We start from the raw sequence: 115,343 nt of genomic DNA, 5'->3' as shown, positions 1-115,343 counted from the left end.
GCGACATTATTTCGTCAATTCTGTATAAAAAATAGGATTTCTTCATAAAATAAGTCTTTGCCATACGAGTTTTTCAGTTATTGAGACTGACTGCCGGGCAATCGGGTATATGCTTATGACAGCTTTTTTTGCTGGATGGTTCAAATTTGAAAAGGAGATGATAGTTTTGGAATATCAGCTGACCTTACGCCTGGCCAATGAAAAAGAAGGGTACGCTTGGCTGTTTGAAAGCCCGGAGGACACGATGCCCTTGTTTGATGACGTCGTCGAAACGTTCCAGCACTATGAAGCGGACGACATGGAACGCTTTATCCTCGAAAAAAAGAAAGAGATTGGCGAAACAGGTTCCAGCCACACTGCGCAAATCGATGTAACAAAAGTCGACCAGCATGCGATCATCCGCTCCGCTTCCTACAAGGAAATGTGGTACGACGGCAAGTATTTTGATGACATTTTGGAGGTATTGACCGATAAACTGGGGCCGCCTGAAAATGAACAGTTTGAAGAGTGAGTTCTCTTTCAGAGCTTGCTTTTTTGTGTTGGATGGTTGAAACCCGGTATGGATCGTGAACACCCGGGTTGGCTGGGCGAACACCCGGGTATACCGAGAAAACACCCGGGTTGAAACACCGAACACCCGGGTTAAACCGTAAACACAACCACCACTCACTCACTCTCCTGCGCTTCAACAACCTGCTCAACCTTCTCCTCCAGCCTTTCGCCCCCTTCAACCATCATCGCCACAATCAAATCCGGATTTACTAAGCTGTACCCGACAAACCAGGCATTTGGCTCACCTCTTTCATCCACAGTTCCACTTTTGCCGGCAAGTTCTGTGCCAAGTTCTTGGCCAGCGTCACTTAAGCTAATCCGAAGAAGCTCTGCGTTTTCGGCGCTAAGCACGTTTTCATTCCATATTTGCTGATCTTCGTCGTCCAGAAGCAAAGTTGGCTTATAGAGCGTGCCGTTTGTCAAAAGGGGGCTGTACAAGCTAGCCAGGTGGACAATATTCATCTGCATTTGTCCTTGTCCGGAAGCTGTTCCGGCGAGCTGGCCTTCCGAGCCGAATGCATCGTCCTGGGAAATGCGTGACGCCGTCAAGCTAATTGGAAAATCAATCGCATCGCCAAAGCCGAAGTTTTCCAAGCCGAGCTGGAAGTCATCGTTTTGCATATTGAGCGCCTGCTGCGCAAAATAAATTTCGTCGGAATAGACGAGCGCTTTGTTGAGATCGACGGGATTTGGCACGTCATCCCGTGAACGCGTCACCCGGTAGTCGCCCCAAGAGGCAAAGCGTTGCCACGAATCACCGGTAATATCCAAGCTTTCAGCCGGATCGAGCGTGCCGCTTTCCAATCCGATTGCCGCAGTAATTGGCTGGATGACAGGACCTGGAGTATAGACGGCCGCAAAGCGATTGAAGAATGGCTGCAGCGGATCGTTAGTAAGTTCTTGGAATCGGCTGTTGGTAATATTCGGTACAAATTCATTCGGATCAAATCCTGGCGAACTGACAAGCGCTAGTGTTTCACCGGTATTGGGATCAATGGCGGCACTGGTTCCCCCTTCTTCTCCCATCACGCCGTATAGCGATTGCTGCAGTTCGGCATCGACGGTCAAAGCGACTGTTTCACCGGAAACAGGTTCATTTTCCACGGATGTGATGACGGCATTTTCCTGCTGCTTTTGCAAAATAATGCGGCCGCCTGCCTCCCCGCGCAGCCGCTCCTGCAGAATTTCTTCCAAGCCTTGCCGCCCGACCATCGTTTCGGCCGTGTAGCCCTGACCGCTCCACGCTTCCAGCTGCTCGGCGGTAATTGGCCCCATATAGCCGGTGATGTGCGACAATGCCCGGCCGTACGGATAATTGCGGATGTCCACTTCTGTACGCGTTGTGCCGGTAATCGTAAACAGCTCGTCCAATGTCGATTGGTCTGCTTTGATCTGTGCAATTGGCACGAGATAATGCGGCTGCACCCATGACTGGTTGAGCTTGTCATCAATGGCTTGTTCGCTCATGCCTAACAGTTCTGCCAGCTGCTGCTTTTTGGATCTATCAAAGTTTTCCGGGATGACGCTGACCTCGTAGCCCGTGTTATTGGAAGCGATCGCGTTGCCGTTGCGGTCCACAATCTCTCCGCGCGGCCCTTGGGTTATTTCAGTGACTACTTGGTCCCCGGCTTCCAGATTGGGCAAAATAAAAGACGGATCCCATTCAACAAACCAGTCTTCCACTTCTCCGTGCACTTCATAAAGCAGCGTCAATGTCTTTTCAAATTCCACCGGTCCAACGATGGTGTCGAACTTGATTTGAATCGGAAAATCCGCTGGCTGTTCTGGAGTCCACTCATTTTCCTCTGCCGGTGTATAGGAGACTTCCAAGTTGTCGATTCCCAAGCGTTCGTGAAGCTCTTGCTGCCAAGTGACAAAACTTGCCTCTCCGTAAACCGATTGCGTCCCTTGATTTAAGTATTGGAGGTGCATCGTTGAAAAATCCCCACTTTTCCACAGCTCAATAAATTCCGCAACCCGCGTTTCCGGCGATGCGACCGCTTCAGCTGTTTCTTCCGGCGGCTGTTCTGGAGTTGGTTCTGTTTCTTCGTCTTGGCACGCCGTTACAACGAAAATCAATAGAAAGAAGAGAATTGGCATTACTAGCTTCTTCATCAAATGACCTCCACTCTTTTCATTACTTTTATTATCGCCGGAACGAACAGGAATATAAAGACTGAATTTTCTGCACTCAATATAAAACTATTCTAAAGTCTTGCCTTGAAAATTTCCATAAAAAAAGCCAGGCAACTTTCACCCGGCTAACTGATCGATTATTTTTTTTGTTTTTCTTTGATTTTATTGGCAACGTCGTCTTTCATGACCATCGCTTTGTCTTTGTAAGTGTTTGCTTTTTCTTTGTAGTCGTCTTTGTTTTCTTCCCAATGCGCCTTGCCTTTTTCGATCGACTTGTCTTTCAATTGGTTCAGTTTGTCTAGAAATGCCATCTGAATCATCCTTTCGTTCTCCCCGCCATAACGGTCAGGGTAACTGCTTTAAGCATAACGTGTTTCTGCTTGCATGTCTAAAGATAGACCAAACGGATGACTTTTCGGGTTTAGGTGAAATAGCGCTTACTCTGGCTGGCGCGCGGTCTGGATACCCGCACAAAATCCACTTACAAATAACAAAAAAGGTCCACCGTGCAAAAACTGCGCGGTGGGCCTTTTCGTTTTACACAGCCACTTCCACTGAAAACTGACTATGGTACAGATCGGCGTAAAAGCCATTTTTGTCAAGAAGCTCTTGGTGTGTGCCTTGTTCGATGACTTTTCCTTGGTCCATGACGAGGATCAAATCCGCGTCTTTAATGGTCGACAAGCGGTGTGCAATCACAAAGCTTGTGCGGCCTTCCATGAGTTGATTCATCGCCCGCTGGATAAAGATTTCGGTTCTCGTGTCGACACTCGAAGTGGCTTCATCCAGGATCATAATCGGCGGATCGGCGAGAATGGCACGGGCAATGGTCAATAACTGCTTTTGCCCTTGTGAAATATTCGATACTTCCTGGTTCAGAATGGTATCGTAGCCGTCCGGCAAGGTCCGGATAAAGTGGTCGGCGTGCGCCGCTTCTGCTGCAGCCAGAATTTCTTCTTCTGTCGCTCCGGTTTTTCCGTAAGCAATGTTGTCACGAATTGTGCCGTTGAACAGCCACGTATCCTGCAGCACCATACCGAAGTTTTGGCGCAGTTCATGTCTCGACATTTCACGCGAATCAAGCCCGTCGACTGTGATGCGTCCACCGTTCAATTCGTAAAAACGCATTAATAGATTAATCAACGTTGTTTTTCCGGCACCGGTTGGCCCAACGATTGCGACCGTCTGTCCTGGTCGGACGTCGATGTTCATTTTCTCGATTAATAAGTTGGTGCCGTAGCCAAAGTCAACGTCTTCAAAAGCCACGGCGCCTTTTGCACGAGCCAGAACAGAAGTCGTCACTTCTTCCACTTCTTCCTTCTCGTCCAGCAGTTCAAAAACCCGTTCGGCGGCAGCAACTGTTGATTGAATGATGTTGGCGATATTCGCTGTCTGAGTAATCGGTTGCGTAAACTGTTTGGAGTACGTGATGAATGCCTGAATGTCACCAATAGAGATGGCGCGCTGCGTTACCAGGATCCCGCCGACAACACTGATCAGTACATAGCTCAAGTTGCCGATTAAGGTCATCATTGGCATGATGATCCCGGAGATAAACTGCGCTTTGCGCCCGGCATTGTAAAGTTCTTCATTGACTTCATCAAATTGTTCGTTGGATTTTGCTTCGTGTCCGAACGCTTTAACGACCTGGTGGCCCGTGTACATTTCCTCCACGTGCCCGTTCAAGCGGCCCAGATTTTTTTGCTGGCTGCTGAAGTATTTCTGAGATCTTTTTAAAATCGGTCCGATGACGAATAAAGATAGCGGCAAAGAGACCACCGCGATTAAAGTCAACAACGGGCTGATTGTCAACATCATCACCAGAATGCCAACGATGGTCACTATCGAGGTGATAAATTGCGTTAAACTTTGCTGCAGCGTACTGCCGATCGTATCGATGTCGTTGGTCATGCGGCTTAAGGTTTCACCGTTTGGCCGGCCATCAAAATACTCCAGCGGCAATTTCTCCAATTTTTTGTTGACGTCTTGGCGCAGGTCATAAACCGTATCCTGTGCCACTGTCGACATCATGTACTGCTGGATATAGCTGAACAAACTGCTGAACAGGTACAGTCCGGCAAGAATTGCGAGGATTTGGCCGATGACACCAAAGTCGATGCCGCCGCCTGGGACGCCTTGCAACTGGCCATATGCGCCTTCGAACAATTCCGTGATTGCCATCCCCATGATTTTTGGTCCCACAATCGTAAACACCGTACTGAGAATTGCGACCAGGAAAACGGCTGCCAGTTTTTTGCGCCGTGGTTTTAAATAAGAAACAAGACGGCGAAATGTCCCTTTGAAGTCTTTGGCTTTTTCCGCCGGCATATTTGCTCCGCCGTGTGGAGGTCCCATTCTGCTCATGCGATTTCCTCCTCTGACAGCTGAGATAGGGCAATTTCGCGGTATACTTCATTGGATTCGAGCAGCTCTTTGTGCGTGCCCATTCCAACCACTTTGCCTTTTTCCAAGACGATGATGCGGTCTGCGTCGACCACCGTGCTGACGCGCTGTGCGACCAGCAGCACTGTGGCATTTTTTGTTTCGTCTTTCAATGCTCTGCGCAGCTTGGCGTCGGTTTTAAAATCGAGCGCCGAAAAGCTGTCGTCGAAAATATACAAATCCGGCTTGCGAATCAATGCACGGGCAATCGACAGGCGCTGCTTTTGCCCGCCTGAAAGATTCGAGCCGCCCTGCTCAATTTCAGCCGCGTAGCCGCCTTCAATTTGATTGATAAATTCTGTGGCTTGCGCAATGTTTGCCGCATGGTCCATTTCCTGCTGATTGGCGTCTTGTTTGCCAAAGCGGATGTTGTCTGCAATGGTCCCAGTGAACAAGATCGATTTCTGGGGCACAAAGCCGATTTTCGACCGAACTTCTTGCTGGGAGGCCTCGCGGATATCGACGCCGTTAACGCGGATGGTTCCGCTCTTCACATCATAGAAGCGCGGCACCAAGTTAACGAGCGTTGACTTGCCGGAACCTGTTCCGCCGATCAACGCGGTAATTTCACCCGGTTTGGCGGTAAAGCTAATGTTCGACAGTGCCGGTTCTTCCGCTCCTGGATAATAGAAGGAAACGTCATCGAACTCCAGCGTGCCACGTGCGCGATCCGCTTTTGCGGTGCCGTTGTCTGTGAATGCCGGTTTCATTTCCAGCACTTCATTGATGCGTCTGGCCGATACCGCTGCACGCGGAACCATGACAAACATGAAGGATGCCATAACCAAGGCAAACATGATCATCATGACGTATTGGATAAAGGCCATCAAATCCCCGATTTGCATCGCGCCATTGCTGATGCGAATGCCCCCGAACCAAATGACCGCGACAACGGTCATGTTCATGACCAGCATCATAACAGGCATCAAGAAAGCCATGACTTTATTGACTTTGATCGACACATCCGCCAGGTCACGATTGGCTTTTTGCATACGTGCTTTTTCCTGTGATTCGCGGTTAAAGGCACGAATAACCCGTATGCCTGTCAAGTTTTCCCGCACGACCAAGTTCAGTCCATCCAGCCGTTCCTGGACTTCCTGGAACAAGGGCATGCCGTATTTTAAAATCAAGAGAATCGATACGGCCAATACCGGCATGGCACCAATAATGACCAGGGACAATTGGGCGTCTTTGGAGACCGCCATAATAATCCCACCGACCAGCATGATCGGTGCGCTGATGACCATGCGCAGCATCATGATGACTACTTGCTGTACTTGGGTAATATCGTTTGTGGTACGCGTAATTAACGACGCCGTTCCGACTTCATCAAATTCCTGCAATGAAAATTGGCCAACGTGCTTAAAGACCTTTTGACGCAAGTCACGCCCCAGCCCCATCGCCGCCTTGGCTGAATAATAACTGGCAAAGACAGCCGCAATGGCGCCAATTGCCGATACCAGCAGCATCCAGCCGCCGATTCGCCAAATATATGGGATGTTGCCTTTGACGACGCCATTGTCGATAATGTCGGCCATCAGTGTCGGCAAAAACAGCTCAGCCATCGATTGGCCGAAAACCAAGGCAAAAACAGCCAGAACAACCCATTTATAGGGATTCAAGTTTTTCAAAATTTTGATCATTTTGAAGCCACCTCAAGTTCTACTTCAGTTAAATAAGACGAAATTTTTTCGTGCGCATACAGCAGCTCATGCATTTGCTCATGCGTCAACTGTTCGCTTGCCCCTTTGAACACTTGATGCAGCCCGTCTTCTTGATGGTGCAGCTCTTCCACCAATGCCTTGCCTTTTTCGCTCAGTGCCAGCAAAGTCTCACGGCGATTGTCTTCTACCTGCCGTCGATCGAGATAGCCTTCTTTCACCAGCCCATCCACTGCCTGGCTTAATGTACTTTTCGGTAAAAATGTCTTTTCTCCAATGGTTTTCTGTGTCATTTCCGTGCAGCTAATAATCGTCATCAAAATCGAATATTGCGGAATTGACAGCCCTTTTTCTACTGCTGATTTTTGGATAAAACGGACCATATTTTTCTGTACCGCGGCAAACGACCGTATCAATTGCATGTACGTTTCCACTTCTTTCTTATCCTTCATCTGCTCCACCATCTTTCAATTCTGAACCGTTCCAAATGGAACAATCCATTGCGATGCCTTTAAGCTACTCTCATTGCCGCAGTTCGTCAACTTTTGCGCACTGGATTTTCGGTCAACAAAAACACCTCCGCCAATGGATTGGCGGAGGTGTGAATGGGTTATGAGCATTTTTTAATAATGGATTCTGCACAGTGCGACTTGCAGCAGTCAATCAGCTGTGCCAACAACTTTCGGTTTTGCATAAAATTCTTTGGATTTTTCCAGACAGTGCTGAACACTTGGGCAACAAGTTGCTCACAAACGGTTGGATCTGAATCGGCTTGGCGCGCAATATTCCATATGATTCGGTGGTAGCGATCGTACAAATCGGATAGCGCTTGCTCTTCCCGATTCAGAATTCCAGTTAATAATTTCTCGTCTATGGTCAATTTGTCACCCCCTCTTGTTCAATAGCCTTTGAAGCATGGTCCTAAACCCAGTTATCTCGAAATAAAGGTAATAATTTAAAATAAATAAAAAAACACCAGAAAAACTTTACCGAAGTAGAGCTTCCTAGTGCCATTGTCCTGTTTTCATTGATACAAAATATTTTCAAGTGCTTTGTCGAGTGTTGGATAGGTGAATTTGAATCCTGCTTGTTGAAGGCGCTCCGGTAAAATCCACCGGCTTTTCAGAATCAGTTCCGTTTCCGTTCCGATAACCACCGCTCCCATGCTTAGCATCCACTTGGTTGCCGGCAAACCGATTTTCCGGTCCATGGCAATCCGCAGTTGCTTCATCAGTTCCCGGTTGGTGACAGGTTCAGGGGCTGTCGTATTGATGACGCCGCTCATATTGTCATGGTCTCGGATAAACTGGATAATGCGGTAAACATCTTCCAAATGAATCCAGCTGAACATTTGCTTGCCGTTGCCTTGCTTGCCGCCGAGTCCGAAGCGCACCATGTTTTCATAAGGGTTCATGACGCCGCCGTCTTTGCCGAGGACGATTGACAAACGCAATGCCGCTTGGCGTGTTTGCGGCAGCTTAAATGTGAAGAAAGCTTGCTCCCATGCTTTACCGACTTCTACCGAAAATCCATTGCCGAATTCTCCGTTTGCTTCGGTCATCGGCCGGTCTTCAGCATGCCGGTAAATGGTCGATGTGCTGGAATTGATCCACAGTGGCGGCGGGTTGTCACAAGCAAGGATGGCTGTGCCGAGTGCTTCGGTCGTTTCGACCCGCGAATCAAAAATCTCCCGCTTGTTGGCTTCAGTATACCGGCAATTCACCGATTTCCCTGCCAGGTTGACCAGCATTTCGGCACCTTCCAATGCTTTGACGATTCCGGTATGATTGGTCCAATTTAAATGATCCGGCTGCCGTGAAATGATAATCACCCGGTACCCTTGGTCTGTAAATTTACGTTCCAAATACTGTCCGACAAAGCCCGTGCCTCCAGCTAATACGATCTTCTTCATCCCATCACCTATTTTCTGTAAGTTGTTCTTCTGCTATTTGACGCTTTCTCCGATAAAAAGATGCAGCTCATCCATATTTTTTCTGGTGCTCTTTTTTGCGCTTCAAGTAATCTTCGTCTTCCCGGATTTCATCCCAGCGTTTTTTGAAGATTGCTGCCGACTCAGCTTTCACCGGATCGATTTCCCGCTCTTTGATGGTGCGGTCTTCGTTGTATTTGCGTCCGCCTTTGTAATTGGTGTAGCGGCGTGCCCGTGTATAACCCATCTGAATAAATTTGCGTGCCATGTCCATTCCAACAAAATCATCTTGCTTGCGGTATTCTTCGAACATCTCCGAAATTTTGTCACATGATTCCTGCGCAATTTCCGGCGTCTTGAAACGCCAATGCGGCAAAATCTCACCTTTATACGGTTCTACCATCAAGACACCTTGCTCTCCTTTTCCAACTCGGTAAAGTTCAGGCTGCTTGCGCAAATCTAAGTTTTCATAATCCAGTTCGTAATCAAATGCCATGCCAATCGACTCCTTTTTGCTTTATGCTCTGTTTTATTTATACCCTCCATTGGGAGTTGTAAATCCACATAGGAATGATTGTTTGACCACAAAAAGACCAGAGAAAGTCGAGCGTTTCTCTGGTCTTTTTGCAGGCGATTGTTATTATTCAGCAAACGATGCTTTAGAAATTTTGTAGACCCGCGCTTCGTATGGAAGCAATTGCGCAGTATCAATATTTGTGTAGTTTGCCAAAAGCAATGTGGAGTCTTCCGGGTCGATGCCGCAAAGACAAGCGTGCTGGCCAAGATTCGTGACAATAAGAACTTTGTCATCGCCGTATTCACGCGTATAGGCGAACACTGCATCGTGCCCAAGCTCCAGCAACTTATATTCCCCGTAAACGAAGACGTCCATATTCTTCCGGAGCCAAATCATCTGTTTATAGAAAGACAACACCGAATGCGGATCGTTTTCCTGTGCTTCGACATTTAGCCACTGGTAATTCGGATTGACGTTAATCCACGGCAGAGCGGTTGAGAAGCCGGCGTGAAGGCTGTTGTTCCATTGCATTGGCGTCCGTGAATGGTCGCGGCTTGTTGCACGAAGCAAGGTCATAATGGCGTCGTGTTCCATGCCCGTTTCTTTTTTATGGAAGTATAAGTTGTGTGTGTGGACATCATCAAAATGGTCGAGTTCTTCAAACGGTGCGTTTGACATGCCAATTTCCTGTCCTTGGTAAATGAACGGCGTGCCTTGCATAAAGAAATACATGCAAGCGAGAGCTGTGGCACTTTCACGCCAGTATTCCTGGTCATCTCCCCAAGTTGAAACGACACGCGGCTTGTCATGATTTTCAATGAACAGGGCATTCCAGCCGACGCCATTCACTTTTTCCTGCCACTTACTGAGCACTTTTTTCAGTTCCGGTGCATTCACGCCATTTTGCACTTCGACGTTCCACAAGTCAATGTCTTCAAACTGGAAGATCATATTGAACTTGCCGTTCTCGGTGCTGACCCAATCGTGGATTTCGTCTGCTGAAACGCCGTTAGCTTCCCCGACTGTCATAATGTCGTGCTTGCCAAAGGTTTCATCATACAACTCCTGAAGAAGCGGCTGAATGCCTTCAACATTCATCATTTTTTCCCAGGAAGGCACAAACAAATGGCCTTCAGTATTTTCTGCGTTCGAGTAATCTTTTTTAATATGGCTGATGGCGTCGACGCGGAATCCATCGATGCCTTTGGCAACCCACCAATTAACCATTTTATAGAGTTCACTGCGGACTTCCGAGTTTTCCCAGTTTAAATCTGGCTGTTTTTTCGAGAAAATGTGCAGGTAATACTGCCCGGTCTTTTCATCATAGTCCCAAGCCGGTCCACCAAAAATACTTTCCCAATTCAATGGTTCATCGCGCCAGACGTACCAGTCACGCTTCGGATTATCGCGTGATGAACGTGATTCCAAGAACCAGGGATGCTCATCGCTCGTATGGTTAATCACCAAGTCAATGATCATCTTCATCCCGCGTGCATGTACTTCTGCCATCAAACGTTCGAAATCCTCCATTGTGCCAAAATCTTCTAATATGGCCTGATAGTCGCTAATATCGTAGCCATTGTCGTCGTTTGGCGATTTGTACATGGGGCAAACCCAAATCACATCGATGCCTAAATCTTTCAGATAATCCAATTTGCTTGTAATCCCGTTGATGTCGCCAAGGCCATTTCCGTCAGAATCCATGAAACTGCGCGGATAAACCTGATAGACTACTGCTTCTTTCCACCATTTTTTATCCATAACTAATCCCTCTCAAAGACGGCGGCAAGATCCTCGTTCAATCAATCGTGAAGCGACTACGACTTGTTTCGGAGGCGTCGACTCGTCTGTTATTTTCTCTAGTACCAATTCTGCTGCGTGCAGACCCAGATCATAAATCGAAATATCCACAGTGCTTAGCGGCGGCTTTAAATGCCGTGAAATTGCATGGTTATTAAAACCAACGATGGAGACGTCCTCCGGGACACTTATTTCCAGATCCTCGAGATAACCGATCACTTCATACGCCACCATGTCATCGTGTGTAACAATGGCTGTAGGCGGTGTTTCCAGTGCCATCAGCTGGCGAATTGCCTCGCGTTCGCCGCCGCCCATCAATTCCTGGTTTACTGTGTAGGCCTCGTCAAATGGAATGCCGTGTTGAACAAGGGCTTGCTTATAGCCTTCCAGCCGGTCAAGCGAAACGACGAAATCTGCCGCTCCGCCGACAAACGCGATGTTCCTGTGGCCGAGCCCGACCAAGTATTCCACCGTCCCTTTGGCGTTATTGATGTTGTCGTTGTCGACATACGATACCGAACATGGATCTGTGAAGGGACGGCCAACTACTGAATAGGGCAAGCCGCTTTCAGCCAAATATTTCATGACTGGGTCGCCTATTTTTGAATACAATAGAACAATGCCATCCACCCGCCTGCCTTGCACCATTTCAACAACTTCCCGATAAATTTCTTCTTGCGTAGCACCTGTGGACAAATACAAGCCATACTGGCTGCCATGCGCCCGAGTGGAAATCCCTCTCAGCACTTCCGGGAAAAAGGGATTTTGAAATGCCAAAGTCGCTGAATTTTCCATAATGACACCGAGTGTCTGGCTCTTTTTCGCGACCAGGTTGCGGGCTTGGAAGTTCGGAAAATAGCCCAGCCCTTCCATTACTTCCCGCACTTTCACTTTTGTCTTGCTGCTGATCCGCGGATTGTCGGCTATGACCCTGGACACAGTAGCTGGAGACACGCCAGCCTGTTTCGCAACGTCTTTGATCGTGACTGCCATCTTTACCGCCTCCTTATTTTACTGCTCCATCTGATACCCCTTTAATAATTTCACGCTGTGCGAAGAAATAGAAAACGATGACTGGAACAATGGCAAGCGTCAATCCTGCAAGCGCCAAATGCCATTGTTTTGTGTATTCGCCAAAGAAGAAGAACATCTTCAACGGAATGGTTTCGCTGCCTGGTGTATTGATGACGAGAGATGGCAATAAGTAATCATTCCATATCCAAATGATGTTTAAGATTGCCACTGTCACCGTAATCGGCTTCAACACTGGAAAGATGATATGCCAAAATACTTGCCAGCGGTTTGCTCCATCAATTGTCGCTGCTTCATCAAGCGAACGCGGGATGTTATTCAAAGCACCATGATACAGGAAAATCGACAGGCTTGCGCCAAATCCGAGATACATAAAAATTAATCCGCCTCGATTCAGCATTTCAAACTGACCGAATACGGTTACCAGCGGAATCATAACCGACTGGAACGGAATCAGCATCGCTGCGACAAACGTGAAAAACAGCACCGTACTGAGCTTGCTTTTAGCTCGTGATAACGCATACGCTGCCATGGCCGAAAAGAAAATGATCAAAACCACACTGACAATGGTAATCAAAAGCGAGTTGAAAAGCGTGCGCATGAAATCAAGTTCCTCAAAAGCGGTGATGTAGTTATCAAAACTCCATGCTTCTGGAAGGCTAATCGTGTCCATAAAAATTTCTTTTTTGGACTTGAAGGAATTAACGAACATCAAGTAAAACGGAACCAGCCACAATAACGCCAGCAGCACTCCGAGAACTTCCAATTTAATATCCCACTTTTTTTTCATTACATTTCAACCTCCTTGCGTTTGTTAAAATACACTTGCACAAGGGCAATGATGGCAACAATGACAAAGAAAATAACGGCCTTCGCTTGTGCATAGGCAAAGTCATTTTGCGTGAATGCTGTCTTAAAAATTTCCATTGCCACCATTTCAGTTGAATTGAATGGCCCTCCGCCTGTCAGCGACAAGTTTTGGTCATACAACTTAAACGAGTTCGACAAGGTCAGGAACATGCTGACTGTAAATGCCGGAGCCACAAGCGGAAATACAATGTAGCGAAAGCGCTGGAATGTGGATGCGCCATCGATTTCGGAAGCCTCCAACAGCTCTTTCGGCATTCCTTCCAAATAAGCGATATAGATGACCATTATGTAGCCTGCCATCTGCCAACTCATCAAAATGACCAATCCCCAAAATCCCGTGTCTGTCGTGGACAGCCACCCTTGCAAACTTTCCATTCCGATAATTTCGCCAATGCTCGCAAAAACTTTGATAAAAATAAACTGCCAGATAAACCCGAGAATCAATCCGCCAATCAAGTTTGGCATAAAGAACGTCGTGCGCAGCAATTTGCTTGAACGTACGCGCCCTGTAACAAGCAACGCCAGCGACAATCCGATGATGTTGATGAGGATCACCGACACAATCGAGAATTTCGTAGTGAACCAAAGCGAATCCAAGAACCGTTCGTCCTGGAACAAGTTAATGTAATTTTGGAACCCGACAAATTCGCCCGTATTAATTCCGTTCCAAGTCGTAAATGAATAATAAACTCCAAGAAGCATTGGAACAATGACAACCAGCGTAAGCGCCAGCAAAACCGGGGCCAGAAACAACCAGTAGGATAAATCTTTTGTACGCATAGAGGCACCTTTCCTTCCTTAAACCACAGCGCGTTCGCCCTGGTAATAAAACAAAGTAGCACAGAGGCTACTTTGTTTAACACTCAAATGATGAAGATTGATTGGATTTTTTTATTCAGCTCGCTCTGATTCCCAAGCTTTTTTAGCTGAATCGATAACTTCGTCCCAGCTGGCTTCGTCGCTTAAGTATTTCTGAATATTAGCCCCAAGTTCGTCTTCTCCCCAGCCAGTCGGATAGCCCATGAAGACCCAGCCAATTGTGTTGCCTGACTCGGATGCGTCATAGATTGCTTTCGACATTGGATCTGTAATTTTAGAAGTGTCATAGCCCTCATATGCCGGGATAAATTTAAAGTCTTCTACTACAGCTGTTTTTCCTGCATCAGAAGTGTAGAGCCAGTCCAAAAATGCTTTTGATTCTTCAATGACTTTTTCGTCAGCTTTTTTGTTCACGCCCCAATACATTGGTACGCCAACCGGTAGACCAGCGTTATCCAATCCTTCAACCGGGATTGGCATCATGCCAACGCCACTGTCTGCCAGTTCTGGGTCAATGCCGGCAATAGAACCGTAAGCCCAGTTTCCTTGCTGGATAATTGCAACGCGTTCCAGGGAGAATAACTCTTCTACTTGTTGAGAGTAGTCTAGGCTTACTGTCGGCTGTTTCGAATATTCGTTTTGCAAGTCAACAATTTTCTTAAAGCCGTCAGCGTATTTGAAATCAACTGCCTTCGCATCAAATGCTGTTAATACATTGTTATCAAATTCAGGTGCTAAGAATGTGTTTGACAAATGAAGGCCGGTCACCCATGTTTCTTTTCCTGGGAAAGCAAAGACCGATTCAAGGCCAAGCTCTTCTTTTTGTGAATCCAGCGTCTTCACAGCTTCTTCAAGTGCTGCAAAGTCAGTGATGGATGCAGGATCAATTCCAGCTTCTTCGAACAAACGGGTATTATAGATAAATCCGTACCCTTCTTGGTTATATGGAAGACCAAGCACTTCAGATTCGACGGTCACGCCATCAAGTGTCCCTTCAAGTGCAGAACCAGCCGCTTCTGTATCTGCAAGGTCTGATAAGTTATCTTTCCAGTCTGCAACATCCTGCGGTCCACCGATGTTAAAAATTGCCGGCTCATTGCCGGAAGCAAAGCGTGAACGAAGGGCAGCGCCATAATCTTCCCCGCCGCCAACAGTCGTGATTTCAATGTTGACGTCTGGATTTTCTTCTTCATAAAGTGCAACAACATCTTCAAACTGGTCTTTAAACTCCACTTTAAATTGGAAAATATCAACCGTTGTCTGTTCCCCGTCAGATCCTGAAGCATTTTCTTCTCCATCGCTATTGCATCCTGCTAAAACTGCCGCTGACAACATCAATGACGCCACAAGCCCTTTGCTAACCTTCAATTCCTTCATCCCAAAATCCCCCTTTAGATTTTTGTGAAATCGTTTGCACAAACCTAGAAATAAAAAGCGGAAACGAAATTGATAACGCTTCCAACAATTAATTATTAGTATCATACCATCGTGAAAACGTTTGCACAAGATGGAATTTAAAAATTAATTTAGTTTTTTTATCTTCCTTAAAATTTCTATCAAACTAGAAAAACAGGAGCAGCTGCCTTGCCGCTCCTGCCTTGAATTTTAATGTTCCAGCACCAGCAAAGCTGCACCTAAAATACCGGCATCATTTTCAAAACGTGCCACTTCCACTGCTAAGGGATTTAACAACATCGGTTCAAGATGCTGTTGGAGCGACCCCATCCACCGGTCGGCTGCTTCTGAAACCCCGCCGCCGATGATGACCATATCCATATCGAATGCTGCTTGAAGACTGCTGATGACAAGAGCCAGATCTTCCGTAAACTCTTCCACCACTTGCTTCGCTTTTGGATCTGTCCGGGCATTTTCAAAAAGTTCAGGCGGTGTGATGGCAAGACCTGCTTCACGAATACGCCGGCGCAGCGCTGTTCCGGACACATACATTTCACTGCAGCCCAACCTTCCACATGCGCATTTGACGCCGTTTGGGTAAAGGATCATATGCCCCAGTTCTGCAGCTCCTCCATGAGGGCCGCCACTTAACAATTTGCCGTCCCACAGCACTCCCCCACCAAGGCCGGTACCGAGCGTTAATACAACGACGCGATCAAGCCCTTTTGCAGCGCCGAACTTTGCTTCTGCCAGCGCCACAGCGTTTGCGTCGTTTTCTACTTCAACGCGTTTCCCGGTCGCTTTCTCTAACCATTCCTTCACAGGTGTATTGGTCCAGCCTGGCAAAGTTTCCGCCGCATAAATAACTTTTCCTTGCTTTGGATCAACAAAACCGTGCGTGCCAACGCCAATTGCGCTGACTTCCGGCTGCACAGCCAGAACGCGCAGGATATTCTCTTCCAGATAAGGATACAGCGGAATTTGGGTTGGAATTTGTTCTTCGTATAAAATTTGGCCATGTTCGTTAATCACGCCCATTCGGACCTTGGTGCCCCCAATGTCGACTCCTAATACTTTTGCCATAGCTCCTCCTAGTGGTATTCGTATTTTTTATTGCTGGTAAAAAACAATTGCTTCGTATGGCCGCAGCAAAACTTCACTGTCTATGTTCTCTTCCGCGTAATTGCCAATCAAAACTTCACCTGCGGGCCGAGCAGCCGATCTTACATTTGACGAAAAGTTGCAGTAAATGGTCAGTTTTTCATCATTCCATGTACGAGTGTAGGCGAAGATGTCAATGTCTTCACGGTACAGCAGTTTAAAATTTCCGTGTGTAATGATGTCCATTTCTTTGCGCAAACCGATAAGTTTTTTGTAATACTGGTAAACCGAATCCGGATCCGTATGCTGCAAAGCATTGATTTCCGTGTAATTCGGATTGACTTTCAGCCATGGTGTTCCAGTTGTAAAGCCACCATTGGATTCTGCAGACCAATGCATCGGCGTTCGTGCATTGTCCCGGCTTTTCACATGAATTTTCTGCATGATGTTCTGGTGTGAAACACCGGCTTCGCGTTTTTCTTTATACATATTCAAGGTTTCGATGTCTTTGTAATCGTCGATCGATTCAAACTGCACATTGGTCATTCCAAGTTCTTCACCCTGGTAGATGTAAGGCGTTCCTTGCATAAAATGCAAACACGCAGCAAGCATCTTCGCTGATTCAACACGCCATTTGGTGTCTTCGCCAAAACGAGATACGATGCGCGGCTGGTCGTGGTTATTCCAATACAAGCTGTTCCAGCCTTCGGCGTGGAGGCCGTGCTGCCATTTTTCCATATTTTCTTTCAGGTCAATCAGAGATAACGCTTTCAAATCCCATTTTTCGCCTGATGCCTGATCAAGCCCCATATGCTCAAACGTGAAAATCATATTCAATTCCTGATTTTTTGCAGCGGTATAGTCACGCGCTTCTTTAGGCGTTGTGCCCGGCGCCTCTCCGACTGTAACAATATTGTATTTCGACAGCACTTGTTGATTCATTTCTTTCAAGTATGCATGAACATTGGGTCCGTTTAGAAACTGATGGCTGCCATCGCCGCCAGGTGCATCGTGCATATTCTGGACTTTTGAAATCATATTGATGACATCCATCCGGAAACCATCTACCCCTTTATCAAGCCACCAGCGCATCATTTCATAAACTGTCTTTCGCAAGTCTGGATTGTCCCAATTTAAATCTGGTTGTTTTTTAGAAAACAAATGCAAGTAATATTGGCCGCGTTCTTTTTGGTATTCCCAAACAGATCCGCTGAAAAATGAACGCCAGTTCGTCGGTTCATCGCGCCATATGTAAAATTCCGGATGGTTCCGGAACCACTCATGCTCATCAGATGTATGGTTGACTACAAGGTCCATAACGAGTTTCATGCCGCGAGCATGGACTTCTGACAACAGCTCGTCAAAATCAGCCATTGTGCCAAATTCTTTCATGATTTGATAGTAATCACGGATGTCGTAGCCGTTATCATCATTTGGCGAATCGTAGACCGGTGACAGCCAGAGGATGTCCACACCTAGATCGTGCACGTAATTAAGCTTTTGAATAATGCCGCGAATGTCACCGATGCCATCACCGTCTGAATCCATAAAACTTCGTGGATAAATTTGGTATACGCTCGACTTTTTCCACCATTCGTCCATAAATCCCCCTCTTTTCCTTTTAGTGAATATTATTCTAACATCATACATGAATTTACTGAGTTGCCAACTAATTACCCCAAATATATTTTTTAATAATTTCAATTTCGGTGGTTGTTTAAAAAATTTCATAAAAAAAACCACCGTGATTTCCCGGCAGTAATTGAACACGCAGCGATTTCTCGATGCGTAAATAGCTATTAACTTAAAATTTTACGGCAATATATTGGGTTGAGACAACAACATCGTCTTCAACCAAAACATAAGGGTGGGTTTCCAACAACATCTTTTTAATAGGAGCCGGCAATGCTCTATTGGCATAGGCACAGATCAATGGAAATTGCAGTTCCTTCACTGCCACATCAATAATCTTTTCAAAATCTTCTATCAGATGAATTGGATCTGTCGTTGTTGCCCATTCCACATGCGCCCAAGATCGGAAAGTCGCTTGTTTTTCTAAATATGGCTCAACCGTTTTTTCAAAATAGGCTTGAATTGCAGGAGGATGGTAACTGCCGCTTGAATAGTAAAAATCAAAGCTTTTCACAAAATGGATAAATTCCATTTGCATTTCTGTCAGCTGAACCTCCAGCTCTGCTTTGATTTTTGGAGACAGACGTGGATTTTCAATGAGAATCACGTAATCTCCTGATTCCACACCATGTTTGGCATAAGTAACAACATTATTGATGTATTTTTGGGTTTCTTCGTACGAATACAGCACATGGGCATCGCGCTGTTCATCAAAAATTTTAAGCATTTTTTTGTTCAATTCATCATCCCTTTAACAAATTAGTAATTCCGTTCACGGTTTTTCTAGATTAAGTATACACGGAATGGGAACATTTGTCCCTGTCTGTACAATACTTTGCTGTATAATAAATAAACTACACCAACAATTAGACCTGCACTTCCTACTTTATAGTAGGCTGTTCTTATGAAAATTTAGTTGAAAAGAGGTATTCGATGATTAGCCAATTGAGTAAAATTTATCCTTCGCTCCAAGTGTATACGCAAGGTGCCTCTGCCGCCGATCCGGATTACAAATGGTTTTCTGCAGCTGATGGCGTCATTATCGGCATTCATGAAACAGAACTGGCCCAAAAAGACCTGTCGCTATTGGCGGCTTTTCTCACACCCTACAACCCTAAGTTTCCGGTTCACACCGTTGAAGAAAAAAGATGGATGGCGATCATAAATTCAACGGCACCAGAAGAGTCGCTCGAATTTCCATTGGACGCTTTATACCGCTTTGTCCATTTTTCAATCCAGGAAAAACAAATTAGCCCAGTTGCTTTTAAACATGCCGTAAATGATTTTTCGGCCCAACAAGTTTCGATCCTATGGGAAAATGACCACGAAGGCATCTTGATTGAGCATTTGGCAAAAGAAGATGGAGCTATCTCTTACGAGGAAATCATTGATATTTTGATGAGCGACTTGTATGTCAAAATCCGATTTTTTGTCGGCCCTTTCCGAAGCAGCCTGACTGATGCCGCTGCACATTACCTGTCTGTGATTGAGGCTGCAAAAACAATGGTCTTTTATTCTAATAAAACAGTGGCCAGCTATACAGACGCTGTTCCTTATTTGCTAATCGATCAGGTTGAAAAGCCTTTGCTAAGTGACATCAAACAGTCTATCCTGCAGGCTTATCAGGACGACGACGAAACGGTTAAGATGCTCCAGGTTTTTGTCCGCAATAATTTAAATATTTCTGAAACGTCGAAGGCTTTGCATATGCACCGCAACAGCCTGCAATACCGCCTTGACCGGTTTCATGAAAATACCGGCATCGATGTCAGGAAGTTTGATCATGCGATGGCTGTTTACTTGGCGATTTTAATCGAAAAGTAAATGTGCACAAAAAAGCGCTTTCATTTTTAGGCAGTTTTGACATTCTCTTAAGTTCATCAGTCAGTTATGATGGTTCCAATGACATTATATTATTGGGGGAAAGCAAATGACTGGCTTATCATTAGTAAATATTAAAAAAGAATATGAAAAAGGTGTGGTGTCTGTACAAGACTTCAACCTTGAAATTCGCGACAAAGAATTTTTAGTGCTCGTTGGCCCTTCAGGCTGCGGGAAATCAACTACGCTTCGCATGATCGCTGGACTGGAAGATATTACAGATGGCGATTTATATATAGGGGACAGAAGAGTCAACGACGTTTCACCAAAAGACCGCGACATCGCAATGGTGTTCCAAAACTATGCACTGTACCCGCACATGACGGTTTATGAAAACATGGCGTTCAGTTTAAAACTGCGCAAAATGAAAAAAGACGAAATTAAAGCCCGCGTGGATAATGCGTCAAAAATCCTTGGCTTGGACGATTATTTAAACCGGAAACCGAAAGCGCTATCAGGTGGTCAGCGGCAGCGTGTTGCTCTAGGCCGTGCCATCGTCCGCGATGCAAAAGTTTTCTTAATGGATGAGCCTTTATCAAACTTGGATGCTAAATTGCGTGTGCAAATGCGTGCAGAAATCCAGAAATTGCACCGCCGCTTGCAGACAACGACGGTCTACGTTACACATGACCAGACAGAAGCGATGACCATGGCAACACGCTTAGTTGTTATGAAGGATGGGTTCATCCAACAAGTGGGTACACCAAAAGAAGTATATGATTTACCGGAAAACATGTTTGTAGGCGGATTTATTGGATCGCCATCCATGAACTTCCTACGTGGAAAATTAGTAGGGGAACATTTTGTTATGGGCGACAACAATATTCGCATTCCTGAAGGCAAGTTGAAGATGCTTAAAGAACAAGGTTATGAAACAAGAGATCTTGTCCTTGGCATCCGTCCTGAGGATATTCACGATGAGCCGCTATTCCTTGAGCATTCGCCACATACCAAAATTAAAGCATACATCGAAGTTGCGGAATTGATGGGTTCTGAAATCGTCCTTTACTCTCAAGTCAACGAACAGGATTTCGTTGCGCGCGTCGATTCACGTTTTAATGTTGAAGCAGGCACAACCATCGACATGGCGTTCGATATGAACAAAGCACATTTCTTCGACAGCGAGTCCGAGCTGCGCATTCGCTAAGTCAGCTGTATTCTTTTCATATGGGTTTTCAAGCTGCCGGTCCCCTTCCGGCAGCTTTTTAATTTAAGCAGCTGAATTCAACAAAAAACTGCCTCGCAATTTTGCGCTGGCAGTTTTTGTTTAAAAGTTTTTGATTCCTGCGATGATTTGCTTTAAGGCATCGATGGATTTGAGTGCATCGGTTTCGCAATCCAGACGGTGATTAATATCCGGCAATAAGATTGCCTCCAAATTCGGATTTGTTTTCAGCAATTCAAATGCTCCTGACGAGTAGTAGCGGTCTTTATCGCCCATATAACATAATGCTCGATTCTTACTGTTGACCATGGTGTTGAGGACTTCTTCCCGGTTTAATAGGGGCGTTACCCATACGGCTTTTGCTTCGCTGAACTCCGGACGCTTCATTTCGGCGCCCATCGCAATCGTCCCCAGTGATTTGCCGACCAGGTAAAACTCCTGATAGCTGCTTCCTTTCAGCACATCGCTGATAACTAAACGCACGTCATGGAGAATCGCTTCATCCAGTTCGCCCATGGTGAATCCATCATAGGCTTTGTCCGTGTATTGATAATTAATCCTTAGCACCTCATAGTTTTGGTTCAAGAAAATTTCTTCAGCGAAATGAAAAAGTGGACTTTTGGTTGTGTACCCTGCCCCTGGCAGAAAAATGGCCAGTTTTTTTGTGTAATCTTCTGTCAGCACAACTGTGTAAGGAACTTCGATTCCTTTGTAGCCGGTGACTTTGCTGTTTATTGTTTTCATCACATTCACTCCCGTCTCTCTCTATTATAAAGAATATTCCATAAACTTACTAAGTATTTTTCAAATCGGCTGTGATACAATCAATTTACTAGTATTTTGCAGGGAGGCTGACAAATGAAAACCGAAAAAGAGAAGATGATCGCTGGTGAAATGTACGATCCGCAGGATTCTGAGCTTCGCCAAAACCGTATGAATGCACGCCGCCTTAGCCGCCTTTTTAATGAAACGACGGAAATGGATGGCCAGGATCGCACCGATCTGTTGAAGAAATTATTCGGTTCGACTGGTGAAATCCTCCATGCCGAACCGACGATCCGCTGCGATTATGGGTTCAATATGCACGTTGGCGAAAACTTCTACGCCAATTTCGACTGCGTATTTCTGGATGTATGCGAAATCCGCATCGGCGACAATTGCATGATTGCACCAGGCGTCCATATTTATACCGCTACTCATCCACTTGAACCAGCTGCGCGGAATTCCGGCAAAGAGTTTGGCAAGCCGGTCACAATCGGCCACAACGTCTGGATTGGCGGCCGTGCGGTTATCAACCCCGGCGTCACAATTGGCGACAATGCCATCGTTGCTTCCGGCGCCGTTGTCACCAAAGACGTACCCGCCAACACCATCGTCGGTGGCAATCCCGCAAAAGCGATTGGGCATATCAAAGAATAATCAGCAATGCGCTTTGGCGTGTTGTTTTTTTATGTATGGATTACAATACAAATACTCTTCTATCGCTTAGGATATGGCGGCACTAAAACTCTCAATATGAGCTGTCCAATTTTTATGTTTAAAGGATCTCTGTACCAATAAGCAAACTGCCATGCTAATACTCACGCAGCACAACGAATTTTTAAGCTACTTTTTTAACTTACAAAGTTAAAACTTTGCAATGTCTGCAATAATGTTTTGCAACTTTCCAATCGATTCCACAGGATTGTCTCCATACTCCAAACTGTGATTCAATCCGGGATACAAGTTTGCTGTCAGATTCGGATTAGCTGCTAGTTTACTGTAGTTCTCTTCGGAGTAGTAACGATCCCGATCGCCGACAAAACATAAAGCTGGATGAGGGGTGCTCACCATGGTTTCCAAAACTTTTAGTTGATCAATCAATGGTGTCAGCCAAATTACTTTAGCGTTTTTAAATCTTGGTTTCTCTACTTCCAAGCTCATTGCAATGGTTCCAAGTGATTTCCCAACTATGTAGTATTCATCATACGCGTGATTTGAAAAAAACTGGTCCAAAACAGCCGTTACATCTACTTTTACCGCTTTGTTCAATTCTGCACCTGTAAATTCATCATATTCTTCGTCTATATAGCGATAGTCCACCCGCAATACATCGTATCCTCTAGTTAAATAAACTTCTTCTGCGAAATGAAACAATGGAGCTGTTGCATTGTAGCCAGCGCCAGGAAGAAATATTGCTAGTATTTTTGGTTTTTCATCATTTTGAATAAAGGTGTATGGAATGGTTAACTCCTTGTAGCCTTTGACATTCCCTCTAATTAGCTTCATTTCTTTCACTCCCCTCTATTATTATACAAAAACACCCAAGTACAACGTGATTTTTTATATTAAGTTTGTATATTTATTCAAGGGTATTTGTAAATTCATTTTACAAATACCCTTGAATAACGGATTGGTAAAACCTCATCGCTCAGCCAAATCAACAGCCTCCCACAAGTGGAGGCTTTCAGCTATATTTACAATTCCACTTGCATCCCTTCCCCGCTAGCCGCTACTTTCCTATAGACACCTTTGGCAACGGCTAAGTCAAAATAGGCAGCGCCCACGCATTTAAAGAACGTAATTTCGGATTCTGCTTCACGGCCGGCTTTGTCTCCGGCAACAAGTTGTCCAAGTTCGGCATGCAGCTGATCGAACGACCAGTCTCCGCTTTCTGCGCTATGAATCAGTTCGCCCGCTTCGCCTTTAACGCCCACAATGTCATCTGCTACAATTTTGTCGGCGCGCAGTATGGTCGTTTCATCCATTTCACGCATGCTTGGCAAATAGGAGCCGACACCGTTAATATGCGTCCCTGGATTTAAATCTTCTCCATTAAAGACTGGCTCATTCGATCGCGTCGCACAGCAAATGATATCGGTCTGCTGTACCGCTGATGAGACGATAGTTTCAACAGTATAGGGAGTTTCGATGCCGAATGCCATGAGGCTTTTGCCAAAGCGCTCTGCTTTTTCCGGTGTCCGGTTGACCAGGATGATCCGTTCAATCGGCCGCACTGCCAGTACCCCTAGCACTTGCTCAAATGCCATTGCGCCGGTGCCGATGACAGTCAGTACGCGGCTTTTCTTGCGCGCCAGCAGATCGGTAGCGATGGCGCTGAGCGCACCGGTGCGCAAGCGGGTTAAATAGGAAGCCGCCATCATCGCGACATGCTCTCCATTGTCGCCATCGGATAATAAGATGACGCCTTGCGTAGTCGGCTTGCCCTTTGCCGGATTTTCCGGAAAGATGGTGACAACTTTGACGCCTGAGATTTCATTTGCCATGTCGGCACTTGGCATGTAAAGTGCCGAGGCCTTTCGTTCCGGAAAATCTAGAACGGTGCGATGTGGATTGTTAATGTGTCCTTGTTGCTTGGCCCGCAGCATTTCAGTGACGTCACGGATAGCGTCGTCTATATGGTATGTTTGCTGAATCTGCTGTTCGTTGATGATAAGCATAGCGTTCCTCCTAAAAAAAGCTGCTGCAATGTTTTTCAATTTTCCTTACTAATCAGCTTAGCCAGTTTGCAATATTCCGTCAATATGTCATAGAACGTTTTGTTTTTCGCTTCAACTGCGTTATGATGGGGCAGAACAGAGGAATCTTTTATCCAGTTTCCTAGTCAAAAAAACATTATTAATTCAACTTAACCGAGTAAGATGCACGTTTTACTAGTATCACAAAAACAAATTAAGGGGAGTCTATTTATGCATCCGGTCAAAGATCCGCAAGTAGATAAATTCATCGAAGGTTTGGAAAATCCGACACAAGATATTGTCAAAGAGCTGCGTACGCTGGTGTTTGAGGCATACCCGGAAATGGACGAGGGCTTTAAATGGGCCAATCCAAGCTATGCTAAGGAAGGGCTCGTATGCTATATGCAAACTGCCAAAGGCCACGTGAATTTCGGCTTTTACCGCGGCACAGAGCTTCGCGATGAGTCCAACTTGCTGGAAGGCGACGGCAAAAAAATGCGTCATGTGCGACTGAACCGGACCGATGAAATCCGGACCGACGAACTGAAGCTGCTGATTTGGGATGCCGTGGAATTGAATAGAAAATAAGGAAAGACTGCATAGTTAAAAAGAGAGCTGTCTTAAGCAAAAAAAACGAGGCGCAATTGGCCTCGTTTTTCTATTTCACTGCTTCAAAAGTAATGATGGCGTCTGCATTTTTGGGGTACTCGCCAAATTGATAGCCTGTTGAAATGCTGATCTTGCTGAAACCAATCTTTTCAAGGATAGTCTTGAATTCCTCGACGCCGTACCAGCGCATTGGGTAGCGCTCGAGTTCGGTCTCAAGCAGCTGCCCTTCGCGCCAGCGCTCATAGCGGCCCTGTGAAACAAAATATTGCCGGATCCAGTCCACTTCAACTTTTTTGCTTTCGACGGTCAATGTGTCGCCATTGATGGCTTGCCACGTCCGCGTCGACGTTTTTTCGAGCTCAATGTTAGCTGGCACATGCAAATCAACAATCAATCGGCCGCCAGTCTCCAGGTGACGATGGAAATTTTGCAAAGCCTGAAGGGATTTTTCGCGTTCATGGAGCAAAAGAAAAGTTCCTGTCGGGATAACGATCGCTTCGTATTTTTTCTCGATCGAGAACGATTCCATTTTGGCGTTAAACAATTTGGGTGCCAGTCCCCGCTCTTTGCAGTTGGCTCGACAAACTTTGAGCATTTCATCAGACATGTCAAAGCCGTCGACTTCAAATCCTTTTTCCAGCAACGGCACGAGCAAACGCCCCGTTCCCGTCGCTGGCTCCAAAATGCGTCCTTTGCACGAAGCCAAGCGCTCCAGGTAGTATTCAATGTCCCCAAATGAACTGCCGATCGGTTTATCGAGATCGTATACTTCTGATGACAAACTGCTGTAGTACCCTAACAATTCTTCACCCCATCCGCTTTATGAAATCATCGTCAAGTTTACAATTACTGCGGTAATGTTTGGCACAGCGACCAATACTGCATTTTTCATTTTTGCAACGCGCTGTTGTTTTTCACGGCGTTTTTCTGAACTTGTCGTTCTCGTCGACTTGTTCTTGCCTGTCCCCAGTGCCAATACGCCCCAAATCAACGCGATGCCGGCAGCAAAGCCGCTAATCACGAAAACCAGTGACCAGTCGTTCGTCAAATAAGCAACCAACACACCTGCTAAGGCGATGAGGACTCCAATTAAAAAGTATTTCATTCTATTATTCTCTCCTTTAGGTGCTGTGAATAGCTAAAATTTCCTTGCACGTTAATATTATCAAATGTCGCGCCTTAGAGGTAGGTAGTAAGAGTGATTTTTGATTTTATAATTTTCGGTTGCGTTTCAAGGCAATGATATTCAAGAAGATGAAAACCGCCGCAAACGCAGCAAGCGCCAGCAGATTGCCAGAAACATCCGATAACCCTTCGCCCCTGTACATGATGGCTTTCAAGGCATCGGCTGCGTAATACAGCGGCATGATGCGGCTGACATTTTGAAGCCAGTCGGCCATGCCTTCAAGCGGAATGATGCCGGCAAAAAAGATTTGTGGAACGACGATGATGGGGATAAACTGCACCATTTGAAATTCAGAAGATGCGAATGTCGACAGCAAAATGCCGAGCGACAGGGCCACCAAAGCCAGCATCAGGTTGACGATAATGACGTGCCAAACTTGCCCGACCATCACCATGTCCAATACTTGAATCGAGTAGAACACGACGATGGTCGTCTGGATGATGGCAAAAATCCCAAAGCCAGTCAAATAAGCCAATACGATTTCCCAGCGCCGGATCGGTGTTGCCAGCAACCGCTCCAGCGTTCCCGATACCCGCTCTTTCAATAACCCAATTCCAGAAATCAAAAAGACGAAAAAGAAGACGAAAAAGCCAACCAGGATCGGACCGAGAACATCAAAAAATTCCGTTTCCGCATCTCCATAAATGTATTCTGCATCGATGCTCGCGGGCGCACCGGCTCCCCCTTGCATGGCTGCTGCCTGCGTAATTTGCATCAATAACGCTCGGGATGTGCTCGGATCATTGTTTTCCAGAGTAAGTTGGAAACCGCCTTCATTTACTTCCAATAAACCATCCAACTCATCAGCAATGACGGTTTGGTTGTCGGCCTCATCGTAAGAAACCACATCAATCGACGCATTTTCCAACGCAGCAACGAGCGGTTCATTGCCTCCGACAACGCCGAGCTGCGGATTTTCATTGTCACCGTTAAAAAAGAAATACATCAAGGTTAAAACAATGAGTGGTGCGAAAAACAGCAATGCCATTGTCCGTTTGTCCCGAAGCAGCTGCAGCATGATGCGTTTAATCAATGCCAACACTCTCATCGCGCATCCCTCCCTGCCTGCAAAAAGACGCCTTCTAAATCAGCCGCACCGTAAGCCAGCTTTAATTCGTCCGGAGTTCCGGCTGCCAGGATTCCGCCTTCACGCACCATGGCGATGCGGTCGCATTTTTCTGCTTCGTCCATGACATGGGTCGTGACGATGATGGTCTTGCCCTGTTCCCTTTTTAACAGCATCAACTCGCTCCAGATCGAAAGCCGAAGTTCCGGATCAATGCCGACAGTCGGTTCATCGAGAATCAGGATTTTCGGATCATGGACCAGCGCGATGGCCAGCGACAAGCGACGCTTCATGCCGCCTGAATAAGCTGACACTTTCTTGCCCAGCTCATCGGTTAGCTGGACCAGATCAGCAGCATAGGCGATCCGTTCTTTCAGAACCATTTTTTTCATTTTGTAGAGCGAAGCGAAAAAGCTTAAATTTTCCTTGCCGGTCAATTCCGGATACAGCGCGTCCGATTGCGCCATGTAGCCTATGTTTTGGAGCAGCTCTAAATTCGGTACACGTTTGCCAAGCACTTCTACCGTGCCGCCGCTCGGTGAATCGATTCCGACAATCATTTTAACCAAAGTTGTTTTCCCTGAACCCGATGGTCCAATCAATCCGAAAATCTCACCTTTCGCAACTTGCAGATCCACTTCATGGAGCACGGTTGTCTTGCTGTAAACTTTGCTGAGCTTGTTGATGGAGATGCTGTTGTCCATTTGCATTCCCTCCAGTCGAATAAAAGCCTGCTGTTACTTTGTATTCTACGCTCATTTTTAAAAAAGCAAAGCAGCGTGTGAGCTGCTTTGCTTAGTTTTTTATTTTTACGGGCGCTTACGCTTTTCTTATTTTCCAGCGCTTGTCGGGGCTAAACGGCTGCTTACGCTTTTCTTACTTCCATTCAGAAGCCAGCATGCCGTAAACAACGTGATCGACATATCGGTCATACAGCCATTCGGCTTGGCGGATGGTGCCTTCTTCGGTGTAGCCGAGGCGTTCCGGGATGCTGCGGCTTTTATGGTTTTCGACTGCTGCACGGATTTCGACTTTATTGAGCTGAAGATCAGTCAAGGCATAGTCGGTCAAGGCTTTTGCAACGCGAGTCATGATGCCGTTGCCCTGATACTCCTGGCCAAGCCAGTAGCCGATATAAGCTGTTTTGTTGGCATGGTTGATATTATTGAAACCGCCAATCCCAACAATTTCTCCTTTGTAGAGAATAACTGCACCAAGGCTTTTGCCTTCAACAAAATTGCTGCTGCCGGATTTAATAAAGTCTTGAGTGTCTTTTAATTCGGTAGTAAAATCCAGCCATGGCAACCACTCTTTCAAATACTCTCTGGATGAATCGGTCAGTTCAAAAATTCGTTCAGCGTCGCGCATTTCCTGAATTTTGAGTGATAAATCTTCGTCAATCTTATGTATGAACATGAAAATGCCTCCTTTGGTTTGTAGACATATCGTAGCATAACTATCAGAATTTTCCATTCATAAATTTTTGCTTTAATTGTACATTGGACGAATATTCAGTGGCCAAAACGTGTAAAATAGAACTATAACAAATGCGTGGACCCCTTCCAAAAAGGAGTGTGGCGTGTGTGGAAGCTGCCGTGATGAATCCCGTAATTCCATTGTACGTGTGGATGCTGCTGTTTTTGATATTTCTAGTCATTGCGTTTATTGGTTTAGTGATTTACGCCAGTCAGCAGAGGCTCCCCCGCTACATGTTGCCTCCGAAGAATAAACAATTGCAATTGCTGAAAGAACAGTATGCCAAAGGTGAAATCAGCGAAGAAGAGTTTCGTAACCGCATGAAGAGTTTGAAAAAACGACAAAAATTTTAGCAAAGAGAGGAAGTCGAAACCAATGGGCGAATTTTTTACACCCGGCAACCCGGCACTTGGCATTACCATAGCTGTTGGTTTTATCGTTCTGCTGGCTGGAATCGGAACCATCCTGTGGTTCACATTGATCAAAGCTCGCAACAACGCAGCACGCACCGAACCGGGCGCACCTAACAAAGCTTCGGAAGCATTGCGCCAGCGCTACGTTAGCGGTGAGATCAGCAAAGAAGAATATGATGCGCAGCTGCGCCAATTGAAAGCCCCGCCGGAAAACTAACTGTGCAGTTTTTGTCGAGTTTCTTTATTCCCATTTATTTCACAATCTGAGGGGAAACGGAGTAGAAGAACCACAAAATCTGAAACTGGAGGTTTTATTGATGGCACATGAACAACATGCAGAACTGATTAAAACTTTGCACGATTGCGCAGCAGCGTGCAACCACTGTTTTGATGCGTGTTTACAGGAAGATGATGTGAAAATGATGGTGCCTTGCATTCGACTTGACCGTGAGTGCGCAGATATCTGTGCGTATCTCGAGCATGCAATTACCCGCAACTCGCCATTTGTCGCCGAGCTGGCGCAAGCATGCGCGACTATTTGTGAGGCGTGCGCTGCAGAATGTTCAAAACACGATCACGAACACTGCCAAAAATGTGCAGAAGCCTGCGCAAAATGTGCAGAAGCTTGCCGCAACGTTGCTTAAATTTGTCTATTAAAAGCCCGGCTGCTTGGAAATTTCCAAGCAGCCGGGCTTTTGTATTGGCAGGGTTTCCGCTTTATCGCCATAATGGAAACAAAGGAGTGGATTCGGATGGCACGAACAGTATTGGTAATAGGCGCAGGAATCGGCGGATTGACAGCGGGCTCACTGCTCGCAAAAGCAGGATGGCCAGTAACGCTGCTGGAAGCTTCCTCGGAACTCGGCGGCTGCGCTGGCAAATTCAAGCGCAATAAGTATTTATTTCCGGCTGGCGCAACACTCGGCATGGGCCTTGAACCTGGAGGCATTCACGACCGCGTTTTTCGCTTTCTTGGCGCACCAATGACCATCGAACCGCTCGAACAGGTAATGGAAATGGTCCATCCGGAAACAACGTTTGTGTTCCATAAAGACCGCGCACGCCACGTTGACGGCATCGCCTCGCATTTCCCCGACCACAGCGACAAGATCCGTGCTTTCTACAAAGAAATCCACCGCACCGCTTCCATCGTACGGACCTTGATGGACCCGCTTCCTTCCCTGCCCCCTGCCACGGCAACCGAGTGGGCGTTTCTGACAAAATCCGTACGCCCCAAGCACGTCAAGCTCCTGCCATTCTTTAACCAAACCTTGGGACAGCGGTTGAAGAAACACGACTTGCACGAGTTAAAAGAGTTTCGCCATATGCTGGACGGCCTGCTGATTGACAGCATGCAAACGGGCAGTGAAGACGTGGCGTATTTATTGGCTGCGGTGGCACTTGATATTTACCACGAAGGAGCCTACTACGTGCCGGGCGGTTTATACCGTTTTGCTGAATTGATGGGCGACAGCTTGAAAGATAATGGCGGGGTACTGAAAAAGCGGCGTACCCTCGAAAAGCTGGAGCGGCAAGGCGATTTATGGATTGCCACCGATCATCGCGGCAATACCTATGAAGCGACAGATGTCATCCTGAACGTTCCGATCCAGCAATTACCGAAAATTTTGGCGCCGGAGCTGGTGACAAAACTGAAAGTTTCTTTGCGTGATGGGATTGCTGGGGAAACTTGGACGACGCTGACGCTGTATTTAGCAGTAGATTCGAGCAAACTCCATGAACCGCTGCCGCCATTCCGTCAAATCTCAACAGGTGATGGCCTTTCAGAAGGCGGCCATTTTTTCATGTCCTCTTCTGTTGCAGGCGACGACTTGCGCGCACCGGATGGCTTCCAAACCGTAACGATCTCCACACATTCACGCCTCCAGGAATGGGACAACCAGGAAAAGTACGAAAACACACGGGAGGTTTTAACAGAGCGCATGCTCCAGGCCATCCAAAAGGTCGTCCCTGAGTTCCGCGACGCCATTGTCCACATGGAAAGCGGCGCGCCAAGAGCCTGGGATCATTATGCAGGGCGGACCAATGGCCTGGTTGGCGGCTTTCCTCAAACTTTGGACGCCGCCCTGTTCAATTCCATTTCGCATCGTTCCGGCTTGCCAAACCTTTACGTCTGCGGCGATCACGTTTTCCCCGGCGGTGGGACAATTGGAGCCGCAACGAGCGGCATCCACGCGGCACGGTCCGTGTCGGGCGAACGATTGATTTAGAGGTTGGGCTTCCGAGCAATGCAGTCGCTCAGGGAAAGTTTGCGGTCGCTCCGAAGTTTTCTCCACCACTCAGAATAGAATGCCTAAAGAAACACGGCGAAAAAACCGCTGCAGATTTTTCTGCAGCGGTTTTCTAATGGACCCATTTATAGCCGATGCCCCATACGGTCTGGAAATGTTTGTCGATGGGAAAGCCGGCTTGGCGGATCTTCTCGCGAATGTTGCGGACATGTGAGTCGACAGTACGGCCTTCTGTCTCCGAGTCAAACCCCCACACTAATTCCAACAGCCGGTCGCGCTCGAATACTTTATTCGGATTCTTCATCAAGAGGCCGAGCATCGAAAATTCTTTTGGCGTCAAACGGATGGGTTGGTGGTGATAGCTCAACTCAAAACGGTCTTCTTCCCATACCAGCCCCTGCACTTCGATGCGTTTTGCTGGAAGGCTGCGGCGCAGCAAGGCTTCCATTCGCGCCAGCAACTCTTCTTCACCGAACGGCTTGGTCATGTAATCATCCGCACCAAGGCGCAGACCTTTGACAATGTCTTCTTGCTGCTCACGCGCCGTCAGCATGATGATGGGTACATTGGAAGATTTGCGGATTTCGCGGCATACTTGCCAGCCGTCCATATCGGGCATCATAATATCCAGCAGTACCAGATCAAACTCTTCATTGTTCAATAAATCCAACGCTTGCCTGCCGCTGCCTGCTTTTGTGCAGGCATAATCATGCGGCTGCAAATACAGCGCCACCAGGTCCAGCATTCGTTTTTCATCATCCACCAACAAAACCTTATGAATGGTTTCCACCCCTTTTCAATCGTACGGTGACGGTCGTCCCTTTTCCAAATTGGCTGTCAATGTGGATCTTGCCACCATGCGACTCAACGATTTCCTTGGCAATGGCCAATCCGAGTCCAGAACCGCCCCGTTCGCGCGACCTTGATTTCTCCACGCGGTATAAACGGTCAAAGACGAAAGGCAGTTCCTCTTCCGGAATCCCCTGTCCTTCATCACGAATTTGAATCGCAATGCCCTCCAACTCCTCCTGGCATTCCACCATTACACGATTGCCGGCTGACGAATGCTTGCGGGCATTGTCGAGAATGTTCAGCAGCACTTGCTGAATACGCTCCGGATCGATGGAAATTTTCACATCTTTGCTGCAGCTGATTGACAGTACAATTTGTTCTTCTTCAAAAGCCGGCCTAACGAGAACCGCGACAGACTCCAACAAATCAGCGATGAAAACTTCCCGTCGTTCGATCGTGAATTGGTTGCGGTCCAGCTTCGCCAAGTCAAACAAATTCCCAACCAACAGCGTTAAATGAGCCGCTTCTTCACGAATAATGCCCATATATTCCTCACGGTCCCGCTCTGTTGTCTCCGGCCGCTCCAAAATATCGGCATAGCCTTTAATGTAAGTCAACGGCGTCCGCAATTCGTGCGAAATGCTCGACAGGAACTCATTGCGCTCATTTTTCAGGCGGTCAAGATCGGTCGACAGCTTGGTGATGGCATTGGCCAATTCTCCCAGCTCGTCATTTCGTTCATTCGTCAAATCGACCTGGTTGTTGCCATGGCTCAATTGTTCAGTCGCTTCTTTCATGCGAATCAGCGGCAAGGTGATAATCCGCGACAGCAGCAGGATCGTGACAATGGTCAAAAGAACGGTGATGATGCCGACCAGAAGAAATTGATTTTTCAAGTGGTCAACGATCCTTTCAATATTGTCAGTCGGCGCAAACATAAAGACGTGGCCTTCATGCACTCCGTCAATCGTAATCGGGCTGTCGGTCGCAATATAGCGCTGGTCCTGCCAATTTTCTTCAATTATTTCTCCGTCTATAGGCACGGCTGCAAAATCAGTGTGGCCCAGTACTTCCAGCATTTCCGGTTCCAACGCATCGGAATTGACCAGAATCTCACCCGCCTCGTCCGTAATCACGACAATAAAATCAGAAGCTGATTCCATCATGCCGACATGTTCCAAGGTCATCTCTTCGAAACTGTCTTCCAGCACATCGCTGTGCGTTTCGCCCCGCGCCAATAAATTTTCCATCACTTCATCGACGCGTTCATTAACCAAGGTGAAATAAAGCGTTGAAAACAGGAACGCTTCAATAATTAAGATAAAAACAAAAAACAACAAGCCGATTTTCAAGGATAATTTATTGAACATAGGGACCTCCGCTGTTACTCTACTTGGCCTGCATACAAGATTCGATTCCACGTGCCCCCGCCATCTTCTGAAAAGAAAGCATGGCCCGCCGCTGTATACATAGCCAATTGTTCTGTGTTGGACGGATTTTGTGCGATGTACAGAATGACGTCTTCCGGCAGATCAGGCAATTCATGCGCCTGCTGTTCACCGTTTTCCCAAGTATACTCGATAAGCTCTGCCTCCGTGCCGTAAGTTGCATAGTACAGCGCATCTTCACTGAAGAACACAGCTGTTCCGTAAATCTCATTCTCTGTCAGCAGCGTAAAGCTGTCACCCCCATCTTCCGACAAGAAAATTCCTGCGGTTGTCGCTGCTGCAATCAATTGCGAATCGCTTGGATGCATGGCAAAAGAAGAAACTTCGCCTTCCAGTCCACTGCCATCCACTTGCTGCCACTGCTCCCCTTCATCTTCACTGCGGAAATAGCCGAGGCCCATTTGCGAATTTTCCTGCGGGTTCATCACAAACAGGTGGTGGCTTCGGTAGCCGGCCGCCATGCCGTGAAAATCAGTTTCGCCTTCAAAGCCCAGATGGTCGAGCGAACGTCCGCCGTCCATGCTGCGCTGGATGCCGATTGGATTTTGCATCATCGAGCCGGGTCCCGGGTGGCCAGATGTGTAGAATCCGTCATCGACTGCATTAAATCCCATGTAGTCATGCAAATGATCGCTTGTTTCCAGCCATTCTCCGTCGCGGTTAATCTTCAGGCCGTGATGTGAGGCAAAATAAAGCCCTTCCTCACTTTCGATAAAGCCCATTCCGTGGACATGGTCCATGCGCCCATCGAACGCTATTTCAAATTCTTCATTGGTTTCATTCGTTTCGTCCGTTTCTGTGCCAGCTGCGGGTTCTGTGTTTTGCGGTTCCGGTTCTGCCGTTTCTCCGCACCCTGCCATCAATAAGCCCGCCATCAACGGAGCCACTATCCATTTGCTGTTCATGTTTTTTCCTCCTGTCGTTCCATTAGGTTTTATTGTACAAGAAAAGTTTTGATTTTTTGTGCAGATTCTGCACAGCAATTGCACACTCTTTGGGTACAGTATAGAAACTATAGCAACGAAAGAGGGATTCTCATGACGAAAAACAAAATTCTGCTGTTGGCAATGTCTGCGCTGAGCGCCATCACATTAGCAGCCTGCAGAGATACAGAAGAAGATGGAATGAATCCGGCTGATCCTGACAATCAGGTTGAGATGAGTGAAGAGATGGACGAAAATATGGATGAGGATATGAACCATGGCGGCATGGATCACTCGAGCTCTGGCGAAGTGCCGGAAGGATTGGCCGAAGCTGAAAATCCAGCATTTGAAGTTGGCAGCCAAGCCATCATGAGCGCAGATCACATGCCGGGTATGGACGGCGCGGAAGCGACCATTGTTGGCGCCTACGACACGACTGTTTATGCATTGAGCTTTACGCCAACTACGGGCGGTGAACCGGTTGAAAACCACAAATGGGTCATTCACGAAGAGCTGGAAGATGCCGGCGACATGCCGCTTTCAGCTGGTGACGAAGCCGTGATCGCTACCGATCATATGGAAGGCATGGAAGGTGCCACGGCAACCATCGATTCCGCTGAAGAAACGACTGTCTACATGGTCGACTTTACAACAACTGATACGGATGAAGAAGTCACCAACCATAAATGGGTAACCGAAAGCGAGTTATCCGCCGAATAAAGATCGCCTCCCCTATGCTTCTTGCACTGGGGAGGCTTTTTGTTTGCGAAGAGGAGCAACCACTTCAGCTTTTTTGTGTTTACGGACGCTCCATCCTGATTGCACAAAACAAGCACGACAGACGACCGTTGCCGCGCGCTAAAATCTCCCGATGACTTTATTCCTATGTACATATTTTCCAAACGATCAAGTTCAAAACCCAAAAAGCAAATGGATCGAGCCCAGAAACCACCACCCAGCTTATGGTATTATTACAAAAAGCAGATTGATAGTAAGGAGCTCTCCCATGATTCAATTCCGCAAAGCTGATATCCAAAAACGATCGATTCCAACGAAGAACGTCATGAATTTAAAGATGAAGATGATCGCGTTGATTGGACTGCTGATCCTGGCAATTGTTTTGGTGATCGGTATTTTTCTTGATTATTTCATTACCGAGACGCTGGAGGCACAGCTTGGTGAACAAGCACTGAGCGTGGCGGAAAGTGTGGCGCTCAATCCGGACATTGCGCAGGCCTTTGAAACAGCGGATCCAGCGGCGATTATTCAGCCTCTCGTTTCTCCGATTCAACAGTCTACAAGTGCCGAGTTTATCGTTGTCGGCAATGCCGAGGAAATCCGCTATTCGCATCCAAATCCCGAACAAATCGGCAAAAAGATGGTCGGTGAGGACAATGAACGTGCACTTCTGTTTGGCGATTCTTACGTCTCTGAAGCTACTGGCTCGCTCGGCAATTCGCTGCGTGCGAAAGTACCGATTTATTCAGGAACTGATGTTATTGGCGTCGTGTCGGTCGGGTTTCTCGCTACTGATATCCAGACGCTTATCGGAGATTATAATCATGAGCTGTGGCTGATGCTGGTGATTATCACGGTTGTCGCAATCCTGGTTGCTATCGCCATTGCCACGTATATTAAACGGAAATTGCATGGCCTTGAACCCGAAGAAATCTCGCGTTTGCTGTTTCAAAAAGAAACAATCTTGCAGTCGACCCACGAAGGCATTATCGCGGTCGACGACGCCGGAAAGATTACCCTGCTCAACCATATGGCCCAGCAATTGCTGTTTGGTGCTGAACAGGATACTGGCCAATTGATCGGCCAGCCGATTCGGCAAGTGCTTCCCAGCTCCGATTTGCCGGACATTCTGGAAAGCCGCCAGAGCCGCTTTGATCAGGAAGAGCTTTACGGCAGCCATGCCGTCTACGTCAACTCCGGACCCATTTTTTACGAAACTACATTGGTTGGCGCCGTTTCAACGTTCCGCAATAAAACCGAAATCGACACGCTGACAAAAGAGCTGTCGCATGTAAAGCAATATGCCAACGCGCTGCGTGCACAGACGCATGAGTTTTCAAACAAGCTATACACCATTTCGGGACTGGTTTACTTGAATAAAAAACAGGAAGTGCTTGATTTTATTCGCATGGAACATGATATTCAACAGGAATGGATTCAGCAGGTTATTGATAAAGTGACCGATCCATTGATCAGCGGCATTTTGATTGGCAAACTCAACCAGGCGAGCGAACAGCAGGTCCAGCTGATGATCGATCCGGACAGCCGATTGGAAACGCCATTGTCGGACTTGCAAAGCCGTGCTTTGCTGGCGGCCATCGGAAACTTGATTGACAACGCGCTTGATGCTGTCAAAAGTTATCCGGCACATCAGCGGCAAATTACACTTTACTTTACCGATGTCGGCGACGATGTGTTGTTTGAAATTGACGATTCGGGACCGGGAATTCCAGCTGGACACGAACAGCATTTATTTGAAAGAGGCTTTACGTCGAAAACAGGGGCAGACCGCGGCTATGGCTTAAGCACAACAAGACAGCTTATCGTCCAAGCTGGCGGCGAACTGCATCTAGAGGAAAGTGAACTGGGCGGCGCTTGTTTTGTCGTTTCATTACCCAAAAAGGAGAATATCTTATGAAACAAGAGCTTCATGTATTGATTATTGAAGATGATTTTCGGGTCGCCGAGATCAACCGCCAGCTGGTGGAACAAATAGACGGTTTTCATGTAGAGGGTGTCGCAAAAACAGGCGATGAAGCGATGGCTTTGCTTACCAATAGCCATCGAGTGCCGGATTTGATTTTGCTGGATGTTTTTATTCCTGACCGCAAAGGGCTTGAATTGCTGCGCGAAATCCGTAGCAGTTTTCCACATGTCGATATTGTCATGCTGTCCGCAGCCAAAGAAGCAGCAACCATTGAAGAAGCATTGCGCCACGGCGTTTTTGATTATCTTGTCAAACCGGTGGATTTTGCCCGCTTCGAACAGGCATTGCTGCGGTTCCGTGAGCAAAAGCTCGTCTTTTCTGCACGGCAGGAGTTGGAACAAGCGGATATCGACGGGTTGATTGGCATTGACTCTCCCCTTTCCTCTGGCGAAACACTGGACGGCGAATTGCCTAAAGGCATTGACCAGCTGACCTTGATTGGCATTATCGAAACACTGCAAGGCTCAGCTCGAGAAGGCATCAATGCCATGGAAGCCGGCAAAGCAGTTGGCGTCAGCCGTTCTACTGCGCGCCGCTATTTGGAGCACTTGGTGTCGATTGGCGAAGCAAAAGCGCAATTAAACTATGGTGAAATCGGCCGTCCTGAAAGACGCTACATTCCGTGGACAAAATGAACAAAACTACCTTAAAGTTCTTTAGTTCACTTAATTGAATAATCTTATTTTTCAAATCCCTCTGTGCTAAGTTTAGAGCTATAACTTAGAAGCAGAGGGATTTTCGATGGATGCATTTTATGTATGCGTTTACAATTCTTCCTTCAATCAACTTTCTACTCTGGGGAGGAACTCTTATGTTAAGCATTATTGGACTATTAACCATTGTCATCATTGTCGCATTGCTCATCAGCAATAAAATCACCCCGATTGTCGCGCTCGTTTTGGTGCCGATTGTTGCAGCTTTCGCGGCAGGGTTCAGCTTTGCCGAAATTGGCGACTTTTTCAACAGCGGAATTGACTCCGTGATGAGCGTCGTGATTATGTTTATCTTCGCCATCTTGTTTTTTGGCATTATGCAGGACGTTGGATTGTTCGATCCATTAATCAGTAAAATGATTGCGGTGTCGCGCGGAAACGTTATCGCCGTAGCAGTCGGAACGGTATTGATTGCAGCCGTTGCGCAGCTTGACGGTTCAGGAGCTTCTACTTTCCTCATTACGATTCCGGCGTTATTGCCTTTGTATAAACGCTTGAAAATGAATCCTTACCTCTTGTTATTATTGGTCGGAACATCCGCCAGCATTATGAATATGCTGCCATGGGGTGGCCCGCTTGGCCGTACCGCAGCAGTTCTTGGGATGGACGTCACCGAATTGTGGCGCCCATTAATCAAAGTCCAGGTTATCGGCATCGTCCTACTGGTTGGGCTGGCCATCTTATTGGCCATTCGCGAAAAACGATTGATCGCCAAACGCGGTAATTTTAATGAAGAGATTTATGAAGATGCGCAGCCGCTTGTTCAGGGTGCTCAAGACGAAGCTTCATTGAAAGCGGCATCATTGCGCCGCCCTAAATTGCTTTGGGCCAATACGATTCTGGCACTGGCAGTTATCGGCGTTCTCGTATGGGGCGTCATTCCGGCTGGCTTTGCCTTTATGATTGGTGTCAGCATTGCATTGCCATTGAATTATCCGAATATGAAAGACCAGATGGACCGCATCAAAGATCATGCACCAAGTGCTTTATTGATGGCCGCCATTATTTTGGCCGCCGGGTCTTTTCTTGGCATTTTGAACGGCACGTTGATGCTCGACTCGATTGCCAACGACTTGGTCAAAATTCTGCCAGCGTTTGTTCTTCCTTATCTGCATATCATCATCGGCTTTTTCGGAGTACCGTTTGATTTGCTGCTTAGTACAGATGCTTACTATTTCGCGCTCCTGCCAATTGTTGAACAGGTAGTTGCGGAAGCTGGCGTGTCCTCCATCTCTGTTGCATACGCCATGATCATCGGCAATATTATCGGGACGTTTGTCAGCCCGTTTTCCCCCGCCCTTTGGTTGGCGCTTGGCTTGGCTGGTCTTGAAATGGGCCGCCACATCCGCTATTCGCTTCCTATTATGTGGGCATTCAGCATTGTGTTGCTGGCAATTTCAATTTTGATTGGCGTTGTGTAAGAAATAGCTATCGAGCCAGCCACGGTTTACGCCGCGGCTGGCTTTTTTGCGAAGATTTATTGAATTTTCGAACGTCCTAGGTGAAGTATTTTATACAATATGCACGCTTTTCTTGATTTATGCACGCTTGTTGAAAAATATGCACGTTCAAAAAAGTTTATGCACGCTCACTAAAAATTACGCACGCTCAAACCAATTTATGCACGTTCAGCCCAAAATGCACAAAAAAAGCACGGCAGAAAATCGCTGCCGTGCGTTAAAAACGTTAAGACAATAATGAAATTCGCTCACTGTATTTATCGATCAACTTCGCATTATGTGCATCCGCACCATCGATATTGCCGCTCAAGAAAATGGGCGGCGCGAAGCCTGCATCGGCCATCCTCTTGATAGCTTCCGCGAAAATGGCATTTAAAATTGTTGCCCCGACAACAGTGGACGTCGGACCGAATGGAACTTCGACGCTTTCATACGACAAGATGGCATCGCCTGACACTGAATGGTTGTCGATGACCAAGTCTACCGAGTTGAACAAGTGCTTGCCGCTTTTGTGGCGTGAAGACTGGCTCCCCGAATACTCAAGCGACGTGATGCCAATAACAAATGCCCCTTGTTCACGGGCTGCCAGTGCAACGTCCACCGGCACCGGGTTGCGGCCGGAAGTGGAGATGACAAAGACCACGTCGTCAGCACCGAAATCCTGTTCCTGCAAAAAGTTTGCCGCGTAGTCATTTTTTCGCTCCAGCTGAGAAGACTGGACGGCACCTTCATGGAGCATTAACGGCTCCACAAAAATGGGCTTGATTGGCACCAATCCGCCGGCACGGTAAAACACTTCTTCCGTCAAAATATGCGAATGGCCGCATCCGAATAGTTGGATGATGCCACCCGCCTGGATTGCATCCGCCACTTTTTCAGCGGCCGCAAGCATCGCCTGCTTTTCTTGTTTCTCGACAAGCTGCAGTCGTTCCTGTGCTTGTTTAAAATAGTTGCTTAACATTGATGGCTCAACTCCAAATTTCTTACGCTTTTCCAAGTCCTTCAGCCACAATCAATTCTTCGACTTTGGCCATAAGGGATTCTTCGTCGCTGCCGTCAGCTGTGATTTTGATGGTATTGCCTTTTGAAACGCCAAGTGACATGACGCCCATAATGGATTTCAAGTTGACTTCTCTTTCTTTGTACAGCATTTTAACATCGGCAGAAAACGGTGACACTGCCGCGACTAGTTTTGATGCGGGACGTGCGTGAAGCCCTTCTTCGCTGGTAATGGTGTAGTTTTTTTCAATCATGTCCATTTCTCCTTTGGGGTTATCTCTGAATATCGGTCGTGAATTTATAACGGTCGGCCCGGTACGTGCTGCGAACCACTTCGAATGGCAACTCACCCTCCAGGTAGCTGATGCGTTCGATCATCAGGATCGCTGCCGGTTGTTTGATGTGCAGCAAGTCGGCATCCTCTTTTTTCACCAGCCCTGCTTCCATCCGCTGGGTGGCACGGCTGATTTTCAGCTGCTGGTTATTTTCTATTATCGCATACAGTGATCCTTGAAACGAATCTTCGGTCAGATTTGGAAATCGTTTGACCGGCAGATAGGTCCGCTCAATCGCCATCGGCTTTTCATCCGCAAACCGAATGCGTTCGACAAAATAAACTTGGTCGCCATGGAGCAGCTTCAAGTCTTCTGCAACGTCGGATTCCGGCTCCATGATGTCAAAACCGATCAGCTGGCTGCTCGGCACCATGCCGCGCGACATCATGTCTTCCGTAAAGCTCGTCAAGCCATTGAGCGGCTGTTCGACTTTGGGAGAAGCCACAAATGTGCCGCGTCCTTTTTCCCGGTATAACAGGCCGTCATTGACCAAATTGGTGATGGACTGGCGCACCGTCATCCGGCTGACGCCAAAGCGCTCGGTCAATTCGCGTTCTGAGGGAATCGCTGCACCGATTGGAAAGTCGCCTTGCTGAATCTGCTGTTTCAGCTGTTCTTCTATTTGAATGTAAATGGGAATCGGCGATTGTTTGTCCAGCACAGCATTCACTCCTCTTCTGCCGCTGCCAGGCTATAGGCATCCTGATCTACAATCAGTGTAACATGATTGTGTTTCCATAAAAATGAAGCTGGAAAATCTTCGCTGACACGTCCGTCCAGAAATCGCTTTACAGCTTGTGCTTTCTTTTTGCCGGAAGCCAATACAAGGATCCTTTCACTTTTCAAAATCGATTGAATCCCCATCGTGACGGCGTGTGTCGGTACGCCATCGCGGTCACTGAAAAACCGTGCATTGCTGTTCCGCGTCGACGCTTCAAGCTGCACGCAATGGGTCAAACTCGTTTCTGGCGTTCCAGGTTCGTTAAAGCCAATATGGCCATTCGTTCCCATGCCGAGAATCTGCAGATGCGGCGGCCCAATTTCATCAATCAATGCTTCGTAACGCTGGCATTCCACTTCCACTGGCACGGCTTTGCCGTTTGGAATATGGGTGTTCTCCAAAGGAATATCAATATGCAGAAACAGTTTTTCATTCATAAAATGGCGGTAGCTGTTCGGGTGGTCGCCCGACAGTCCGCGGTATTCATCCAGGTTAAGGGTTTGGATATGCTGGTAGGAGATCTTTCGTTCGCTGACTCCTTGAATCAGTTGTTGGTAAAGGCCAAGCGGTGTCGATCCGGTTGCGAGCCCCAGAACCGAATGGCTGTTGTTCAGGATCTGCTGTTCCACCAATTGCGCCGCGCTGCTGCTCATCTCTTCGTAGTTTTCGACTCGTATCAGTTTCATTACAGTCACTCCTTCGTATAGGCAATTGTTCCTCTGCACAGGGTCAGTTGAACATTATAATTTTCATCAAGAATTACCACATCGGCGTCTGCACCAGCCTGTAGCTTGCCTTTATTGGCAAGACCTAGCTCGGTTGCCGCATTGGCAGAAGTCATAGCCACCAGCTCGTTCAAACTGCAGTCCGTGATCGATTGGATATTCCGAAGGGCTGCATCCATTGTCAGAACGCTGCCCGCTAAAGTTCCGTCGGCGAGGCGAGCGTCTTTTTTGGTAACTTGTACATCCTGGCCGCCTAAATCATAAACTCCGGGCGGCAGTCCTTTTGCGCGCATCGCATCCGTAATGAGCATCAGCCGTTCTGCGCCTTTTTGCTGAAAAGCCAGTTCGACTGCAACCGGATGGCTGTGAATAAAATCAGCAATGATTTCTACCATTAGCCCCTCTTCCATTAAAGCCGCACCTACCACGCCAGGATCCCGATGATGGAACGGACTCATTTGATTATAAAGGTGAGTCACATGGCTGGCGCCTGAACGAACGGCCGTCTGTACTTCTTCTAGCGTGGCATCTGAATGGCCAATCGATGCAATCACACCATCATCTGTCAGCCTTTTAATAAACACCATTCCGTTTTTTGTTTCTGGTGCAAGAGTGACTAAGCGGATCTGGTTGCCGCTGAGCTTTTGCCATTTACGGAATAATGGGTAAGAGGCTTCTGTAATGTATTCAATTGGCTGCGCCCCTGCACGTTTAGCTGAAAGAAATGGACCTTCCAGGTGAACACCAAGCATTTCAGCCTGCCCATCTTGCGCCTGAAATTTTTGGATATTCTGCAGGGCTGTTGAAATGGCGTTGTCGGATTGCGTCATGGTGGTCGCCAAAAAGCTGGTCGTGCCTTCTTTCGGCAAAGCACCGGCTAAGCCGGCCAGTGCTTCCGGTGTTGCATCCATGGCATCGTGTCCGGCAGCACCGTGAATATGGAGATCAATAAACCCAGGAAACGCCGTCCATTTTTTGCCGGCTGCTTCTATGTGAATGTCCGCCTGCATCTCAATCTTTTTAGCAGTTTGAATTATTTTTCCATCCTCCATCAAGATGTCCCCGATAAAAACTTTTTCTACCGCATCTGCTATTGTGACGCCGGAAATTAGTATGCTTTTCGTCATTTTAACCACTCCTTGCGAAAAACCAGGAAGATCACAATGGATGTCCCTGGCTCTTCGGCTTTAATTATTCGACTTTCAGGATAGATGCATTTCCTTGTTCCTGGAAACCGTCTTTCATGATCGTCACTTTTTGTTCGGTTAAGTTGGTGAAAATAACCGGTGTGGCAATAGAAGGAGCATTAGCGTTTAGGAAATCCAAATCAAGTTTCAGCAAGGCGTCTCCACGTTGCACCAATTGTCCCTGCTCCACTAATGTCTCAAAACCTTCACCTTTCAGTTTGACGGTATCCAACCCGACATGAATCAGAATTTCAATTCCTGTATCTGTCTCGATGCCGATAGCGTGCTTGGTTGGGAATACGCTGACAATACGGCCATCAACCGGTGAATGAAGGATATTCCCAGATGGAATGATGGCAAAACCAGGTCCCATCATGCCTTTTGCAAATACTTCATCCGGCACTTCTGATAACGGAATCATTTTCCCTTGAATCGGCATTTCAAAATCCTTAGCAATAATTTCTTTCATGGCCGGTTCTTCGCTGGCAGTTTCTTCAACAGCGGCAGTTTCCATTCCAGTTGCAGGTGCCGGATTGCCGTTTGCTACACGCGGCTTCATGGCATCTCCCAGAAACTCAACAGCTGTTCCGATAACCACTTGCACATTGGTTTTATTTATTTTCATAACACCCATTGCCCCGTGGCGCTTGAGGGCTTTTTCATCTACAAGCTCTGAATCTTTGACTGTCATGCGCAAACGCGTCGTGCAATATTCGACAGCCACAATATTTCCTGGGCCGCCCAATGCTTCAATCGTATTATATGCTCTGACATCAACAGCGTTGCTGCCTGAGCCCGCATTTTCTGCACCTTCTTCATCTTCGTCTTCACGTCCAGGTGTTTTCAAGTCCAGCTTAACGATGAGGAAGTAGAAGATTACAAAGTAGATAACTCCAACAACCAGTCCCATCACCAACAAGATCAGCGGATTGGTAGCCAGTCCATAGTTCAGGACGTAGTCAATGGCACCAGCAGAAAAGCCGAAACCATGATGCACATCTAAAGCATAAGCGACCATCATCGAAGCACCGGTCAATAATGCGTGTACAACATACAAAACAGGCGACAAGAACATGAATGTAAACTCAATCGGTTCTGTAATTCCTGTCAAAAATGAGGTGAATCCGATACTGAAGAGCATTCCGCCAACAAGGGCTTTGCGCTCTTTTTTAGCTGCGGCATACATGGCAAGACATGCTGCTGGCAAACCGAACATCATGATCGGGAAGAAACCGGACAGGAAGGGTCCTGCCGTTGGATCGCCTCTCAAGAAGCGGTTAATCTCTCCACGTACCACCTCTCCACTCGCATCAGTGAAAGTACCAAAATCAAACCATACAACAGTATTAATAACATGGTGAAGGCCAGTCGGCAACAATAAACGGTTCAGGAAACCGTAGGCACCGACGCCAAACATCCCCGCATTCAAAATCCAGTCACCGGCACTGTCAATGCCTTCTTGGATTGGCGGCCATGCATAACCCAACACCCCAGCCAAAATCGTCATGACGGCCGCGGTAATAATCGGTACAAATCGCCTGCCGCCGAAAAAGGCTAGCCATTGCGGAAATTTAACATTATAAAATTTATTGTATAAAAGACCTGCGACAATACCGGATACAATACCGGCAAATACGCCCATGTTGATCGATTCATTGATTGTAACAATAGCCGAAGTCAATACGAGATAAGCAATGGCACCAGCTAACGCCGCTCCCCCGCTGCCATCATGAGCAAGTCCCATCGCAATCCCAATGGCAAAGATAATTGCCAAGTTGTCGATGATACCTGCACCTGCTGCCGACATGAACGGAATGCCAAGCAAATCATCCTGTCCAAAACGCAGCAACAAAGCCGCAGCTGGCAACGTAGCAATTGGGAACATCAACGATTTCCCTATTTTTTGCAGAAAACCAAACATAAAACTTCCACCCCTTTATGTATTCTTAATTTTCACTATATCTGCTATCGGTATAGTTGTCTATACCAATTTAGCAAATAATAAAAATAAAGTAAGCGGTTACTTTATTTCTTAAGAGTTTCAAGGAATAAAGTCGTTTGAAAAGCAAAAACTGAAAGCTTTTAGGCTCCCAGTTTTCATAAAATGCTCTTTCTGCTCAAATCCAATTTATCTGGAATTTCACTCCACCTTTGATATATGGCAGCAATTCCAAGTCTTCATTGATAACTTTACCAATGACATTCACTTTTTCGTCTGCAGCCAGATCTTTTTTAGTAATCTGTAACTCACCCTGATAGCGGCCATAGCGCTTGTTATCAATCGTGATACTGCCGGTGTACCGGGGAATGGTATTGTTCGGCTCCAATAAATGGGTACCAATCAAGCCGTATTGGCGCGACTCGATGGAACGGATGCAGTCACGGGCAGCGTCCCATCGATTGGTTTGGATGTCCAAAGGCGCCACCTCCACCAGTGGTTCTGCCCGCAATGGAATTGTTCCTTTGTGAAACTCGGAAAATTGGTATAGGCTCTCATCGCTAAGTGTAATATCGCCAATCAGAATTTTATCTACGGCTCCATCTGCCTTCAAGTGCAGGTATGCTTTAAATGGACTCACATCCCGGTGTTCTTCGAGCGTTGGCAGGCCGCAGTGAAGAGGTCCGCGAAGAAGACCATCTCCTGGAATAAAAGCCATGACCATTAGTCCTTCGCTTTTCAGCCACAGATTGGTTTTCACAAACTCGATGGAATCCAAACCGGTTTCCGGCCGTGGATAGAAGTTATGCCACATTTCGACAGCATTCGGTTGCAAACCTGCGCGAGTCAAAGCAGCCAGTCCAGCTTTCGTCAATGTACTGGCATTCAAAGCGACTTTCATCTTTTGAGACAGTGCGGCAATTACATTATCGTCCACTCCGTAATCAATCCGTAATCCCGTCACTCCCCATTCCAGCAAGCCTTCTGCATTGTCCCAGCCAAAGCCTAGATGAGCCAACGACTGCGGCGCGATGTCCGCCATCAGTTCCATATCAAATTGCAGTGCCCACCGCCCCAATTGCTGCAGCCGTTCCTTATAGAGAAGTGGATCGTCTTCAGGAATATGCAGCGAAGTGAAAATGGAAGTAAACCCGAGCTTACTAACCCTTTCTATATAAGGCGATAGCCCTTGAAACGAATCGTCTCCCAAATAAACTGAAATTCCACGCATTCTGTCAGCTCCCTTTCCAGTGTATCTCGTCCTTTTCATGCAAAAGAAAAAAGGGAGATTTCTCTCCCTCTTCCTCAAATTCCTTCTGCCATCTCTTCTTTGAATCCAAATAAATAAGTGAAAATGAATCCGAAAATATAGGCTACGACTAAGCCAACAAAGTACCAGAGGTATTGGCTTTCAGCAATCAATGGAATCAATGAAATTCCTGATACCCCGATTCCAAGTGCTGCCGTGTGCATCACTGCCTGGAATGCGCCGCCAAAGGCAGCACCCATGCAAGCCGTAATGAATGGCCGGCCAAGCGGCAAAGTTACGCCGTAAAGCAGCGGCTCACCGATGCCAAGAAAACCAACTGGCAGTGCTCCTTTGATAATATTTCTTAGACGCTGATTTCTTGTTTTAACGTATACGGCAATTGTAGCACCAACTTGTCCCGCTCCAGCCATCGCCAAAATTGGCAGCAAGGCTGTAGCGCCAACAGTGTTCATTAGCTCCAAGTGGATTGGCGTCAATCCATGATGCAGGCCCAGCATTACAAGTGGTAAGAAGAAACCAGCCAGGACGCCGCCTGCCAATACGCCGCCAACATCAAGTACAGAGGTTAGAACAGTCATAATAGCATCAGATAAGAGGCCTGCGACCGGTACTACCGCATAAAGTGAGAAGAATCCAACAACCAATAGTGTGATGAGGGGTGTAAACAAAATATCGACTGAGCTGTGCATCACTTTGCGAACATTTTTTTCAACAAAAGTCATTAGCCAAGCTGCGAATATAACCCCGAATAATCCGCCTCTGCCGACAACCAGCGGCTCTCCGTAAATGACGATGTCCGCCAACATCGGATTGAACAGGATTCCTCCTGCAATCGCACCAAGTACCGGTGTTCCGCCAAATTCCTTCGCTGTGTTCCATCCGACCAGAATAGCCAAATAGGCAAATACGGTGCTTCCAAGCAGCAATAATATTTGCATCCATGTTTCAGTCGCGTCCACTCCGGCATTTTTCGCAAAGTTGGCTGCTCCATTGATGATTCCTGAAGCTACCAGACCTGGAATCAGTGGAATGAAGATGTTACCAACACGGCGCAGGAAAAGTTTGAATGGTGTTTTGTTCTTTTCTTTCAGCTTGGCTTTTTTCAAAGCGGCTTTTTCCGTGAAATCCATATCGTCTTCATCGACGTCCGCCATTTCACCGATTGCCAATCCGGTTTCACTGCTCATTTCAGCAGCAACTTTATTGACTGTACCCGGACCTACGACAATCTGGAGTGTATCGTCCTCGATGACACCCATTACGCCATCCACACGCTTCAGCTCATTTAAATCCACTTTGCTGTCATCTTTGATCGACAAACGCAATCGTGTCATACAATGCGCTACTTGATTAACATTCTCTTTTCCCCCGATTTTTGCGAGAATGTCATGCGCCATCTGCTGTTCTTTTTTCATATTACCCCTCCGCTCCCCCGAGTGTTATAAAGCTTTTCGTACAAAGCCGCCAGCTGTTTCCAGTTTGGCGATAGCTTGTTCTTTCGTGCAATCCAGCAAACTCATGACAATTGCCGTTTTTACGTGGCCATTTGCTCCTTCGTAATAACGCTGAGCAGTTTCGTAATCAACTTGAGCGGCATCCATAATGATTCGCTTGGAGCGTTCCACCAGTTTTTCATTAGTCGCTTGGACATCTACCATCAAATTGCCGTAGACTTTGCCAACGCCGATCATCGCAGCTGTCGAAATCATATTCAGTACAAGCTTTTGGGCGGTTCCCGCTTTCAGACGAGTTGAACCGGTCAATACTTCAGCTCCCGTTTCAATCTCAATCGCTGTATCGGCATAGTTGCTGATTTCGGCTGTTTTGTTACACGAAAGTGCAACGGTCGCTGCGCCGATCTGCTTGGCGCATTGAAGCGCCCCAATGACGTATGGTGTACGGCCGCTAGCTGCAATGCCGACGACGGTATCATTCGCCGTTAAAGAAATCGCTTTCAAATCATCCATGCCAAATTGCGCTTTGTCTTCGACGCCTTCAATCGCAGTCTTGATCGCTTCTGCACCCCCGGCAATAATCCCGACTACTTGTTCAGGCGAGACGCCGAAAGTTGGAACACATTCAACTGCATCGAGAATTCCTAAGCGTCCGCTGGTTCCGGCGCCGATATAAATCAATCTGCCGCCAGCCTCAAAGGAAGCAATGGTTTTTTGCACCGCTCGCTCGATGTTTCCCAATTCGTTTTCAATCGCTTTTGGAACGATGCGATCTTCTCGGTTCATGGTTTCCAATATTTCCAGCACTGACATTTCATCCATCTTCATGGTGTTGGTGTTGCGCTTTTCTGTGGATAAATTTTCTAGCATCGGATCACCTCTTTACATTTATTTCTTGATTTCATTTTATCCTTAAGAAATTTAAAGTCAATATAAATTGATATAATAATGAATTTAAATTTCATTAAATCGAGTAAAAAAAGAGCCGAACCATCAGCTCTTTATCTTCTTAAGCTTTCCATTTCACTGCGGGCATCATAGTATTGCTGCAAAACCTTTTCGCCAACATGATGGAAAATGCTCATATATAAGGTATCGATTACGGTCAGTTGCGTCATCCGCGAAGGAATGCTGCCAATACGAAAATCCTGCTCCACATTCGGTGTACACAAGCGAATGTCCGCTTCTTTGTACAAGGGTGATTTGCTGAGCGTCGTAATGGCGATGGCAGTCGCCCCTTTTTTCTGCGCAAACCGCGTAAGTTCTAAGACATCCTTTGTTTTTCCGGACGTGCTGATTGCCACAAACACATCGTTTTCCGTCAGATGTGGAATCACTGACAGCATGTAATGAAAATCGAGAGAAGTGATCGAATGATAGCCGAGTTTCGTAAATTTATACTGAGCATCGACAGCCGCAGTGGATGAACCGCCAACACCGAAGAAAACGATTTTTCCGGCATGCTGAATCGCTTCAACCGCCTTCGCTAATTCTTTTCGGTCCATCGAGTCCGCACACGATTCAATCGCGGATTTGTTGACATGGATCACTTTATGAAAAAGATCGTATGGAGAGTCTTTTTTGTTCAATACCGAAAAATCAGTGAGGTTGGTATCCGTTAAGGTTAAGTCTTTCATAAGTGCAAGTTTGAAAGATTTAAAGCTGCCGATGCCAATCGATTTGCAAAAGCGGATAATGGTCGCTTCGCTGACTCCTGATTTTTTCGACAGTTCTTTCGTGGTCATGTGTGGGATGGCTTCCGGATTTTCAAAAACGTACTCGCCGATCCGCCTCTCTGCCTCTGATAACTGCGGCAGCACTTCTTTTATTTTTTGCATCAAAGAAGTCATCTTTGAACCCCCTGTGATTCTGTTTCTGATGTTAACTGATTACATGTCTCCAAGCTGAAAGTGGTGCGTAATACTTACTGTTTCTTTCAACTTATTTATGTAAGCTGAACCTTTTATTCACTTTGGCCATAGCTTAGTTCGGAGCTAAAGAACATAAGTGCAACTTCTCTAGCATACACGAAAGTCCAGTATAAAATGAGTGATTTCAGTTGAATTCAAGCATTAACATTTTCTATTTCAGACTCAATCGCTCAATAACATTCGCCAGCAGCAAGGTGCGCTCGACCAGCGAAGAAACCACCAAATACTCGGTTTCCTGATGGGCGTTGCCGCCGACTGGACCCAATCCATCAATCGATGGAATGCCGATATGTGATGTTAAATTAGCATCTGATCCGCCCCCACTCTTTTCATGAGACAGAGTAATGCCAAGTTTTGCACCTTCTTCGGCGATCACGTCGATTAATTTCTGTGCAGATTTTGTCAATACCCACGCCGGCCGGGTGATATGGCCAGTCAATTCCACGGTCGTCCCCGGTGTTTCGGTGCAGCTGCAAATTTCCTTAATGGCACGGTCCAAACGTTCGCCATCTTCCGGTGTTTCAATCCGCAAGTCAATCCCGGCTTCCGCAAAAGGCGCAATCGTATTGACGGACGTTCCGCCTTTGATCAAACCAACGTTTACGGTGATCCCTTTGTCAGGTTCGCTCAAGGCATGCAGCTTAAGGATTTTCCGAGCCAGTTCTTCAATGGCGCTTGCACCATTTTCCGGTTCGATGCCGGCATGCGCGGACTTCCCATAAACTTTCAGGAAATACTTGCCCCCGCCTTTGCGTTCACTAACGAGCTGCCCGTTCTGTGCTGGCTCCAGTACAAGCGCATATTTTTTATCGGCTGCAACTTTTTCAATAAGGCTGCGCGAAGCGATGGAGCCGATTTCTTCGTCTGTATTCAAGATCAGGACCACGTTTTTATAAGCCTCGCTGCCGCTTGCTACCAACGCCTTGATGGCGAACAAAGCTGTGGCGTGGCTGGCTTTCATATCGATGACACCCGGTCCATGGGCTAAATCCTCCGAAATATGGAAAGGCCGTACTTCTGCTGTTCCTTCTGGAAATACGGTATCAAGATGTGCTAGAAGAACGATTTCCGGCATTTTTGCTTCTGGGTGTCGAATAACCAGGTTGTTTCCAAATACTTGTTGTTCGTGTACTTCGATTTTAAATCCAATCAACTTGTATTCCTCAGCCAAAACATTTCCTACTCTGTCGATGCCATTTTTAAAATAAGAACCGCTGTCGATATTGACCAGGTTCTCTATCAATTCCAACATCGGCTGCTGATTTGCTTGAATAAACTCTCTCATATTCGCTGTCCCCCATGGCTTTTCTTTATTCTATCAAAAAAAGCCCTTGGCACCTCAAACAAATTGGGGTGCCAAGGGCTTAAGATATTACTGATCTGAAACGGTAACCATGCCGTATGAAGTGATCAAATGCCACATGTTTTGAGGGATGTCCAGTTTTCCAACCATTTTCGGTGTGATGACCGGATGGATTTCCTGTTCTTTCCCTTGTTTCACTTTGTCTGTCCATTCAGGATCGATCAGCGCTTGGCGGCCGATTACTACGATGTCCGCGCCTTCTGATAACGCCGTTAATGCATCTTCCGGTGTTTTCACGCTGCCGACTGCAACAAAAGCCGCACGCCCGTTAATGTGGTCTGCCAAGAGGCGGACAATGCTGTTGCCTTGTTCCGCGCCTTTTGGTGCTTTCATGATTTCCATTAGCGATACATGGATATAATGAATGCCGTGCTGAATCAATTCTTCTACCAAGACTTTGGTATCTTCTATTGTATAGCCAACTGTCGTTTCGTTGTTTTCTTCCGGCGACAAGCGGTAGCCGACAATAAACTGCTCATCCGCATATTTCGCAACGGTTTCCTGTACTTTTTTCTGAACAGCCAGTGGAAACTTCAAGCGATTTTCCAGGCTGCCTCCCCATTGGTCCTGACGCTGGTTTGTTGCTGTGGAAACAAACTGCTGCAGCAAGTACGTATTGGCACCATGAATTTCTACGCCGTCAAAGCCGGCTTCGATTGCGCGTCTCGTCGTTTCGCCAAAATCTTCGATGATGGCTTCAATTTCGGCTTGTGTTAACTCGCGAGGAGTTGGCTTGCCTGCTTCGCCGGGTACGGCACTTGGCGCTACGGTTTCATTTGCTTTGATCAATGCTGGCTGCCCTTGGCGTCCGCCGTGTTGAATCTGGAGGATTGCTTTGCTGCCTTTTGATTTCATATTATTGGCCATTTGCGTCAGGCGCGGAATCGCACTGTCATCAAAGCCGATAAATTGGTTCGGAAAGGCAATGCCGTTTTCTGAAACCGCGATGCATGCCGAGATAAACAAGCTGCCAAGGCCAGCACGTCGGTTGTAGTACGTCAATTCTTCATCTGAAACAGTGCCGTCTTCATTTCCTGAATAAGTTGTCATCGGCGCTACGCCCATACGGTCATTCAACACGATACCATTTGGCAACGTGATTTCTTCAAATAACTCTTTGTATAGTGGATTCAATGGACTTCCTCTTTTCTGCAATCTAATAGTCTTCCGAAAGGCTTCGGTATTTCAAAATAGCATATGAATTTTAAGGAATCAAGAATACACGCTCGCTCCCTTTTTCCGGTACATTATTTTTGACCGTCCTCCATTCCAGTGGTACGCTTTTCATCGAATTCGCATACATTAGGAGGAATTTTCCATGACAACTCAAACACATAAAGAAATCCATTTGGCCAATCGTCCTGAAGGCATGCCAACCAACGATGATTTTAAATTTGTCGAAAAAGAAATTCCCGTACCCGGCAAAAACGAAGTCTTATTGAAAACACTTTATCTTTCCGTAGATCCATACATGCGCGGACGGATGAGAGATGTAAAATCGTACATCCCGCCATTCGAATTAAATCAAGTACTGGTCGGCGGTGTTCTTGCCGAAGTGGTTGAATCCCATTCGGATTTATTCAAACAAGGCGATATCGTCAACGGCAACCTTAACTGGGCTGAATATACAGTCGCGGATCCTGAAAAATTACAAAAAGTTGACCCATCTGCCGCACCGATTACGGCACGCCTGAGTGTCCTTGGTTTGACAGGACTCACTGCTTATTTCGGCTTGTTGGATATTTGCAACCCGCAGCCAGGCGAAACCGTCGTCGTTTCAGGCGCAGCTGGTGCAGTAGGTTCCATCGTTGGCCAGATTGCCAAACTTAAAGGTGCACGCGCTGTCGGCATCGCCGGTTCGGATGACAAAGTCGATTACTTGATCAACGAGCTCGGCTTTGACGCCGCGGTCAACTATAAAAAAGACAGCTTTAAAGAAAATTTGATCAAGGCGCTTCCTGATGGTGTTGACGTTTATTTCGATAACGTCGGCGGAGACATTTCAGACGCCGTCATCAATGAACTGAACAACAATGCCCGCATTTCCTTGTGCGGTTCGATTTCGTCTTACAATTCGCCAGGCGAAGATGTAGGTCCTCGCATGCAATGGAAATTCATCAAGACCAGCTCAATGATGAAAGGCTTCACGCTCGGCGATTATGCAAAAGACTTCCCGACTGGCGCTGCCGCATTAACGCAATGGCTCCAGGAAGGCAAATTGAAATACGACGAAACAATCGTTGAAGGCTTTGAAAACACGCCGGAAGCTTTCCTTGGTCTATTTAAAGGCACCAACCTTGGCAAGCAATTGGTGAAAGTCGCTGATCCTGATTTCGCGAAGCTATAAGATGATGAAAAGCCGCCTACCCGGGCGGCTTTTTTCCATTTAATTGGATATACATTCTGTTGGCAGCCAAATACTTTCCATTTCAGCTGAAATACGTTCTATTTGGCCCCAAATACTTTCCACAAGCTGCTCAATACTTTCTAAACCCCAAAAATCCCCTTACCAATCCCTGAAAAAGCGCAAGACCAAACGTGGAAGAAAGAAAAATAACTCAAAGAAATCCATCACATCGACAATCCACCAACGATCTTTCTTCTCTTTCTTTTCCTTCGCTTTCGTTTCGATTTCCATCCGCCATCTCCGTCCCTTCTGCATTTTTACTTTATACGCAGCAAAGGCACAAATGGTTTCATTTTCCAGGAAGATTAAATGCTTCGGCTAATAAACGCAGTTCGGTCATTCGGTTATCGGCTCCAGAAATGTTGGGAATGATGGTGATTTCGTCTGTAGCGTATTGCTCGGCAATCGCTTCGATCTGTGCTTTTACTTGTTCGGCGGTGCCGATCAGCATGCGTTGCCGGTTGCGCTTAACTTTTTCCTTCTCGCTTGCACTAAAGCCGCGCTTTTTTGCTGTTTCGATAGATGGATAATAAGGAGGCGGTGAATCGGATTCGACAAACAGCAGCCACAAATCGAACGCGGCGGCCAGCTCTTCGGCCTTTTCCTCTGTTTCGGCGACGACTGCAAAAACCGCGATGATTACTTCCGGTTCTGCTAAAAACTGCGATGGCTGGAATTCCGCGCGGTACGCATCCACCACTTCCACTCCTTGCCGGGATGGCTTCGCAAAATGAGCAAATGCATAGCCCATTCCTTTTTCAGCTGCAAGCCGGGCACTGCCTTGTCCGGTTCCAAGCAGCCACAACTCTGGCGCCGTATCGACAATCGGCATGGCCTGAAGTGATTGGAAACGGTGTTCGCTGACGGTGTCATCTGCAAAATACTTTTGAAGATCCACCAATTGCTGGTCATAAGACAGCCGCTTGGTTTTGCTTTCATTCAACGCTTCGTTGACCATCCGGTAGCTGCGGGAACGGCCGATGCCCAGATCAATGCGGCCGGGATGCAGTGCTTCGAGCATTCGAAAGTTTTCCGCAACTTTGTAGGCGCTGTAATGCGGCAGCATGACGCCTCCCGAACCGATGCGGATCGTCTCGGTAGACGTTGCCAAATGCATCATCAGCATTTCTGGCGTACTTCCTGCTACCGATGCCACCTGATGATGCTCAGCTACCCAAAAGCGCTTAAACCCAAGCCGTTCTGCCAGCTGAGCAAGCTGCGTTGATTGCTCCAAAGATGTCGTTGCCGCCTCGCCTTCATCAATCGGCGAATAGTCCAATATATTCAATGAAATCATCTGTCTGCCCCCTTTACTCGTTCTTGCATCTTAGCACGGGAATCAAAAGCTCCTCCACTACAGTGAACCCATAAATCGAATTTGTGACAAACCGGACAAATTATCAGTTTTTTCCGAACCGCTTCAGTTCCTCTTTTACAAGCATTCGATTAAACTGAAGATAGAAACGATAGGATACCGCTTACAATCTCCTTTTTTTTCGTCACATTGGACTCATTTTCGGAAATGGACGATGGTTGGCTCATGAACACCTCAACAAGAAAGGCTGGAGATTTGATATGAAAAAGAGTTTATTTATAGGATTTTTATTAGTATTCCTTATCGTCCTTGCGGGCTGTTCAGCCGAAAGCGCAGGCAATTCCAGCAATACCGCATCAGGACAGACAGCATCTACAAGTACTTCCAAATATCCCGATAACCCAAATGTGGACCTTGATTTTAACACCGACAACTTAGAGGACATCTGGCTTGCCGGCGGTTGTTTCTGGGGAGTCGAAGCCTACATGGCACGGGTTTACGGCGTTTATGACGTCACTTCCGGCTATGCCAATGGCAATACCGAAAATCCAACTTACGAAGAAGTGATCCGGGAAAATACCGGGCACGCTGAAACCGTCCATGTCCGCTACGATCCGGAACGTGTGGATCTCGAGAAGCTGCTCGGCCATTACTTTATGATTATCGATCCAACACTTTTGAATCAGCAAGGCAATGACCGAGGCGAGCAATACCGGACGGGTGTTTATTATGAAAATGAAGCCGACCGGGCTGTTATCGATCAAGTAGTCGCAGCTGAGAAAGAACGTTACGATGACCCGATTGTTACTGAAGTCGAAGTGCTCGAGCATTATTACTTGGCAGAAGAATACCATCAGGATTATCTCGAAAAAAATCCAGACGGCTATTGCCATGTAGAGTTTGATAGCCTCGAAGGACAAGAGTTAGGCGAAGATGCCCAATCATTGATCGATCCAGCGCTTTATCCGAAGCCAAGTGACGAAGAATTAAGAGAACAATTGACAGACATTCAATACGAAGTAACGCAGGAAGACGCGACAGAGCCCGCTTTTTCCAATGAATACGATGGCTTTTACGAGCCTGGCATCTATGTCGACATCACCACTGGCGAGCCGCTGTTCTCTTCTGCGGATAAATACGATTCCGAAACGGGATGGCCGAGCTTTACCAAGCCAATTGATCCGAATGTCGTTACCGAACACGACGACGGTTTGTTGTTTATGAAACGGACTGAAATCCGAAGCCGAGCAGGCGACAGCCATTTAGGCCATGTGTTCACTGATGGCCCCGAAGATAAAGGCGGACTGCGCTATTGCATGAACAGCGCTGCCCTGCTGTTTATTCCTGAAGCAGAAATGGAAGCAGAAGGCTATGGCTTCTTGTTGGATAAAGTGAATTGATGCTATCGAAAAAGGCGGTCAGCTGAATGCTGGCCGCCTTTTTTCTTTATGTTAAAAGCAGGAACAGGAAATCCACGATTTCCTGTTCCTGCTTTTACTAATTTTTTCTAGTTGTTCAGATTACCGCGGCTTATGCCCGTCGAATCTACATGGGCGCTTTCGCTTTTCTCTTGTCCNGCTTCCGCTTTTCTCTTGTCCAGACTCCAGCGCCCAGATTCTCGGGTCATAAGCCAACCCAGCGCCGTGGCAAAGAACGCCACTCTGCTGGTCTGTCTTATGCCCGTCGAATCTACATGGGCGCTTTCGCTTTTCTCTTCAATCCACAATGAAGTACCTGGCATCTGGATGAGCGAAAACGATGGCGGATACCGAAGCTTCCGGATCCATCATGTATTCTTCTGTCAGATGAACACCGATGTCTTCGGGTTTGATGAGATTGAACAGCTTTGCTTGATCCTCCAGGTTCGGACAAGCCGGGTAGCCGAAGGAGAAGCGCTGTCCCTGGTATTTCGCAGCAAAGCGCTCGCGCATCGAGAAGTCCGTGGCATCTGAAAAGCCCCATTGGTCGCGGATTTCCTGGTGGATGCGCTCGGCAAAGCCTTCCGCCAGTTCCAGCGCGGTTGCTTGAAGTGCATGGCTTTCCAAAAACTTGCCCTGTTCTTTCAAGCGTGTCGCTTCATCCCGTACACCAAATCCTGCCGTCACTTGCATAAAGGCCACGTAATCCATTTCGCCGCTGTCCACAGATTTCAAGTAATCGGACAGGCACAGGAATGGCGGAGCCGATTGGCGTGGGAAGGTGAAGCGCTCGATTTCCGTTTTGGCGTCTTTCGGGTCATAAACGACCACATCATCGCCATCACTTTGAGCTGGGAAAAACTGATAAAGTCCAGATGGCTTCAACAGGCCGGAGCCCAGGAAATTAGTCGCCAGTTCGTGCAATTCTACAGCACGCGGATCGCCTTGCGACAAGGTTTTCTCACTATAGCCTTTCAACCCAAGATGATGGCCGATTAAAGTGCGCATATTCACATATGGATACAAATGCGCCACTGAATAATCTTTCAGTACATGGCGGCGCAAATCGTTCGGTACGTAGACAGGTACATCTTCGCGAACCGTTTTGACCGGTTTCTCAGCAACTGCAACAGCCGGTTTGGCTGCGCGCACCGCTTCTGAAGCTTGGCGTTTTTCCTGCTGGGCATCCAATTCCAATAACAGCTCAGCTTTTCCTGCACCGCTTTGCAGCCGGTTCGCAAGGTCCAGCCCTTGCATGGCATCTTTCGCGTAAATAACCGGTCCGTCATATTCCGCTGAAATCTTGGTTTCCGTAAAGCGTCTCGACAGTGCGGCGCCGCCGACCAGAATCGGCACATCGATGCCTGCTTCCTTGAAATCCTGCGCGGTGATGACCATCTGTTTGGCTGATTTGACCAACAAGCCGGATAAGCCGATCATGTCCGGTTTTTCTTTCCGGATCACTTCGATCAACGTAGCCGGCGTTACTTTAATGCCGACGTCGATCACTTTAAAGCCGTTGTTGCTCAAGATGATCTCGACCAGGTTTTTGCCGATGTCATGGACATCGCCTTTGACTGTGGCCAGTACGATTTTCCCTTTTCCGGAATCGTCTTCTTTTTTCTCCATGAACTGCTCTAGGAATGAAACCGCCGCTTTCATGACGCCTGCGCTTTGCAGTACTTCGGCAACAATCAGTTGATTGTCATTAAACAGCCGGCCTACTTCGGCCATCCCTGTCATCAATGGTCCGTTGATGACATCGAGCGGTTCATCGTACATTTCCAATGCTTTTTCCAAATCCGGGATCAAGCCTTCTTTGGTTCCTTCTATAATATAGTAAGCCAAGCGGTCGGGCACCGTTTTCGGGATGTCGTCCTCGGTTTTTTCTTTCTTCTTATCACGGTAGAAAGCCGTAAAATCAGCCAGAGTGGCGTCTGTAGTTGTAAACAGCAATTCATTGGCCATGTCGATTTCCTGTTTTGGAATCGATGCATAGCGCTCCAGCTTTTCCGTGTTGACGATGGCGTAGTCCAAACCTGCCTGCGTGCAGTGGTAGAGATAAACGGCATTCAATACTTCACGGCCAACCGGCGGCAAACCAAATGACACGTTGCTGACGCCCAGAATGGTCAATGCGCGCGGCAGTTTTTCTTTGATCAGGCGGATGCCTTCAATGGTTTCCACTGCAGAGCCGATGTATTGCTGATCGCCGGTACCGACTGGAAAGACCAGTGGGTCAAAAATGATATCTTCCGGCGCCAGTCCCCATTTGTTGACCAGCAAGTCATACGACCGTAACGCAATTTCCAGCTTGCGCTCACGCGTAACCGCCATGCCTTCCTCATCGATCGTTCCGACAACGACTGCCGCTCCGTATTTCTTCACCAGCGGCATGACCGCATCAAACCGCTCTTCCCCGTCTTCCAGGTTGATCGAGTTAATGATGGCTTTTCCTTGTGAGAATTTCAGCGCCACTTCAATCACTTCTTCATCCGTGGAATCAATGACCAGCGGCACTTTCACTTTTTTGACGACTTCTTTCATGAAATTGGTCATGTCCTCGACTTCATCCCGGTCCGGGTTCGCCAGACAGATATCAATAACATGAGCGCCGTTTTTCACTTGCGCGCGGGCAATTTCAGAAGCTTCTTCAAACTGGCCATCCACAATCAGCCGCTTGAACTTGCGGGAACCAATGACGTTGGTACGTTCACCAATGAATAATGGACGCATGGTTTCATCGTACTGCAACGGTTCAATGCCGGAAACGACATGGCCGTGATCGACAGGATCCGGTTTTCTCGGAGGCAGACCTTCCATTGCTTCACGCACCGCTTGAATATGGGCTGGCGTCGTACCGCAACAGCCGCCCACTACGTTCAGCCAGCCTTTATCGGCAAAGCCCCGCAATTTTTTCGCCAGCGATTCCGGTATTTCGTGATAATGCCCTTCTTCATCCGGCAAGCCGGCGTTCGGGTAACAGCTGACATAGCCGTCCGACAGCTCAGACAGCGATCGGATGTGGTCTGTCATGAATTCCGGGCCGGTTGCACAGTTCAAGCCAACCGATAACGGTTTCACGTGCTCGATTGAAATGTAAAAGGCTTCGATGCTTTGGCCCGCAAGCGTAGTGCCCATCGGTTCAATCGTTCCTGACACCATGATCGGCAACTCGATTCCGGTTTCTTCAAAAGCTTGCTTGATTCCAATTGTTGCCGCTTTGACATTCAGCATGTCCTGGCTTGTTTCCAAGAGAATCAAATCTGCGCCGCCTTCGATTAAGGCTTTCGCCTGTACATAGAAATTTTCCAGCATTTCATCGAATGTGGCACCGCCTGTAACAGACAGCGTTTTTGTGGTCGGCCCGATAGCACCCGCCACAAAACGCGGCCATTCCGGCGTTGAAAAAGCAGCGGCTGCTTTTTTCGCAATTTCCACTCCACGCCGGTTGATTTCCGCCGCCTGGCTGCCGATCCCATACTCATCCAAAACAATCGGTGTGCCGCCAAAGGTATTGGTACAGAGAATATCGGCTCCCGCTTCGAGGTAAGCCGTGTGGACCCCTTCGATAACATCCGGACGGACAATATTCAAATACTCGTTGCAGCCGTCAAACTCTTCGCCTCCAAAATCTTCGGGAGAAAGATCGACGTTTTGAATCATCGTGCCCATGGCTCCGTCGATGATCAAGATTCTTTTTTCAAGTTGTTGTTCAATAAGATGTTTGGACATGGCTGCGATCGCTCTCTTTCTGTTGATCTAGTTGTCGAATGTAATGAATCAATTCCACGGTCATATCGTAACGGACAAACGGAGTTATGAGGTAAATGCCATGGAACAGCTCCGCTGCTGTATCAATCAATTCTTTTGCGATTTGGATGCCTTCTGCAGTGGCGCGGTCTTTGTCGTCGCCGCATGCGCGCATGCGTTCCAGTGCATCTTCCGACAGCTTGATGCCTGGCACTTCATTGTGCAGGAATTCCGCACTGCGGATGCTGGTCAGCGGCATCACACCAATGAAGATCGGCGTCTCCAAATGTTTTGTCGCTTCGTGAATTTCGATGATTTTCTCTTTTGTATAAACCGGCTGCGAGATGAAATAATCCGCACCGCTTTCGATTTTCTTATCAAGCCTTGCCACTGCTCGGTCCAAAACACGGACGTTCGGGTTAAATGCTGCCGCAACAGAGAAGTTGGCTTTTTTCCGCAACGGCTTGCCGGAAAATGAAATGCCTTCATTCAGCTTTTTAATCAATTGAATCAATTCCATGCTGGACACATCATAAACACTGGTAGCTCCCGGGAAGTCCCCGACTTTTGTTGGATCACCTGTTACGGCGAGTATATCATGGATCCCGAGCGCATCGAGCCCCATCAAATGCGACTGCAGGCCGATTAAGTTGCGGTCGCGGCATGTGATGTGAGCGAGCGCCCGAATGTTTTCCTTGTGTTTGAGGATGGAGCCCATCGCCATATTGCTGATGCGCGGCGATGCCAACGAATTGTCCGCCATTGTTACGGCATCGACACCGGCTTTATTTAAAGCGACGGATCCTTCTAAAAATTTAGCTGTATCCAAGTGGCGCGGCGTATCCAATTCCACGATAATGGTCCGTTCCATTTTGGCTTTTTCATGAAGCGGCTTAACTTCCAACGCTTCTGCTTCACGGATGACGATTGGTTTTCTTGCTGTTACTTCTTTATGGAAAATTGGCGGCAAGTTGCCGAGATGCTTTTTCACAGCTTCAATATGCTTCGGCGTTGTGCCGCAGCAGCCGCCGATCAAACGCACACCTTCTTCTCTTAATAACAAAGCGGCACGGCCAAAATAATCCGCTTCCGATTCATAGACGATTCGTCCGTCTTCTACATCAAGCAAGCTGGCGTTGGGATAAGCAGAAAGAAACGCTTTGTCAGGCAAAGTGACTTCTTCAAAAGCCTGGATGGTATGGTGAGGGCCAAGACGGCAGTTGACACCGACGATATCGGCTCCAAGTGCCTCCAATTGATGAAGGGCATCGTTCAGCGACATGCCATTTTGCAGGATGCCCGGCTCATGCATCGACACTTGGGCAATCAGCGGGGTATCGGTGATGCCTTTTAAATGCTTGACTGTTGCTGCCAACTCTTCAAAATCGTAATACGTTTCCAACAACAAGCCGTCCGGATCTCCAGCCAGCAAATGGATGGCTTGCTGGTCGACCATTGCAATAATCTCTTGCAATGTAGCATCGCTTTTCCGGATTCCGCGGATTCCCCCAATGGTTCCAAAAACAAATTGGCCACCCGGTGCTGCCGCTCGTTTAGCAATTCCAATAGCTGCTCTGTTAATATCTGCGACTTGCTCTTCCAGGCCGTAACGGGCCAGTTTCGCCGCATTCGCTCCGTATGTGTTGGTCTGGATGATATCCGCTCCGGCTTTAATATAGTCCTGATGAATCTTCTCAATGACTTCCGGGCGTTGCAAATTCAGTTCTTCGTTGCAATACTCAATGCCATAGGAATACAGCAATGTTCCCATGGCGCCATCCGCCGTCAATATTCTGGTCTTTAGTTCGTCTAATAAGCCCATCCTTCTCAACCTCCCATATATACAAAAAAAGCCTTCATGAAAAAGAAGGCTTTACGATATCAAACTCGTTCCTTTTCATCTGCCAGGCAATTGCTTGCCTGCTGGATTTAGCACCTGACCTTTCGGCTGGTTGCTGAAGCTTCATCGGGCCAGTCCCTCGACTTCTCTTGATAAGAATTCACTATTCTGTTTTAAGTATTCTAAATATGGTACCTGTATCTATGGAACAGGTCAAGGCAATCTGTCGAAAAACAATGAAATTTCTGTGTTATTCCGCAAAAACTTTGTGCTTTCAGAATTTTTTAGAATGTAGATGCATTTTTGGGATTAAATCGAATCTCTGACACATCAAACTTATACCAAGTAAATGTATTACCCTCTATCACCCAGCTGACCTCCATTTTTACGGGCATCTTCAATCCTTCTACCTGCTGATGCTCTTTGATAGTTCCGATGCAGAGCTGCCGTTGTGCATCTTTGGCACTGCCTTTATAGCGCAAAGCCTCCACTCTCAACAACTCACTTTGCTCATTGAAGAAATAGGTTGCTGATCCGGTCAAGCCCTCATACGTAATCGTTGCTTTCGCAGTGTGCACATCCACGAGCTCCCATTTGATAAATGGACTGAACACCGCTGCTGGATACCAAGCCAACTCCATCAAGTAGCGCTGCAGCGCAGACTCATTGGTCTTCTCATTGTCAGGAGTTTGTGACATTGGAAAGATGCTCACAAGTTTGATCCGCATACTGGCTTTGCCAGCAGTAAAGCTGTCTTTCCCCGTAATGAATAATCCCTTTCCCATTTTCATCTTTGCAGACCAGTAGAATGCAGGCGGGTCGGTAAAGCTCGTTTGTTCGGCTTCCGAGGCCATCCACTTTTTTTGCTCTGGCTTTTGTTTCATCCAACCAAGTTGCTTGAAGCTGACGCTCGCAATTTGTTCGTGACCGACAGCGCCAATTGCATAAAGCCAATTTTTCACAGGCAATGGAAGAGACTCTGTCATTTGTTCCGTTAGTTTGTCAGGAGCCGCAAGGTCAGAATGGATTACATGCTCATCTTTTTTCTCCACCGCAAACACTCCTTTTTGTTTCTTTACCTGTTTATACAGGCATTAAATCATTTTTAAATACTCACTGGACAAAAAGTCAAAAAGAGAGTATTTTTATAGCAAATAGATATATATCAAAAAGATATAAGGATGTGAATCCATGGCAAAAGAAAACCATACTCAATATGCCATACTCGGGCTGCTGACAACAGAATGCCGCACTGGCTATTCGATCAAGCAAATGATCGATACAAGCTTGAACCATTTTTGGAAAATCAGTTACGGACAAATTTATCCGACATTGAAACTGTTGGTAGATCAAGGGTATGCCACCGTGGAATCTCAAGTTCAGGAAGGCAGGCCGGACAAAAAAGAATACACGATTACTAACGAAGGCGAGCGTGCTCTAAAAGAATGGATCCAGCAGCCGATTCAGCAGCTGCCCGGTGAAAAAAATGAACTCCTGCTCAAGTTATTTTTCAGCGGAAACCAGGATGTTCAGGATACACTCAGTCATTTAGCAGATTTTCGTGAAAAACTGACCGGCCGCCTGAACACGTATAGAGCAATTCAAGAAATGATCAATACGCAATTGCGAGATCAAGCGGATGCCCCTTTTTGGCTTTTGACGCTGGATTACGGAATACGGACCACTTTGGCTGCAATCGAATGGTGTGATGAAGCAAACAAGACCTTAAGTCTATGAGGAGGAAAAACAATGAGCGCAAACGTCTTTCCCGGAAGATACACTGCTGAAAGCCACGAGGGAATCGTCGTCTTTGTTATCGGCATGCGAATCAACAAATGGAGAGCTGTGCATAAATGGCTGCCGGTCATGATGGCAATGGGGCCCATGATCAAAGAACTCGCAGTGCACAAAGAACTGGGTTGTCTGTCTTCTGAAAGTTTTTTCAAACCGCCCCTTACGTTCATGGTTCAGTATTGGCAATCGGAAGAACAATTGCATGCTTATTCGAAAGGGCAAAATCATCTGTCTGCTTGGAAAACGTTCAACAACAAAGCAAAAAACAATGACGCTGTCGGCATTTATCACGAAACCTACCTCATTTCTCCTGGCCAATCAGAGTCGATTTACGTTAATATGCCTGAGTTTGGCTTAGCCCGAGCGCTCGGAAAAACAGCGATTACGCCAGCTACTTCATCCGCTCGTCAACGACTCCAAAAGCAACATTAACTCCTTCACGCAATAATAAAACCCTGTCCAAAAAAATCCGGACAGGGTTTCAAACTAGTTAATAAGGTTTTATGTAAAAAGGCTTTGTAATTCTTTTATCGGCCGAACATCCGGCTGGCCTTCATAGCTGATGAACTCGATTTCCCCAATGCGCATGCCCGCATTGTATTCTCCGATGACGGTATCCAACAAAATAAAAGAAGCTGAAATAAACTCGTCTTCGTTATCTTCGGTAAAGCCTTTGATGTAGAGAACTAAATTCACTTCGTCGCTGTCTTTTTCAAACGTACAGAAAATATCATCCCACCCCAGTTCGATATCTCCGTATGCGATAGAAAACTCTTCCTCATGCGGTTGGCGAAAACCAATGATGGCAAAGCTGCCAAGAGTGGGTGCGTTGTCGACCAACTCAATGACGTCATCAAAAGCTTCGACCACCCCGTCTGCACTAATGATGAATTCACGTTTTCCCGCAGCCAGGCTTTCGCCAAACTCAAAAGCCAAATGCCGATTGACCTTGTGCAATTTCTTTTCCAACTGGCTAAAAAGCTTATCTCGGCCAGACTCATCCAATTCAAAGTACGCTGCTTTGTTTTCTGCAAACCATTCCCAGAAAGCCGCCACCTTGTCTTTTCTCTTTGGCAACCAATTCATCCCGCTATCCCCTTTGCAACATCATCCGTTTATTTATATCATAATCATATTTACAACAAAATGATAGTTCTTTTTATCCATGCTCAAAAGACTATTTTTCTACTTCTTTTATTTCATAAGCACGAAACTTCACCATTGAAATTACACCGAATACCGGACCGATGCTTAATAACGCAAATACCCATTTCCAGCCAACGATGCTTTGCACGACGGGAATCATATTGATGGAAAAGATCGTGACTAAAAAGCCGACGCACATTTGAAATGTTAAAGCAGTTCCTAGATACGGGGGTTCTGCAAATTCTGTCACCGCCGCTGAGAATTGCGCCGAATCGGATATAACAAACATCCCCCAAACAATTGCTACCGTTACCGTCAACCATAAAGCCTGGCCAAATGTAAAACCGATGATGACCGAACAGCCAGCACTGATGACCAATGATAGAATTGTTAACCGCGATCTGCCCAATTTATCTGCCACTAAACCGCCCAAAACGCTGCCAATCGCTCCCGCAACGCCAATTGATACAAAAGAAGCTATTGCAATCATGGCCGGGTCGATAGCAGAGGAGGAGCTGGCAAAACTGGCAGCGAAAAACACGGGGAGCCATGTCCACATGGCATACAATTCCCACATATGGCCGAAATAGCCGTAATTCGCTAACATGACAGGTTTATTGAGCAGCACTTGTTTGATCAGTTTAAAAGAAAAAATCGTTGGTTGCTGAGCAACTGGCGCGTCCCTTACGACCCAATTCATCATTGCAGCCGCAACCAATGCCAGCAGCGAGCTGACAATGATAACCAATTTCCAATCCACTGAAGAAAAAAAGATGCTGATGAAGTAAGGCAAAGACGAGCCTAAAGTCAATGCGGCAATCAAAACCCCGAGCGCCAATCCCTTTTTTGCTGGAAACCATTGCGACAACAACTTGACCGCTGTCGGATAGACGCCTGCAAGCGCGACTCCCGTTAATATACGCAAAGAAATGCCGATGGCCGCACTGTCAGCGACCGTCAGCAACCCATTGATGAGTGCACCCGCCAATGCGGAAAGGGCAAAAACTTTCCGTGCATTAAAGCGATCTGCAATACCGAAAGAAACACTTAGTAATGTGCCGATGATAAATCCGACTGGTACAGACGCTGACAGCCAGGCCTGTGTCCGCTCGGTGAGGTGCCAAAGCTCCCTCAATTCCGGTCCTGTGACGCTCGCACTAAACCATAAACTCAACGCAAACAGCTCTGCCATGGCGATCCAAAACAACGCTGTCCATTTTCCCCCAGCCATCCCAATTCCCCTTCCACAAAACAAACCGTCCTGATTTTTCTCTTATTCCCATCATAGAACAGTAAAAGCAAATAAGAAAGCGCCTCTCGTCAGGTGAATCTCCTGATGAAAGACGCTGAAAATGCACTTTTTGTTTATAGCTGTTCACTATTTGCTAATCAAATCGCCGATTTCCAGTACGGGCACATCAACATTCACGGTATCCGGGTATTTAATGCCTGCTCCTGTATTAAGTGCAACAACGGTTTCACCATCTTTAATCCAATTCTGTCTTCGCAACTCGCGGATGGCCACAAAGACCGCTGCCCCTTCTGGACAAACAAAAGATCCTTCCAGGCGTGCAATTTTTTCCTGCTCGTCCAGCATAGCTTGATCATCAATCGCGATGGCGCAGCCCTGTGTTTTGTAGATTGCATCCAACACGAGAAAATCGCCCAGCGCTTTCGGGACATTGATGCCAAAAGCTTGCGTACTGGAATTTGCCCAGAATTCGGATTCGTTCTTTTTCTCTTCCCAGGCTTTCACAATCGGCGCACAACCGGTTGCTTGAACCGCAACGAGCCTCGGAAGATCGCCTTCTACCCAGCCGAGTTTTTTCAGTTCATTCAAGGCTTTGTAGATGCCGATTAACCCAACACCACCGCCTGTCGGGTAGAGAATCACATCCGGCATTTCCCAATTCATTTGCTCAGCAATTTCCAGCCCCATCGTTTTTTTGCCTTCGATGCGGTATGGCTCTTTTAAGGTCGATACATCATACAAACCAAAATCCTTAACGGCCTGTCCAACAATTTTCCCCGCATCACTGATCAACCCGTTTACCAAATACAGATTGGCACCGGACAATGCCACTTCATTGCGGGTGATTTTAGGTGCATCCTGCGGCATAACGATAGTCGACCGGATGCCGGCTTTTGCACCATACAGCGCCCAAGCGGCACCAGCATTGCCATTGGTCGGCATGGCAAATTCCTTAACGCCCACTTCCTTGGCTTTTGAAATTCCAACTGCTGCGCCTCTTGCTTTAAAGGTACCCGTCGGAACAAGCCCTTCGTCTTTCATGTACAGATTGGCGACATCCATATCTTGCCCTAAAGTTGGCATTTTTACGAGTGGGGTCATGCCTTCTCCTTGAGAAACAACGTTCGCTTCGTCTTCCACTGGAAGCAGTTCGTGGTATCTCCATAAGCTTGGTTCTCTCTTCACCAAATCTTCCGGCTTCCAGTCCGCTTTTAATTGCTCCCAATCATAGTCCACCAGCAGTGGAGAGCCACACGTACACAATTGGTGCTGCTGCTCAGTATCATACGTAGCATCGCATTTTGGGCAATAAAGATGGGAAACATAACTGTATTTCAAATTGAACACTCCTCTTTTATTGATGTGCCTACCAGCAGCAGCCCGGAATCGCTTCCGGGCTGCTGAATGGATCTTATTGGATTTAGCTATGGAAATTTAGTCCAGATGTGACGGGCGCCACATAACCGGCACGGATGACGAAATCACCGAAATGCTCGTTTTCCTGACGCTCTTTGGCGAATTGGAAAAAGATTGGCTTGAGCGTCGCCAAAATTTCTTCTTCGCCAATGTTCTCGCGGTATATTTTATTCAAACGATCGCCCGCAAAGCCCGCACCCAAGTACATATTGTATTTGCCGGGTGCTTTGCCGATAAAACCGATTTCCCCAAGTGCAGGGCGTGAACAGCTGTTTGGACAGCCCGACATGCGGATGATAATTTCTTCATCACGCAGTCCTGCTTCGTCCAATGTCTCCTCGATTTTGCCAACAAGCACCGGCAAATAACGCTCGGCCTCAGCCATCGCCAAGCCGCAAGTCGGCAGTGCCACACAAGCCATCGAGTTCTGGCGCAAAGCGGAGTTTTCTTTGCCATCGGTCAATCCGTATTGTTCTACTAAGGCATCAATCTTCGCTTTGTTGGTTTCCGTCACATTGCTGATGATGAGGTTCTGGTTGGCCGTCAAGCGGAATTCCCCTGTATGGACATGGGCAATTTCGCGAAGGCCTGTCATCAATGGATAACCGTCGAAATCTTTGACACGCCCATTTTCAACAAATAAAGTCAGGTGCCATTTGCCGTCGCTTTGGATCCAGCCATAGCGGTCGCCGTTGCGGTCGAATTGGAAAGGGCGTTCTTGCTCTACTTCCCAGCCGAGGCGCGTATTCAGCTCGGTTCTGATCCAATCGAGCCCCAATCTGTCGACGGTGTATTTGAATCGAGCATTTTTCCGGTCTGAACGGTTGCCGTAATCGCGCTGAATCGTCAGGATTTTCTCTCCAACTTCGTTGACTTTGTCTGGCGGGCAAAATCCGATGACACGCGCTAATTGCGGATAAGTGGCCGTATCGCCATGGGTCATGCCCATGCCGCCGCCGACAGTCACGTTAAAGCCTTGCAGCTTGCCGTCTTCTAAAATGGCAATAAACCCGAGATCTTGTGAATAGATATCGACATCATTGGCAGGTGGAATTGCAAAGCCGATTTTAAATTTCCGCGGCAAATACAGGTGCCCGTACATCGGCTCAACCACTTCGTCCTCATTGCTGTCGACGACTTTTTCTTCATCCAGCCAAATCTCATGATAAGCTCTTGTTTTTGGCAGCAAGTGTTCACTCAAGGCACGGGAGATTTCGTATACTTCTCCGTGCACGTCCGATTGGTACGGATTGGACGTCGACATCACATTGCGGTTCACGTCGCCGCAGGCTGCAATGGTATCCATCAAAGCATGGTTCATTTCCTGAATGGTGCTTTTCATATTCCATTTTAAAATGCCGTGCATTTGGAATGTTTGGCGCGTCGTCAACTTTAAAGTGCCGTTGCCGTGGGTATTGGCTAAGTTGTCCATCGTCAGCCATTGGTGCGGTGTCGCAACTCCTGCAGGCAGGCGGACACGAATCATGAATTGATACGCAGGTTCCAGTTTTTGCTGAGCCCGTTCGTTGCGAATGTCGCGGTCATCTTGCATATAGCTGCCGTGGAATTTCAGCAGCTTGCCGTCATCGTCCGGAATGGAAGCTGTCAAACGTTCGGCGAAGCTTTCTACCAGATTGCCCCGCAAATAATTGGTTCGATCTTTGATGACCTCCATTTCACTTGGGGGTCCATCGATATCAGTTAAGTCTTTGATTTTCATGGTAAGCTCCTTTCATTTTTGAAGAAGTCGCTCTAAGCAGACGCTTTCGGGCCCACAGAATTATGAATACAGTGGAAAACTTAGGCTTGCTTTGAATCTACTCTATTTCTTAGCGCCGGCACATCCAAAGCGATGGGTAAAAGTTAGTTTCTTTAGTTCAACCTATATATAGTCACTCATGTCTTCTTAATAAACATCCCGCAAATAGCGTTTGTCGCTGCGCATGGACGTTAAATACTCTTCCGCTTGTTCCGGACTCATATTGCCTTCTTGCTCCAGAATGAGGGCCAGTGTGGCATGGACATCCTTGGCCATGTATTTTTCGTCGCCGCAGACGTAGACATTTGCGCCTGCTTCCAGCCATTGATACAATTCCTGGCTTTTTTCAAGCAAACGATGCTGCACATATACCTTTTCTGCCGTATCGCGGGAAAAAGCAACGTCCATTTTTGTCAGAACCCCATCTTTCAACCAGCGCTGCCACTCGGTCTGGTAAAGAAAATCGGTGACAAAATGCTGGTCACCGAAAAACAGCCACGAATCTCCCTGAACATCTCTTTCTTCCCGCTCTTCCATAAACGCGCGGTAAGGCGCAACGCCTGTTCCGGCACCGATCATAATAATCGGTGTTTCAGGATTGTCGGGCAGTCGGAAGTTATTGTTGCTTTGGATGAAGACCGGCAACGTTGCGCCAATATCAGAGCGCTCAGCGCATTGCGTCGAGCAGACGCCCGTTCGTTTGCGTCCGTTTGCTTCATACCGAACAGCTCCCACGGTCAGATGGACTTCATCCGGATTTGCTTTTGAACTGCTGGCAATCGAATACAGGCGAACCGGTATTTTGCGAAGGATGTGAACAAACTCGGCTGCCGGCACTTGCCACGGACCAAAATCTTCCGTTAAGTCGATCAAGTCTCTTCCATATATGTAAGCTTGCAGTTCATCTTTTGTCGCAAGTAAACGAGACAATGCGTCACCATTCGCAAAAGCTGACGCTTTTTCGAGCAGTGGTTTTGACAGTGTAGTGATTTCAAATGTTGAAATCAACGCGTCCCGCAATGAACTTGTGTCCCCTTGCTTGTTAATAGAGACGGGTTCGTCCGGATTCCAACCTGCGGCAGCAATCAATTGATCAGCCAGCTTGTCTTCGTTTTCCGGGACGATCCCCAGACTGTCGCCCGGTTCATACTGAAAGCCGGAACCTTCCAAATCGAGTTCCAGGTGGCGCGTTTCCTTATTCGAACCGCGGCCATTCAAATTGATGTTTTCCAAAACTTCCGCGTTAAAGGGATTGCTGCGGGAATAAGGCGTTTGGCTGGTTGCAGCACTTTCTTGAGAAGCTGGCGTAGCCAAAGTGCCTGAATAAGTTGCTTCCTTGTCTTTATTCAATACATGAAAGACACCCTCAAACCATTCTTCTGCTGGTTCTTCAAAATCCAAATCAGCGTCTACGCGCGGATGGATACGTTTAGCACCCAGCTCTTCCAAACGCCGATCGAAGTCTTTGCCCGTCTGGCAGAAAAATTCATAAGAGCTGTCACCTAGAGACAACACCGAGAATCGGACACCGTCAAGCTGCGGCGCTCGTTTGCTGTGCAGGAAATCATAAAGGGCAATGGCGTTATCCGGTGGATGACCGTCGCCATGTGTACTGGTGATGACCAATACATCTTCGATTTTTTTCAAGTCTTTTGGCTTAAACTGGTCCATTGGCGTCAGCTTTACTTGAAAGTCTTTGTCTTGTAACTTTTTCAATACCGTTTTGGCAACCGAATCACAGTTGCCCGTATGCGAGCCGACGAGAATAGTGATTTCACGTGCAGCAACAGGTTCGCTGTCTTGCTGCACCTCATTCGGCTCTGGCCGTTGTTGCACAGCAACTGCACCGGCTGACTGCGCTCCAGCTAAATAACCGTTCAGCCAAACTTTCTGGTTGTCTGTCAGCAAAGGCAATAAGCGATTGATAAGCTCTACCTGTTCCTGATCAAACGGGCTGTTTATAGTCTGCAATTGCAAATGGGTTCACCTCGAAATTAGTTTATTTTTAGCGGTATCAAATTTTCTTCATTTAAGCAGCACCTATACATGCTGCCGACGGTAATAATGATCGATGGCCACGATCATGGCCCCCATCTTTTGATGTTCTGGCTGCAGCACTTGTTCGATGCCATTGCTTTCCAGCTCTTTGGCGGTGACTTTGCCGACGGCCACTGCCAGCACCTGGTCATTAAAAGCTGCTGCCAATTGTTTGCCTTGATTTGGGTCCGCAAAAATATTCTTGACCTGTGTTTTGCTGGTAAAGACAATCGCGTCCAAAGACTGTTCGATAATGGCCTGTTTCAATTGGTCCACTACAAAAGCATCCGGTTTTTCGTAGGAATACGGTCGGGATAAATAAACCGAGTGGCCGTGTTCTTCCAAAATGCTTTTCAATTTATGATCGTCCAAATCGTATGCCTGCAAAAAGATTCGCTGCGGGCTTTTGCCTCTGTATTCTTCCGATAAAGCTGCAAGCAAATTGGCCATTGTACCATCTTCTGACACATGAACCGGTTCCAGGCCATGCTCTTTGATCCATTTCATCGTTTTGCTTCCGCGGACAGCTACCTGTGTTTCTTTCAGCTTATTGATGTAACGCGATTGAAGTCCGATGCCTTCCGCAGAATCGGTTAAGGTTCTTGCGCCAATACCGGTCGTAAAGATAGCCCAGTCGAAATCTTCAGCTAAAAAATCTGTGATGTTCTGAGCGCTGATGTCTTCATTCAGCCGCTGCCTTCCTTGAATCGGGAGAATGACAGGAGTACCGGATTGTTTTTCAATCAGCACGCTGATTTCCTTTGCGGCACGGACAGCTGCCACCCCTATTTTCTTGCCGGCCAATCCTTTCATAATCAATCTCTCCTTCTGCTAATCACCATGCTGGCTGCTGTTCACTTTGCAGCGCTTCATGGACACGTTCAGCAAGAGCATCCACCATCGATGGATGATTGCCTAAATATCCGCATAATATAATTTCTTGGTCGTCCGAAGACAAACCATTGATTTTCTTCTGCATGGATTTCACCAAAAGTCCCGTGAACCATAAATAAGGAACAACGAAAATCTGCTTGCTGCCGCTATCGATCGAGGCTTGCAATCCTTCATCAAATGACGGAGCGCTGGCTGCTAAATAACAAACATCAATATGTGTCACACCCGTTTTGACTGCTAGTTTTGCGGCAATTTCTTCGACCGAGCGGATAATTTCTGAACTTTTCCCACCCCGGCCAACCAACAGAATTTCTGAATCAGGCAAGCGTTCCACGCTTGTTTCCCGCAGGCGCTCGGCTAAAATTTCTACAAGGCGATCCTGGACACCGAGTGGTTTTCCATAAGTAAAGTGGATCTCCGGATAACGCAGTGCAGACTTTTTAACTTCATCCGGAATGTCTTCGTAATAATGTCCAGCACTCAGAAGCAAAACCGGTACGATGGCGATTGCCGTAGCGCCCTGTTTGGCAAGGCTGTCGATGCCCTCGCCAATATCCGGACTGGCCAACTCTAAAAAGCACGTTTCCTGAAGAGCAACATCCACTTTCTGGCGCACTTGCTCCATAAATGCCATCGCTTCTTCGCGCGTTTCTTTTACCCGGCTGCCATGGCTTACATATAAAACGGCTTGCATTTTACCATCTCCTTATCCTACATGGGCGGCAAGCTGAGACTGCTGTTCGACCTGCAGCTGCTCATACCATTGCAATTTGTCTCTGAGGCGTACCACTTCTCCTACCACAATCATCGACGGATTCTCGAAACCTTTGGAGTTTCGAAGAATCGTTTCGAGCGTGCCAGTCACTGTCCGCTGACGTTCCGTTGTGCCCCATTCAATCAAGGCAATCGGCGTTGTCGGTTTCAGCCCGTGGCGCAGCAATCGTCCGCAAATTTCCGGCAGTTTGCTGACGCCCATATAAATGCATAGCGTATCCATGCTCTTGACCACATGCTCCCAATATTCATCCTGATCAACGCCGACTTTGCTGACGCCCGAAATAAAAGCAACAGATGCACTGTAATCGCGATGGGTCACAGGGATTCCCGCATAAGCAGGCGCTGCAATGCCCGCCGTAATGCCCGGTACAATTTCAAATGGGATGTTGTGGTCGACCAATGCCTCTGCCTCTTCTCCACCTCTTCCAAAAATAAACGGGTCGCCGCCTTTTAAGCGCGTTACGATTTTCCCCTGCAGTGCGAACCGGCATAACAGCTCATTGATTTCTTCTTGTTTTAAGGAATGATTATCCGGTCTTTTGCCGCAATAAATCAATTGAGCGTTTTCTTTCGCTTCGTCCAGCAAATCCTGGTTTATTAAGCGATCATAAAGGATGACATCGGCCTTCTGGATAGCCTTCAGCCCTTTCACGGTAATCAAATCAAGGTCGCCTGGACCTGCACCAACTAAATAAACTTTTTTCATAAGCTTCCTAGACTCCTTTTTTTTAACCAGAGAAACGAAGGTTGCGTCATTTTCTGATCGTTAATTTACACTTTTGCCGGCCCGGTTATGTATGCAGGCCACATTCCGTTTTGGCAAAGCCTTTCCATCTTCCGTCGCGGCTGTCGCCATCCGTCGTCACTGCGAACGAACAATGCTTACAGCCGATGCTTGGATAGCCTTCGTCATGCAGAATATTGTATTCAAGATTATTCAGTTGGATGTATTGCCAGACATCGCCCCACGTCCAATGGATCAACGGGCAAATCTTGACCGATTTGAACCGATTGTCTTTGTTAATAAAGTCCGTCTTGCTGCGGCTGGCCGACTGCTCTCTTCTTAAGCCGGAAATCCACGCCTGTGCTCCGGAAAGTGTTTGTTCCAGCGGTTTGACTTTGCGGATATCGCAGCATTTATCCGGCTGGCTGTTCCATAATTCATCTCCAAACTGGCTGGCTTGTTCCTGCAAAGTCAGTTCCGGTTTTTTCATCCGGATATTCAGTTTTGGATAGCGTTTTTTAACCCGCTCAATCAGTTCATAGGTTTGGTCGAAGTGGACGTCCGTATCCAGGAACACCACTTCCGCATCGCTTTTCACTTTGGAAATCAGGTCAATCAATACCATGCCCTCGGCTCCAAAGCTGCAGGCATACACTACATCTTCTCCGTAGGAATCGTAAGCCCACTCTAAAATATCCGCGGCACCTTTCAAAAGATCGGTCGGTGCCAGGTCCTTGAATGGATCTCCAGTAAATTGCTCGTACGAAACAATTTGGCTCATCCTATCTTCCTCCCTTAAACAAATCTAATGTGTTCCGAAACTTTTCTTCTACATTATAAAAACCTTAAAGAATCGCTTCAGGTGAAGTCTAAATAAAAACCCCCTCTTCTAATAGAACAAGAAGAGAGGGATCGAATGCGCGTTTGCGGCTGCCTGTCTTCTTATCTTCCAGATCCGATTGGGACCTGCTGGAATTGGCACATGATCCCCGGTCAATGACCAAAGCTGTTGCCGAGGCTTCAAAGGGCCAGTCCCTCCACCTCTCATGATAAGAAATACCTTATAAGAATACTAGGTTTTAATATTTTATAAATACTATACTAATAAAAGATAGCTGTCAATAATATTCTGAAAATACCGTTTTCTTATGGAATGAAATTCTAGAACTCTCTATTTTTTATTCAGTCAATTATTCATCCGTTCAAGTAACCTGCTTTCTTTAAATACTCAACAATCACCTGCACCGAGTCTTCCAAATTTTGCTTGTCCGTTTCGATCACAATTTCCGGATTTAACGGTTCTTCGTATGGTGCGTCAATGCCTGTAAAGCCTTTGATTTCGCCGGCTCTCGCTTTTTTATAAAGCCCTTTCGGGTCACGTGCCTCACAAGTATCCACGCTGCATTTTACATAAACTTCAATAAATTCACCTTCATCAAGCAAAGCCCGAACTTGATCGCGGTCTGCCTGATACGGCGAGATAAATGCTGACAAAGTCAGTACACCTGCGTCGCTCATGAGCTTTCCGACTTCACCGATCCGGCGGATATTTTCCGTCCGGTCTTCTGGACTGAACCCCAAGTTTTTATTCAAGCCGTGGCGGACATTGTCGCCGTCCAATAAATACGTCCGAATGCCAAGTGCATGTATTTCTTTTTCCAGTGCAACCGAAACTGTTGATTTTCCGGATCCCGACAAGCCGGTAAACCAGAGTACACCGCTTTTGTGGTCGTTCAATTTCTGTCTATCTTGTTTCGTGATGCCCGACTCATGCCAGGTGATATTGGTTGATTTGGTCATTCCTTCTCCTCCTAGAACCAGTAGTAGTAAACAATTCCGATGGTAACTGACATCACCAGGATGCTGAGTGGCGTACCTACTTTGACGTAATCTATGAATTTATAGCCGCCCGGCCCATAGACAATTAGGTTGGTTTGGTAGCCAATGGGCGTAATAAAACTGGCAGAAGCCGCAATGGTGATGATAACGGCAAAACCCATTGGATCGAGCTGTAGGTTGCTTGCCATTTCGATGCCGATGGGGATCATTAATACAGCGGCAGCACTGTTGGTGATGAGTTCTGTAAAAATGCTGGTCAGCAAGTAAATCAAAATGAGAATCGCCAGCAATCCAAACGGCTGGCCGACTGCCAACAATCCGTCCGCCGCCCATTGCGCCAGACCGGTTTTGGTCATAGCGGCACCCACACCAAATGCACTGGCAATGAGCAGCAGTACATTGAATTGCACATCGTTTTTTGCATCTTCCATGGAAACCGATTTGGTTACCAATAAAATCAGCACTGCCAAAGCCATTGCTTTGAACATGCTCAGCCAGCCAGCAATGACAAGTGCAATGGCTCCCAGTAAAACCAGCAGCGAGAACCAGCCGACAAAACGGCTTTCTTGCAAGGTTTTTGGCGGTGTCATGGAAGACACGACGTAAAAATCGTTGGACTGCTGATATTTTTCCACAAATCCGGTTCCCGCAAGCAACAGCAAGGTGTCCCCCGGCCGCAGGATGATGTCGCCGACTTTGCTTTTAATGCGTTCGTTGTTGCGGTGAACCGCCATGACGCCTGCATCGTAACGTGAACGAAATTGAGATTGTTTGATCGTTTTCGAGAGCAGCGAAGATTCATGGGAAACGACCGCTTCCGCCAGCTGCGTGTTGCCGTTTTTCAAATCCTCCAACTGCAAATTGGTCCCGGTCTTTAAAGTCAGCCCTTTTCTTTTTTGCAGCTCTGCGATCGTTGAAATGAGTCCGGTAAAAATTAGGCGGTCTCCTGACTGAATGATGGTTTTGGAACTGACCGATGAAATCCGGGTCTGATCTCGGATAATTTCAATCAAGTACAAACCTTTCAAGTCGCGCAGTTTTGCTAATTCCACCGTTTGATTGGCGTAAGGAAAATTTTCTTCCACCACCATTTCAGCAATGTAGTTTCTGGAATCTTCAACGACCTGCTTGCTGAAACTGTTGTTCTCAGGCAACAGCATGTTGCCTACCGTAAACAAGTAAATCAAACCGACAATGGTGATGGGAATGCCGACAATTGCTAATTGAAACAACGAAAAGCCAGGCAGGCCGTAATCGAGCAGCATCCCGTGCACCACAAGATTGGTCGATGTTCCCATTAGGGTGATAGTCCCCCCAAAAATCGTTACATACGATAAAGGAATCAGCACTTTGGAAGGTGCGATATTGCGTTCTTCACACCATTTTTTCAAAAGTGGAGTTAACGTGACAACAATGGGTGTGTTGTTCAAAAAAGCCGAAAACAACGGGAGCGGAAGAAAAATACGAAACAAAGATCCTTTCAAGCTTTTGCCTTTATTCAGCCAGCCAATCATCATCTGGTCGATCAGGCCGTGCTTTTGTACAGTACCGACAACGATGAACAGTAAAGCGATTGTCAACATTCCTGGATTCGAAAATCCGCGCAATGCTTCTTCTGTTGTTAAAATTCCGGACAGCAGCAACACTACCAATGCTGAAAATACAATCATATCCGGACGGGCAATTTCAAAAAGCAAGGCGCTGACCATGGCGACGATGACGATAAGCACAAAAATCATTTGGACTGACACGGGCAACCATCCCCTAATTAGTTACTAATAACGGTCTCCCGCAAGCCTTTGATGAGCACATCGGCTACTTCCGGACGGGAAAACTGCTTCGGTGGTTTTTCTCCGTTGCGAAGCAATTCACGAACTTTCGTGCCACTTAAATGAACATGGTTTTCTGCGCTGTGCGGACATGTCTTAGCCGTGGCCATGTTTTCGCATGCATTGCAGTAAAATGAATGCTCGAATTTGAAAATTTGAATGCCCAATTCTTCTTCAAACTGGCTGATGAATTCCTGTGCCTCGTATGTGCCGTAGTAATCGCCGACACCGGCATGATCCCGTCCAACGATGAAATGTGTACAACCGTAGTTTTTGCGGACAATGGCGTGAAGAACCGCTTCTTTCGGTCCGGCGTAGCGCATTGCAGCTGGATAGATGGCGAGGCGCGCCCGGTCTGCAGGATAGTAATGCTTTAAGATGACTTGGTAGCTTTCCATCCGCACTGCAGCTGAAATGTCATCGGATTTTGTTTCACCCACGAGCGGGTTCAGCAAGAGGCCATCCACCACTTCCAATGCGGCTTTTTGAATGTATTCATGTGCGCGATGCACCGGGTTGCGCGTCTGGAAGCCGACAATCGTTTTCCAGCCAAGATCTTGGAATAACTGGCGCGTTTCAACCGGGTCCAGATGAAATTCTTTGAACTCGCTATGGTCCGGACGATTTAATAAGGTGATAGGACCTGCCAAGTAAACATCTCCGCGTTCGTATAGTTTTTCCACGCCAGCATGTGCTACTTCTGTCGTGCCGTAAATTTTTTCTGCTTCCAACCTTTTGTCATACGTGTACTTTTCCTTCAGCTCGAGTGTTCCGTAGATGACACCGTCTTTGCCTTTCAGCGCAATTTCATCGCCCAGCTCGTAGCTGTCTGCTTCTTCTGTCGTGACCGATAATGTAATGGGTACACTCCACACGTTGCCATTGCTGAGGCGCGATGTATGCAGCACACTTTCATAATCCTTTTGTCCAAGAAAACCAGTCAACGGGCTAAACCCACCGATGCCGATCAGTTCCAAATCCGAGATGGCCCAATCTGAAATGAATAAAGTGGAAAGTGTTTCCGCATTCTTTAATGCCTTTTCTCTTTCGGTGCCTGTCAGCTGTCTGTTTACCAAGTCTCCACCATGTGCTTTGTTCGTCATGTTATTACCTCCAAGGTTAGTTTTGTGTTCTGTTGCTTTCTTAAAAACTGTTCAGACAAAAAGAAAAGGACCCTCTTCGGCAAGAAGAAGGTCCGTAAAAACAAAACTCTCTTCTTATCTTCTAGGCTGATGAAAGCCTATTGGAGTTAGCACCGTTTCCATAAAGGAGGGTTGCTGAGACATCAAAGGGCCAATCCCTCCGTCTCTCTTGATAAGAATGCATATTCAATTGGCATTGGAAAATTAATTGAAAAATTTGATTTCACAAAGTATATAATATACTATTCAGAGTGTCAAACTATGTTTTAACTTTTTTTTGAAAAAGCTGTATTGCCATAGGGCCAAAGGAATAATTTTTTTTGAAAAGATAACGGCTATATACCACTTCATTTGCCTTGGACAGATCCTCCACAAGAGGTGGGAGTTGAACCATTTCTATTCAGTGCAGTGAAGCACTTATTTGATACTATTAAAGGAATGGAGGAGGCGGAGAAGATGACAGTAATCCCCATCATGATCGATTTGGGAAACAAAAACGTGGTCGTTGTCGGCGGAGGGAAAATTGCTGAACGAAAACTGGACGGGTTGCTCGACAGCAAAGCCAGCTTGACCGTGATTAGCCCATCCGTAACGCCGACAATCCAGCGGTGGGTGGAAGAAGGACAAATTGGATGGAAACAAAAAAAGTTCGAGCCAAAAGATGCCGAAGAGGCTTTCATGCTGGTGATTGCGACAAACGACCCGGTCGTTAACGCCGCCGCACAAAAAGCCGCCCCGCCAAATTGCCTGGTCAATGCTTCTACCGAAGCAGAGTCTGGCAATGTTCAGTTTCCTGCACATTTCAACAGAGGCAAATTGAGCATCATTGTTTCTACAAATGGCGCAAGCCCGATGCTCGCCAAAAAAATCAAACACGAACTGCAAGAACAATTTGACGAGAGCTATGAACAATACTTAGACTTTCTTTATCATGCCAGACAGCTTCTCAAACAAACTAAGCTGTCCAGAAACACCAAGGAAAACTACTTGCGCAATTTCTTGGACAAATCTTTTTTATCAAATGAAGTTCAACAACACACGCTCCATGAATTGCAGCTGCTCGCAGCCAAAGACAATGCTACCGAATAGAGGTTGAAGCTGGAGGGCAAATTAGCATTTATTCATTGCCCGCTCCGTAAACATCTGTCCCGGTATGGAAACCATCTGCAATAACGGTATCCCTCATGTTTTCAGCAGTCACTGGAATGGGCGCCAGTAAAATGGATGGCACATCGATCTTGCCATTATTGACAGATTTTACGGTAGTGACGCTTTCCCCTTCTGCCATTCTGACTGCCAGAGCAGCAGCTTGTTCAGTTAAGGTTTGAATGGGTTTGTAAACCGTCATTGTTTGGGTACCGCCGACGATTCGCTGCGCAGCAGCCAGTTCTGCGTCCTGGCCCGCTACCGGAATTTTGCCCGCTAAGCCCTGCGCTTCCAATGCCTGAATAACACCGCCAGCCGTTGCATCATTAGCGGCTATGACTGCATCAATTTGATTGTTATTTGCTTCAAGGGCTTCGGTCATATTGAGAAATGCTTTTTCCGGTGACCAGTCTTCGGTCCATTGATCGTAAACAATTTTAATATCTCCCCGGTTGATGGCAGGCTGCAATACGTTGAATACGCCCTTCTTGATCAAGTGAACATTGTTATCGGTCGTTGCCCCTCCGATATAGACGTAATTCCCTTTTGGCACCAGCTCTAAAATTGCCTCTGCCTGCATTTCGCCTACTTGCTCGTTATCAAACGATACGTATAAATCGATGTCTGCATTTTTCACCAGCCGGTCATAAGCAATCACTTGAATTCCAGCGCGATGAGCCGTATGGACAATGGCTGCGGTCGCTTCCGCGTTATGCGGCACAATGACCAATAAGTCGATGCCTTGTTGAATCAGCGTTTCAGCCTGAGCAAGCTGCAAGGCATCGTCGCCATTGGCTGCCACAATCTCCACTTCCGCGCCCAAGTCCTCTATCGCTTTCTTGAACAGCGCCTGGTCTTTCAACCAGCGCTCTTCTTTCAGCGTATCCATGGAAAACCCAATTTTAATAGGCTCATCACGGTCCGTGACCGTTGCTTTTTCGGGTACCGCTTTGCCGATTGACTGCTCGGGTGCACATGCACCCAAAAACAGGCTAATGAATAAAACCGTGGCCAGTTGAGTCATTTTATTCATTAGACTGATCTTTCCTTTCCACTAATGTCCGTCGGTATTCCTTCGGAGACACATTGTTCATCTTCTTAAACACTTTGCTGAAATAATTTGGCTCATGGTAACCGATCTCGAAAGAAATTTCCTTTAAGCTTTTTTGTGGATCTCCCAACAACTTTTTCGCTTTGTCCATACGGCAGGAGGTTAAGAAATCGATATAGTTGATGCCCAGTTTTTCTTTGAACATTTTGCTCAAATAAATGGGACTTAACTCTACTTTCCGCGCCAGTGCATCCAATGAAATATCTTCGTGGGAATGATCCATAATATACTGCTTGATCTGATGGACTTTATCCACTTCCAGGCGATCGTAATGCTTCAAGTAAACCTGTTTCAATCGTTCAATCACTTGCAGCGTTTCATTAAGCAGCTGCCGATGATCCTTGGCTTGGATGGTGTAATAGGGAATTGTAGCGTCGATGCCCATTTCGCCCATGACCCGCGCAGTAACCCATAAAAACTCAAGTGTCCGCTGCTGTGTCCAAAGAATTGTCGCTCCTTCTTGTTCGAAGCGCCGGATCAGGTCTGCCGCCAGTCGGTTAATTGACTCCCATTCTCCCAACCGAATAAAATCAAATAGCTTTTTCTCCTGTTGCTTAACAAAAATAGCATCGCCCACTTTTTCAAGAGAAGGGACGTCAGAAGAAAAACGGTATCTGGATGGCAGTGACAAGTCCATTGTGGCGATCAGCGATTTTTGATAGGAATTCCGGATATCTTCCAGTGATTCACAAACGGGTCCCACGCCGACAAACCATCCTTCCTGTCGGCTGTCCGAAATGGACAAGATCGCTCTGACCAATGAAATTGCCTGAGACCGAAACGATTTTTCTTGATTTCGAAAAACAATAATAGGCAATTGGCGGCCATACAAAGCGCCAATCCACGCATTTTCAGTTTGACGGATTTTCTCTTTTAGTTGCGGATACAATTTTTCCAAGCCTTCCGGTACCATAACCGTCATAACAAATTTCTCAGCAGTCGCTGGGATTTCGAGCAAGTCCACCAGCATTTCGATATGGACATCGTGGACATGATCAAACAGCAATTGGGTGACAACATCGGTTTCCACAATCGCCAAGGCTTTCTGGAAGTCTTCCTGCTGCTGGTGCTGGACCGCCGAAGCCTGTTCTTTTTGAGCTTGCTGCTCAAGCAATTTTCCGACAGTTGCTACAATTTCACTGGCTTTACTTGGCTTGAGCAAATAGTCTTTGACCCCTAACTTGATTGCCTGTCGGGCATAATCGAACGTATCAAAAGCCGTGATCATGACGAACTGAATATCCCGATCTCGCTGCTGGATCTTTTCGATGGCCTCCAACCCTGTCATACCTGGCATCATAATATCCATAAAAATCCAGTCAGGCTCCCAAGATTCTGCCAAATCAATCGCTATTTTGCCGTTTCGGGCCTGTTTAATGTCAAACTCGTTATAGGCACGCTGCAAAATAGCTTGCATCCCATCCCGTTCAATTGGCTCATCATCCACTATCAACAGCTTGATCATGGTGCGTCGCCCCCCTGACTTTCGGTAATTTCAAAATAATTTTTGTGCCTTGGCCGATTTTGCTTTCAATCGCTACCAAATCGTCCTTTCCGTAAAACAACTGCAGCCTTTTGACGACATTAACAAAGCCGATGCCAGTTGAATGCCCCTCCGCCGGTACGATCGACCCTTCGAGCAATTGCTGCTGTTTGTCCAGACTCATTCCCTGGCCATTATCTTCGATTTCGATCCACACTTCTTCTCCTTGGTCTTTGATGCGGAACCAAATATGGCCACCATCTTCCTCCGGCTCAATCGCATGAATCACCGCATTTTCAATAAGCGGCTGCAGCGTGAGGCCAGGAATCTGCAAATTTAAACACGTCGAGTCCAGCTCTATAAAAAAATGCAATCGGTCGCTGAACCGTGCTTTCTGGATTTCCATGTATTGCCGCAGGACAAATTCCTCTTCGGCCAGCGTCACAGCACGGTCCATGCGCTTCAAGTTATAGCGCAGCAAACTGGCGACACTGACCAACAAGTCACTGGTTTCTTCAGCCCCATCCAAATACGCTTTTTTCGATAAGGTATTCAAAGTATTGAATAGAAAATGAGGATTGATTTGGCTCTGCAAATTGCGCAGTTGGCTTTGCTGAAGCAGCAGTTTGCTGTCTTGCAACTCGCTTTCCAATTGTGCTTTTTGTTGGATCTCCACGATCATGGCGTTGATGTTTCTTCGCATATGGTTGAAAGTTTTAGCAAGAAACGCAATTTCGTCATTGGAATCCACTTGAACTTCCCTGTCAAAGCGCCCTTTGGCCAACTCATTTGCCGCTTTTGTCAATTGGTGGATTGGTTTTGTGATACTGAGTGAAAACAGATACGTAAACAGCAGCAATGCGGTTGTAATCAACAGCAAGAGCCAGATGCTGAGTTGCTCTAGTTCCGCCGATTGCTCAATGATTCCCCGGTAAAATTCTTCATAGGTTTTCAGTTCGGTATCAATGATGGTTAAGGTCATTTCAGAAATGTACATGGAAATTCGCGTTGCTTCTGTAAATTCAGCTAAGGAAGCTTCGGTATCGCCCTCTTCTTGAAAACTTACAGATCGATCTACTGTTTCGATAAAACTGCTGATCAAGTGGCTGTAATTGGTTAACGCAAATTCATTTTCTACATTCCGCAGTTCATAGATCGTTGATTGAATGCCCAGAAGATTTTCTTTACTGGCCTCCAGGTAAGATTCAGTTTCATCTGAGGGCAGTAACAAGTAATTATTCAAATCAGTCACCATTTGCTGGCTTTCCGTGGTGATTTCGTTCATCTGCAAATAACGCTGCAAAATATCATTGTACTGGGTCTGTACTTTTTGATTGTAAAAGGTTAGCGTCAGCCATATGGCAATCATCATCACCAACACCACGAGTGCGAGCATCCAGATCTTTTTCTGAATCGTATTCATGGCTGAGCTTCCGCTCCTTTCACGATACGAATATCTGTGGTATATCCACTGGCATCCAGTGGAACAACCTCATCTCTCAACCATTGCATCATCAACTCAACACTTTGTTCACCCATCTGTTCGGGAGACTGCTGGACCATCGCATCCAGTTTGCCCTCGCCCAGCAACGATGCCGTTTCAGATCCATCATCAAACGAATAAAAATAATAAGGTTCTAGTTGCGCTCTTCTGCTGATTTCTTTCATCATCGGCCCTACGTGGTTAGCGTTGAGTGCAATAAATGCCTCAAGATTTGGGTTATGGTTCAAAGTGTTTTGCGTAACAGCCACTATTTCTTCGTCTGACTTGCCGCTTTCTGCATAAACTGTGGAAATTCCAGCATGCTGTGCCAAGCCTTCTGTTACGCCCTTCAGACGCTGCCGTTGGCTATACTGCTGCTCTATATCCCCAAGTACGGCGACTTGCCCAGTACCACCCATCTCCTTGACCAATTGTTCTGCCAACATTTTTCCGGCTGCATAATGATCGGACCCTACGTAAGTTTTGCGCAAGCTTTCTTCTACCGGTACGTCGTTGGCAACCGTGATGATTGGAATGCCATAAAATGCTGCTTTCTCTTTCGTCAATTCCTTGAACTCTTCTGTATCCAATCCTTGTACAATTACGCCGTCCACTTTAGAATGCAGCGCAATTTCAATCTGCTTTAAAAAATCTTCACGGTTATTGCCGTAGCTTCCCCATACATCTAACATTGCTTGTTCCTGGTTGGCTTGTGCTGTTGCACCTTCCCCTACTTTATCCCAGAAAGGCGTTTCCAACTCCTGCGTGATCAGTACAAGGCGATAGCTTTCTTCAGCAGCAGGAACAGCAGCAGGCAATTGCCAGTCAGACTGGAAAGCGCTCTCAGCCGACCATAAAGTAAAAAAACCAAGAATGGCGCATACAAAACAAAGGATGATTATGACTTTTTTCCTCATGGGATTCGGCTCCTTTTCCAGTAGTGAACTGTTCCCATTTTACCACTTGGCTGAAAATTCACAATACAGTTCCTAATGAGCAAAAGGCATCCCCCAAAAGGAGATGCCGCTTTTATCTTTTAAACTTCCTAAGCACGCTGCCGGCGCGTCATGACATCAAAAATAACAGCTGCCGCCAGCACTCCTCCACGAATCATGTACTGATAAGAAATACCGGTTCCAAGCAAGTTCATCCCGCTGGACAAACAAGCCATAACCACGGCGCCGATGATGGCTCCCGTAACACGCCCCACACCACCAGCCGACGAAACACCACCGACATAAGCCGCTGCAATGGCATCCAGTTCGAACAATGTACCTGCAGTGGTTGTAGCTGACTGGAGGCGTGCAGTGAACAGCAAGCCGGACAAGGCAGCCAGCATACCCATGGAGCCAAAAACAATATAGGTGATTTTCTTAACGTTAATACCGCTCAAATGCGCAGCTTCCGGATTGCTCCCGACTGCGTAAATATTGCGGCCCAGCACCGTTTTGGTCGTCAGGAAATGGTAGATGACTACCACCAGAAGCATGATGACCATCGTCCATGAAAATCCGTTATAGCCGGCCAAAATCCATGTAATGTAGGCAATTACCAAAGAAACCAGCAGGAGTTTTATGAGAAAAATACCGCTTGACATGACGTCAAAACCGTAAGTCATTTTATTTTTTCGAGTAGAAATTTCACTGTAAATGTATAAAAGAATGGCTGCAACTCCGACCAGCAAGGACAACAAATGAAGACCGTTGACCAGCATCAGCGAAGGAATAAAGCCATTGCCAATGGCATTAAATTGATCGTTGTTGATAATGATGGTTCCTGTATCTTCCGTAACGTTCAGTAAAGCTCCACGGAAGATAAGCATTCCTGCCAGCGTTGCCACAAAAGCCGGAATGCCAAGCTGCGCAATCAAGAATCCATTAAAGCAACCGATCAAAATCCCAAACAACAATATGGCGGGAATGGTAATCCAGATGGAAAAACCAAGCTGTGTCATAAAGATGGCCGCGACTGCACCTAAAAAGCCGGCAACAAAACCTACGGATAAATCAATGTGGCGGATAACGATGACCAAGGTCATGCCCACAGCAAGAACAGCAATGTAACCTGCTGAGTCCAGCAGATTGCTGATGTTTCGAGAAGAGATGAACAGGCCATCCGTCATGATCGTAAAAGTCAGCATGATAACGATCAACGCGATGTACATGCCGTAATCGCGGATATTTAGTTTTACGATGGATTTAGCTTCCGTAAATAGATTCATTGTGACTGCCTCCTATTGCGTCGCGAGCTCCATAATGGTCTCTTGAGTCGTTTCTTCAATTGCTAATTCGCCTTTCACCGCACCTTCAGCCATTACGTAGATGCGGTCGCTCATTCCCATGATCTCACCCAGTTCTGAGGAAATCATAATGATGCTGAGCCCTTCTTTAATCAGTTCGTTCATGATGGTGTAGATTTCGAATTTCGCCCCAACATCAATTCCGCGGGTGGGCTCGTCGAGAATGAGAATTCTCGGTCCTGTGAACAGCCATTTGCCAAGCGAAACTTTCTGCTGGTTGCCGCCGCTCAATTTGCCGACCACTTGTTCGAGAGAGCTGGCTTTGATATTGAGCGATTTTTTATATTCGGTCCCGACTTTTACTTCTTCGTTCAAGTTCAGGATGCCGTTCTTTGAAATGCCCTTCATATGGGCAGCGGAGACATTGATTTTGATGTCCTGTATCAGAAACAGCCCGTCGCCTTTGCGGTCTTCCGTCACATAAGCGATACCCGCTTTAATGGCGTCGCTGGTGTGCTTAAAGTTCTCTTTTTTTCCGTGCACTTCCAGCTCCCCATCAAGCTTGTAGTTTTTAGGGTTGCCGAAGATGCTGAGGGCCAGTTCGGTGCGGCCTGATCCCATCAAACCCGCAATTCCGATAATCTCCCCTTTTTTCACTTCCAGGTTAATGTTTTTTGCCACTTTGCGCCCGAGCTGCGTATCGTAGGCAGACCAGTCTGTCAGCTTTAATACGGTTTCGCCGATTTTCTTGTCCGGCCGTTTTGGATAAATGTCTTCGATTTCGCGCCCGACCATGTTTTTGATGATAATGCTTTCAGTAATTTCCCCTTTGCGAGAATCCAGCGTGCAAATCGTCTTGCCGTCCCGCAGCACCGTCGCTTTGTCTGCAATTGAGATGACTTCCTTTAATTTATGGGAAATCATGATGCAGCTGATGCCTTGGCTTTTCAGTTCCTTCAACAAATCCAATAAGTTTTCACTATCGTTTTCATTTAACGCAGCGGTTGGCTCGTCGAGGATGAGCAGCTTGACGTCTTTGCTGAGTGCTTTGGCGATTTCAACCAATTGCTGTTTTCCAACCCCGAGATCCTTGATCAAGGTTTCCGGTGTGACATTCAGCTTTACTTTTTTCAGCATGCGAGTCGCTTGAACAACGGTTTCATTCCAATCGACAAATGGCCCTTTTTTGATTTCGTTGCCGGCAAAAATGTTTTCATAGACCGTCAGATCCGGAAACAGGGCAAGCTCTTGATAGATGATGCCGATTCCGGCCCGGACACTGTCATTAATCTCGTTAAACTGTTGGACCTCTCCTTCAAAAACGATATCGCCTTTGTAAGTTCCATAAGGATAAACACCGCTCAGCACTTTCATCAAGGTGGATTTCCCAGCTCCGTTTTCGCCAATCAAACAGTGAATTTCTCCCTTTTCTACTTTAAAACTGACATCAGACAGGGCCTTCACGCCTGGGAATTCCTTGGTGATATTATTCATTTCTAAAATATAATCGCTCATGCAATCGCCTCCCTGCTCTAAATACGAGTGAAACGGAAGAATAGCGATAGAGGTTCTATCACTATTTTTCCGCTTCTCTGTATTTTTACTCTAGCCCTGTAAACTCACTTGCTTCGTAATACTCGGAATCGATCAATTCGGCTTGGACGTTTTCCTGGTCTACCACGATGACCGGTGTTTGTTTTGCTTTTACTTCTACCGAGCCGTTGTCATAAGTTCCAGTCGTTTCAGGTGTATTGCCATCCAATACTTCAACAGCCATGCCCATTGCGTCTGTTACCAATGAACGAACATCTTTAAAGACTGTCATGGATTGCTTTTCGTCGATGATGTACTGGATTGAAGCTTTTTCTGCATCCTGTCCAGTGATCAAATAATTGGTTACTGCACTGTCAGAAGCAAATACATCTGCGATTGAACGGGCTGTTCCATCATTCGGCGCTAGAATTGCTACATCGCCTTTCATGTCATCGCTTACAGAAGTCAAATGCGTTTGTGCTTTGTTTTTCGATTCGTTCGGATCCCAGTTGGTTGTCACTTGGCCAATAATTTGGCTCAATTGCTCACGTGACAATTCTTTCGTATCTTTTAATGCTTCGGCTTCACTTGAGTTGGCTACTTTGAATGTACCATCTGCGATTTTAGGCTGAAGTACTTCCCATGCGCCTTGGAAAAACAAGAAGGCGTTATTATCTGAAGAAGCTCCTGCATAAAGGTAAAGCGGAATGTCTGTGCCTTCTGCATTGTCAACCAGGTATTGAGCCTGTGCTGCTCCTACCGCTAAGCTGTCAAACGTTACGTAATAATCCACTGCATCCGTATCTGTAATCAAACGGTCATAAGCAATGACTGTTACATCTTCTGCTTTTGCCGCTTCTACTGCTGCTGCAGCTGCCGGCCCGTCATGAGGAGTAATGATCAATACTTTGATGCCTTTGTTCAAAAGAGCTTCAACATTCTCTTTTTCTTTTGCTGAAGAACCTTGGCTGAACAAAATTTCAGTTGAGTATTCAGAATCTGCTAATGCGTCTTGAAAGCGCTGCTCATCTTGAACCCATCTTGGCTCATCTTTAGTTGGCAGTACAATTCCCACATCCACAGCCGATGAAGATCCGCCTCCGCTCTCTTCATCACTGTTGCATCCAGCAGCTACCAGTGCAAATACCAACAGCATCATCAAAAACAGAACACCTTTCAAATTCTTTCTCATTGTTCATCCCTCTCCCTTTAACTAAGTTAAGTACAACTTTAGTATAAATTCAGAAATTAAGAATGAAAGCGCTATCACCTGTATTCTTTTAATATCACCTGTAATTTTTTAACTTTCACAAAAAAAAGCACTTCCACTTGCCAATTTGATCGACAGGTGGAAATGCTCTTTTATTTTCTGTATTTAATTGCCAGTCCTTTAAGAAAGTTGCGTGCGTAGCGATCGCCGCATTCTTTGTAGTTTTTGTGGCCTACTTTTCGAAGCAATGCGCCCAACTCACCTCTTGTTACGGTCACTCCAGCCAAATCCCAAATTTCCAATACATCTTCGCTGGTCAGCTGCAAAGCGATTTTCACTTTTTTCAGCAACAGGTTGTTCGAACGTTCATTTGTCATTGCTGGAACCTCGGGTTGTCCAGGTTTAGGCTCTTGACGGCCTCTTTTGAAGATGATCAAGCCATTCAAGAATGATTCGAATAAATGATCGTCTGCTTTGATGTAATCCTCGTTTTCGGGCTCAGCCCAGATGCTGTCATCGTCTTCTTCGTCACTTTCCGGAGTTTTCGTCAGCACTTTCAGCACTTCTTCCTTGCTTAGCTCCACGCCGCCTAATTTGAAAATCTCAATCACATCTTTATTTTTTATGTCCAGTGCATAGCGAAGCCTAATCAACAAATCATTATTATCCATTTTATTGCCTCCTGTTGAATTCCCGTATTAATGTCTATCCATATTAAATCCATCTCTAATAATAGCACATATTTCCGAGTCCATCAGGCAGGTAATAGACAACAAAAAAAGACAGTTTTAGATGACTGTCTGATGATTTTCACTATTTTTCACTTTTTTTAATTGTCTTACTTTATGCTGCAGGTCCACAATAATTTCCAGAGACTCTTTATCATCCTTTGACTCTTCATAAAAAAACTGCAAATCGCGCTCCATATCCGCCAAGCGTTCATTGTAATGCTTGAGCTTTTCGGCAATGAGCAGACGTTTTGCGTCTTCTACATTCTTCATTTTTCTATTACCTCCACTTTAAATGACCAAAGCTTCATTTTACATAGTATTCCCTTTTGCGATTATTTTAACCTACTACTTTTGTCTTTTCTGTGTCTAAAGAAGGAGCTACAGGTTAAATAACTCTTTTCTTCTGAATCTTATTTCCCCCAATACGTTTTGCTTCTTCTAAGCCATTGGTCTTCCAGCACCCGCCTGCTATACTGTACAGTAGCAAATGCAGATGGAGGTCGTACAAAATGAAAAAAGGCGAGAGCGAATTGAAATTTCCACATGACTTTTTATTCGGTGCAGCTTCTGCTTCCTATCAAGTAGAAGGCGCAGCCAATGAAGATGGTAAAGGAACAACCAACTGGGACGTCTTTTCAAAAATTCCCGGAAAAACTTTTGAAGGAACAAATGGCGACATCGCCATCGATCATTATCACCGCTACAAAGAAGATGTCCGATTAATGGCTGAGATGGGTCTTGAATCGTATCGCTTTTCCGTTTCATGGGCACGTATTTTGCCTGATGGTGATGGTGAAGTGAATGAAAAAGGTCTTGAATTTTACAACAACCTGATCGACGAATGCTTAAAATACGGCATTGTTCCATTTGTGACATTATATCATTGGGATTTGCCACTGGCACTGGAAGAAGATGGCGGGTGGACCAATAAGCGGACAGTTGACGCGTTCGTCAAGTATGCGGAAATTTGTTTCCAAGCGTTCGGCGACCGCGTTAAGCATTGGATCACGTTCAACGAAACGGTCATGTTCTGTGGACTCGGCTATTTGAAGGGTGCGCATCCGCCAGGTATCCAAAATGACGAAAAGAAATACTTCCAAGCGACACACCATGTTTTCTATGCACACGCCAAAGCAGTAGAAGCTTACAAGAACCTGAAGCAATATGGCGAAATTGGCATTACACATGTCTTCCTTCCTGCTTATAGCGTAGATGACAATAAAGACAACCTACAAGCAGCTCAGCATGCCAACGAATACGAGACCTTCTGGTATTATGACCCGATTTTAAAAGGCGAATACCCGCCCTATGTCGTCCAGCAGCTAGAGGAAAAAGGGTGGACACCCGACTGGACAGAAGAAGAGCTCGACACTTTGAGAAGAAACGCTGAGAACAATGACTTTATCGGCCTCAACTATTACCAGCCGATCCGTGTGGAAAAAAATCTGGAAGCAGTTTCTTCCATAGAACATTCAAGAGAAAGCTCCACGCTAGTTCCTGGCAGCCCTTCATTTGATGGCTTTTACCGAACCGTCAAAATGGGTGACAAAACTTATACCAAATGGGGATGGGAAATTTCGCCACAAGGATTTTTGGATGGATTGCATATGCTAAAAGCGCGCTATGGCGACGTCAAAATGTACGTCACTGAAAATGGGCTCGGCGACGAAGATCCGATCATTGATGGCGAAATCGTTGATGTTCCACGCATTAAATACATTGAAGAGCATTTGAAGGTCATTAAACTTGCCATACGCCAAGGCATTAACCTGAAAGGTTATTACGCTTGGTCAGCTATTGACTTATTGAGCTGGCTGAACGGCTATAAAAAGCAATACGGTTTTATTTATGTCGATCACAAAGATGGGCTGAACCGCAAGAAAAAACTGTCGTTCCATTGGTATAAAAATGTGATTGAGACCAGAGGAAAGAATTTATAGGTCAAACTAAAAACAGGTATCTTCATCGACCATAATCGATTTGAAGATGCCTGTTTTTAGTTGTTTCATTGGGTTAAAAAACTTCCGTGCCAATATAATTTATTGATACTTTTAAATTGCCATTTACTTGCCGCAATTCATCCATTAATTGTTTATCTTTTATACCTTCTTTGTTTTGGACCACATATACCAACTGTATCATCGTTCCTAAATTGGTTGTCTCGATTGAACTGAGTGCAAAAAACTTTAAATGCTTTGATAATATTTTATCGAAGGTATTTTCGTCGTGTAAGTTTTCGGGAACCGTTATCGTCAAACGTTTTTTGGAAGTTGCGCTTTTGCCGAAATCCATAAAATACAACATCAAAATAATAGCTGACAACGAAACGGTAAAGATGATGGCTAAAATGTAAAAGCCTAGACCGCAGGAAATGCCTGTAGCCATGCCAAAGAAGATAAATGCAATATCTTTTGGATCGCTCATTGCGCTACGGAAGCGAATAATGGAAAAAGCGCCGACCAAACCGAAAGCCACAGCTACATTATTGCCAATGACTATCATAACAACTGCCACTGTGACCCCCATTATGATAATCGTTTGGACAAAAGACTGAGAATAACGTGCACCCGTATGTGTTTTTTTGTAAAGAAACGCAATAATAGTAGTTAAAATAAAACTCAAGAAAATGGCGGCTATGGCTTCTAAAACGGTCAAGCGTGATGTAATATCTGCCAATTGTTTGATATCGGTTAAAAAAGTTTGAGTGATGCTATTAAAATCTGTAATCATGTCGTCATGGGCTCTCCGTTCTTAGCAATTTTTTCTTCTGTTGCAAGGTCTGCTAATAAATCTATACTGGAACAAAATTTTGAAACGCTTTCTTTGCTGCAGTTGCTGTTGCTAAGCAATCGGGCAAGCCAAAAAGGTACAGTGTCAGATACTTTGACTTCAAGTACAACCATATCCGAATCAATGAAAGATTCACCTTGTGGACCATTTTCAATCGCCAGATCATCTTTCCGACACATCAAGTTATAATCGAACGTGACACGTAAATCCGGTTGATCAATGCCCACAAACGCTTGACGGTCATAACTAACAATGACCTCCGGCTTCAACTGATACAATTCTTTAAAATGCAATGCCTCTTTCAAAATTTGATTATTGGAAGCTAGAAATTGAGAAACGTCCCCACTGTCTGTAGTTTCGAGCGCTTCGTATGCTTTGCCAAGAGGTATAACAGTTCGTCTTTTGTTGACAACATTTTTGAATTTTTGTTTGATTTCGATAAAAGCAGTACTGTTTAGATTGGCACGATCGTAAATTCGCAATCTCAGTTTTTGCCGAAACGGCATTTTATTTCGCGTCTCATGGTAGATTCTAGCATCGTCTGAATCGAAATATAAACTAACGATATTGTATTTCCCTTCTTGATTTCCATATGTATCGTACCTCATATGCTCAAGTATTTTTTCTCTCAAGTCTACATACTGTGAGAAAGAAATAAGATATTTTACTTCATATCGTTTAAAAATTTCTTGAGCCATTAAGCCACCGCTTTCGTAAAATCCTGTCACTATGCAGATATCATTGTTAAATTCTAGAACTCTTGATAGTATACTAGTAGTTGTTTATTTTTTCAAACCGTGTTTAAACCGTTTGAACAGTCCCAAATGCAGAAGGAGGACCTATGAAATTTTTATTAGCTTTTGCAATCATGATTTTTTTGATTGCATTTTGGTCAGGCATGTATTATACAGCAAATGAAGCTACCGTCTTAGATACTTCATTTGCACAAGCTTTGGAAGTAGAGGCAGAAATTCCTTCAACAAATTTTAACCAACAAACTGCAAAAGAAATTACAGAATTGGATTTATCCGGATATGCCTTGACGAACATCGATGGCATCGAGCATTTTACTTCTTTAGAAACCTTAATTTTATCAGACAATTTATTAACGTCCGTAGATGGAATTGAACAATTGACTAATTTAGTTAGTTTGGATGTAAGCTTCAACGAATTAACGGAACTAAAGTTGTCTAGCCCAATGATTGAAGACATCAATATCGAAAATAATCGTTTGACTGAAATTGATTTTGCAGAAGGCTTGACTCAGCTGCATACGCTAAACATACGTGACAATAACATTGAAGAATTAACCGCATTGAACAATAGCGATAGCCTTGTTAACCTAAATGCGCGAGGCAATCGAATTATGTCTATTGATGTACTGAGCGGCATTGAAACACTAAAAGATGTTAACTTGCGGAATAATCAAATTAAAGATACAGTACCACTTCGCAGTCTGGTTCAACTTACAGAACGGCTTTACTTGACCGGGAATGGGATCGTAGATTATACTCCTCTTGCCGATTTGGCCCCGAACATCTTAGATAAGGATTTTGATGTAAAAGCTGCGCCTCCCCTTTTCTCAATAGAAGGAGGAATCATTGCTCCAGGTTCTAGTTTGACTTTAGAATCGAGTAATTCAAATGCAGAAATTTATTATACGGTTGATGGTTCTTTGCCTACCGTTCAATCCACTCGTTATCAATCTTCCATTGTTTTAAATGAAGAGCTGAAAAATCAAGGGGCTGTCTTGGCAAATATTAACACCTCACCAAATACTGCAGCCTATCAGTTTGATGCTGCCACTGTAAAAAAAGGAATTGTTATTAGGGCTTCAACTTACGAAGCTGGAGAAATGAGTGAAACCATTACTCAAACCTATTTATTAAACGAAGTAAGTCCAACTTTGCCGGTAATTGCCCTCTCTGTTGATCCTGATTCATTATTTAGTGAAGAAGAAGGTATTTATGTCCCAGGCATGTATTTTAATCGAATGCAATTGGCAGAAGAAAGCAATTACAATAAAAGAGGAAGCGAATGGGAAAGGCTAGCCCATGTTGAATACTTCGAACCTGATAATGAACGGACATTGTCACAAAATATCGGCTTGCGCATTCATGGAGGCGTAACGCGTAATTATCCACAAAAAAGCTTAAGAATGTACTCAAAAAGCGAATATGGTCAAAGTCGTTTTTACTATCCATTTTTCGAAAACCATTCTGTCGAAGAGTTTAACCAATTAACCCTCCGGAATTCTGGTAATGATTGGAATAGCACGATGTTTCGAGATGCCCTAATTCAGGAATTGGTAGCAGATCGGCCAATTGATACCCAGGCATACAAACCTGCAGTAGTTTTAATCAATGGCGAGTATTGGGGTCTTCACAATTTAAGAGAATCCTTTAACGCTGAGTACATTGAAATAAAATACAACTTAGATGCAGCCGAAATTGTGTTATTAGAGTCAGATAGTGAGGAGGACTCAGGATTTTCAATTGAGGAAGGTTCACTTGGTGATGACGTCCATTACAATGAAATGCTAGCTTATGCCAATGCAAATGACCTGAGGCAATCACAACACCTCGCTCACATGGAACAGCAGCTGGATCTCGAAAATTACTTGAATTACATGGCAATCCAAATCTTTATTGGGAACACAGACTCAGGCACTAACAACACTGCACTATGGCGCAAAAATGTAGAATTTACCGAAGGTGGTCCTTATGGCAGCGATGGCCGATGGCGTTGGATGCTTTTTGATACCGACTTTGGATTTGCAAGATACGAAGAACAAAATATGCAGAATCATAATACCTTACGCTGGGCATTAAGAGATGACGAGTCCACCGTCTTGTTTAGATCTTTAATGCAAAATGAGACAGTTCAATCGAAATTCCAGACCATAATGAATGAAATGATTGAAGGGCCTTTCAACACTCCGAATGTTCTGGAAAAGATTAATGATTTGGAAGCTCAAATTGCACCAGAAATGCCAACCCATCTGGAGCGTTGGAAATCTTTATCCTCCACCGAAGTCTGGGAATCAGAAGTAAACCGCCTCAGAGCATTTGCGGAACAGCGTCCGGATATCGTGAAGGAACAGCTTAATGAGGTCATTAATTCTTTGCCTTAATCCACGATAGTCGATTAGCAGAAAAACCTTGGACTCTATAACAAAACGGTCACACAAGAAATCAATTGATTTCTTGTGTGACCGTTTTTCTTTATTCGCGTTTAATTTCTGCCAGTACTTTTTCATACATGCTATCAACCCCGATGCCAGTTAAGAGCGGCACTCCGTCGATTACCTTATCTTTAATGTTATTGGGCACCAAGGTAGTCGACAATACGACATCGTATTCGTCAATCCGGCCGATTTCATCACTGACTTTGGATTGATAAATTTTCACTTCCTGGCTCAAGTTATTGTCCTTCAGCCATTGCTCGACTTTCCCTTTGACCACAGTCGATGTAGCGATTCCTGTTCCACACATTATCAATAGTTTTTTCATTGAATTTTCTCTTCCTCTCTTGGTGCTTCTATCTGTTTTTCGCGCTTTGGCTTAATTTTATTCTGATAAACTAGCCCGAACAAGATCAATAATCCCAACCCAATCATGCCATACCAGCTGAGGATTTTAGGAATCCATACGAAGATGAACGTTGTCCAAACCGCTCCATCGATCAAGGACGAAATGCTGGTGTTCTCGCCCATCTCGAAATTTGATGCGATGGCAGCTTCCGTAAACAGCGGCGCAATCCATGTCGCGATATAAAAACCAACACCGATATAAATCGATCCGCCAATGACTGTCCGGATGATATTCCCTCTAAATATCGGCACCATCAAGCAAATCAGGAAAGGAATGGAGGCCAGATCCGCAAATGGCAGAACGGAATTTCCCGGCAGCAGAACAGCCATAAAGATCGTGATCGGCACAATCAGCAGCGCGGAGGACAAGACTGCTGGATGGCCAATTGCCAAAGCACTGTCCATCCCGATGTAGAGGTCTCTTCCGGGAAAGCGTTTTTTGACAAACTCCCCGGCTGCTTCCGAAACCGGAATCAACCCTTCCATCAATAGGGCTACCATGCGCGGAAGCAGCACCATGACCGCACCCGTTTGAATCGACAGCTGCAGGATGCCTGGGACGTCGTAACCCGCCAATATCCCAATCAATATCCCAATCAATACACCGATAATGGTCGAGTCGCCGAGAATACCGAGTCTTTTTTGAATCGACTCTGGGTCGGCTTCCAATTTGTTGAATCCTGGAATACGGTCAAAGACCCAGTTCATTGGCATCGCCACAAAAGCAGAAGGTGCCGAAGTTCCATGTGGAAAAGTAATGTTTTGGAAGCCATAAAATTTGCCAATATGCTTGGCGAGAACGTCTGCCATTAAATAAAGAAGCATTAAGTGAACAATGATGGTCAAGACCCCAAGCCAAAAATCCGAAGTCAATGCGTAGACCAAGGAACCCGTGAACGCCACATGCCAAAAATTCCAAATATCGACGTTCAGCGTTTTGGTTAACCCAAAAGTCAGCAACAGCAAATTGACGCCAACACCAAGCGGTATCGCCAAACTGCCCAAAGACGTGCCGTAAGAAATTGCCGAAGCCGCAGGCCAGCCCACATCAATGGTGTTTAACTCAAAGCCGAAATTGTCGACCATTGATTGAGCGGCGGGCCCCAAACTGGAAACAAGCAACCCGATAACCAGGTTGATCCCGACAAACCCAATCCCGACAATGATGCCGGCACGTATTGCTTTTCCTGGTTTAGTGCCCAGTACCAGCGCAAAGATAAAGATTAAAATTGGAAGCAAAACAGAAGCACCAAGATCTACGAACCATTGCAGGAATCCCATCAACTTCACTCCTCGATTTGTGTTTTATTTATCGAAAGAAAAGGGCTATTTCAGGAAACTTTGATGATTTTATACTTTGCCTTCCACGAGTTCATTCAGTGCTTCAACACTTTTGATCCGGACCAGTTTCGAAACCATGTCCGTGTCTTGGATCAGCCCCATTAGTTTCTGCAGCATTTCCAATTGGTCATCCGGACTCTTTAAAGCGAGCATAAAAATCAGCTGCACATCTACCAGTTTGTCATCAGTGCCCATCATCAAAAATGGAACAGGTTTTTTCAAGCTGGCAAAGGCTACTGTTGAGCGATTCACCATGTCTCCATCCGTGTGCGGAATCGCTACACCATATGGTTCAGTCGGCAATCCCGTCGGATAAGCCACTTCTCTTTGGAGTATGCTTTCGATAAATCCTTCTTTGACGTAGCCTTGCCTGATTAACCGGCTGCCTAACTGCTGCAACACTTGTTCTTTTGAATCTGCTTCCAGTTCAATAATCGCCAGCTCTTCCTCAATTTTCATTACCCACGCTCCCTTCCCCGCTTCAATGAAAGCTGTTTTACATATGTTCCAATTCAGCACATTTGGTATTATCCTTATTATAAAAGCGCTTACACTGGAAATCAATATAAAATACAGAATAGTTCGTTAATTTAGATATTATTTAGGTTTTGCACTAAAGCCTTTCATATAAGCGCCATCTGTAGACAAACAAAAAACCGCTTCCTTTTTTTAGCAGGAAGCAGTTTTTTGTTACTTGTCTGCTCTATCGATATCAGGCTCTCCCGCCACCTCAATACCGGTTTCTTCTTTTACAACAAAGAAAGATTTAAACACAAGAGCTGCCAGAGCTGCTCCAACCAGAGGAGCAGCAATGAATACCCAAACTTGAGCCAACGCATCGCTGCCCGCAAAAATAGCCGGAGCCAAACTTCTGGCCGGATTGACAGAAGTACCAGTCAGCGGGATGCCGATAATGTGGACCAGCGTCAGTGTCAACCCGATCACAATTCCTCCCATGTGCGAAGTGGACTTGCTTGAAGTCACACCAAGAATGGCCAGGACAAAGATAAAGGTAAGAATCACTTCGACGACAAGGGCACCCGTCAAATTTAATCCAACTGCACTCAACTCTCCATACCCGTTTGCACCGAACCCTTCCAAATTTGCCGAACTGGCGTTGACAAAAGCGAGAACGGAACTGCCTGCCAATGCCCCTAAAATCTGCGCACCCACATATCCCCCAAATTCTTTAAGCGTCAGATTGCCAGACATCAATACAGCCAAAGAAACGGCCGGGTTGACGTGGCATCCTGAAACGTGGCCAATGGCATACGCACCGGCGACAATAGAAAGCCCAAAAGCAAATGCAATCGCCAGAACGCCCAAAAATCCTGTGTCCGTGCCTCCTGTGTACCCGCCCAAAACAACTGCTGCACCTGTCCCCAAAAACACCAAAATAAACGTACCGATAAACTCAGCCAAATATTTCTTCATCTTATCCGACTCCTTTGGCCTGAATGCATTTCCAATAATCTTGCTTCTGCTAGCGGCAATGAAGCATGAGTGTCTGGCATTCAGAAAGTAGTTCGATCATTTCCATCCGGACTGCAGCATCAGTTGAGACAATACGATGTTTGAAAGTGTAACTAGAATCCAACATGCTCAATTTTTTGGAAACTGTGCTCCTTTCTGTTTGTTCTTTATTGGTTCTTGCCCACCTTCTAAGTTCAGCTCTTTTCGTTTTTTCTCTTACTAATATATTTTTGCTTTCATTGTAATTTTATACCCAAAAAAACGCAAGAAATTTCCGAAGCTGTAAAAAAGGCCTCCTGCCAATTCAGTGAATTGGCGGGAGGCCTTTTGCAAAAAATTTATTTATGAACTTATTCTAAACTCAGCTGTTTTCTGCAGCTTGTAAATTTTCAGCTTCCATTGCAGCTTCAAAATCGTTAAGCAATGCCCGCACTTCATCCGTCGTTTCTGTGTACATCAATTGGTTTCTCAATTCCCCAACGCCACGGACGCCGCGGACATAGATTTTAAAGAAACGGCGAAGCGGTTTGAATGAAATCGGTTCGATGTCTGTTGAGTATTTGTCGTGAAGATCCAGATGCAGCCGCAGCAGGTCAAATAATTCTTTGCTGCTGTGCTCTTTTGGTTCTGTTTCAAAAGCAAACGGATTGTGGAAAATGCCGCGCCCAATCATGACGCCATCAATGCCGTATTTGTCGGCAAGCTCCTGGCCCGCCTGGCGATCCGGGATGTCTCCATTGATCGTCAAGAGTGTATTCGGCGCGATTTCATCCCGGAGTTTCTTGATTTCCGGAATGAGTTCCCAATGTGCAGGCACCGCGCTCATTTCTTTTTTGGTACGCAAATGGATCGACAGATTGGCGATATCCTGCTCCAACACATGAGTCAGCCAGCCTTTCCACTCGTCCACGTTGGTATAGCCGAGACGTGTTTTGACACTGACAGGCAATCCGCCTGCTTTTGATGCTTGGATAATTTCAGCTGCGTTGCCCGGGTAATTGATCAGACCGCTGCCTTTTCCTTTTGCGGCAACATTGGGCACAGGGCATCCCATATTAATGTCGATTCCCTTAAAGCCCTGCTTCGCCATACCGATGCTCATTTCTCGGAAATGTTCGGGTTTGTTTCCCCATATGTGCGCCACCATCGGCTGCTCATCCTCGGTAAACGTCAAACGCCCCCGCACGCTGAAAACAGCTTCCGGGTGACAATAGCTCTCCGTGTTCGTAAACTCGGTAAAAAATACATCAGGTCTTGCCGCTTCAGCCACTACATGGCGAAACACAACATTTGTAACATCTTCCATTGGCGCTAATACAAAAAACGGCTTTGGCAAATCAAGCCAAAAATTCTCTTTCATGTTCAAGTTTCAATCCTTTCATTACGGGATGTTAGGCGAAGCCTCTATCCGAAAATTCTTCTTGGTTTTATAGTGAAAATCAATCATTGTCTATGTGTGCAACACTATCTCATTTTTTCTTAACCTTATACAGTTTACACGAATCATGCATTTGTGGAAAGTCGCGGGCTCTAGATCGAAGTTTAGATGGATAAACAGAATTTCTTTGTTTCTTGGAAACATCCCGAAAATAAAAGTGCCACGCACACAAAAAAACCTCTCCACAATTTGGAAAATTGTAGAGAGGGTTCACATCATTAACAGCTGCTCAGCATTAATTTCTAGTCAAAAAATGATTTGTCATGCTTTTATCAAGCTGCTCAAATAACTCTTTAACGCGTTCTTTAGGTACCAGTGAATACTGATCTCCCATAGTCACTTCAAACGAACAAGAATGCTTCCCATTCGCCTTTAAATGATTGGTTATTCCTACGCCTATTTGTTGTTCCAATTCTAATAAAACGAGTTCCACTCGCTCTTTAGCATATGGAAAGTGGACATGGAACATATTTGAAACAGGAACCGCAGGAAGAGTGGAAATACCATAACAAGAATTAAACTCATCCGCAAGTTCCTGGGCCTCTTTAAAATACTGCTCCATTTTGTGTACCCGCAGGTCAAAATAAAAATCGGCTGCGATGATGTAAGGGTACAAACTGATTAAATCGCCGCCGTGCCGTCTTTTCCAAACTTTTGATTGGTCTACAAAATCGCCGTCTCCTGCTAATATCGCACCTGCAATTCCGCCGATGCCTTTGTACAAAGATAAGTAAACACTATCAAATAACGCACAAACCTCGGCCGCAGTTTTTTTGTAATACGGCAAAACTTCAAGCAGCCGGGCCCCATCAAGATGCAGCCTGATTTCCTTGTCGCGGCAATGCTGCGAAATTTGTTCAAGCGTTTCAAAGCTCGGCAACTGCCCGCCGATTTCGCGTTGCGGCAGCTCCAGCAACACAGCGGCAACCTCTTCTCTCAGTTCCAGTACGTCTGCCAGATCAACCACTTGATCGCGGTCTGTCAGAAAAACCGAGTCAATGTTATGCAATTCTTTTAACCCGTCTTCTTCATGAATTTCCAAGTGGCTAAGCGGATGGTAGGCTACTTTTCTTATGCCTTTTTCATCACACCAGATGCGCAACGCAATTTGTTGGGCCATGGTACCGCTTGGAAAAAAGACAGCGCTCTCTTTTCCAAGCAAAGCAGCCATTTTCTTTTGGAAATCTTCAATTACTTGGCCTTGTCCATACAAATCACTGAGCAACTCGCCATCGACTGCCTGAAAAGCTTCTTTCAGCACATGAATATTTCGTGCGCCGTGGCCGGTCAACTTGTATGTGGATTGATTATAAATCCTTTGCAATTGACTTAGTTCCGCCATCTGGTCAACTCCCTTCAAATTCCGCCACCCGAATCAGGCACGTTTGATCGTTTCATTAGATGATAAATTTTCGAATCCATCCATATTCTCACTAGCTGAGCTGCTTAATAGAAATTGTACGTATTCTTTCCAGACGTTTTTGCACGATACAATGCCTGGTCCGCATTTTTTAGAAGTGTCTGCAAATCGTCCGTACCATTGATCGGATACGTGACAATTCCAATACTTGCAGAAAGTTGGTATTGGGCATCCCATGTGCTTAAGTTTTTGAGCAATTGTTCTGCCTGTCGAGTCATTTCTGCTTTATTTGATAATGTAGAAAAGTGAATGACAAACTCATCACCGCCTATTCTGGCCACAAAGGAATCAGAGTGCTGCTTCACAAATTTTTGAAGCCTCGAAGCCACTTCTTTTAACACCAAATCTCCAGCCTCGTGGCCATGTACATCGTTCACTTTTTTGAATCCGTCCAAATCCATGAAAAACATTGTGCCGCCATCTTTGGCATACTGCTCATAAAATTTAGATAAGTATCGTCTATTATAGAGATCCGTCAACGAGTCGCGATATGCAAATCGCTCCAGATTTAAGTAGTAGGAAAACATCCGAACAATCCGCTGCAATAAATCGATGCTTCTTTCATCAAAAAGACTGGTTTTGTCATTTACCGCGCACAATGTCCCAAACTTTTCTCCGTTTACGAGCGAAATCGGAATGCCTAAATAAGAACGGACATTGGCTCCCTCGATTCCTTCTCTTAAATGATCTAAATCGCTTTCTTCTCTCGTGTCTCTAAAAATCGCAGGTTGTTTTTTCTCGAAATCGACCTGATGGCACAATGAGTCGCTAATATTAAATATCGTGTTCTCAGCCATCGGAATACTTGTCTCATGGTCAGAAAGCTTTAAGATTAGTTGCTGATTGCCACTAATGGAACTTAAATAAAACAAATGATCCGGCAAAATTTCTTTGGCCAGGCCCAGTACGTCACTCGCCAGCTCTTCAAAATTATTATACATCCCTAGTTCCTGAAATGTTATCTCCATACAGCACCTCAATTATTATTATTTACTTTCTCAGCAATTCAAAAGGGTAAGTAAAAAATAACAGAAATGATTCTGCCCTATTGCCTTTTATTCGATACAAAATTTAACTATATTTATTTAAGTTTAGCATAAATTATGAGAGGTGTTTAACAATGCGACTAGTGCTGGTGGGAGAGATCCTTATTAATTTGAAACAAAAACGAACTGCGAAGAACCGGAAATAAAAATCCATATAAAAACTCCTAACCTCAAATGTAAGCGCTAAGAGTTTTTACCGAATTTATAAACTTGCTTAATTTCAACAAGGGATCAATAAAAATTATATCTGTTCTTCCCTGAAGTTTTTGCATGATACAGCGCCTGATCGGCGTGTTTAAGAAGCATTTTTATATCACCTGTGTAATTAACCGGATACGTGACAATCCCCATACTGGCAGAGAGGTCGTATTCTCCATCCCATATGCTTAAGTTGTGAAGTACGTGCTTGGCTTGCTTGCTCATTTCTTCTTCGCTGGAAACATCCGAAAGATGAACGATGAATTCATCGCCTCCTAATCGAACCACAAAGGCATTCTGATGTTCAGCAGCAAACTTTTGAAGCCTTGAAGCAACTTCTTGCAACACAAGATCCCCTGTATCGTGCCCAAATATATCATTTACCTTTTTAAATCCATCCAAATCAAGGAAAAATAGCACTCCAGCTGGTTTAGAATCATCTTTAAAAAAATTCGTCAGGTAGTGTCTGTTGTATAGTTCCGTCAGTGAATCTCTGTAGGCAAAACGTTCCAAATACAAATAATACGAAAACATCCTGACGATTCTTTGCAGCAATTCCACACTCTTCTTGTCGAAACGGCTCTCTTCATCATTTACCGCACACAGAGTCCCGAACCTTTCCCCATTCATTAGAGAGATGGGAATACCCAAATAAGATCTGATATTGGCCTCTTCAAGAGCCCCTCTTAAATTGTCCAAACTGCTCTCTTTCCTCGTATCTTCATAAATCAATGGTTGTTTGTTCTCAAAATCAATCCGATTGCAAATCGTTTCGTTCAGATTTACAACCAATCCTTCGGTAATGAGAATATTTGTATCATCATTCGAGAGCTTCAGAATCATCTGCTGCGTGTCGCTAAAGGATGTTAAATAAAGCAATTGGTCAGGCATTATTTCTTTTGCCAGATCCAGTACATCTCTACTTAACTCATCAAAATTTTTATACATCTGCAATTCTTGAAACGTTGTTCCCATAAAGCAAACACCCCGCTTATTGTCATATTTTCTTTTGTACACCGATTCGATGTCAGATAAAACACAACAAATTCATATCTACTTTTTAGTTTTTTTAAAAGTCCCATATTTTACTGTATTTCTTAAAGCTTAACATATAAGAGGGAGATACGTTCAACAACTTTGCTGCTCATTGGTGACCTTGGAAGACTGTAAGACTGTCCGAATACCAAAGCCCACCTGCTATATGTTGAGCCATTCAAAAAAGAAGAACCCATTATGGATTCTTCCTCACTGCATACACGAATTAACTTTATAGATACCTCAATACGTAACCCAACTAAGCCCAGTCGTCCCTTCCCCTGCGTGTACAGCTACGCACACACTCAGTGAAACCACTTGTACTTTTAAATCAGGAAATTCCTGCACTAGTTCGTTCTTCCATAGTTCTGCGTCTGGAGCGTTATTGCAGTGAATGACAGCCACTTCCGGTACAGTGCCCCATTCCATATCTGCGCGAAGTGATAGCGCTACCTTTTCTTTTGCACGTTTGTTTAACCGGACTTTTTCTTTCATCACCGGTTTGCCATCCTCGAAACTAATAACCACTTTAATATTCAATAGATTGCTGACAAATGCCTGGGTTCCCGAAACTCGCCCACTTTTATGCAATTGCTTTAAACTTGAAGGAATAAACGACAACCTCGACGTTGCGGTCATTTCAGTAATGGCTGCAACTACCTCATCGATGCCTTTGCCGTTTGCCAACAGCTCATCACCCGTTTCAATCATTTTCACCATTGGGAAAGAACCAATCTTGGAATCGATCGGGTAGACCTTGAAGTCGGACATTTTTGCAGCTGCCTGTGCGCTTTCAAACGTTCCCGAAAGGCCGCTTGACAAGTGCAGCGCAATCGCAAAATCATATCCGGCTGATTGAAGCTCTTCGTATAACGAAACCATCTCACCAATTGCAGGCTGCGAGGTTTTCGGTGAAACTTTGGCTAAGCGCAATTTATCGTAAAACTCTTCTTGTGTAAGATCGATTGATTCCCGAAATGACCCATCAGAAAAAACAACACTAAGGGGCAGGATGTGGACATTGTGTTTTTGGATGAAAGCCTCATCTAGTTGCGCAGCTGTATCTGTGATCCAAGCGATTTTTTTCATTCAAAACTTCTCCTCTAAATGCAAATTTACTATCAAAGTATGCGTTCTACAGCTAACTTACAGGACAGCCGAATAGAGCGCTAGTGACAGTCGTCACATACGGAAAAAGTTTCAATGCAGTCGACATGATTTGAACATATATCGCTTTTTTCCTTTTATTTGTAAGAGGAGGAGAAAGCGGTTTTCTAAGAAAAAACCTCTCACCAATTCAATGAATTGGTGAGAGGTTTTGGGATTTGGCTTGATTATGATTTGGTGAAGCATTCTTTAGTCCTTGAAAAATCGAGGACTTGGAGAATTTGTTACATCATGCCGCCCATACCGCCCATATCAGGCATTCCGCCCATTGGTGCTGCTGGTTCTGGGATGTCTGCGACAACTGCTTCAGTCGTCAAGAACATGGCTGCAACAGATGCCGCGTTTTGTAATGCTGAACGCGTAACTTTGGTTGGATCAACGATTCCTTCTTCCACCATGTTGACCCACTGGCCGTTAGCAGCGTTGTAGCCAATGCCAACTTCTTCGGATTTTAGGCGGTGAACGATGATCGAGCCTTCAAGGCCTGCGTTTGTTGCGATTTGGCGAACTGGCTCTTCGAGTGCACGAAGCACGATGTTGACGCCTGTTGCTACGTCGCCTTCTTGTGTTTCAAGAAGTTCAGCAACTTTGTTGTAGACGTTGACTAGCGCTGTACCACCGCCGGCAACAATTCCTTCTTCTACAGCTGCACGTGTTGAGTTTAATGCATCTTCAATGCGAAGTTTGCGTTCTTTCAACTCAGTTTCCGTAGCTGCCCCTACTTTGATAACTGCAACGCCGCCAGCCAATTTCGCTAAGCGCTCCTGCAATTTCTCTTTGTCGAACTCAGAAGTTGTTTCTTCAAGCTGTGTGCGAATCTGTGTCACGCGTGCAACGATGTTTTCCTGGTTGCCAGCGCCTTCCACGATGGTTGTGTTTTCTTTCGAAACAACCACTTTTGATGCGCGCCCAAGCTGAGCGATGTTTGTAGTTTTCAATTCAAGGCCAAGGTCTTCTGTAATCACTTCTGCGCCCGTCAGTGCAGCGATATCTTCAAGCATTGCTTTGCGGCGGTCACCGAATCCTGGAGCCTTAACAGCTACAGCATTGAACGTTCCACGCAATTTGTTGACAACCAATGTTGCCAACGCTTCGCCTTCAACGTCTTCAGCGACGATCAACAATGGCTTGCTTTGCTGAACCACTTGCTCAAGGATTGGCAGGATTTCCTGAATGTTGCCGATTTTCTTATCCGTAACCAAGATGAACGGGTTCTCCAGAACGGCTTCCATTTTATCTGAATCCGTCACCATGTACGGAGACTGGTATCCACGGTCAAACTGCATACCTTCTACAACGTCAAGTTCTGTTGTGAAGCCGCGTGATTCTTCCAACGTGATGACGCCGTCGTTGCCAACGCGCTCCATTGCTTCCGCAATCAATTTGCCGACTTCTTCGTCGCCAGATGAAATCGCTGCAACTTGTGCAATCGATTCTTTGCCTTCAATCGGCTTAGAAATAGCTTTCAATTCTTCAAGCGCATTTTCAACGGCCAATTCGATTCCGCGGCGGATGCCGACTGGATTCGCGCCAGCTGTAACGTTCTTCAAGCCTTCACGAATCATTGCTTGCGCAAGAACCGTAGCGGTCGTTGTACCGTCACCAGCGATGTCGTTTGTTTTAGAAGCCACTTCCGCAACAAGTTTCGCTCCCATGTTTTCAAAAGCATTTTCCAGTTCGATTTCTTTCGCGATTGTCACACCATCATTGGTGATTAACGGCGAACCGAATTTTTTCTCAAGCACGACGTTGCGCCCTTTTGGCCCAAGTGTTACTTTTACTGCATCTGCTAATTTATCTACGCCTTTCAGCATTAAACTGCGTGCATCTTCACTGAATCGAATATCTTTTGCCATGTTTAGCTTCCTCCTGTGTCGTTGGTTTATTTTAGCCTAAAACTGCTAATATATCGTTTTCACGTAAAATCAAATATTCTTTGCCTTCGTATTTTAATTCAGATCCTGCGTATTTCGAGAAGATGACGCGATCGCCAGCTTGCACGTCCAATTCTGTGCGCTGCCCGTTTTCACGGATAAGTCCATTTCCTACAGCGATCACATGGCCCTCCTGCGGTTTTTCCTGTGCTGATCCCGGCAAGACGATGCCGCTTGACGTTTTTTCTTCCGCTTCGATGAGCTCAATAATTACACGATCTCCTAGTGGTCTTAACAATTGAAACACCCTCCTCAAATTATCTAAATGTTCTCGCTTAGCACTCTCAACCTCTGAGTGCTAACCCAATAACAAGTTTAATAAAATCTTCTGTCTTTTGCAAGCAGGAACCATCATGATTTTGAATTCTTTGCGGTTGTTCTTTGAAAGCTCTACAATAGAAGGAGTATTCATTAGCGAAAGGAATTACATCATGCCCACCAACCAAAAGAAGTTTATCGACAATTTTTTAAAAAATGACAGCTCATCTAAACCAATAGCTAAAAAAGACAATGGCTATCGCTCAAAATCCAAAGGCAAAAAAACGCCGCTGTATGTATTATTGATTTTTATTGCCGTACAGCTCTCCCCGATCTTGTTTATCGCGCCCTTCATGAGTTACTTTCAAGGCCAGGGCATGGACCGTGAAGCAGCTGGCAACGCCACTTCAGGATGGCTGATTTTCCTGACAATGGGCATTGGCTTTATCATTACGCTGATCGTTATATTTCGGGACAAGCGCTTTTTTGACATTTGGAAAGGTGCAAAATCTTCTGTACCCATGTCCATTGTCTGGGGCTTTCTCGGCTTCTTGCTGCTATTGATTGGACAGTCGCTGGCCGCTTTAATTGAAATGAGGTTTCTCGGCATTGATCCCGGTTCCGAAAACACAGCGTCTCTTGTAACCATTACGGAAGCTGTGCCGCTTGCGATCGTTGCGATTGTTTTGTTCGGTCCGATTCTGGAAGAATTGGTTTTCCGGCGTGTGCTGTTTGGATCACTTAACCAAACGACTAATTTCTTTTTTGCGACAGCCATCAGTTCTTTAGTATTTGCTTTGATCCATTTCGAATTTACGCATTTGCTGTTGTATTTTACTACCGGATTGATCTTGGCATTTTTGTACCAGAAAACCAAACGCATCATCACACCCATCATCGCCCATATTTGTCTGAACGGCTACGTCATGCTTATCCAGCTCAATATGGATACGATTATCGAATTTCAAAAACAGATGGAAAACCTGCAGTAAACCTTGCAGATCACAAAAAAAGCCTTTCACCGATTGGATTCGGTGAAAGGCTTTTACTATTCTAGCGGTTGCTGCTCTTCAATGATTTGCTGCTGCTCGGCTTTCAGGAACTTGCGGTAGCCGATCTTCGCGATGATGACACTGAATTCGTACAGAATAATCAGCGGCAGCGTCACAATCATATGCGAGACAATGTCAGGCGGTGTAATAAACGCCGCGATGATGACCAAGCCAAGGTAGGAATACTTGCGGTACTTCGTCATGAGCATCGGCGTAATAATGCCAAGCCTTGTCAAAAACAGCATCAGTACCGGCAGCTGAAAAATCAGGCCAAACGGCAACGTGATTTGGAACAAAAACTGAAAGTATTCATTGATGCCGATGGTTTCCTGTATGTCCATGTTATCGGAAATGCTCAGCATAAATCCAATGACGTATGGAAACAAGATCAAATAGGCAAATGCAATGCCTCCTAAAAACAGCAGAAGAGAAAATGGAATATAGCTGAGTGTGGCTCTCCGCTCTTTGTCGAGAAGGCCCGGGCTGATAAATGCCCAGAACTGATACATGATGAGTGGAGATGTAAAAATCAACGCCAGAATCATCGTCACCTGCATAAAGATTTTCAAGGGATCGGTAATTTTAAATGCGTTTAAGGTAAGGTCTCTCGCTTCTTCCGTATACTGCAAGTACTGGATTAACGGCTGGGCAAGAAAAAAGCTGACAATAAGCGCCAATATAAAGAAAACGACTACAATGGTCAGCCGTTTTCTCAACTCAACTATATGTTCAACTAAAGTCATGTCTTTTTCTGTCATCGGACAAACATCCTAACGTATTTCCTTTTGCTCGTCTTTCTTTTTAAGCTCTACTTTTTTATCATCGTCTTCGTCATCTACAAGACCTTTTGTTGCGTTTTTGAACTCACGCAAAGACGAACCGAATGCTTTCCCAAGTTCCGGCAACTTTTTGGGACCGAAAACGAGTAAGGCAACAACACCGATAATAATGATACTCATTGGACCTGGCATACGTGCACCTCCTGTATTATGGCTCTATTTTACATCATTCAACTCAGTTTGGCTATTTCGAAACAGCATGGAAATGTGAAGGTTTTAAGTCAATGCTGCTTAATCTGATAAATCAATGTCTGCAGTTCAACTGACAGATCGATGGTCTGGACGCGGATATGGTCAGGCACCGATATGCGCACCGGTGTAAAATTTAAAATCCCTTTAATATCGGTCTGTGCCAGACGGTCTGTCACTTCCTGGGCCGATCGTGACGGCACCGTCAAAATAACCAGCTCCACACCGTATTCTTTGATCTTTTCTTCAATTCTGTCTGGGTGGTACGTATCGATATCGCTGATTTTTTCACCTTCCAGCGGACTGTTCGAGTCAAACGCCACAATAATCTTCGTATTGTGGTTACGGTGGAAATTATACTTTAAAAATGCGCTGCCGAGTCCCCCAACACCGATCAAGGCTACGTTGGTCTCTTCTTCTTGATCCAAAGTCTTCCTGAAAAACAGCAGCAGCTCCTGAACGTCATAGCCATAGCCCTTTTTGCCGAGTGCGCCCAAATGTGAAAAATCACGGCGGATGGTGGCAGAATCAATTTTCATCGCTTCGCTTAATTCCTGTGAGGAAATCCGTTTTTGTCCGGCATTTGCGAAGTTTTGCAGAAAACGGTAATACAGCGGCAGCCTTTTGGTCGTGGCTTGCGGGATTTTAGATGTCTCGTGTAACATACGCTTTCGCATCCTCCTGAGGTGTTGTCAAATCGCTTTCATCTTACATTAGGAGCCTTGATATGTAAAGGCTTGCGCAATTGCGAACAGCCGCCCCATCAGCTACACTTAAAGAGAATAGAGGTGACCTACATGATAGTATTGCAAGTAAACCAAGTCCATAAATCATTTGGCGCGGAAGAAATTTTGTCCGGCGTTAAGCTGGAAGTCCAGCACCGTGACCGTGTGGCGTTGGTAGGCCGCAACGGCGCAGGAAAATCCACATTACTGAAAATTATCGCCGGTGAAATGTCCCACGACAGCGGCGATATCAGCATGCCGAAAGATTTGACCATCGGCTATTTGGAACAGCAAACCAATCTTGAATCGAATGCGACCGTCTGGGATGAAATGATGACGATTTTCCATCATTTCCGTGAACAGGAAGCAACTCTTCGCCGCCTGGAAGCACAGATGGCCGAACCTGACATATACAATAATCCTGCAGAAAATGACAAGGTCATGAAAGAATACGACCTATTGCAGCATGATTTCAAAGACGCCGGGGGCTATCAGTTTGAAGCAGATACGCGGGCTATCCTGCATGGCATGAAATTTTATCCGGAAGACTTCGACAAAAAAGTCGTATCGTTATCCGGCGGCCAGAAAACGCGCTTGATGCTGGCGAAGCATTTGCTCAGCAAACCTCAGCTGCTGATTCTCGATGAGCCGACCAACCACTTGGACATTGAGACCTTAAGTTGGCTGGAAAATTATTTGAAAAATTATCCAGGCGCATTGCTGATTGTTTCCCATGACCGCTACTTCCTCGACCAAGTTGTGACAATGGTCTACGAAGTTTCCCGCCACCGCGTCAAAAAGTACACCGGCAACTACAGCCGCTACTTGGACGAGAAAGCCAAACAATACGAATTGGACCAGAAGCACTTCGAGAAACAGCAAGGCGAGAAAGCCAAATTAGAAGATTATGTCCAGCGCAACCTGGCACGGGCTTCCACAACTAAAATGGCGCAAAGCCGCAGGAAGACCCTCCAGAAAACCGAGTGGATGGAAGCTCCAGACGGCAATGAAAAATCAGCTGCCTTTGGTTTTACGATTGGCAAGCAAAGCGGCAATGATGTGTTGAACGTCCAGTCGCTAAAAATCGGCTACACTGACAAACCGGTTTCTGAAAATATCACCCTTAAGCTGTACCGGCAAGAAAGTCTGGCACTGGTCGGCCCGAACGGTGTCGGGAAATCAACTTTGCTGAAAACCATCATGAAAGAGCTGGAACCCCTTGCCGGTGACATCCACTACGGCACCGGCATCCAGTTTGGCTATTACGATCAGGAACAAGCCAATTTAAAAGGCAATAAGCTGGTGCTGAACGAACTATGGGACGATTACCCACTTATTAACGAAAAAGACATCCGCAGCATTCTGGGACGCTTCTTATTTACGGGCGATGATGTACTAAAGCCGGTTTCTACACTATCAGGCGGCGAAAAGGCGCGTGTTGCCTTGGCGAAGCTCATGATGCAAAAAGCCAATGTCTTGCTGCTCGATGAGCCGACCAACCATTTGGATCTCGACAGCAAAGAAGTGCTGGAAAATGCTTTATTGGATTATCCAGGTACCTTGCTCTTTGTCTCGCACGATCGATATTTCATGAACCGCATCGCGACGAAAGTTATTGAACTCACCCAAGACGGTACGACCGAATATTTGGGTGACTATGATTATTACGTAGAGAAAAAGTTGGAAATCGCTGAGCTAAAAGCTCTTGATGAAGCCGGTTCGGTTGCTGAAGTAAAAGCTGCTGCTGCTGTTTCCACTTCTCAGATTGATAAAGAAGCGAAAAAGCTGGAACGCCAGCTGGTCCGCCAATCAGAAGAAGTCGAACAGGCGATGGAAGAACTGGACTTGCAGATTGCTGATATTGAAGAACAATTATGCGAGCCGGAAATCTTCCAGAACCACGAGCGTGTGTTGCCGCTTCAAAATCAACTGGAACGTTTGAAATCTGATCATGAAGAAACGATGACCCAATGGCTTGAACTTCAGGAAAAAATTGAAAATATTTAATTAGAACCGGCTGATTTGCAGCCGGTTTTTTTGTTTCTATATATAGGTCAATAGGAATTTATGAAATATTTATTTCCACAGATTTTTCCACAATTCTTCGCTTGTCTAATCAACTGCCAACAGACTTATACACATTATCCACAGATAAACTAAATGTTGTCCACATAGTTTTCCACTTTCAAGCACACAATATATAGGATACCCCCCGTTTAGCAACTAGTTGTAAACAGTTTATTCACAAATTGTGCATAAGTACAAATGTTCTCTATTGACAGAACAATTATGCCTTATCCTATTAAAGTCTGAATTTTATGCCAAAAAAAGCAAGTAATTTTACACATTCCAGAACTTCTGAAATGGTGAAATTACTTGCTTCTATTAAATCCATGATGTTAAAGGCATCCCTGGTCGCCCATTCATGGCCATATTGCCGTAGAGTCCTTTTTGGTACATGACAGTTCCGGCTGCAGCAATCATGGCTGCGTTATCTGTACACAAAGGCAAAGAAGGAATATAAAATGGAATGCCTTTTTTCTTAAATGCCGTTTCCAATGAACGCCGCAATCCTTTATTTGCTGCGACACCGCCCGCAGCAATCACTTGGCGAACTCCGTATTCTTCAGCTGCACGTATCGTTTTTCCAGTGACCACTTCCACAACACTGTTCTGGAATCCGGCTGCGACATGTTCAGGAGCGACTTGTTCCCCGCGCTGTGCGGCATTGTGCATGTAGTTTAGTACCGAGGATTTCAATCCACTAAAGCTGAAATCATAAGATCCTTCTTCCAGCCAAATCCGTGGAAACATTACGGCATCGTCGCTGGCATGCGCCAACCGGTCAATATGGGGACCGCCGGGATAAGGCAAATTCAGCGTACGGGCAACTTTGTCATAAGCTTCTCCCGCAGCATCATCACGCGTTTCACCAATGACGGTGAAATCGCCATGTTCTTTCATGTAAATCAATTCCGTATGGCCACCAGAAATCACCAAGGCCAGAAGCGGAAACTCCATTTCCTGTTCTAGGCGATTCGCGTAAATATGCCCCGCAATGTGATGAACGCCAACTAAAGGAAGCTGATGTGCAAAGGCAAAAGCTTTTGCTGCATTGACACCTATCAACAAAGCTCCAACCAATCCCGGGCCTTCAGTTACCGCTACCGCATCTAATTGATGTGGTTCCATTCCAGCTAGTTGCAGCGCTTCCTCGATGACCAATGTGATTTGTTCCACATGATGTCTTGAGGCAATTTCCGGTACCACACCACCAAAGCGTTTATGGCTTTCGATTTGTGAAGCCACCACATTGGAGATGATTTCTGTGCCGTTTTTCACAATGGAAGCGGCCGTTTCGTCACAGCTGGTTTCAATTCCCAATATATACATGTCTTTATTCATTAAAGTTCACCCACATCACTATGGCATCTTCGTAATTGTCCGTATAATACCGCTTACGGATGCCACCATTTTTGAAACCTAATTTCCGGTAGAGATTTTGCGCAACAATATTGCTGACGCGCGCTTCCAATGTCATCAGCACAGCGCCGTGTGCTTTGGCCGCATCAATGGCTGCCTGCATCAAGCCTTCACCTAATTTTTTGCCACGCTGATCGGGATGGATCGCAATGTTTGTAACATGCGCTTCGTCTATTACCAGCCACATGCCACAATATCCCACGATGCCATCATCTGTTTCAGCAATCACGTAATAGGCATGTTCGTTGCTAATCATTTCATAGTAAAAAGCATCTTTGGTCCAAGGCAAGCTGAACGACAAATTTTCGATTTCGTAGACCACTTCAATGTCTGCAATCGTCATTTTTCTGTATTTGACTGTGTCGTTCATAAGATCTGACCTTCTTGCGCTTTGTTGTAATTGGCTTCTGCTTCCGTAATGCGGCGGTATTGAGGAACAGCGTGATGAACGTCGCTGTCCTCAGAATCTTGTGCCAGCAAAATCAGATTCGTTGCACGCGGCAACCGATTTTGGGGCCCGCTGAAATGAGCAGCTTCACGCAGCACCTCAACAATCAAGGCTTCGTGCAAAGCCACATCAACTCCCGTAAATAGTAGAGGCAACCCGAATTCTTTGGCTTTCAATAGGAATTCCTTCACATCGCTATGCTGGTCAGCAATCACCGGGGACAAACTAGCCCCTTCGTACAAGCCAATAAAAGCCGTACCACGACGAGCATCCATTATTGGACAAATGAGCCCATCAAATCCCTGCCCATTTGCAGCCAGCACCTTTAAGCTGGATACAGGATGCAGCGGAATTTTTAGCGACCATGCCAATGTTTTCGCGATTGTCAGGCCAATGCGGACGCCCGTATAAGAACCAGGGCCTTCTGCTACTGCGATATGCGTCAAATCAGCAGGCAGCACTTTGGCTTTTTTCATCATTTCTTCGATTGCTGGCATTGCGGTCAACGAGTGATTGATTTTTAAATTAGATGTTTCTTCTATTAAGACCACACCATCCTCCATTAACGCAATCGTCAATGGGGAATTCGAGGTATCGATTCCAAGATAGATCATAAGTTTAGCTCCCTGCAAAGTTTTTCATAGCGTCTGCCAATCGGATGCAGCGTGATTGTACGCACTTGTTCAGACTGCCGGTTTAATGTGATTTCTAAACGTTCTTTTGGCAGGTACTCTTCTATAAATGTTGCCCATTCAATCACAGATACGGCATCACTGCTGAAAAATTCGTCAAATCCAATGTCTTCATCGCTGTTCTCCAGGCGATAGACATCGAAATGATTTAATTCCAGACGACCCGAATATTGCTTCAAGATGGTGAAAGTTGGACTGTTGACCATCCGTTGAATTCCCAGTCCTTTTGCCAAGCCTTTGGTGAAAGTGGTTTTGCCGGCACCTAAATCACCTGCCAGCGTCAGCAGATCCTGCGGTTCCAGTAATTGTGCCAGAGCAGACGCGAATGATTCGGTTTCTTCCGGCGAATTCAGCATAAGTGTATAAGTCATTTTTCACGTCACCTCGATTGAGTCTTTACATAGTTTAGCGAAATTACTGCGGTAAATCAAAATATATCATTTTTGTGCGGTCGCTGGTTTGGGTTGTGGTGAAGAACAAAAAAAATAAACACAGCGAGTTGGCTGTGTTTATCATCAAAATTACGGTCCCGACCGGGATCGAACCGGCGATCTCCTGCGTGACAGG

Annotated in this window: 107 protein-coding genes and 3 riboswitches; of the genes, 22 read left to right on the top strand and 85 right to left on the bottom strand. The window is 46.0% G+C overall.

What is annotated here, in order from left to right:
* Positions 1 to 166 precede the first annotated feature (166 nt).
* The gene (locus AC4EG4_RS11215) at positions 167 to 511 is read left to right on the top strand and encodes a hypothetical protein (RefSeq protein ID WP_490987855.1); all 345 of its coding nucleotides are present in this window, start codon (positions 167 to 169) and stop codon (positions 509 to 511) included.
* A gap of 155 nt (positions 512 to 666) precedes the next feature.
* On the opposite strand, the gene AC4EG4_RS11210 is transcribed toward AC4EG4_RS11215, so the two are convergent.
* From AC4EG4_RS11210 to AC4EG4_RS11135, 16 genes are all read right to left on the bottom strand, one after another.
* Complete coding sequence (locus AC4EG4_RS11210) at positions 667 to 2,667, bottom strand: penicillin-binding transpeptidase domain-containing protein (RefSeq protein WP_490987854.1); 2,001 nt, start codon at positions 2,665 to 2,667, stop codon at positions 667 to 669.
* Between the two features lie 158 nt (positions 2,668 to 2,825).
* The gene (locus tag AC4EG4_RS11205; protein WP_490979235.1) at positions 2,826 to 3,008 is read right to left on the bottom strand and encodes a hypothetical protein; all 183 of its coding nucleotides are present in this window, start codon (positions 3,006 to 3,008) and stop codon (positions 2,826 to 2,828) included.
* A gap of 217 nt (positions 3,009 to 3,225) precedes the next feature.
* Positions 3,226 to 5,052, bottom strand: a complete 1,827-nt coding sequence (locus AC4EG4_RS11200; protein WP_490987853.1) for an ABC transporter ATP-binding protein — start codon at positions 5,050 to 5,052, stop codon at positions 3,226 to 3,228.
* On the bottom strand, positions 5,049 to 6,773 hold the full coding sequence (locus AC4EG4_RS11195; protein WP_490987852.1) for an ABC transporter ATP-binding protein: 1,725 nt from the start codon (positions 6,771 to 6,773) through the stop codon (positions 5,049 to 5,051). The genes AC4EG4_RS11200 and AC4EG4_RS11195 overlap by 4 nt, the downstream gene beginning before the upstream one ends.
* Complete coding sequence (locus AC4EG4_RS11190) at positions 6,770 to 7,243, bottom strand: MarR family winged helix-turn-helix transcriptional regulator (RefSeq protein ID WP_490987851.1); 474 nt, start codon at positions 7,241 to 7,243, stop codon at positions 6,770 to 6,772. The genes AC4EG4_RS11195 and AC4EG4_RS11190 overlap by 4 nt, the downstream gene beginning before the upstream one ends.
* A gap of 158 nt (positions 7,244 to 7,401) precedes the next feature.
* Positions 7,402 to 7,671 carry an RNA polymerase sigma factor gene (locus tag AC4EG4_RS11185; protein WP_490987850.1) on the bottom strand — a complete coding sequence of 90 codons (270 nt, stop codon included), beginning with the start codon at positions 7,669 to 7,671 and terminating at the stop codon, positions 7,402 to 7,404.
* Between the two features lie 144 nt (positions 7,672 to 7,815).
* Positions 7,816 to 8,703, bottom strand: coding sequence for a TIGR01777 family oxidoreductase (locus AC4EG4_RS11180; RefSeq protein WP_490987849.1), 888 nt, complete (start codon positions 8,701 to 8,703; stop codon positions 7,816 to 7,818).
* A gap of 67 nt (positions 8,704 to 8,770) precedes the next feature.
* Positions 8,771 to 9,217 (bottom strand): DUF4385 domain-containing protein, encoded by a 447-nt coding sequence (locus AC4EG4_RS11175; RefSeq protein WP_490979241.1) that lies wholly within the window; start codon positions 9,215 to 9,217, stop codon positions 8,771 to 8,773.
* 144 nt (positions 9,218 to 9,361) lie between these two features.
* Positions 9,362 to 10,999, bottom strand: a complete 1,638-nt coding sequence (locus AC4EG4_RS11170) for a glycoside hydrolase family 13 protein (RefSeq protein WP_490987848.1) — start codon at positions 10,997 to 10,999, stop codon at positions 9,362 to 9,364.
* A 12-nt stretch (positions 11,000 to 11,011) separates the two neighbouring features.
* Positions 11,012 to 12,031, bottom strand: coding sequence for a LacI family DNA-binding transcriptional regulator (locus tag AC4EG4_RS11165; RefSeq protein ID WP_490979243.1), 1,020 nt, complete (start codon positions 12,029 to 12,031; stop codon positions 11,012 to 11,014).
* A gap of 13 nt (positions 12,032 to 12,044) precedes the next feature.
* Complete coding sequence (locus AC4EG4_RS11160; protein WP_490979244.1) at positions 12,045 to 12,860, bottom strand: carbohydrate ABC transporter permease; 816 nt, start codon at positions 12,858 to 12,860, stop codon at positions 12,045 to 12,047.
* On the bottom strand, positions 12,860 to 13,720 hold the full coding sequence (locus AC4EG4_RS11155) for a carbohydrate ABC transporter permease (RefSeq protein WP_490979245.1): 861 nt from the start codon (positions 13,718 to 13,720) through the stop codon (positions 12,860 to 12,862). The genes AC4EG4_RS11160 and AC4EG4_RS11155 overlap by 1 nt, the downstream gene beginning before the upstream one ends.
* 111 nt (positions 13,721 to 13,831) lie before the next feature.
* The gene (locus AC4EG4_RS11150; protein WP_490979246.1) at positions 13,832 to 15,136 is read right to left on the bottom strand and encodes an ABC transporter substrate-binding protein; all 1,305 of its coding nucleotides are present in this window, start codon (positions 15,134 to 15,136) and stop codon (positions 13,832 to 13,834) included.
* A 228-nt stretch (positions 15,137 to 15,364) separates the two neighbouring features.
* Positions 15,365 to 16,237: an ROK family protein gene (locus tag AC4EG4_RS11145; RefSeq protein ID WP_490987847.1), complete on the bottom strand. Its 873-nt coding sequence runs from the start codon at positions 16,235 to 16,237 to the stop codon at positions 15,365 to 15,367.
* A 27-nt stretch (positions 16,238 to 16,264) separates the two neighbouring features.
* A complete protein-coding gene (locus AC4EG4_RS11140; RefSeq protein ID WP_490987846.1) occupies positions 16,265 to 17,857 on the bottom strand; it encodes a glycoside hydrolase family 13 protein in 1,593 nt (530 codons plus the stop codon).
* 202 nt (positions 17,858 to 18,059) lie between these two features.
* Positions 18,060 to 18,626, bottom strand: coding sequence for an MEDS domain-containing protein (locus AC4EG4_RS11135; RefSeq protein WP_490987845.1), 567 nt, complete (start codon positions 18,624 to 18,626; stop codon positions 18,060 to 18,062).
* Positions 18,627 to 18,820: 194 nt separating this feature from the next.
* Here AC4EG4_RS11135 and AC4EG4_RS11130 point away from each other — a divergent pair, with 194 nt between their 5' ends.
* A complete protein-coding gene (locus tag AC4EG4_RS11130; protein ID WP_490987844.1) occupies positions 18,821 to 19,711 on the top strand; it encodes a PucR family transcriptional regulator in 891 nt (296 codons plus the stop codon).
* A gap of 106 nt (positions 19,712 to 19,817) precedes the next feature.
* Complete coding sequence (locus AC4EG4_RS11125; RefSeq protein WP_490979251.1) at positions 19,818 to 20,915, top strand: ABC transporter ATP-binding protein; 1,098 nt, start codon at positions 19,818 to 19,820, stop codon at positions 20,913 to 20,915.
* Between the two features lie 120 nt (positions 20,916 to 21,035).
* On the opposite strand, the gene AC4EG4_RS11120 is transcribed toward AC4EG4_RS11125, so the two are convergent.
* Complete coding sequence (locus tag AC4EG4_RS11120; RefSeq protein WP_490979252.1) at positions 21,036 to 21,677, bottom strand: alpha/beta family hydrolase; 642 nt, start codon at positions 21,675 to 21,677, stop codon at positions 21,036 to 21,038.
* Between the two features lie 114 nt (positions 21,678 to 21,791).
* Between AC4EG4_RS11120 and AC4EG4_RS11115 the strand changes: the two genes are divergently transcribed.
* Complete coding sequence (locus AC4EG4_RS11115; protein WP_490979253.1) at positions 21,792 to 22,352, top strand: maltose acetyltransferase domain-containing protein; 561 nt, start codon at positions 21,792 to 21,794, stop codon at positions 22,350 to 22,352.
* Between the two features lie 207 nt (positions 22,353 to 22,559).
* Here AC4EG4_RS11115 and AC4EG4_RS11110 read toward each other — a convergent pair whose 3' ends face one another.
* The gene (locus AC4EG4_RS11110) at positions 22,560 to 23,201 is read right to left on the bottom strand and encodes an alpha/beta hydrolase (protein ID WP_490979254.1); all 642 of its coding nucleotides are present in this window, start codon (positions 23,199 to 23,201) and stop codon (positions 22,560 to 22,562) included.
* 188 nt (positions 23,202 to 23,389) lie between these two features.
* Complete coding sequence (locus AC4EG4_RS11105; RefSeq protein ID WP_490987843.1) at positions 23,390 to 24,373, bottom strand: ornithine cyclodeaminase family protein; 984 nt, start codon at positions 24,371 to 24,373, stop codon at positions 23,390 to 23,392.
* A gap of 249 nt (positions 24,374 to 24,622) precedes the next feature.
* Here AC4EG4_RS11105 and AC4EG4_RS11100 point away from each other — a divergent pair, with 249 nt between their 5' ends.
* Positions 24,623 to 24,979 (top strand): DUF1801 domain-containing protein, encoded by a 357-nt coding sequence (locus tag AC4EG4_RS11100; protein WP_490979256.1) that lies wholly within the window; start codon positions 24,623 to 24,625, stop codon positions 24,977 to 24,979.
* Positions 24,980 to 25,049: 70 nt separating this feature from the next.
* On the opposite strand, the gene AC4EG4_RS11095 is transcribed toward AC4EG4_RS11100, so the two are convergent.
* The 5 genes from AC4EG4_RS11095 to AC4EG4_RS11075 all read right to left on the bottom strand — a co-directional run bounded on the left by AC4EG4_RS11095 (position 25,050) and on the right by AC4EG4_RS11075 (position 28,668).
* Entirely contained in the window at positions 25,050 to 25,802 is a 753-nt protein-coding gene (locus tag AC4EG4_RS11095) for a class I SAM-dependent methyltransferase (RefSeq protein ID WP_490987842.1), read from the bottom strand.
* An 18-nt stretch (positions 25,803 to 25,820) separates the two neighbouring features.
* Positions 25,821 to 26,105: a DUF5316 domain-containing protein gene (locus tag AC4EG4_RS11090; RefSeq protein ID WP_490987841.1), complete on the bottom strand. Its 285-nt coding sequence runs from the start codon at positions 26,103 to 26,105 to the stop codon at positions 25,821 to 25,823.
* 106 nt (positions 26,106 to 26,211) lie between these two features.
* Positions 26,212 to 27,234: an ABC transporter permease gene (locus tag AC4EG4_RS11085; protein WP_490987840.1), complete on the bottom strand. Its 1,023-nt coding sequence runs from the start codon at positions 27,232 to 27,234 to the stop codon at positions 26,212 to 26,214.
* On the bottom strand, positions 27,231 to 27,956 hold the full coding sequence (locus tag AC4EG4_RS11080; RefSeq protein ID WP_490987839.1) for an ABC transporter ATP-binding protein: 726 nt from the start codon (positions 27,954 to 27,956) through the stop codon (positions 27,231 to 27,233). The genes AC4EG4_RS11085 and AC4EG4_RS11080 overlap by 4 nt, the downstream gene beginning before the upstream one ends.
* Positions 27,957 to 28,128: 172 nt before the next feature.
* On the bottom strand, positions 28,129 to 28,668 hold the full coding sequence (locus tag AC4EG4_RS11075; protein ID WP_490987838.1) for a GNAT family N-acetyltransferase: 540 nt from the start codon (positions 28,666 to 28,668) through the stop codon (positions 28,129 to 28,131).
* A gap of 167 nt (positions 28,669 to 28,835) precedes the next feature.
* On the opposite strand from AC4EG4_RS11075, the gene AC4EG4_RS11070 reads away from it, so the two are divergent.
* The 4 genes from AC4EG4_RS11070 to AC4EG4_RS11055 all read left to right on the top strand — a co-directional run bounded on the left by AC4EG4_RS11070 (position 28,836) and on the right by AC4EG4_RS11055 (position 31,372).
* Entirely contained in the window at positions 28,836 to 29,081 is a 246-nt protein-coding gene (locus AC4EG4_RS11070; protein ID WP_490987837.1) for an SHOCT domain-containing protein, read from the top strand.
* Between the two features lie 22 nt (positions 29,082 to 29,103).
* Positions 29,104 to 29,358: an SHOCT domain-containing protein gene (locus tag AC4EG4_RS11065; protein WP_490979263.1), complete on the top strand. Its 255-nt coding sequence runs from the start codon at positions 29,104 to 29,106 to the stop codon at positions 29,356 to 29,358.
* Positions 29,359 to 29,458: 100 nt separating this feature from the next.
* Positions 29,459 to 29,785 carry a four-helix bundle copper-binding protein gene (locus AC4EG4_RS11060; RefSeq protein WP_490979264.1) on the top strand — a complete coding sequence of 109 codons (327 nt, stop codon included), beginning with the start codon at positions 29,459 to 29,461 and terminating at the stop codon, positions 29,783 to 29,785.
* 108 nt (positions 29,786 to 29,893) lie between these two features.
* A complete protein-coding gene (locus tag AC4EG4_RS11055; RefSeq protein ID WP_490987836.1) occupies positions 29,894 to 31,372 on the top strand; it encodes a phytoene desaturase family protein in 1,479 nt (492 codons plus the stop codon).
* A gap of 133 nt (positions 31,373 to 31,505) precedes the next feature.
* Here the strand turns inward: AC4EG4_RS11055 and AC4EG4_RS11050 are convergent, their stop codons facing one another.
* From AC4EG4_RS11050 to AC4EG4_RS11040, 3 genes are read right to left on the bottom strand one after another with little or no spacing between them, the layout of a single operon-like run.
* Complete coding sequence (locus AC4EG4_RS11050; RefSeq protein WP_490988041.1) at positions 31,506 to 32,174, bottom strand: response regulator transcription factor; 669 nt, start codon at positions 32,172 to 32,174, stop codon at positions 31,506 to 31,508.
* The gene (locus AC4EG4_RS11045; protein ID WP_490987835.1) at positions 32,167 to 33,555 is read right to left on the bottom strand and encodes a sensor histidine kinase; all 1,389 of its coding nucleotides are present in this window, start codon (positions 33,553 to 33,555) and stop codon (positions 32,167 to 32,169) included. Before AC4EG4_RS11045 ends, AC4EG4_RS11050 begins: the two co-directional genes overlap by 8 nt.
* A gap of 14 nt (positions 33,556 to 33,569) precedes the next feature.
* A complete protein-coding gene (locus AC4EG4_RS11040) occupies positions 33,570 to 34,538 on the bottom strand; it encodes a F510_1955 family glycosylhydrolase (protein ID WP_490987834.1) in 969 nt (322 codons plus the stop codon).
* A 132-nt stretch (positions 34,539 to 34,670) separates the two neighbouring features.
* Between AC4EG4_RS11040 and AC4EG4_RS11035 the strand changes: the two genes are divergently transcribed.
* The 4 genes from AC4EG4_RS11035 to AC4EG4_RS11020 all read left to right on the top strand — a co-directional run bounded on the left by AC4EG4_RS11035 (position 34,671) and on the right by AC4EG4_RS11020 (position 39,415).
* Positions 34,671 to 35,276 (top strand): YdhK family protein, encoded by a 606-nt coding sequence (locus AC4EG4_RS11035; protein ID WP_490987833.1) that lies wholly within the window; start codon positions 34,671 to 34,673, stop codon positions 35,274 to 35,276.
* Positions 35,277 to 35,562: 286 nt separating this feature from the next.
* A complete protein-coding gene (locus AC4EG4_RS11030; RefSeq protein WP_490987832.1) occupies positions 35,563 to 37,212 on the top strand; it encodes an ATP-binding protein in 1,650 nt (549 codons plus the stop codon).
* Positions 37,209 to 37,916, top strand: coding sequence for a response regulator (locus AC4EG4_RS11025; RefSeq protein ID WP_490987831.1), 708 nt, complete (start codon positions 37,209 to 37,211; stop codon positions 37,914 to 37,916). Before AC4EG4_RS11030 ends, AC4EG4_RS11025 begins: the two co-directional genes overlap by 4 nt.
* 176 nt (positions 37,917 to 38,092) lie before the next feature.
* Positions 38,093 to 39,415, top strand: a complete 1,323-nt coding sequence (locus AC4EG4_RS11020; RefSeq protein WP_490979271.1) for a CitMHS family transporter — start codon at positions 38,093 to 38,095, stop codon at positions 39,413 to 39,415.
* A 265-nt stretch (positions 39,416 to 39,680) separates the two neighbouring features.
* Here AC4EG4_RS11020 and AC4EG4_RS11015 read toward each other — a convergent pair whose 3' ends face one another.
* The 12 genes from AC4EG4_RS11015 to AC4EG4_RS10960 all read right to left on the bottom strand — a co-directional run bounded on the left by AC4EG4_RS11015 (position 39,681) and on the right by AC4EG4_RS10960 (position 52,512).
* Positions 39,681 to 40,415, bottom strand: a complete 735-nt coding sequence (locus AC4EG4_RS11015; RefSeq protein WP_490987830.1) for an SIS domain-containing protein — start codon at positions 40,413 to 40,415, stop codon at positions 39,681 to 39,683.
* 22 nt (positions 40,416 to 40,437) lie between these two features.
* Positions 40,438 to 40,707 carry a phosphocarrier protein HPr gene (locus AC4EG4_RS11010; RefSeq protein WP_490979273.1) on the bottom strand — a complete coding sequence of 90 codons (270 nt, stop codon included), beginning with the start codon at positions 40,705 to 40,707 and terminating at the stop codon, positions 40,438 to 40,440.
* A gap of 19 nt (positions 40,708 to 40,726) precedes the next feature.
* The gene (locus AC4EG4_RS11005; protein WP_490979274.1) at positions 40,727 to 41,449 is read right to left on the bottom strand and encodes a GntR family transcriptional regulator; all 723 of its coding nucleotides are present in this window, start codon (positions 41,447 to 41,449) and stop codon (positions 40,727 to 40,729) included.
* Between the two features lie 5 nt (positions 41,450 to 41,454).
* Positions 41,455 to 42,195: a glucosamine-6-phosphate deaminase gene (nagB, locus tag AC4EG4_RS11000; RefSeq protein WP_490987829.1), complete on the bottom strand. Its 741-nt coding sequence runs from the start codon at positions 42,193 to 42,195 to the stop codon at positions 41,455 to 41,457.
* Positions 42,196 to 42,200: 5 nt separating this feature from the next.
* Complete coding sequence (gene nagA / locus AC4EG4_RS10995) at positions 42,201 to 43,361, bottom strand: N-acetylglucosamine-6-phosphate deacetylase (protein ID WP_490979276.1); 1,161 nt, start codon at positions 43,359 to 43,361, stop codon at positions 42,201 to 42,203.
* A gap of 64 nt (positions 43,362 to 43,425) precedes the next feature.
* Positions 43,426 to 45,342, bottom strand: coding sequence for an N-acetylglucosamine-specific PTS transporter subunit IIBC (gene nagE / locus AC4EG4_RS10990; protein WP_490987828.1), 1,917 nt, complete (start codon positions 45,340 to 45,342; stop codon positions 43,426 to 43,428).
* Positions 45,343 to 45,538: 196 nt separating this feature from the next.
* A complete protein-coding gene (locus AC4EG4_RS10985; protein ID WP_490987827.1) occupies positions 45,539 to 46,591 on the bottom strand; it encodes a DUF871 domain-containing protein in 1,053 nt (350 codons plus the stop codon).
* Positions 46,592 to 46,665: 74 nt separating this feature from the next.
* Positions 46,666 to 48,045, bottom strand: a complete 1,380-nt coding sequence (locus tag AC4EG4_RS10980) for a PTS transporter subunit EIIC (protein WP_490987826.1) — start codon at positions 48,043 to 48,045, stop codon at positions 46,666 to 46,668.
* Between the two features lie 24 nt (positions 48,046 to 48,069).
* A complete protein-coding gene (gene murQ, locus AC4EG4_RS10975; RefSeq protein ID WP_490987825.1) occupies positions 48,070 to 48,954 on the bottom strand; it encodes an N-acetylmuramic acid 6-phosphate etherase in 885 nt (294 codons plus the stop codon).
* A 131-nt stretch (positions 48,955 to 49,085) separates the two neighbouring features.
* A complete protein-coding gene (locus tag AC4EG4_RS10970) occupies positions 49,086 to 49,934 on the bottom strand; it encodes a MurR/RpiR family transcriptional regulator (protein ID WP_142829166.1) in 849 nt (282 codons plus the stop codon).
* A gap of 232 nt (positions 49,935 to 50,166) precedes the next feature.
* Entirely contained in the window at positions 50,167 to 51,300 is a 1,134-nt protein-coding gene (locus AC4EG4_RS10965; RefSeq protein WP_490987824.1) for a M20 family metallopeptidase, read from the bottom strand.
* Between the two features lie 87 nt (positions 51,301 to 51,387).
* Positions 51,388 to 52,512, bottom strand: coding sequence for an NADH-dependent flavin oxidoreductase (locus tag AC4EG4_RS10960; protein WP_490979282.1), 1,125 nt, complete (start codon positions 52,510 to 52,512; stop codon positions 51,388 to 51,390).
* Between the two features lie 184 nt (positions 52,513 to 52,696).
* Here AC4EG4_RS10960 and AC4EG4_RS10955 point away from each other — a divergent pair, with 184 nt between their 5' ends.
* Positions 52,697 to 53,725 (top strand): NADP-dependent oxidoreductase, encoded by a 1,029-nt coding sequence (locus AC4EG4_RS10955; protein ID WP_490987823.1) that lies wholly within the window; start codon positions 52,697 to 52,699, stop codon positions 53,723 to 53,725.
* 159 nt (positions 53,726 to 53,884) lie between these two features.
* Here the strand turns inward: AC4EG4_RS10955 and AC4EG4_RS10950 are convergent, their stop codons facing one another.
* Together AC4EG4_RS10950 and AC4EG4_RS10945 are read right to left on the bottom strand one after the other, a co-directional pair.
* The gene (locus AC4EG4_RS10950; RefSeq protein WP_490979284.1) at positions 53,885 to 54,016 is read right to left on the bottom strand and encodes a hypothetical protein; all 132 of its coding nucleotides are present in this window, start codon (positions 54,014 to 54,016) and stop codon (positions 53,885 to 53,887) included.
* A 58-nt stretch (positions 54,017 to 54,074) separates the two neighbouring features.
* Positions 54,075 to 55,082 (bottom strand): LLM class flavin-dependent oxidoreductase, encoded by a 1,008-nt coding sequence (locus AC4EG4_RS10945; protein WP_490987822.1) that lies wholly within the window; start codon positions 55,080 to 55,082, stop codon positions 54,075 to 54,077.
* 278 nt (positions 55,083 to 55,360) lie between these two features.
* On the opposite strand from AC4EG4_RS10945, the gene msrB reads away from it, so the two are divergent.
* Positions 55,361 to 56,500 carry a peptide-methionine (R)-S-oxide reductase MsrB gene (msrB, locus tag AC4EG4_RS10940; protein ID WP_490979286.1) on the top strand — a complete coding sequence of 380 codons (1,140 nt, stop codon included), beginning with the start codon at positions 55,361 to 55,363 and terminating at the stop codon, positions 56,498 to 56,500.
* Positions 56,501 to 56,815: 315 nt separating this feature from the next.
* On the opposite strand, the gene metH is transcribed toward msrB, so the two are convergent.
* From metH to AC4EG4_RS10925, 3 genes are all read right to left on the bottom strand, one after another.
* Entirely contained in the window at positions 56,816 to 60,253 is a 3,438-nt protein-coding gene (gene metH, locus AC4EG4_RS10935; protein WP_490987821.1) for a methionine synthase, read from the bottom strand.
* Positions 60,234 to 62,093 (bottom strand): bifunctional homocysteine S-methyltransferase/methylenetetrahydrofolate reductase, encoded by a 1,860-nt coding sequence (locus AC4EG4_RS10930; protein ID WP_490987820.1) that lies wholly within the window; start codon positions 62,091 to 62,093, stop codon positions 60,234 to 60,236. Before AC4EG4_RS10930 ends, metH begins: the two co-directional genes overlap by 20 nt.
* A 72-nt stretch (positions 62,094 to 62,165) precedes the next feature.
* Positions 62,166 to 62,270: riboswitch (SAM riboswitch) on the bottom strand.
* A gap of 125 nt (positions 62,271 to 62,395) precedes the next feature.
* Complete coding sequence (locus AC4EG4_RS10925; RefSeq protein ID WP_490987819.1) at positions 62,396 to 63,163, bottom strand: DUF6920 family protein; 768 nt, start codon at positions 63,161 to 63,163, stop codon at positions 62,396 to 62,398.
* Between the two features lie 139 nt (positions 63,164 to 63,302).
* Between AC4EG4_RS10925 and AC4EG4_RS10920 the strand changes: the two genes are divergently transcribed.
* Both AC4EG4_RS10920 and AC4EG4_RS10915 read left to right on the top strand, forming a co-directional pair.
* Complete coding sequence (locus AC4EG4_RS10920) at positions 63,303 to 63,848, top strand: PadR family transcriptional regulator (protein WP_490979289.1); 546 nt, start codon at positions 63,303 to 63,305, stop codon at positions 63,846 to 63,848.
* A gap of 12 nt (positions 63,849 to 63,860) precedes the next feature.
* Complete coding sequence (locus AC4EG4_RS10915) at positions 63,861 to 64,337, top strand: DUF4188 domain-containing protein (protein ID WP_490979290.1); 477 nt, start codon at positions 63,861 to 63,863, stop codon at positions 64,335 to 64,337.
* 69 nt (positions 64,338 to 64,406) lie between these two features.
* Here the strand turns inward: AC4EG4_RS10915 and AC4EG4_RS10910 are convergent, their stop codons facing one another.
* The 12 genes from AC4EG4_RS10910 to sat form a co-directional block, all read right to left on the bottom strand.
* Positions 64,407 to 64,991, bottom strand: a complete 585-nt coding sequence (locus AC4EG4_RS10910) for a hypothetical protein (RefSeq protein WP_490979291.1) — start codon at positions 64,989 to 64,991, stop codon at positions 64,407 to 64,409.
* A 91-nt stretch (positions 64,992 to 65,082) separates the two neighbouring features.
* A complete protein-coding gene (locus AC4EG4_RS10905) occupies positions 65,083 to 66,282 on the bottom strand; it encodes an MFS transporter (protein WP_490987818.1) in 1,200 nt (399 codons plus the stop codon).
* 147 nt (positions 66,283 to 66,429) lie between these two features.
* A complete protein-coding gene (locus tag AC4EG4_RS10900; protein WP_490987817.1) occupies positions 66,430 to 67,641 on the bottom strand; it encodes a threonine synthase in 1,212 nt (403 codons plus the stop codon).
* A gap of 82 nt (positions 67,642 to 67,723) precedes the next feature.
* Positions 67,724 to 69,439: an assimilatory sulfite reductase (NADPH) hemoprotein subunit gene (cysI, locus tag AC4EG4_RS10895; RefSeq protein WP_490987816.1), complete on the bottom strand. Its 1,716-nt coding sequence runs from the start codon at positions 69,437 to 69,439 to the stop codon at positions 67,724 to 67,726.
* Positions 69,440 to 69,625: 186 nt separating this feature from the next.
* The gene (locus AC4EG4_RS10890) at positions 69,626 to 71,455 is read right to left on the bottom strand and encodes an assimilatory sulfite reductase (NADPH) flavoprotein subunit (RefSeq protein WP_490987815.1); all 1,830 of its coding nucleotides are present in this window, start codon (positions 71,453 to 71,455) and stop codon (positions 69,626 to 69,628) included.
* 63 nt (positions 71,456 to 71,518) lie between these two features.
* Positions 71,519 to 72,328 (bottom strand): uroporphyrinogen-III synthase, encoded by an 810-nt coding sequence (locus AC4EG4_RS10885; RefSeq protein ID WP_490979296.1) that lies wholly within the window; start codon positions 72,326 to 72,328, stop codon positions 71,519 to 71,521.
* A gap of 22 nt (positions 72,329 to 72,350) precedes the next feature.
* A complete protein-coding gene (locus tag AC4EG4_RS10880) occupies positions 72,351 to 73,103 on the bottom strand; it encodes a sirohydrochlorin chelatase (RefSeq protein ID WP_490979297.1) in 753 nt (250 codons plus the stop codon).
* Positions 73,104 to 73,115: 12 nt separating this feature from the next.
* Positions 73,116 to 73,892, bottom strand: a complete 777-nt coding sequence (gene cobA / locus AC4EG4_RS10875) for a uroporphyrinogen-III C-methyltransferase (RefSeq protein WP_490987814.1) — start codon at positions 73,890 to 73,892, stop codon at positions 73,116 to 73,118.
* An 85-nt stretch (positions 73,893 to 73,977) separates the two neighbouring features.
* A complete protein-coding gene (locus AC4EG4_RS10870) occupies positions 73,978 to 74,691 on the bottom strand; it encodes a phosphoadenylyl-sulfate reductase (protein ID WP_490979299.1) in 714 nt (237 codons plus the stop codon).
* 158 nt (positions 74,692 to 74,849) lie between these two features.
* Positions 74,850 to 74,966: riboswitch (SAM riboswitch) on the bottom strand.
* 138 nt (positions 74,967 to 75,104) lie between these two features.
* Positions 75,105 to 75,710 carry an adenylyl-sulfate kinase gene (gene cysC / locus AC4EG4_RS10865; RefSeq protein ID WP_490987813.1) on the bottom strand — a complete coding sequence of 202 codons (606 nt, stop codon included), beginning with the start codon at positions 75,708 to 75,710 and terminating at the stop codon, positions 75,105 to 75,107.
* An 11-nt stretch (positions 75,711 to 75,721) separates the two neighbouring features.
* Positions 75,722 to 77,500 carry an SLC13 family permease gene (locus AC4EG4_RS10860; protein WP_490987812.1) on the bottom strand — a complete coding sequence of 593 codons (1,779 nt, stop codon included), beginning with the start codon at positions 77,498 to 77,500 and terminating at the stop codon, positions 75,722 to 75,724.
* 17 nt (positions 77,501 to 77,517) lie between these two features.
* The gene (sat, locus tag AC4EG4_RS10855; protein WP_490979302.1) at positions 77,518 to 78,681 is read right to left on the bottom strand and encodes a sulfate adenylyltransferase; all 1,164 of its coding nucleotides are present in this window, start codon (positions 78,679 to 78,681) and stop codon (positions 77,518 to 77,520) included.
* A 111-nt stretch (positions 78,682 to 78,792) separates the two neighbouring features.
* Positions 78,793 to 78,899: riboswitch (SAM riboswitch) on the bottom strand.
* A gap of 277 nt (positions 78,900 to 79,176) precedes the next feature.
* Between sat and AC4EG4_RS10850 the strand changes: the two genes are divergently transcribed.
* Complete coding sequence (locus tag AC4EG4_RS10850; RefSeq protein WP_490979303.1) at positions 79,177 to 79,809, top strand: NAD(P)-binding protein; 633 nt, start codon at positions 79,177 to 79,179, stop codon at positions 79,807 to 79,809.
* A 28-nt stretch (positions 79,810 to 79,837) separates the two neighbouring features.
* Here AC4EG4_RS10850 and xylF read toward each other — a convergent pair whose 3' ends face one another.
* From xylF to AC4EG4_RS10805, 9 genes are all read right to left on the bottom strand, one after another.
* Entirely contained in the window at positions 79,838 to 80,890 is a 1,053-nt protein-coding gene (gene xylF / locus AC4EG4_RS10845) for a D-xylose ABC transporter substrate-binding protein (protein WP_490979365.1), read from the bottom strand.
* 1 nt (position 80,891) lies between these two features.
* Complete coding sequence (locus AC4EG4_RS10840) at positions 80,892 to 82,442, bottom strand: response regulator (RefSeq protein WP_490987811.1); 1,551 nt, start codon at positions 82,440 to 82,442, stop codon at positions 80,892 to 80,894.
* Positions 82,417 to 83,883 (bottom strand): sensor histidine kinase, encoded by a 1,467-nt coding sequence (locus AC4EG4_RS10835; RefSeq protein WP_490987810.1) that lies wholly within the window; start codon positions 83,881 to 83,883, stop codon positions 82,417 to 82,419. Before AC4EG4_RS10835 ends, AC4EG4_RS10840 begins: the two co-directional genes overlap by 26 nt.
* Positions 83,880 to 84,860: a sugar ABC transporter substrate-binding protein gene (locus tag AC4EG4_RS10830; protein ID WP_490979306.1), complete on the bottom strand. Its 981-nt coding sequence runs from the start codon at positions 84,858 to 84,860 to the stop codon at positions 83,880 to 83,882. Before AC4EG4_RS10830 ends, AC4EG4_RS10835 begins: the two co-directional genes overlap by 4 nt.
* A gap of 128 nt (positions 84,861 to 84,988) precedes the next feature.
* Positions 84,989 to 86,164 (bottom strand): sugar ABC transporter permease, encoded by a 1,176-nt coding sequence (locus AC4EG4_RS10825; protein ID WP_490979307.1) that lies wholly within the window; start codon positions 86,162 to 86,164, stop codon positions 84,989 to 84,991.
* Between the two features lie 12 nt (positions 86,165 to 86,176).
* On the bottom strand, positions 86,177 to 87,697 hold the full coding sequence (locus AC4EG4_RS10820; RefSeq protein WP_490979308.1) for an ATP-binding cassette domain-containing protein: 1,521 nt from the start codon (positions 87,695 to 87,697) through the stop codon (positions 86,177 to 86,179).
* Between the two features lie 85 nt (positions 87,698 to 87,782).
* Complete coding sequence (locus tag AC4EG4_RS10815; RefSeq protein ID WP_490979309.1) at positions 87,783 to 88,907, bottom strand: sugar ABC transporter substrate-binding protein; 1,125 nt, start codon at positions 88,905 to 88,907, stop codon at positions 87,783 to 87,785.
* Positions 88,908 to 89,077: 170 nt separating this feature from the next.
* Complete coding sequence (locus AC4EG4_RS10810; protein ID WP_490979310.1) at positions 89,078 to 89,596, bottom strand: YehS family protein; 519 nt, start codon at positions 89,594 to 89,596, stop codon at positions 89,078 to 89,080.
* A gap of 117 nt (positions 89,597 to 89,713) precedes the next feature.
* Positions 89,714 to 89,926, bottom strand: coding sequence for a hypothetical protein (locus AC4EG4_RS10805; RefSeq protein ID WP_490979311.1), 213 nt, complete (start codon positions 89,924 to 89,926; stop codon positions 89,714 to 89,716).
* A 260-nt stretch (positions 89,927 to 90,186) separates the two neighbouring features.
* Here AC4EG4_RS10805 and AC4EG4_RS10800 point away from each other — a divergent pair, with 260 nt between their 5' ends.
* A complete protein-coding gene (locus AC4EG4_RS10800) occupies positions 90,187 to 91,596 on the top strand; it encodes a GH1 family beta-glucosidase (RefSeq protein WP_490979366.1) in 1,410 nt (469 codons plus the stop codon).
* Positions 91,597 to 91,669: 73 nt separating this feature from the next.
* On the opposite strand, the gene AC4EG4_RS10795 is transcribed toward AC4EG4_RS10800, so the two are convergent.
* Together AC4EG4_RS10795 and AC4EG4_RS10790 are read right to left on the bottom strand one after the other, a co-directional pair.
* Positions 91,670 to 92,386: a DUF4956 domain-containing protein gene (locus tag AC4EG4_RS10795; protein ID WP_490979312.1), complete on the bottom strand. Its 717-nt coding sequence runs from the start codon at positions 92,384 to 92,386 to the stop codon at positions 91,670 to 91,672.
* Entirely contained in the window at positions 92,383 to 93,144 is a 762-nt protein-coding gene (locus tag AC4EG4_RS10790; protein WP_490979313.1) for a polyphosphate polymerase domain-containing protein, read from the bottom strand. The genes AC4EG4_RS10795 and AC4EG4_RS10790 overlap by 4 nt, the downstream gene beginning before the upstream one ends.
* Positions 93,145 to 93,287: 143 nt before the next feature.
* Here AC4EG4_RS10790 and AC4EG4_RS10785 point away from each other — a divergent pair, with 143 nt between their 5' ends.
* Positions 93,288 to 95,579: a CotH kinase family protein gene (locus AC4EG4_RS10785; RefSeq protein ID WP_490979314.1), complete on the top strand. Its 2,292-nt coding sequence runs from the start codon at positions 93,288 to 93,290 to the stop codon at positions 95,577 to 95,579.
* A gap of 91 nt (positions 95,580 to 95,670) precedes the next feature.
* Here the strand turns inward: AC4EG4_RS10785 and AC4EG4_RS10780 are convergent, their stop codons facing one another.
* The 11 genes from AC4EG4_RS10780 to groES form a co-directional block, all read right to left on the bottom strand.
* Entirely contained in the window at positions 95,671 to 95,958 is a 288-nt protein-coding gene (locus AC4EG4_RS10780; protein WP_480330076.1) for a PTS sugar transporter subunit IIB, read from the bottom strand.
* Positions 95,955 to 97,319: a PTS galactitol transporter subunit IIC gene (locus tag AC4EG4_RS10775; RefSeq protein WP_490979316.1), complete on the bottom strand. Its 1,365-nt coding sequence runs from the start codon at positions 97,317 to 97,319 to the stop codon at positions 95,955 to 95,957. The genes AC4EG4_RS10780 and AC4EG4_RS10775 overlap by 4 nt, the downstream gene beginning before the upstream one ends.
* Positions 97,320 to 97,388: 69 nt before the next feature.
* Positions 97,389 to 97,838 carry a PTS sugar transporter subunit IIA gene (locus tag AC4EG4_RS10770; RefSeq protein ID WP_490987809.1) on the bottom strand — a complete coding sequence of 150 codons (450 nt, stop codon included), beginning with the start codon at positions 97,836 to 97,838 and terminating at the stop codon, positions 97,389 to 97,391.
* Between the two features lie 231 nt (positions 97,839 to 98,069).
* Positions 98,070 to 98,813, bottom strand: a complete 744-nt coding sequence (locus tag AC4EG4_RS10765) for an aquaporin (RefSeq protein WP_490979318.1) — start codon at positions 98,811 to 98,813, stop codon at positions 98,070 to 98,072.
* A 400-nt stretch (positions 98,814 to 99,213) separates the two neighbouring features.
* On the bottom strand, positions 99,214 to 100,212 hold the full coding sequence (locus tag AC4EG4_RS10760; RefSeq protein ID WP_490987808.1) for a tRNA dihydrouridine synthase: 999 nt from the start codon (positions 100,210 to 100,212) through the stop codon (positions 99,214 to 99,216).
* A gap of 313 nt (positions 100,213 to 100,525) precedes the next feature.
* Complete coding sequence (locus AC4EG4_RS10755) at positions 100,526 to 101,632, bottom strand: threonine aldolase family protein (protein ID WP_490987807.1); 1,107 nt, start codon at positions 101,630 to 101,632, stop codon at positions 100,526 to 100,528.
* Positions 101,633 to 101,736: 104 nt separating this feature from the next.
* On the bottom strand, positions 101,737 to 102,678 hold the full coding sequence (locus AC4EG4_RS10750; protein WP_490979321.1) for a GAF domain-containing protein: 942 nt from the start codon (positions 102,676 to 102,678) through the stop codon (positions 101,737 to 101,739).
* Between the two features lie 309 nt (positions 102,679 to 102,987).
* Entirely contained in the window at positions 102,988 to 103,929 is a 942-nt protein-coding gene (locus tag AC4EG4_RS10745) for a GAF domain-containing protein (protein ID WP_490987806.1), read from the bottom strand.
* 303 nt (positions 103,930 to 104,232) lie between these two features.
* Positions 104,233 to 105,078, bottom strand: coding sequence for a DegV family protein (locus AC4EG4_RS10740; protein WP_490979323.1), 846 nt, complete (start codon positions 105,076 to 105,078; stop codon positions 104,233 to 104,235).
* Positions 105,079 to 105,380: 302 nt separating this feature from the next.
* Complete coding sequence (gene groL, locus AC4EG4_RS10735; protein ID WP_490979344.1) at positions 105,381 to 107,012, bottom strand: chaperonin GroEL; 1,632 nt, start codon at positions 107,010 to 107,012, stop codon at positions 105,381 to 105,383.
* Positions 107,013 to 107,043: 31 nt separating this feature from the next.
* Complete coding sequence (gene groES / locus AC4EG4_RS10730; RefSeq protein WP_006831533.1) at positions 107,044 to 107,328, bottom strand: co-chaperone GroES; 285 nt, start codon at positions 107,326 to 107,328, stop codon at positions 107,044 to 107,046.
* A gap of 115 nt (positions 107,329 to 107,443) precedes the next feature.
* Here groES and AC4EG4_RS10725 point away from each other — a divergent pair, with 115 nt between their 5' ends.
* Positions 107,444 to 108,340: a CPBP family intramembrane glutamic endopeptidase gene (locus tag AC4EG4_RS10725; protein ID WP_490987805.1), complete on the top strand. Its 897-nt coding sequence runs from the start codon at positions 107,444 to 107,446 to the stop codon at positions 108,338 to 108,340.
* A 56-nt stretch (positions 108,341 to 108,396) separates the two neighbouring features.
* Here AC4EG4_RS10725 and tatC read toward each other — a convergent pair whose 3' ends face one another.
* The 3 genes from tatC to AC4EG4_RS10710 form a co-directional block, all read right to left on the bottom strand.
* Positions 108,397 to 109,158, bottom strand: a complete 762-nt coding sequence (gene tatC, locus AC4EG4_RS10720) for a twin-arginine translocase subunit TatC (RefSeq protein ID WP_490979346.1) — start codon at positions 109,156 to 109,158, stop codon at positions 108,397 to 108,399.
* A gap of 12 nt (positions 109,159 to 109,170) precedes the next feature.
* Positions 109,171 to 109,371, bottom strand: coding sequence for a twin-arginine translocase TatA/TatE family subunit (locus AC4EG4_RS10715; RefSeq protein WP_480330119.1), 201 nt, complete (start codon positions 109,369 to 109,371; stop codon positions 109,171 to 109,173).
* Positions 109,372 to 109,460: 89 nt separating this feature from the next.
* Entirely contained in the window at positions 109,461 to 110,093 is a 633-nt protein-coding gene (locus AC4EG4_RS10710; RefSeq protein WP_490979347.1) for a redox-sensing transcriptional repressor Rex, read from the bottom strand.
* A gap of 132 nt (positions 110,094 to 110,225) precedes the next feature.
* Between AC4EG4_RS10710 and AC4EG4_RS10705 the strand changes: the two genes are divergently transcribed.
* The gene (locus AC4EG4_RS10705) at positions 110,226 to 112,160 is read left to right on the top strand and encodes an ABC-F family ATP-binding cassette domain-containing protein (RefSeq protein ID WP_490987804.1); all 1,935 of its coding nucleotides are present in this window, start codon (positions 110,226 to 110,228) and stop codon (positions 112,158 to 112,160) included.
* 378 nt (positions 112,161 to 112,538) lie between these two features.
* Here AC4EG4_RS10705 and tsaD read toward each other — a convergent pair whose 3' ends face one another.
* The 4 genes from tsaD to tsaE are packed head-to-tail and all read right to left on the bottom strand — an operon-like array spanning position 112,539 to position 115,147.
* Positions 112,539 to 113,558, bottom strand: a complete 1,020-nt coding sequence (gene tsaD, locus AC4EG4_RS10700; RefSeq protein WP_490979349.1) for a tRNA (adenosine(37)-N6)-threonylcarbamoyltransferase complex transferase subunit TsaD — start codon at positions 113,556 to 113,558, stop codon at positions 112,539 to 112,541.
* Positions 113,551 to 114,006, bottom strand: coding sequence for a ribosomal protein S18-alanine N-acetyltransferase (rimI, locus tag AC4EG4_RS10695; RefSeq protein WP_490979350.1), 456 nt, complete (start codon positions 114,004 to 114,006; stop codon positions 113,551 to 113,553). The genes tsaD and rimI overlap by 8 nt, the downstream gene beginning before the upstream one ends.
* Positions 114,003 to 114,698, bottom strand: a complete 696-nt coding sequence (gene tsaB / locus AC4EG4_RS10690) for a tRNA (adenosine(37)-N6)-threonylcarbamoyltransferase complex dimerization subunit type 1 TsaB (RefSeq protein WP_490987803.1) — start codon at positions 114,696 to 114,698, stop codon at positions 114,003 to 114,005. The genes rimI and tsaB overlap by 4 nt, the downstream gene beginning before the upstream one ends.
* Positions 114,695 to 115,147, bottom strand: a complete 453-nt coding sequence (gene tsaE, locus AC4EG4_RS10685; protein WP_490979352.1) for a tRNA (adenosine(37)-N6)-threonylcarbamoyltransferase complex ATPase subunit type 1 TsaE — start codon at positions 115,145 to 115,147, stop codon at positions 114,695 to 114,697. The genes tsaB and tsaE overlap by 4 nt, the downstream gene beginning before the upstream one ends.
* Between the last annotated feature and the right edge of the window lie 196 nt (positions 115,148 to 115,343).

Source organism: Planococcus sp. TJ-201, assembly GCF_058268495.1.
Note: the sequence above shows the minus strand (reverse complement) of the source record. Positions and strands in the feature narration are given on the sequence as shown.

Excerpts from the sequence above, each read along its gene's own strand:
- AC4EG4_RS11180 (WP_490987849.1), bottom strand. The coding sequence starts at position 8,703 with ATGAAGAAGATCGTATTAGCTGGAGGCACGGGCTTTGTCGGACAGTAT.
- AC4EG4_RS10760 (WP_490987808.1), bottom strand. The coding sequence starts at position 100,212 with ATGAAAGAGAATTTTTGGCTTGATTTGCCAAAGCCGTTTTTTGTATTA.
- AC4EG4_RS10775 (WP_490979316.1), bottom strand. The coding sequence starts at position 97,319 with ATGGGATTCCTGCAATGGTTCGTAGATCTTGGTGCTTCTGTTTTGCTT.
- AC4EG4_RS11020 (WP_490979271.1), top strand. The coding sequence starts at position 38,093 with ATGTTAAGCATTATTGGACTATTAACCATTGTCATCATTGTCGCATTG.
- AC4EG4_RS11090 (WP_490987841.1), bottom strand. The coding sequence starts at position 26,105 with ATGAAATACTTTTTAATTGGAGTCCTCATCGCCTTAGCAGGTGTGTTG.
- tsaD (WP_490979349.1), bottom strand. The coding sequence starts at position 113,558 with ATGAATAAAGACATGTATATATTGGGAATTGAAACCAGCTGTGACGAA.
- groL (WP_490979344.1), bottom strand. The coding sequence starts at position 107,012 with ATGGCAAAAGATATTCGATTCAGTGAAGATGCACGCAGTTTAATGCTG.
- AC4EG4_RS11035 (WP_490987833.1), top strand. The coding sequence starts at position 34,671 with ATGACGAAAAACAAAATTCTGCTGTTGGCAATGTCTGCGCTGAGCGCC.
- AC4EG4_RS10745 (WP_490987806.1), bottom strand. The coding sequence starts at position 103,929 with ATGGGAACAACGTTTCAAGAATTGCAGATGTATAAAAATTTTGATGAG.
- AC4EG4_RS11045 (WP_490987835.1), bottom strand. The coding sequence starts at position 33,555 with ATGTTCAATAAATTATCCTTGAAAATCGGCTTGTTGTTTTTTGTTTTT.
- AC4EG4_RS11025 (WP_490987831.1), top strand. The coding sequence starts at position 37,209 with ATGAAACAAGAGCTTCATGTATTGATTATTGAAGATGATTTTCGGGTC.
- AC4EG4_RS10810 (WP_490979310.1), bottom strand. The coding sequence starts at position 89,596 with ATGGATAATAATGATTTGTTGATTAGGCTTCGCTATGCACTGGACATA.
- AC4EG4_RS10750 (WP_490979321.1), bottom strand. The coding sequence starts at position 102,678 with ATGGAGATAACATTTCAGGAACTAGGGATGTATAATAATTTTGAAGAG.
- AC4EG4_RS10980 (WP_490987826.1), bottom strand. The coding sequence starts at position 48,045 with ATGAAAAAAGAACAGCAGATGGCGCATGACATTCTCGCAAAAATCGGG.
- sat (WP_490979302.1), bottom strand. The coding sequence starts at position 78,681 with ATGACGAACAAAGCACATGGTGGAGACTTGGTAAACAGACAGCTGACA.
- metH (WP_490987821.1), bottom strand. The coding sequence starts at position 60,253 with ATGTCCAAACATCTTATTGAACAACAACTTGAAAAAAGAATCTTGATC.
- AC4EG4_RS10840 (WP_490987811.1), bottom strand. The coding sequence starts at position 82,442 with ATGATCAAGCTGTTGATAGTGGATGATGAGCCAATTGAACGGGATGGG.
- AC4EG4_RS11190 (WP_490987851.1), bottom strand. The coding sequence starts at position 7,243 with ATGAAGGATAAGAAAGAAGTGGAAACGTACATGCAATTGATACGGTCG.
- AC4EG4_RS11140 (WP_490987846.1), bottom strand. The coding sequence starts at position 17,857 with ATGGACGAATGGTGGAAAAAGTCGAGCGTATACCAAATTTATCCACGA.
- cysI (WP_490987816.1), bottom strand. The coding sequence starts at position 69,439 with ATGAAAATCAAAGACTTAACTGATATCGATGGACCCCCAAGTGAAATG.
- AC4EG4_RS10705 (WP_490987804.1), top strand. The coding sequence starts at position 110,226 with ATGATAGTATTGCAAGTAAACCAAGTCCATAAATCATTTGGCGCGGAA.
- AC4EG4_RS11100 (WP_490979256.1), top strand. The coding sequence starts at position 24,623 with ATGCATCCGGTCAAAGATCCGCAAGTAGATAAATTCATCGAAGGTTTG.
- AC4EG4_RS10755 (WP_490987807.1), bottom strand. The coding sequence starts at position 101,632 with ATGGCGGAACTAAGTCAATTGCAAAGGATTTATAATCAATCCACATAC.
- AC4EG4_RS11150 (WP_490979246.1), bottom strand. The coding sequence starts at position 15,136 with ATGAAGGAATTGAAGGTTAGCAAAGGGCTTGTGGCGTCATTGATGTTG.
- AC4EG4_RS11060 (WP_490979264.1), top strand. The coding sequence starts at position 29,459 with ATGGCACATGAACAACATGCAGAACTGATTAAAACTTTGCACGATTGC.
- AC4EG4_RS11065 (WP_490979263.1), top strand. The coding sequence starts at position 29,104 with ATGGGCGAATTTTTTACACCCGGCAACCCGGCACTTGGCATTACCATA.
- AC4EG4_RS11210 (WP_490987854.1), bottom strand. The coding sequence starts at position 2,667 with ATGAAGAAGCTAGTAATGCCAATTCTCTTCTTTCTATTGATTTTCGTT.
- AC4EG4_RS10795 (WP_490979312.1), bottom strand. The coding sequence starts at position 92,386 with ATGATTACAGATTTTAATAGCATCACTCAAACTTTTTTAACCGATATC.
- tatC (WP_490979346.1), bottom strand. The coding sequence starts at position 109,158 with ATGACAGAAAAAGACATGACTTTAGTTGAACATATAGTTGAGTTGAGA.
- AC4EG4_RS10920 (WP_490979289.1), top strand. The coding sequence starts at position 63,303 with ATGGCAAAAGAAAACCATACTCAATATGCCATACTCGGGCTGCTGACA.
- nagB (WP_490987829.1), bottom strand. The coding sequence starts at position 42,195 with ATGAAACTGATACGAGTCGAAAACTACGAAGAGATGAGCAGCAGCGCG.
- AC4EG4_RS11165 (WP_490979243.1), bottom strand. The coding sequence starts at position 12,031 with ATGGCAGTCACGATCAAAGACGTTGCGAAACAGGCTGGCGTGTCTCCA.
- AC4EG4_RS10910 (WP_490979291.1), bottom strand. The coding sequence starts at position 64,991 with ATGAATTGGTTGCCAAAGAGAAAAGACAAGGTGGCGGCTTTCTGGGAA.
- AC4EG4_RS10950 (WP_490979284.1), bottom strand. The coding sequence starts at position 54,016 with ATGGAAATCGAAACGAAAGCGAAGGAAAAGAAAGAGAAGAAAGATCGT.
- AC4EG4_RS10970 (WP_142829166.1), bottom strand. The coding sequence starts at position 49,934 with ATGACTTCTTTGATGCAAAAAATAAAAGAAGTGCTGCCGCAGTTATCA.
- nagA (WP_490979276.1), bottom strand. The coding sequence starts at position 43,361 with ATGACGAAAAGCATACTAATTTCCGGCGTCACAATAGCAGATGCGGTA.
- AC4EG4_RS11160 (WP_490979244.1), bottom strand. The coding sequence starts at position 12,860 with ATGAAAAAAAAGTGGGATATTAAATTGGAAGTTCTCGGAGTGCTGCTG.
- AC4EG4_RS10825 (WP_490979307.1), bottom strand. The coding sequence starts at position 86,164 with ATGAATCTATTTACGGAAGCTAAATCCATCGTAAAACTAAATATCCGC.
- nagE (WP_490987828.1), bottom strand. The coding sequence starts at position 45,342 with ATGTTTGGTTTTCTGCAAAAAATAGGGAAATCGTTGATGTTCCCAATT.
- AC4EG4_RS11040 (WP_490987834.1), bottom strand. The coding sequence starts at position 34,538 with ATGAACAGCAAATGGATAGTGGCTCCGTTGATGGCGGGCTTATTGATG.
- AC4EG4_RS10780 (WP_480330076.1), bottom strand. The coding sequence starts at position 95,958 with ATGAAAAAACTATTGATAATGTGTGGAACAGGAATCGCTACATCGACT.
- AC4EG4_RS10765 (WP_490979318.1), bottom strand. The coding sequence starts at position 98,813 with ATGAAGAAATATTTGGCTGAGTTTATCGGTACGTTTATTTTGGTGTTT.
- AC4EG4_RS10885 (WP_490979296.1), bottom strand. The coding sequence starts at position 72,328 with ATGAAAGGATTGGCCGGCAAGAAAATAGGGGTGGCAGCTGTCCGTGCC.
- AC4EG4_RS11085 (WP_490987840.1), bottom strand. The coding sequence starts at position 27,234 with ATGAGAGTGTTGGCATTGATTAAACGCATCATGCTGCAGCTGCTTCGG.
- AC4EG4_RS10850 (WP_490979303.1), top strand. The coding sequence starts at position 79,177 with ATGACAGTAATCCCCATCATGATCGATTTGGGAAACAAAAACGTGGTC.
- AC4EG4_RS11105 (WP_490987843.1), bottom strand. The coding sequence starts at position 24,373 with ATGCTTATCATCAACGAACAGCAGATTCAGCAAACATACCATATAGAC.
- AC4EG4_RS11010 (WP_490979273.1), bottom strand. The coding sequence starts at position 40,707 with ATGATTGAAAAAAACTACACCATTACCAGCGAAGAAGGGCTTCACGCA.
- AC4EG4_RS10815 (WP_490979309.1), bottom strand. The coding sequence starts at position 88,907 with ATGAGAAAGAATTTGAAAGGTGTTCTGTTTTTGATGATGCTGTTGGTA.
- AC4EG4_RS11130 (WP_490987844.1), top strand. The coding sequence starts at position 18,821 with ATGATTAGCCAATTGAGTAAAATTTATCCTTCGCTCCAAGTGTATACG.
- AC4EG4_RS10740 (WP_490979323.1), bottom strand. The coding sequence starts at position 105,078 with ATGAAAAAAATCGCTTGGATCACAGATACAGCTGCGCAACTAGATGAG.
- AC4EG4_RS10915 (WP_490979290.1), top strand. The coding sequence starts at position 63,861 with ATGAGCGCAAACGTCTTTCCCGGAAGATACACTGCTGAAAGCCACGAG.
- tsaB (WP_490987803.1), bottom strand. The coding sequence starts at position 114,698 with ATGATCTATCTTGGAATCGATACCTCGAATTCCCCATTGACGATTGCG.
- AC4EG4_RS11205 (WP_490979235.1), bottom strand. The coding sequence starts at position 3,008 with ATGATTCAGATGGCATTTCTAGACAAACTGAACCAATTGAAAGACAAG.
- AC4EG4_RS11200 (WP_490987853.1), bottom strand. The coding sequence starts at position 5,052 with ATGAGCAGAATGGGACCTCCACACGGCGGAGCAAATATGCCGGCGGAA.
- AC4EG4_RS10710 (WP_490979347.1), bottom strand. The coding sequence starts at position 110,093 with ATGTTACACGAGACATCTAAAATCCCGCAAGCCACGACCAAAAGGCTG.
- xylF (WP_490979365.1), bottom strand. The coding sequence starts at position 80,890 with ATGACTCAACTGGCCACGGTTTTATTCATTAGCCTGTTTTTGGGTGCA.
- murQ (WP_490987825.1), bottom strand. The coding sequence starts at position 48,954 with ATGCTAGAAAATTTATCCACAGAAAAGCGCAACACCAACACCATGAAG.
- AC4EG4_RS10985 (WP_490987827.1), bottom strand. The coding sequence starts at position 46,591 with ATGCGTGGAATTTCAGTTTATTTGGGAGACGATTCGTTTCAAGGGCTA.
- AC4EG4_RS11080 (WP_490987839.1), bottom strand. The coding sequence starts at position 27,956 with ATGGACAACAGCATCTCCATCAACAAGCTCAGCAAAGTTTACAGCAAG.
- cysC (WP_490987813.1), bottom strand. The coding sequence starts at position 75,710 with ATGACCAAATCAACCAATATCACCTGGCATGAGTCGGGCATCACGAAA.
- AC4EG4_RS10835 (WP_490987810.1), bottom strand. The coding sequence starts at position 83,883 with ATGAATACGATTCAGAAAAAGATCTGGATGCTCGCACTCGTGGTGTTG.
- AC4EG4_RS10945 (WP_490987822.1), bottom strand. The coding sequence starts at position 55,082 with ATGATTTCATTGAATATATTGGACTATTCGCCGATTGATGAAGGCGAG.
- tsaE (WP_490979352.1), bottom strand. The coding sequence starts at position 115,147 with ATGACTTATACACTTATGCTGAATTCGCCGGAAGAAACCGAATCATTC.
- AC4EG4_RS11145 (WP_490987847.1), bottom strand. The coding sequence starts at position 16,237 with ATGGCAAAAGTATTAGGAGTCGACATTGGGGGCACCAAGGTCCGAATG.
- rimI (WP_490979350.1), bottom strand. The coding sequence starts at position 114,006 with ATGAACGACACAGTCAAATACAGAAAAATGACGATTGCAGACATTGAA.
- cobA (WP_490987814.1), bottom strand. The coding sequence starts at position 73,892 with ATGAAAAAAGTTTATTTAGTTGGTGCAGGTCCAGGCGACCTTGATTTG.
- AC4EG4_RS10715 (WP_480330119.1), bottom strand. The coding sequence starts at position 109,371 with ATGCCAGGTCCAATGAGTATCATTATTATCGGTGTTGTTGCCTTACTC.
- AC4EG4_RS11015 (WP_490987830.1), bottom strand. The coding sequence starts at position 40,415 with ATGTTAAGCAACTATTTTAAACAAGCACAGGAACGACTGCAGCTTGTC.
- AC4EG4_RS10905 (WP_490987818.1), bottom strand. The coding sequence starts at position 66,282 with ATGGCTGGGGGAAAATGGACAGCGTTGTTTTGGATCGCCATGGCAGAG.
- msrB (WP_490979286.1), top strand. The coding sequence starts at position 55,361 with ATGAAAAAGAGTTTATTTATAGGATTTTTATTAGTATTCCTTATCGTC.
- AC4EG4_RS11120 (WP_490979252.1), bottom strand. The coding sequence starts at position 21,677 with ATGAAAACAATAAACAGCAAAGTCACCGGCTACAAAGGAATCGAAGTT.
- AC4EG4_RS11055 (WP_490987836.1), top strand. The coding sequence starts at position 29,894 with ATGGCACGAACAGTATTGGTAATAGGCGCAGGAATCGGCGGATTGACA.
- AC4EG4_RS10830 (WP_490979306.1), bottom strand. The coding sequence starts at position 84,860 with ATGAGGAAAAAAGTCATAATCATCCTTTGTTTTGTATGCGCCATTCTT.
- AC4EG4_RS11170 (WP_490987848.1), bottom strand. The coding sequence starts at position 10,999 with ATGGATAAAAAATGGTGGAAAGAAGCAGTAGTCTATCAGGTTTATCCG.
- AC4EG4_RS11125 (WP_490979251.1), top strand. The coding sequence starts at position 19,818 with ATGACTGGCTTATCATTAGTAAATATTAAAAAAGAATATGAAAAAGGT.
- AC4EG4_RS10955 (WP_490987823.1), top strand. The coding sequence starts at position 52,697 with ATGACAACTCAAACACATAAAGAAATCCATTTGGCCAATCGTCCTGAA.
- AC4EG4_RS11175 (WP_490979241.1), bottom strand. The coding sequence starts at position 9,217 with ATGGCATTTGATTACGAACTGGATTATGAAAACTTAGATTTGCGCAAG.
- AC4EG4_RS10805 (WP_490979311.1), bottom strand. The coding sequence starts at position 89,926 with ATGAAGAATGTAGAAGACGCAAAACGTCTGCTCATTGCCGAAAAGCTC.
- AC4EG4_RS11030 (WP_490987832.1), top strand. The coding sequence starts at position 35,563 with ATGATTCAATTCCGCAAAGCTGATATCCAAAAACGATCGATTCCAACG.
- AC4EG4_RS10785 (WP_490979314.1), top strand. The coding sequence starts at position 93,288 with ATGAAATTTTTATTAGCTTTTGCAATCATGATTTTTTTGATTGCATTT.
- AC4EG4_RS10930 (WP_490987820.1), bottom strand. The coding sequence starts at position 62,093 with ATGGGCTTATTAGACGAACTAAAGACCAGAATATTGACGGCGGATGGC.
- AC4EG4_RS10725 (WP_490987805.1), top strand. The coding sequence starts at position 107,444 with ATGATTTTGAATTCTTTGCGGTTGTTCTTTGAAAGCTCTACAATAGAA.
- AC4EG4_RS11195 (WP_490987852.1), bottom strand. The coding sequence starts at position 6,773 with ATGATCAAAATTTTGAAAAACTTGAATCCCTATAAATGGGTTGTTCTG.
- AC4EG4_RS10770 (WP_490987809.1), bottom strand. The coding sequence starts at position 97,838 with ATGAAAATTGAGGAAGAGCTGGCGATTATTGAACTGGAAGCAGATTCA.
- AC4EG4_RS11155 (WP_490979245.1), bottom strand. The coding sequence starts at position 13,720 with ATGCGTACAAAAGATTTATCCTACTGGTTGTTTCTGGCCCCGGTTTTG.
- AC4EG4_RS10870 (WP_490979299.1), bottom strand. The coding sequence starts at position 74,691 with ATGAGCCAAATTGTTTCGTACGAGCAATTTACTGGAGATCCATTCAAG.
- AC4EG4_RS11075 (WP_490987838.1), bottom strand. The coding sequence starts at position 28,668 with ATGTTCATACATAAGATTGACGAAGATTTATCACTCAAAATTCAGGAA.
- AC4EG4_RS10880 (WP_490979297.1), bottom strand. The coding sequence starts at position 73,103 with ATGCAAGCCGTTTTATATGTAAGCCATGGCAGCCGGGTAAAAGAAACG.
- AC4EG4_RS11110 (WP_490979254.1), bottom strand. The coding sequence starts at position 23,201 with ATGAAGCTAATTAGAGGGAATGTCAAAGGCTACAAGGAGTTAACCATT.
- AC4EG4_RS10790 (WP_490979313.1), bottom strand. The coding sequence starts at position 93,144 with ATGGCTCAAGAAATTTTTAAACGATATGAAGTAAAATATCTTATTTCT.
- AC4EG4_RS10820 (WP_490979308.1), bottom strand. The coding sequence starts at position 87,697 with ATGAGCGATTATATTTTAGAAATGAATAATATCACCAAGGAATTCCCA.
- AC4EG4_RS11115 (WP_490979253.1), top strand. The coding sequence starts at position 21,792 with ATGAAAACCGAAAAAGAGAAGATGATCGCTGGTGAAATGTACGATCCG.
- AC4EG4_RS10965 (WP_490987824.1), bottom strand. The coding sequence starts at position 51,300 with ATGAGAGAGTTTATTCAAGCAAATCAGCAGCCGATGTTGGAATTGATA.